This is a genomic window from Roseateles subflavus, assembly GCF_030285365.1.
Classification (GTDB): domain Bacteria; phylum Pseudomonadota; class Gammaproteobacteria; order Burkholderiales; family Burkholderiaceae_C; genus Roseateles_B; species Roseateles_B subflavus.
Genome location: NZ_JASVDS010000010.1, coordinates 1 through 97,847, shown reverse-complemented (window position 1 = coordinate 97,847; position 97,847 = coordinate 1). Strand labels below are relative to the sequence as shown.

The following is a 97,847-nucleotide window of genomic DNA, read 5'->3' as shown; positions in this document are numbered from 1 at the left end:
CGGCTGGGGGATGTAGCTGTCCAGAGCGTCAGCCAGGCGCATGATGGCCTGCTCGCCCAGGTCGCCTGCGTCGCCTTCCAGCGCCAGCTTGGCCGAACCCTTGATGATCGGGGTGTCGTCGCCAGGGAAGTCGTACTTGCTCAGCAGCTCGCGGACTTCCATTTCCACCAGCTCCAGCAGCTCGGCGTCGTCCACCATGTCGCACTTGTTCAGGAAGACGATGATGTACTTCACACCGACCTGACGTGCCAGCAGGATGTGCTCGCGGGTCTGGGGCATCGGGCCGTCAGCGGCCGAGCACACCAGGATCGCGCCGTCCATCTGGGCGGCACCGGTGATCATGTTCTTCACATAGTCAGCGTGACCCGGGCAGTCCACGTGAGCGTAGTGACGGTTGGCGGTCTCGTACTCGACGTGAGCCGTGTTGATCGTGATGCCGCGTGCCTTCTCTTCGGGCGCAGCGTCGATCTGGTCATAGGCCTTGGCCTCGCCACCGAACTTCTTCGACAGCACGGTCGCGATCGCAGCCGTCAGCGTGGTCTTGCCATGGTCAACGTGACCAATCGTGCCCACGTTCACGTGCGGCTTGGTACGTTCAAACTTGCCTTTTGCCATCTTGCGCTCCTGGCGATCAGATCAGAAAAGAGAAGGGGGAGAAAAAAGGTGGTGCCCATGACGCGGATCGAACGCGTGACCTCTCCCTTACCAAGGGAGTGCTCTACCACTGAGCCACATGGGCATCGACACGGGTTTGGCGACGATGTCTACACATCATCAAACCGGTGCCGACATGACCTACAAGCTGCCGCTGGAGCGGGAAACGGGAATCGAACCCGTGTCATTAGCTTGGAAGGCTAAGGTTCTACCATTGAACTACTCCCGCCCGGGAGTTTTCTCTTTGAGCCAGAACCACCGACTCATCGACTGTGCTTTGCCTTGGTGGAGGAGGCTGGATTCGAACCAGCGTACGCGTAAGCGGGCAGATTTACAGTCTGCTGCCTTTAACCACTCGGCCACCCCTCCGAGGCAAGCCCGCTACTGTAGCACAGCTTTTGAGAATCTCAAGCATTCTTGCGAAAACTTTATCTCTGGGCTGCGCGCCAGCGGCCAGCGCAAGCACTAGATCCCGATGGCCTTGCGGCCGCCGCGATCCGGCATTTGCACCCACCGAAGCGGAGCCCGCGACTATAGCAGCTTCTGAACCGGCGGATCAAGAAAACCTGAACGGGCAGCACGCCGCCCTCACCGTCCGCCACCCCACGCGGCCACCGCCCCGCCCCAAGCCGCCTCGGTTCACACTCGCTTGCGAACGACCCGCAGTGCAGCGCCCGACGACCCCCATCAAGAATACCAATCGACTACCAAGCAGCCTTTGCTTCCCCCTCCATTGGAAGCGACACTTCGCGCGGCCCGAAGCGATTCCTCACAGGTCGTAGTCGCGCCACAGCAGGGAAAACACGGCCCCAAAAGTGGTAGCAAAGTGGATCTATTGCTCGTTATAGTGGCATGGCATTGGTTGCATTTGAGGTGTGTATCGGAGATGTCTTCGCCTCGCGGCTCGCGCTGCTGGGACGACGGCATCAAGTCTTTCAACAGGCCAGACCCATGTTCGCTGGCCACATCGAGGAGCAGTTCATGAAGGTCATGAAGACCCCCATCGCCGCAGCGGTGAGCATCACCCTGCTGAGCGCTGCAATGGCAGCACAGGCACAGCAGGCCGAGCCGTCCAAGAAGGAGGGCAATCAGCTGGAGCAGGTGGTCATCACCGGCATCCGGGCATCGCTGCAATCGGCCGCCAACATCAAGCGCAACGCCAGCGCTGTGGTCGATGCGGTGACGGCCGAAGACGTGGGCAAGCTGCCCGACTCCGATGTCGGCGAGTCGCTGGGCCGCCTGCCCGGCATCACCGTCGGCCGGGCCTTCGGCCAGGGCGCTACGGTGTCGGTCCGCGGTTCCGATCCGCAGATGACCTACACCACCCTGAACGGCCAGACCGTGGCCTCCACCGGCTGGTATGACCAGGCCACCGTGGACCGCTCCTTCAACTACTCCCTGCTGCCCTCCGAGCTGATCGGCGGCATGGAGGTCTACAAGTCCTCCCAGGCCGACCTGACCGAAGGCGGCATCGGCGGCACCGTGATCGTCAAGACCCGCAAGCCCCTGGACCTGAAGGCCGGCACGGCCTTCGCCAGCCTCAAGCTGGGCAAGGGCACGGTCAGCACCGACCTGTCCAAGGACGTGGCGGGCCTGTACAGCTGGCGCAATGACGCCAAGACCTTCGGTGTCCTGGTGGCTGGCGCTCAGGAAAAGAGCGAGTACATCCGTCGCGGCATCGAGTCCGACGCCGGCTGGGCAGGCGACGTTGCCCCTGCCACCTTCGTGCAGGATCGCAAGCGCACGGCCATGAACCTGACGCTGCAGGGCAAGCCCGCCGACAACGTCGAGCTGGGCCTGAACTACCTGACCCTGGAGCTGACGGGCGACAACACGAACAGCAATCTGTACCTGTTCACGGGCCAGAACGACAGCAACTGCAAGGAGAAGAATGCAGCCGGTCTGTGCGTCAAGGCCGTCGCCGGTGCTGCGGACCCGGTCAACACCTTCATGCAGACCTGGGCCCGCCAGGGCAAGATGAGCTCGGACAGCCTGGTCCTGAACGGCACGTTCAAGGCCGACGCCTTCAAGATCGAGGCCGTCGCCGGCCAGACCAAGGCCAAGGGCGGCACCGAGCACACCATGAACTACGGCGTGGGCTGGTGGGATGACGGCCAGAGCCTGCCGAAGTTCCAGGGCACGATCGACGCCACCGGCAAGCAGATCGTGATCTCCCCGACGGGCAACATGAACGTGGGCGTGGGCAACCTGCCGTCCAAGCTCGTGCCGACCGGCTGGGCCACCGACCTGCAGCAGCCGAATGCCGACCGCGAGAACTTCGCCCAGGCGGACGCCACCGTCGACCTCGACTGGAACGGCCTGACCTCCTTCAAGGCCGGCGTGCGTGCCACCAAGCACAAGTACGAGCAGAGCGGCCTGCGCGCCAAGTTCATCGGCACCGCCATCTCCGGCAACACCGCCGACCTGTACAGCGGCTCCATCAAGATGGGCCCGAACGGCTGGGACTTCCCCAAGGCCAACCTGGACGGCATGGCGGCCCTGTACGCCAAGAACACGGCGTCCTGGACCCCGCAGCGTTCGAGCTTCGCCGAGATCGAGGAGGACAACAAGGCCGCCTACGGCATGTTCGAGTTCGAGAAGGAAGGCTGGCGCGGCAACTTCGGCCTGCGCTACGTCCACACCAACGTGACGGGTCGCGGCTACAAGTTCGACGGCACGCCGCTGGCTGCCAATGACGTGCCCAACAACGACGGCTGGGGCAACACCATCCGCGAAGAGAAGGCCGGCTACAGCGACTGGCTGCCCAGCCTGAACGCGGCCTACAACATCGACAAGAACACGGTGCTGCGTGTGGCCGCCTCCAAGGCCATCACGCGCCCCAACTTCGAGTACATGTTCCTGACCAAGCAGGCCGGCTACAACGACGACCGCGCCGGCAACGAGTCGATGACCTTCGGTACCGTGGGTCTGAAGCCGCAAGCCTCGAAGCAGTTCGACCTGGGCATCGAGTACTACTACGGCAAGGGCAACATGGTGTCGGCGGCGGTCTATCACAAGACCATCGACAACTTCGTGACCGCCCTGGTCAAGACGAACCAGAAGCTGGGCGTGGTGGATCCGCTGAGCAAGGTCGACAGCTGGACCGTCAACCAGTACGTCAACGCCGGCGGTGGCAAGATCAACGGCTTCGAAGCCCAGATCAACCACAGCCTGGACAACGGCTTCGGCTTCGCCGGCAGCTACACCTACGCCGACGCGAAGGCCCCGAGCTCCAGCTACCCCGACCGCCTGGCCCTGTTCACCCAGTCGTCCAAGCACACCTTCAACCTGGTGGGCTTCTACGAGACGGAAGCCTACACGGCCCGTCTGGCCTACAACTGGCGTTCCAAGTACATGATCCGCGAGACGGGCTACTACAGCTACCGCATGCACGATCCGTACGGTTCGCTGGACTTCAGCGCCGGCTGGAACATCAACAAGAACCTGCGCCTGACCTTCGAAGCCGTGAACCTGCTGAAGAAGGACGACGTGCAGTACGGCGCCGCCGACGCCACCAACCCGGACGTCAAGGGCAGCATGAAGGTCGGCTACCCGGCTTGGTCCTTCATGGGCGAGACGACGTACCGCCTGGGCCTGAGCGCCAAGTTCTGATCGAACGCGCACCGCAAGGTCGCACCCCGAAAGCCCGGCTCTGCCGGGCTTTTTTCATGTCAGGGAGGGCAGGCTGGATTGCTACGCCCGGCCCTGCCCGGGTCGACAGCCGACGGGACCCGGCTCAGGGGCACGCTGCAGGGGAGGCGCATGGCGCACGCGCAGGCCCGCCCAGGCCATCGCGTGTCAGGCGGGACGGCGGTGCGGCGGACGTCAGGGCGTGGGTGAGGCGGCCTCAGGCCGGCGGGACGCGAACGGGGGCAGGCCGGATCGCCGGCTCAGCGCGCGGCCTGCGCCGCCGCACGCAGCCCCTCGAGCCACTCACGGTGCGAGGGCAGCTCCTGGGCCAGGTGGCGGGCCCGTGCGCCGACCTGGGCGAGGCGCACCTGCGCCTCCCGGCGCTCGGCGGCGTCCACGGGGAAGCCGCGTGTCGGGAACTTCATGCCGTAGAGCACGTAGAGGTAGTTCTCGACGCTGAACAGCTCGAAGCGGCTGCCGAAGTCCGTGGCCTGCGGGGGCACGACGCGCCATTTCGCGAGGCGCTCGCGCAGGGTCTCGGACAGATGGCAGGACTGCCGGTTGTCGAGCCAGAAGGCGGAGTCGCTGCGATCCGACAGGTGGTAGTGCAGCTGGATGAAGTCGATGACGCGCTCCCAGGCCGTGCGCGTCGCCTCGTTGACATGGCGTCGCAGCGCGGGCTCGTCCCCGCGCTGGCGCGGGAAGTTGCGGGACAGCAGGTGGGCCGCGAAGTCCGTCAGCAGAATGGAGGTGGCCTCCAGCGGCTCGACGAAGCCCTGCGCGAGCCCCAGGGCCACACAGTTGTGACTCCAGACCTCCTGTCGGAAGCCGATCTTCATGGCGATCCGGCGCGGCGCGAAACCGGCCTCCGGGCGGCCCAGGTAGCGCGCGAAGGCACGCACGGCCTCATCCTCGCCCATGTAGGCGCTGGCGTAGACGAAGCCGGTCCCCCGGCGCTCGGTGACGGGGATGTCCCAGATCCAGCCGGCGCGATGCGCCGTGGCCAGGGTGTAGGGCGCGATGGGCTCGTCAGGGCCGAAGGGCACCTGCTGGACCAGCGCGGTATCTGTCAGCACCTGGTGCGACTTGTCGACGAAGGGCACCTTGAGCACGCCCTGGGTCAGCAGCGAGGCGAAGCCGCTGCAGTCGACGTAGAAGTCGAAGGGCAGGCGCTCGCCGCTGCGGGTGCGCAGGGCGGTGATGCTGCCGTCCTCGCCGCGCTCGGCGCCGACGATCGTCGCCACCCGGTGCCGCACGCCGAAGCGCTGCTGCGCATTGCGCGCCAGCAGCTGGGCGAACTGATGGGCATTGACGTGGTAGGCGTAGTCCATCTCGCCCACGTAGGGTCCCGAGGCGATCTGCTTGGGGCTGCGACCGGCCGCCGAGAGAGCGGCTGCGACGGACACCGCATCAAAGGCCGGCTCGCCACCCTGCGCCAGCCAGGCCGGCGTCACGTCGATGCCGCCCGGGAAGGGCGAGGCAAAGGCGTGGAGGTAGTGGTGATCTGCACCGTGCCGCGCGGCGTCCAGCCAGCCCTGGAAACGGATGCCGGTCTTGAAGGTGGTCTCGCAGGACAGCAGCAGCTCGGCCTCGCTGATGCCGAACTTCTGCAGCGACTGCTTGATGTAGGGCACCGTGCCCTCGCCCACGCCGATGATGGGGACCTCGTCGGACTCGATGACCGTGAGGCTCACCTCGGGGTCCGCGAGCAACTCGCGCCCCAGGTGGTTGGCGGCCAGCCAGCCGGCTGTGCCGCCGCCGATGATGGCGATCGTCCGATGCTTCATGAAGGTCCTGCCTGTCGTCGCTGGAGAGGCGCCGTGGGGCGCTCAGAGCTTGATGTACCAGCGCTGCCGGTCCATCAGCCACACGATGGCGGTCCACACGAGGACAAAGACACAGGCAAAGCTGAGCGATTGGAACTCGGGACCGAAGGCGGCGCCAATCGGCGCAAACACGGTGCGGTACAGCGGCCCCATCCAGCCGAAGCCCTCCAGGAACACCGTGCACATCCAGGCCCCGGCATAGGCGGCGATGGCGTTGACGCCAAAGATGCGCCCCAGCGGCGGCAGACCGCGCCGGTCGACGAGCTCGTAGACCAGGGCCAGGGCCGCGAAGGCCCAGCCGCCGGTCCACAGGACAAAGCTGGGCGTCCAGAGCTGCTTGTTCCAGGGCACCCACAGGGCACTGACGGCGCCCGCCAGCAGCAGCCCCGCGGCCGGCAGCCAGAGACTGCGCCCGCGGCCCTGACGCAGGCGCTCGCCGGCGATCAGGCCCAGCAGCGTGCTGCCCAGCGCCCCCAGGGTGCTGAGCAGGCCCTCGGGATCATGGCCCAGGCCGGTGGCGCCCTCCCACCGCAGGCTCCAGCGGCCCAGCACCTGCGCATCCAGGCGCGATGCCAGGTTGCTGTCGGGCACCCAGCCACCGTTCAGGGCCATCAGCGTGCCGTAGCCCAGCAGCAGCGCCGCCAGCGCCCCCCAGCGCCCGCGTTCGCGCCGGCAGAGCGAGCCCAGCAGCGCCGCCAGCGCCAGGCACAGGCCGATGCGCTGCAGCACGCCCATCAGCCGGAACTGCGGCTTGTCCATCAGCCACCAGGCCAGCAGGTGCAGCACCAGGCCCAGCGCGATCACCTTGGCCGCGCGCGTCAGCAGGGGCGGCAGGAGCGCGGCAGCCGGCTCGCCGCGGCTCCAGCGGCCGCCCGTCGAGAGGCTCAGGCTGACGCCCGCGATCAGCAGGAAGAAGGGAAAGATGAGGTCCGTCGGCGTGCAGCCGTTCCAGGCCGCGTGTTCCAGCGGCCAGTACACGGCGCCCCAGTCACCCGGGTTGTTGACCAGCAGCATGGCCGCGACGGTGAGGCCGCGCAGGGCATCGACGGAGGCCAGGCGTGAAGGAGCAGTCATGGGAGTCCCGCAGGATCAGGGCATCAGCCGGAAGTCAGAAGTCGCAGCGGCTGTCCAGCGCCGGCTGCGAAGCGGGCACGCCGTCCTCGCGCGCCAGCCCGCGGCGGCGGTAGTCGGCCACGGCCGCCGCCACCTGGGGCGGGCCGAGGACCTCGTTGCGTGCATGGAAGACCCAGTCCACGTCCTGCTCGTAGCGCCGCGTCACCGCGCTGGCCGGCAGCAGCCCGCCCGGCGAGAACCAGAGGTTGAAGTTGATCGACATCGGCACGACAGGATAGTTGCGCCCGCCATGCTCGGCCACCTGCCGGCCATCGAGGAACAGTCGCACGCGCCCGCCGCTCACCTGCATGAGCAGCACGTGCCAGGCGGCGTCACCCGCGCCCAGCGCGCCCATCTCCTCGTGCGAGCCGTTGTGGGCGTCCCAGGGCTCGATGCGCACGGTCTGCCAGCTGATGCCGTAGAGCCGCGTCCTGTCACTGCCCCAGCCACCATTGGGCAGGTATTCCCAGTCGATCTCGCTGAACTGCGGGTCGTAGTCATGCCGCAGCGGCGCCACGGCATAGAAGGTCTGGATGACGGGGTCACCGTCCACGCCCTGCACCGGCGCATCGCTGAAGCGGATCCGAGCGGCGTAGGTGCCCTCGAAGAACTTGCGCTGCTGGCACAGCTGGGCCTGGCGGGTGCCGGGGCCGGTGCCGTCGGTCTCGGCGCTCAGGCGCAGCAGGCGGTTGCCCTTGAGCGCCGGATCGTCGATGAGGCGCAGCTGGGACTCACCCCACTGCGCGCCGGGGACGCCGGGATGGCCAGCGGCGGTGCGCGGCGTCCAGCCCGCAGCCCGCAGCCCGGTCAGGTCGGCGTCGCTGAAGTCGTCAAAAAAACGGCCGGCCCCGCCCTGTGCGGTGGCCGGCCCAAGAGACAAGGCAAGCACAAGGCCTACCACATGAAGAACGGAGGGGCGCATCGACACGGGCTCAGCGGCCGGCAGCCAGCGCGTCGGACTGCCCCGGCGCCTGGGCAGCGTCTGCGCGCTGGGCATCGGGGAAGCGCACGAAGAAGTACAGCAGCAAGGCCGGCGCCCCGCACACGATCGTCCACAGGAAGAAGCGCTCGTAGCCCAGCGCCAGCTGCACGTCACCGCTGAAGGAGCGCGCCAGGATGAAGCCCAGCTGCATCACACCCGAACCCAGCGCGTAGTGCGCCGTCTGGAAGCGCCCCGGCGCGAGGACCTGCATGATGAAGAGAATCATCCCGACGAAGCCGAAGCCGTAGCCGAACATCTCCAGCGCGATGGCCGCACCGATGTGGAGGATGTCCGTCGGGCGGGCCGCCGCGAGGTAGTAGAAGGTCACGCTGGGCACCGCCATCGCCACCAGCAGCACCGGCATGGCACGCCGCAGGCTCAGTCGCGAGGTGAAGTAGCCGCCGAGGATGCTGCCCACCAGGAACGCCGCGGTGCCCACGGTGCCGTAGACGCCCCCGGTCTGCTCCTGCGTGAGGCCCAGGCCGCCCTTCTCGCGTGCTTCGAGCAGGAACAGCGGACCGATGGTCTGCACCTGCCCTTCGGCCAGGCGAAACAGCACGATGAACAGCAGGAAGAGCCAGATGCCGGGCTTGCGCAGCAGATCGGTGATGACCTCCACCAGCGTCTGCCAGACCGCCGAGGCACCGCCCGTGGGCGCCGTAGCGGGGCGGGGGTCCGGCAGCGCGATGGCGTTGTAGCTGGCCAGCAGGGCCAGCAGCACGCCCAGCATGACGAAGATCGTCGTCCAGGCATTGCTCAGGCCGAAGCGCTCGGCCAGCACGCCGGCCAGGATCAGCAGGCCGCCCTGCGTGAGGAACTTCGAGGCATTGAAGAAGGCGCCCTGCCAGCCGGCGTAGGCCGCCTGCTCCTTGTCGGACAGCGAGGCCATGTAGAGCCCGTCGCAGGCGATGTCGTGCGTGGCGGAGGCATAGGCCAGCACGAAGAACACCGCCAGCGAGGCCCCGAACCAGCTCGGCAGCTGCAGGGCCAGCGCCACGAGCAGCAGCCCGGCCGCGCCGAGGAACTGCATGCTCACGACGATGCGCTTCTTGCTGGGGATCAGCTCCAAGAAGGGGCTCCACAGCGGCTTGAAGGCCCAGGCCAGGCCGATGACGCTGGTCCAGCGCGCGATCTGGTCGTTCTCCACCCCGAGCTTCTTGTACATCATGCTGGCGATCAGCATCACGACGAAGAACTGCAGGCCCTGCACGAAGTACAGGCTGGGCACCCAGCGCAGCGGCGTGGCCGTCCGGGGATCCTGGGGGTGCGGGGTCGCGCTCATGGGAGTTCCTTGTTGTTCTGGCCAGCCTCAGCCGAGGCTCACCGGTGCCACGGCCGTCGCGGCCAGCTCGCCCTGCAGCCAGCTCTTCAACGCCGCCAGGGCGCCGTCGGCATAGCCCCAGCTGATGACGGTCGGCCCCTGCACATCCAGCGCCTGGAACGGGTTCCACAGGACGAGGTGCAGGTCGGGCTGCCAGGCCCCGGCATTGGCGCCGTAGCGCATGCGGTGCGTGGAGGCGACGATCGTCTGGCGGCCGTCCGCGGGCACCTGCGACCAGTCCAGGCCCAGCAGGTCGTCCAGCATGACGATCTCGGCATCGGCAAAGCCGCTGAAGAGGCCCGCGATCTGCGCGCCCGTCGGACCGGCCTCGCTGACCATGTCGGTGGGCACGTCGGTCTGGACGTAGACGCGGATCGGCGCCTCCAGTGCCGGTGCCTTCGCGGCGCGCAGCGCGGCCAGGCCACGCGCCCAGGCCTCGGCCATGAGGGCGCCGTCGGCCTCGCGGACGGCGCCGGCGTAGTCGTCATGCGCGACCGGATAGGCGCGGGCCAGGCGGTCCAGGCGGTCGCGGGCGCGGGCGCCCTGGGCCGCCGTCAGGTCGCCGCGCGCGAAGGCCTCGCGCAGCGCCCGGATGGACTGCCCCTGCTCCTCCAGCGAGCCCTGGGCCAGGATCATGTCGGCGCCCGCCTGCAGGGCCAGCACCGCGGCACGGTCGTAGCCGTAGCGCTCGCAGATGGCCTTCATCATCAGCGCGTCGGTGATCACCACGCCGTCGTAGCCCCACTCGCGGCGCAGGATGCCGCCCAGGAGGGTGGCCGACAGCGTGGCCGGGTACTCGGGGTCGATCTGCGGATAGACGATGTGCGCCGTCATCACCGCCGGCGCGATCTCGCGCAGGGCGTGGAAGGGGCGCAGCTCCAGGGCGTCCAGCTCGGCGCGGCTCTTGTCCACGGTGGGCAGGGCCAGGTGGGAGTCGACGTGCGTGTCGCCATGGCCGGGGAAGTGCTTGACGCAGCAGGCCACGCCTTCGCGCAGCGAGCCCCACATCCAGGCACCCGCCAGGCGGGTGACGTCGTCGGCGCGCTCGGAGAAGCTGCGCTCGGCGATCACCGGGTTGGCCGGGTTGTTGTTGATGTCCAGGACCGGCGCAAAGTTCCAGTTCACGCCGATGCTGCGCAGGCCGCGCGCCACAGCGGCGCCCACGCGCTCGCACAGCTCGCTGTCGCCCGCGGCGCCGAGGGCCATGGCCGAGGGGGCCTGCGGCAGGAAGGTGGCACGCACGACGGAGCCGCCCTCCTGGTCGAGGCCGATCAGGGCGTGCGGACCCATGACCTCGCGCAGATCGCGGGTCAGCTGCCGCACTTCGTCCTCGGTACCGAGGTTCTTGCGGAACAGGCACACGGCGCGGATCTGGTGCTCGCGCAGAAAGGCCGCGGTGGCGGCGTCCAGGGTCTTGCCCTGGATGTCGACCATCACCAGCTGGCCGGCGTCCTCGGGGCGGAAGTCTTGGGCTTGGGTCATGACGGCGCCTGCCTCAATGCGTCTTGGTGACCTTGGCCAGATGGCGCGGCTGGTCGGGATTCAGGCCGCGGGCGCGGGCCAGGGCCTCGACCATCGGGTAGAAGCTCTGGACGGCGGCGATGGGATCGAGGTCCTCGTTGCCGGTGCAGGCCAGCTCCAGCTCGGCACCGGGCGTGCCGGCCGGCGCCGCCAGCAGCACGCGGGCGCCACGGCCGCGCATTTCCTCGGCCAGGGCCACGAGACCGGCATGTGCCGGGCCGCGCGGGGCGAAGACGAGCAGCGGGTAGCCCTCCTCCACCAGCGCCATCGGGCCATGCTTGACCTCGGCCCCGGAGAAGGCCTCGGCCTGGATGCCGCAAGTCTCCTTGAACTTCAGCGCCGCCTCCAGCGCGATCGGCAGGCTCGTGCCGCGGCCGATGACGAAGAGCTTGTCGGCCCCGCGCAGCGCCTCGACGGCCGTGTCCCAGCGCAGGCTGGCCGCCTTGACCAGGTCATCCGGCAGCTGCTGCAGCGCGGCGGCGAGGTCCTCGTCCCCCTGCCAGGCCGCGACGACGCGGGCACCGGCCACGAGCTGGGTGATGTAGCTCTTGGTCGCGGCGACGCTGTTCTCCGGGCCGGCATGCAGCGAGAACACATGCTCCGCGGCCTCGGCCAGCGGCGAGCCCGCGGCGTTCACGAAGGCCACCGTGCGCGCACCGCCTTCGCGGAAGAACTTCGTCGGCACGACGAGGTCCGGGCTCTGGCCGGACTGCGAGAAGGCGAAGGACACGAGCCCTTCGCAGGCGATCTTGCTCTGGTAGAGCGTGATGAGCGACATCGGCAGCGAGGTCACGACGCGACCGAGGCGCGCCATCATCAGGTAGGCCATGAAGTGCGCGGCATGGTCCGAGCTGCCGCGCGCCACGGTCAGCAGGCTGCTGGGCGGCGAGGCGCGCAGCGAATCGCCGAGCGCCGCATAGGCGTTCTGGTCAGCGGCCAGCTGGCGCGCCACGGCCGCAGGCGCCGAGAGGCACTCTTCCAGCATGCGGGTCTTGAGATCAAGCGAGGTCAATTCCATCTCCTTCAACGACCACGCCTTGCACCTGCAAATCACGGTCCAGCACAACAAAATCCGCCCACGCGCCCACGGCCAGCCGGCCGCGGTCGTTCAGGCCCAGGTAATCCGCCGCATAGGTGGAGACGCGGCGCGAGGCGTCCGCCATCTCGAGCCCGAGGCCCACGAGATTGCGCAGCGCCTGGTCCATCGTGAGCGTGCTGCCGGCCAGCGTGCCGTCGGGCAGGCGCACGCCGCCCATGCACTTGGTGACGCGGTGGCGGCCGAGGCCGTACTCGCCATCCGGCATGCCGGCGGCAGCCGTCGAGTCGGTCACGCAGAAGAGGCAGGGGATGGACCGCAGGGCCACGCGCACGGCGCCCTCATGCACATGCAGCAGGTCGGGAATGATCTCGGCGTAGCGCGCATGGGCCAGCGCCGCGCCCACCATGCCGGGCTCGCGGTGATGCAGGCCGGTCATGGCATTGAAGAGGTGCGTGAAGCCGCCGGCGCCGCGCTCCAGGGCCTCGACGCCGTCCTCGTAGGTGCCCAGCGTGTGGCCGATCTGCACCTGGAAGCCGGCCGCGCGCAGCTGCTCGGTGAGGTCGAGATTGCCGGGCAGCTCCGGCGCCAGCGTGATGAGGCGGATGGGCGCCAGGGCGTCGAGCGCCTGCACCTCGGAGATGCTGGCGGCCTTGGCGAAGTCGGGCTGTGCGCCGAGCTTGCCGGGGTTGATGTAGGGCCCCTCGAGATGCACGCCCAGCACCCGCGCGGCCTGCGGCTCGCGCTCGCGGCACACCGGGCCCAGGGCCGTCAGCGCCGCGCGGATCTCGTCCATCGGCGCCGTCATGGTCGTGGCCAGCAGCGAGGTCGTGCCGTGGCGCACATGCAGCCGGGCGATCTGTCGCGCCGCGTCGCCGCCTTCCATGGTGTCCCGGCCGCCGCCGCCGTGCACGTGCACGTCGATGAAGCCGGGAAGGATCAGGGGCAGATCCTGAGATCCGTGGCGGACCTCGTACTCGGTGACCGCCTCGCCCTCGATCCGGGTGATGCGGCCTCCTTGATGCTCCAGCACACCGCGGATGAATCCCGCAGGTGTCAGTACGAATCCGTCAGTGCGCTGTGCTTCGGTCATCCATCCCGCCTCATCTCCGCAACGAAGTCGTAGTAGTCGCTGCGGCAGTACGAATGGGTCAGCTCCACGGCCTGACCCGATTCCAGATAGCCCACCCGTGTGATGAACAGCACGGCCTGACCCACGGGGACTTCCAGCAGGCTGGCAAGGCGGGAGTCGGCGTTGATGGCTCGAATGTGCTGGAGCGCGCGCACCGGGGCGCCGCCCAGGCGGCCCAGGTGCTCGTAGAGCGAGGCGCTCACGGACTCGGGGTCCGGCAGCACCGCCTCGGGCAGCACGCTCACTTCGTAGGCCATGACCACGGCATCGGCCAGGCGCAGGCGCTCCAGGCGCGCGACGCGCTGGCCGGTGGTCAGGCCCAGGGAGAGTTGTTCGTCCGGCGCGGCCAGGGAGAAGCCGCGCGTCAGCCAGCGCGAGCTGGGTTTGAAGCCGCGCTGGTGCAGTTCCTCCGAGAAGCTCGTCAGGCGCGACAGCGGCTGCTCGAGCTTGGGGGCGATGTAATTGCCGGAGCCGCGCTTGCGGATGATCAGGCCCTGCTCCACCAGGCGGTCGATGGCCTTGCGGGCCGTGACGCGGGAGAGGTCCAGGGACTCGGAGAGCACCCGCTCGGAGGGCAGGGCTTCATCGGCCTGGTAGTGGCCTTCGCGGATCGCCTGCGCCAGCTTGTGGGCCAGCTGCATGTACAGCGGCGAGGCGGCTTCGGGATCAGGCTTGAATTGGAACGGCAGCTTTGTCATCGTGTACCCGTCTTGTCGTTGAGTGCACTGCCGACCAAGAGCAGTGCGCCGTCGGCCGAATCTCCTTGGGACTCGACGCAACGGGCACGAATGTTGCCTGAGAAATAGGCCAAAAGACGCTTGGCGATGCTGCCGGCAAGGGCGAGGGGCAATTCCGCCTGCGGATCAAGGCTGTGGGCCAGCTGCTCCAGGGCAGCGACGGCCTGCGCCCGCAGGGCCAGGGCCGCCGCGTCACCGGCATCGGCGACATCCAGCACCAGCGGCGCCAGCGAGGCGTAGCCGTGCTGGCCGGCCCCGGCGCACCAGGCCAGGATGGCTTCGCGGTCCTGGCCGGCCACGGCCCACACGCGGCGCGCCAGCTCGCTCACCGGCACGCGGCCATCCTGGGCCTGCTGGGCATGCGCCATCGCCCGCAAACCCAGCCACGCCCCGCTGCCCTCGTCGCCGCAGACCCAGCCCCAGCCCGAGGCAATCGCCCGCGAGCCGTCGGCCCGCAGCACCTCGCCGACCGTCCCGGTGCCGGCCGCCACGACCAGCCCCGGGGCGCCGCCATGGGCGCCCAGCACGGTGGTGTAGCCGTCGTTCTCGAGCAGCACGGCCGCAAAGCCCGGCTGCGTGTCGATGAAGGCCTGGGCATCCGCCAGCACGTTGGCACCGGACAGGCCGGCGCCCAGCGCGCAGGTTTCCAGCGCCAGTTCGCCCAGCCCGGCCTGCGCGGCCGCCTGCGCCAGCGCCGCCTGGATGTGGCGCCAGGCCTGCGCCACGCCCTGCCCCAGCGCCGAGGGGCCGGCCTCGCCCTGCCCCAGCACGCGCCCGGTGGCATCAGCCAGCTTCACGCGCGTGCCCGTGCCACCGCCATCCACCCCCACCCAGTAGCGGACCCGGGCCAGCGCCGAGGGGCTCGCCAGGGTGTGGTGCAGGGGCAGCGGGTGATTCATAGTAATACCAGTTTAGTACCAGAATTAGCCGAGCGTCAATTGGTATTGCACTGGCTTACATCCAATTCGACCCCGGCTCGCGATGCGTCGCATGACAGTCGCCGAAAGAGCGCTTTCAGGGGGAAGGAAGCGGGCGCAATGCACCATGGCTCCAACTGGAACAATACCAGTTTAGAACCAAGTGCGGGATGGGGATGCCCCCAGGGTCTACCCGGAGCAGGCAGCGCGGGCGCTGGCGTATTTGATGAGGGCGGACCGGGCGCGGGGCCCCGCCCGAGGCCCCCTCGTCGGTCGCCCTGCTGCATGCGGCATAGAGGAGGTGCCCAGGCCCCAGGTCAGGGCAGGCCGGGTCCTGCATGGCAATGCCTGCCGCCGTGGCAGGGAGGCTGCCCGGGCCGCGCGGAGCCCCGCCACGGAAGCCCGGGGGGGCACGCGGACGCATGGGGCCACCGCTGGGCCATGCCCGTCGGGCGGAAGGCGGAAAGCGACCGGTAGCGGGAGGCCTCGATGGCCTCCCCGGAGGGCGCTCAGTACCGCAGAAGCACGGAACCTGCACCGCCCTTGCCGGCGGACCCGCCATTGCCGGCCCACGTACCGCTACCACCGGGCGGGATCAGGCTGCCACCGCCGCCGCCGCCACCGCCGGTGGAGGACCCACCGCCGTAGCTGCTGAATCCGCTGCCACCCGCACCGCCACCCCCATATCCACCGCCACCGCCACCGGCGGGATAGGAGCCCGCAGCGCCTGGCACCAGCACGCCGGACAGGCCGGACTGCCCGTGCGCCCCGGAGCCGCCGAAGAAGCCGAAGCCTCCGGCGCCACCCAGCCCGCCGGCCCCGCCCAGGCCGCCATCGACCGTCGCAGAATTGGGCGGATACCCGATGGTGCCATCGCCACCGCTCCGTCCACCGCTGCCGATGTCGGCAAAACCGCCTCGCCCACCCGTGGCCAGGCCCGAGGATCGCCCAGCGGCGCCGCCCGCACCGGCCACCAGCAGCGGCGTCGATGCCCCGGCCAGCGTCACTGCAGAGGCATCGCCGCCTCGTTGCGCCTCACCGCCATCCCCCACCTGCAGTGTCAGCACGTTGCCCGCAGTGACAGCGACTCCGGAGACAGAAACCGTAGCCCCAGACCCGCCATCGGCGAACGCGCTGTTCCCGGAACCCGGGCCGCCGCCGCCCGTCGCGCTGACCAGGGTCAGCTGCGTCACACCGCTGGGCACCGTCCAGGCATGAGCCCCAGGCGTGCGGACCTCCACGCTGCCGCCGCACACGACGCGGGCGTCGTCAACTGGACGAGTTCCGACCACGCCGGAGCCGGCACTGACGGCGCAGGAGAGCGTCACCGCCACGGGGCCGGTGCTCGGCGTCGGCTGCGAACGGACGGTCAGTGTGTAGGGGCTGCCGGAAGACACCCGGGTAGGCAGCGCGAAGGTCGTGGCGCCCGGCGGGACAGGCGCCAGGTCCGAACCGTTCGCGATGACAAGCCCTTCCAGATTGCCCAGGCCGGTGATGGTGCCGCCGATCGAGTAGGCGTCCTTGCAGGACACCTGCAGATTGCCGACGTCATCGACCATCCGCCCCCCCGATGCGTTCAGGACACTGCAGAGCTGACCATTGGGTTGGGTGCCGACGCTGACGGCGTAGGCACCACCGGACGCCACCGGGGCGTTGAATCGAAAGCCTCCGTTCCCCAACACGGTCACGGGGTCCGTGCCGTTGTTGTAAAGCGTGACCTGTCCGCCCGCGGCAAGGCCCGTCACGGTGCCCCCGAGCGTGAACGAGTTGCGGGCACATTCGACGCTGACGCTTCGAACGGCCGCCGTCACCGCGGAACCCGAAGCGCCGCGCACGGTGCAGGCCTGCCCCTGAGGGGCGGTGCTGACAGTGACCAGGTAGCTGCCGTTGTCGGCCACCGGCGATGCAAAGGTGAAGGGGCCGTTGCTCGTCAGGGTCAGCGCATCCGTGCCGTTGTTGAACAGGGTCAGTTGTCTGCCCGCTGCAAGTCCGGTCAAGTTGCCGCCAATGGAGAAGCTGTTGCCCGCGCACACCACGGAAACCTTCCCGACGGGCGCGGTCACGCCGGCCCCAGCGCCGAACTGGACGGAACAGGTCTGCCCTGCAGGCTGCGAACTGACGGTCACGGCGTAGCTGCCATTGAACGGCACCGGCGCCGGGAACGAGAAGCTGCCGTTCTTGCTCACCGTGAGGGCGTCGGAGCCGTTGTTGTAGAGCGTCAGCTGTCGGCCAGCCTCCAGCCCGCTGACCACGCCTGATACGACATAGGTCTCCGCCGAGCAGATGACGCGGCTGGCCAGGTAGTCCGACGTGATGCCGGCGACCGAACCGTTCAGCACCGAGCAGCTCATGCCCAGCGGCTGGCTGCTGACGGTGATCGACGCGCTGGCGCCGTAGGCCACGCGCGCCGGCGACACAAAGCTTCCGTCAGCTGTGGCCGTGACCGGATCGGCACCATTGACCAGAAGGGTGACCTGCTTGCCGGGCGCAAGGCCGGACACCACGCCGCCCACGGCGAAGGTGCTCGCGGCACAGGTCACCTGCACGTGGCGGACGTCTGCCGAGAGGCCGGCGCCGGAGCCCGCACCCACGGTACACGTCTGGCCCGACGGCTGCTCAGTCACCGTGACGCCATAGCTGCCATTGAAGGCGACCGGCGTGGCGAAGGTGAAGCTGCCGTTCGCGCTGATGGACAGGGCGTCAGCACCGTTGTTGGCGAGCGTCAAGCGCCCTGAAGGCGCGAGGCCGCTCACGGTACCGCCCACGCTGTAGGCAGTGGTCGAGCAGGTGATGAGAACCTGAACCGACTTCGCCGTCACCCCCGCCCCCGCGCCAGTGCCTGCCGCGACGGAACAGGTCTGCCCGACGGGCTGGCTGAGCACGGCGACGCTGTAGGTGCCTCCGACGGGAATCAGGGTGGCGAAGCTGGACTGGCCGTTGGCATTGATGGTCAGGGACTCGTCGCGGCTGCTCTTGAGCACGAGACTTCCCGCGGCACTGAGCCCGGAAACCTGGACCGTCAGCTGCGTTCCGGCCGGTGTCTCGACCTGGCCGGCCCCAGCACTACCACCACCTCCGCCGCCGCCACATCCACTGGCGACCAGGACGGGCAGCAGGCAAAGAAGCGTTGCCCTCCGAGCCAGGCCGAACACAGAACGGAGTAGGGAAACATGCACACGAGGTAGAGCGTTAGGAAACATGAGGGCCCGGCCGCACAAAGATCAATGGGCGGCGATGATATCCGCTAGCGACCCGCTGACTTGCGCCAGCAGCCTCCATCAAGACTTCAGCGCACGTCGATCAGAGACGCCAGTCCAGGCTCACGCCACGCGCGGCCAGCCAGGCCTGCGCCGCGCCGAAATGACCGCAGCCGATGAAGGGCTGCGGCGGCCGCGTGGCGGACAGCGGCGAGGGATGGTTGGCCTGCAGCACGAGATGCTGACCGCCGGCCGCCTCGATCAGCGGCGCCTTGGCCTGCGCGTGGGCGCCCCACAGCAGAAACGCCTTGGGCGCCGCATGGGCCGCCGTGGCGGCGATGAGCGCATCCGTCAGGGCTTCCCAGCCCTTCTTCGCATGGCTGCCCGCGGCGCCCTCCTCCACCGTCAGCGAGGTGTTGAGCAGCAGCACGCCCTGGCGCGTCCAGGCCATCAGGTGCCCGTCGCGCGACGGCGGCTGGCCGAGATCGCGCTGCAGCTCCTTGTAGATGTTGCGCAGCGAGGGCGGCAGCTTCTGGCCCGGCGGCACCGAGAAGGCCAGGCCCTCGGCCTGCCCGGCACCGTGGTAGGGATCCTGACCCAGGATGACCACGCGCACCTGCTCCAGCGGCGTGAGGCTCAGCGCCCGCAGCGGCTGGGCCGGGAAGACCGTGGCGCCTTCGCGCTGGCGCCGCTCCACGTGGGCGACCAGGGCCTGCCCGGCGGCGCTTCGGCGCCAGTCCTGCACCACGGCCTGCCAGCCGGGCGACAGCACCGTGGCCTCCAGCACCTCGCCCAGCGGGCGCGCGAGGGCATTGGGCGCCAGGGCGCCGCCGTCGTCCAGCAAAGAGGCCTGCATCAGGCGAACAGGGCCGCGAGGGCCTCGCCGGGTTCGGGCGCGCGCATGAAAGCCTCGCCCACGAGGAAGGCGTGCACGTCGTGATCGCGCATGCGCTGGACGTCGGCACGCGAGAGGATGCCGGACTCCGTCACCAGCAGGCGGTCCGCCGGCACGCGGGGCAGCAGGCCCAGGGTGGTGTCCAGTGTGACCTCGAAGGTGCGCAGATTGCGGTTGTTGATGCCCACCAGCGGCGTCTTCAGCCGCAGCGCGCGATCGAGCTCGGCCCCGTCGTGCACCTCGACCAGCACGTCCATGCCCAGGTCCAGCGCGCAGGCCTCGAGATCGGCCATCAGCGCGTCATCGAGGCTGGCCGCGATCAGCAGCACGCAGTCCGCGCCCATGGCCCGGGCCTCGACGATCTGGTACTCGTCCACCATGAAGTCCTTGCGCAGCACGGGCAGATCGCATGCAGCGCGCGCGGCCTGCAGGTACTCCGTCGCGCCCTGAAAGAAGGGACGGTCGGTCAGCACGCTCAGGCAGGCCGCGCCGTGGCGGGCATAGCTCTGCGCGATCTCGGCCGGGCGGAAATCCTCGCGCAGCACGCCCTTGCTGGGGCTGGCCTTCTTGACCTCGGCGATCACGCCGCTGCGGCCTGCCGCGATGGCGCTGCGCAGCGAGGCCACGAAGCCGCGCGTGGCCCCCTGGGCCGCGGCTTCCTCGCGAAGACGGGCCAGCGAGCGCACGGCGCGTGCCGCGGCCACTTCCTCGTGCTTGACGGCGTTGATCTTGTTCAGGATGTCGGACATGGTCTTGGCTTGATTCAGAAGTTCAAGGGGGAGGTGGCCACGCTCACAGCGTCAGCCCCTCGCGCCGCATCTGCAGGCGCTCAGCCAGCGCATCGGCGATCTGGCTCACGAGCTGGTGCTCCTCGCGGCTCGCGCCGGCTCGCGTCTCCAGCACGCGCAGCGCCTTGCCGCCGTCCTCATGGCGGAACTCGAGCGCGAGCGAGCGGCGCTTGGCCCCGCCCACGCAGAACAGGCCCCAGCCGCTGCCGTCGAGCCGGCGCGACTCCCCGTCGACGCCGACCGGATCGAGTTGCCGCGCCGCGAAGTCCAGCCGCCAGCCCAGGTGCTCGCGGCGCATGAAGCCCCACACGGCCATGCCGGCGACGACAAGCCCGAGGGCCAGCCAGCCGGCACCGGGCCGCATCGCGGCCGGCAGCGCGGGCACGCCCCACAGGCCCAGCGCCGTGCCCGTCAGGCCCAGACCCCAGGAGAGCGGATGCACCTCCACGCGCGGCAGCAGCACCTGGCGGGCCTGCGGGATCTCGTCCCGCAGGCGCCGGAACAGCGCGGCGCTGGACCTCATGCGCCCAGCGACCGGGTCGTCGCCACGAACTGGTCGAGCTTCGCGCGGGCCGCACCGGAGCGGATGGCTTCGCGGGCGCGCTCGATGCCATCGCCGATGCTCTCGCCCACATTGGCGGCGTAGAGCGTGGCGCCGGCGTTGAGCAGCACGATGTCGCGCGCCGGACCGGGCTCGTCAGCCAGGGCGCCGAGCAGCATCTGGCGGCTGTCCTCGGGGCCGGCCACCTTCAGGCTGCGGTTCGAGGCCATGGCCAGACCGAAGTCCTCGGGATGGATCTCGTACTCGCGAATCTCGCCGTTCTTCAGCTCGCCCACCTGCGTGCCCGCACCGAGCGAGATCTCGTCCATGCCGTCCTTGCCGTACACGACGACGGCATGCTCGGCGCCCAGGCGCTGCATCACGCGGACCTGGATGCCGACGAGGTCCGGGTGGAACACGCCCATCAGGATATTGGGCGCGCCGGCCGGGTTGGTCAGCGGGCCCAGGATGTTGAAGATGGTGCGCACGCCCAGTTCCTTGCGGACCGGGGCGATGTTCTTCATGGCCGGGTGGTGGTTGGGCGCGAACATGAAGCCGATGCCGCACTGCGCCACGCTGGCCGCCACCTGCTCGGGCTTGAGCATGATGTTGGCGCCCAGGGCCTCGAGCACATCGGCACTGCCGGTCTTGCTGGAGACGCTGCGGTTGCCGTGCTTGGCCACCTGCGCCCCGGCCGCGGCCGCCACGAACATCGAGCAGGTGCTGATGTTGAAGGTGTGCGCGCCGTCGCCGCCCGTGCCGACCACATCGACCAGGTGCGGCTGCGGCGCCAGCGGCACCTTGATCGAGAACTCGCGCATGACCTGCGCGGCGGCGGTGATCTCGCCGATGGTCTCCTTCTTGACGCGCAGGCCGATCAGCAGGGCTGCGGCCATCACGGGCGACATCTCGCCGCTCATGATGCGTCGCATGAGGGTCAGCATCTCGTCGTGGAAGATTTCGCGGTGCTCGATGGTCCGCGTCAGGGCTTCGTTGTCGGTGATGGGCATGGCAATTCCCGTTCAGGCTTTGAAGTAGTCGCGGACGGCGGCGATGGCGCGGTCCACGCCCGCCGCATCGACGTCCAGATGGGTCACGAAGCGCAGGCGGTACAGACCCGTGGCCAGCACACCGCGCTCCTTCAGGAAGGGCAGCAGACCCGCCGCCCGCTCGGCATCGGCGACGTCGGCAAACACGATGTTGGTCTGCGGCGTCTCGACGGCAAGACCTGGCACCCCAGCCAGGCCCTCGGCCAGGCGGCGCGCGAGGGCATGGTCATCGGCCAGCCGGCGCACGTGGTGGTCCAGCGCATGGTGGGCCGCCGCGGCCAGCAGACCCGCCTGCCGCATCCCGCCGCCGGCCATCTTGCGCCAGCGGTGGGCGGCCTTGATGAAGTCGCGCGAGCCGCACAGCACCGAGCCCACCGGGGCGCCGAGGCCCTTGGAGAAGCACACGGAGACGCTGTCGAAGTGGCTGCAGATGCGGCGCGCCGCGGCATACGGGTCTGCTGCGTCCACGGCCACCGCCGCGTTGAAGAGCCGTGCGCCGTCGAGGTGCCGCGCCAGCCCGCGCCGCTGCGCCAGCGCCGAGGCGGCGGCCAGATAGTCCATGGGCAGGACCTTGCCGCCGATGGTGTTCTCCAGGGTCAGCAGCCGCGTGCGGGCGAAGTGGGCGTCGTCCGGCTTGATGTTGGCCTCGATGTCGGCGAGCAGCAGGCTGCCGTCGGGCTGATGCGGCAGGGGCTGCGGCTGAATGGAACCCAGCACCGCGGCGCCGCCGCCTTCCCAGCGGTAGGTGTGGGCCATCTGGCCGACGAGGTATTCATCGCCGCGCTGGCAGTGGGCCATGAGCGCACAGAGGTTGCTCTGCGTGCCCGTGGGCATGAAGAGCGCCGCCTCGAAGCCCAGGCGGGCCGCGAGGTCCTCCTGCAGCCGGTTGACGCTGGGGTCGTCGCCGAACACGTCGTCGCCGAGCGGCGCGGCCATCATGGCCTCGCGCATGGCCGCCGTCGGCCGGGTGACGGTATCGCTTCGCAGATCGATCATGGGCACATCACTCCTGGGTGTCGGGGCTTCGATGGAAGCACATCACTTGCGCAGCTGCAGGAAGTTCTTGAGCATGGCATGGCCGTGCTCGGACAGGATGGACTCCGGATGGAACTGCACGCCCTCCAGCGGCGTGGCGGTGCCGGCCAGCTCGCGGTGGCGCAGGCCCATGATCTCGCCGTCCTCGCTGCGCGCGGTCACGACGAACTCCCGGGGGAACGTGGCTTCCTCGACGACCAGCGAGTGGTAGCGCACCACGGTGAAGTCCTGCGGCAGGTCGCTGAAGACGCCCTGCCGGTCCGTGGTGATCACGCTGGTCTTGCCGTGCATCTGCGTCTTCGCACGCACGATGTTGGCGCCGAAGGCCGCGCCCATGCTCTGGTGGCCGAGGCACACGCCCAGCAGCGGCAGCTTGCCGGCGAAGTGGCGGATGGCCTCCACGCAGACGCCGGCCTCGGCGGGTGAGCAGGGGCCGGGCGAGAAGACGAGGTGGTCGGGCTTCAGCGCCGCGATCTCGGCGACGGTGATCTCGTCGTTGCGCACCACCTTCACCTCGGTCCCCAGCTCGCCGAAGTACTGCACCAGGTTGAAGGTGAAGCTGTCGTAGTTGTCGATCATCAGCAGCATGTCAGGCCTCTTGTCGTGCAGGGCGGTTCATCGGGGTCGTCGTCGCGGCGCGCATCAGAAGCCCTCCTCGACGAGTTCGGCGGCGCGCAGCAACGCCCGCGCCTTGGCTTCCGTCTCCTTCCACTCCAGCTCGGGCACGGAGTCCGCCACCACGCCGGCAGCGGCCTGCACGTAGAGCATCTGGTCCTGCACGATGCCGGTGCGGATGGCGATGGCGAGGTCCATGTCGCCCGCATAGCTGAGGTAGCCGCAGGCGCCGCCGTAGATGCCGCGCTTGACGGGTTCCAGCTCGTCGATGATCTCCATGGCGCGGATCTTCGGCGCGCCGGACAGCGTCCCCGCCGGGAAGGTCGCGCGCAGCACGTCCATGTTGGACAGGCCCTCCTTGAGCAGGCCCTCGACGTTGGAGACGATGTGCATCACGTGCGAGTAGCGCTCGACCGCGAAGGCGTCGGTGACCTGCACGCTGCCGGTCTTGGCGATGCGGCCGATGTCGTTGCGGGCCAGGTCGATCAGCATGAGGTGCTCGGCGCGCTCCTTCGGGTCGGCCTTGAGCTCGGCTTCGAGCGCACGGTCCAGCTCGGGCGTGGCGCCGCGCGGCCGGGTGCCGGCCAGCGGGCGGATGGTGATCTTCTCGCCCTCGGCGACGCGCTCGTGGCGCACCAGGATCTCGGGCGAGGCGCCGACGATCTGGAAGTCCCCCATGTCATAGAAGTACATGTAGGGGCTCGGGTTCAGCGAGCGCAGCGCGCGGTAGAGGCTCAGCGGGGACTCGGTGTAGCGCTTGGACAGGCGCTGCCCGAAGACGATCTGCATGCAGTCGCCCGCGGCGATGTATTCCTTGGCGCGCAGGACGGCCGCCTCGTAGTCGGCGCGAGGGAACTCGCGCTGCACAGGATGCGCCTGCCCCCGCCGCACCTGCGGAGCGGAGACGCTGTAGCTGAGTTTGTCCCGCAGCTCGGCGAGGCGCTTCTTGGCCTTGAAGTAGGCCTCGGGCTGGGCCGGGTCGGCATAGACGATGAGGTAGAGCCGGCCCGAGAGGTTGTCGATGACGGCCAGCTCCTCGCACTGCAGCAGCATCACGTCGGGCGTGTCCAGGCCCCCGGTCTTGGCGGTCTTCGCGAGGCGGGGCTCGATGTAGCGGACGGCGTCGTAGCCGAAATAGCCGGCCAGGCCGCCGCAGAAGCGCGGCATGCCCGGGCGCAGCGCGACCTTGAATCGCTGCTGGTAGGCCTCGATGAACTCGAGGGGATTGCCCTCGTGGCTCTCGATGAGCTCGCCATCGCGACGCACCTCCGTGCGACGGCCTTCGCTGCGCAGGACGGTGCGCGCCGGCAGGCCGATGAAGGAGTAGCGCCCGAAGCGTTCGCCGCCCACCACCGATTCCAGCAGGAAGCTGTGGCGCCCCTGACCGGCGCCGGCGCAGAGCTTCAGGTAGAGCGACAGGGGGGTTTCGAGGTCCGCAAAAGCCTCGCTGATCAGCGGGATGCGGTTGTAGCCTTCAGCGGCCAGGCTCTGGAATTCCAGTTCGGTGATCACGTCTTGTTCTCTCGCGAATGCGTCGGCGCCGGCCACAGGCCCGGGGCGCTCGATCGATCAGATCAGCTTGGCTCGCATGCCGCAGCGCTGCCGAAGGGCAGCACCGGCGCACGGATTCGCAGTGACTTCGCGGAAGTGTGGGCCCCGGGAACCGGAGCCGGCAAGCAGGCCAGGCGCTTCAGTGGGTGAAGGCGGACGGGCGTCGCCAGGGCCAGGCTCCCCGGTCGTTCGACCCCTTGATCTGCTTGCGCGTGATGAACATAGTGCGGCCGAGTGTAGCAGCGGCCCCGTGAAACTGAGACTTGCCCCTATTTCAAGCCTTCGTCGTTCAGACATACTCCTTCTTACAAGTTCTGCAGCTGTCATGCAGACATCCTTGGAGTGAGACATGCGTCGTTCGTTTCTTGCAGCGCTGATGGCGCTGGCACTGCCGCTGGGGGCGCTTGCCCAGACCGTGGAACTGGCTGGGGTGAAGTACGAGGCCCAGACCGAGCTGGGGGGCCAGAAGCTGGTCCTCAACGGCGCGGGCATCCGCTACAAGGCCATCTTCAAGGTCTACACGGCCGGCCTGTATCTCAAGGACAAGGCCGCCACGCCGGATGCCGTGTTCAGCACCGCGGGTCCCAAGCGGCTGTCGATCCACATGCTGCGCGAGATCGACGCCAACGAGCTGGGCAAGCTCTTCACCAAGGGCATGCAGGACAACGCCACGCCGGAGGACTTCTCCAAGTCCATCCCGGGCGTGATGCGCATTGCCGAGGTGTTCGCGGCCAAGAAGAAGATGAGCGCCGGCGAAGGCTTCTCCGTCGACTACGTCCCCGGCACCGGCACGATGGTGCTGGTCAACGGCAAGGTGCAGGGCGAGCCCATCAAGGAGCCCGAGTTCTTCACCACGCTGATGCGGATCTGGCTGGGCAAGAACCCCGCCGACAGCCAGCTGAAGGACGCCCTGCTGGGCGTGCAGCCGCAGGGCCGCAGCCGCTGAAGGCGCGGCCGGATCAGGGCGCCAGCAGGCGCCGGATCTGGTCCAGCCGGTCCAGGTGCGCCAGCGCCGGGACGGCATCGATCGGCTCGCCGTGGTTGTAGCCATGGCGCAGCAGCACCACCGGGCAGCCGGCGGCATGGGCCGCCTGCGCATCGTTGCTCGAGTCCCCGATCATCCACGCCGACGGCGGCGCCACGCCCAGCGCCTCGCAGGTCTTGAGCAGCGGCAAGGGGTCGGGCTTCTTGCGCTCGAAATCGTCCCCGCCGAAGACCCGGTCGAAATAGCCCGCCAGCCCCTTGGCGGCCAGCAGGTCGCGGGCGAAGCGCGCCGGCTTGTTGGTCAGGCAGGCCATCGGCAGGCCTTGCGACTTCAGCAGGTCCAGGCCCTCGCGCGTGCCCGGGAAGATCTCGGACGCCTGCCCATTGATCCGCAGGTAGTGCGCCTGGTAGCGCGCCCAGGCCGGCTCGTACAGGGCGGCGTCGCCGCCGACCTCGCGCAGGGCGGCGCGGATCAGCTGCTCGCTGCCCCGGCCCACCGCCTGCAGCACCCACGCGCGGCTGACCGCCGGCAGACCGAGGTCCGCCAGCGTCAGCGCCAGCACGGCCACGAAGTCCCCGGCGGTGTCGACGAGGGTGCCGTCGAGATCGACGAGAAAGGCCAGGGGGCGCGAGGGAGCAGACATCGGTGGCACGCAGGGAGATCGGGGCAAGGCCTGCATCCTAGCGGCTCCCTCATGCATGAGCGCCGTTCATGCCGGACATGACGGCTGCTGGCGGACGGCGCCTCCCCTCGGCCGATACCGTGGCGGTCATGAAAACACTCGTCAACCTCTTCCACCCCCGCCTCGAGCAGTCCCGCATCAACCGCCGCTGGGCCGACGCCTGGCGCACGGCGCCGGACGTCACGCTGAACCTCGTCCACGCGCAGTACCCGGACGGCCGGATCGACGTCGCCCGCGAGCAGGCCCTGCTGCTGTCCCATGAGCGCATCGTGTTCCAGCATCCGCTGTACTGGTATTCCGTGCCGCCGCTGATGAAGGCCTGGCTGGACGACGTCCTCCAGGCCGGCTGGGCCTACGGCCGCGGCGTCACGACGCTGCACGGCAAGCAGTGGTGGTCCGTCATCAGCGCGGGCGGCACCGCCGAGGACTACCAGGCCGGCGGCTTCAACGAGTACAGCCTCAGCGAGCTGCTCAAGCCCCTGCAGCGGACGGCCGGCATGCTGGGCATGCACTACCTGCCGCCGCATGTCGAGGGGGGCGTCCACCAGCTGGGCGAGGAGGCGCTGGCCGGCCTGGGCGAGCGCCTGCTGCAGCGCCACCGGGCCGTCCAGCCGCGCCCGGCCGCCTGATCAGGACCCGCGCAGGGCGGCCACCACCTGCTGGCGCAGCCAGCGGTGGCGTGGGTCCTGGTGCTGGGCCGCGTGCCAGAGCATCACGACCTCGTAGGACGGCAGCGGCAACGGCGGCTCCCACAGCCGCAGGGGCGCGTGCTGCGCCAGGCCCTCGGCCACGCGCCGCGGCATCGTGCAGACGAGGTCGCTGCCCGCCACCTGCCGCGCCGCGCTGGCGAACTGCGTGAAGGTGCAGGCCACATGCCGACGCCGCCCCTGCCGCTGCAGCCAGGCGTCGACCGGCCCCAGGCCCACGCCCTGGGGGCTCACCAGCACATGGGATTCCGCCAGATAGGCGTCCAGCGTCAGCACGTCGCCCGTCCAGCGCGGGTGGTCGGCGCGCGCGATGGCGACGAAGCGCTCGCCCCACAGCACGCGCCGGTGCAGGCTCTCGGGCGCACGCTCGTAGCGGCCGATGAGCACGTCCACCTGCGCGGCGGCCTGCAGCAGGTCGAAATCGCTGGGCTGCACGCAATGCAGCGTGGACTGCGGCGCCAGCCGGCGCAGGCGGGCCAGCAGGGCCGGGGCCAGCACCAGATCGCCGTAGTCCGGCATGGCCACGCGAAAGGCATGCGCCCCCGCCGCCGGATCGAAGCCCGGCTGCGGCGCCACCACCCGTTGCAGCTGCTGCAGGGCCTGGGCCAGGGGGGCCTTCAGCGCCAGGGCCCGCGCAGTAAGCTGCATGCCCCGCCCGGCACGCACCAGCAGCGGGTCGTCGAAATGGGCCCGCATCTGGCGCAGGGCATGGCTCATGGCCGATTGCGTCACGTTGGCATGCAGGGCGGCGCGGCTGACGCTGCCCTCCTGCAGCAGCAGGTGCAGCCATTGCAGCAGGCGGGGATCCAGGTCGGTCGCGCGGGCGGGTGGCGTCATGGGGCGAGGGCCGGCCCGGCCCCTGGGTAGATGCGGAGCGGCGACTATACGCAGCGCAGGGACAATGCCGCACCGCCCGTCGCATCGGGCTCCCTGAGCATCACCTCCCCATGTCTGCCACTTCCTCGCATCGGGCGGCCCACCCGGCGGTCTACTTCGTCCTCTTCGCGCCCTTCAGCGCACTGAGCGGCTACCTGGCCATCGCCGCGGCCTACGCCCTCGCCCAGGCCAAGGTGCCCGCCGAGGCCATCGCCGGCCTGCTGGCGGTGACCTTCATGCCCCACGCCGCCAAGTTCCTGTGGGCCCCCGTCGTGGACCTCACGCTGACCCGCAAGACCTGGTATCTGATCGGCTGCGTCGGCTCGGCCGCGGGCATGTTCATCACCGGCATGACGCCGTATCGCCTGGAGTCCATCCCCTTCCTGACCGTGGTCGCCGTGACCGCCGGCATCGCCGCCAGTCTGCTGGGCATGTCGGTGGAGAGCCTCATGGCCCACAACACGCCGGACGAGGAGAAGGGCCGCGCGGCGGGCTGGATGCAGGCCGGCAACATGGCCGGCTCCAGCCTCGGGGGCGGCCTCGCCTTGTGGATGATGGAGGACCTGCACGTCTCCGCCATGCTCACCAGCAGCCTCATGGCCGTGCTGACGCTGGCCTGTGCCGCCGCGCTGCCCCTGGTGCGGGAGCAGCGGGCCGAGACCCCGGCCGGCGGCTTCAGCTTCGCCACCAACGCCCGTGCCGCCGGCCGCGACCTCTGGGAGGTGGCCTGCTCCCGCATGGGCCTGCTGGCCATCCTGGTCTGCTTCCTGCCCATCGGCGCGGGCGGCGCCAGCAATCTGTGGTCGGTCGTCGCGCCGGACTGGCACGCCAGCGCCGCCACCGTGGCGCTGGTCACCGGCGTGGTCAGCGGCATCGTTTCCGCCGGCGGCAGCCTGCTGGGCGGCTTCATCTGCGACCGCATGGACCGCAAGTGGGCCTACTGCCTGTTCGGCGCCCTGCAGGCGGTCTGCGCCCTGGCCATGGCGGCCGCGCCCCGCACCGAGAGCAGCTTCGTCGTGTTCACGACGCTCTACGCCCTGACCACCGGCCTCTGCTACACGGGCTATGCGGCCGTGGTGCTGGAAGCCATCGGCAAGGGCGCCGCGGCGACCAAGTACAGCCTGCTGGCCTCGCTCGCCAACATGCCCCTGAGCTGGATGACGCTCGTGGCCGGCTACTCGCAGACCCACTGGGGCAATGGCGGCATGCTGCAGGCCGAGGCGGCCATCGGCGGCGCCGCGCTGCTGGTGTTCGCCCTGGCCTCCAAGCTGGCGCAACGCCGGGTCGGGCCGGCCACGCAACCGGCCGGCGTCGCATAAACAATTGTCCAAATATCCGGACATTTGCGTAGAATATCCGGATGGACAGCCCCAAGCAGCGGCTGCTCGCCCTTTTGCGGGAGCAGCCCTTCATCACGCAGGAGGCGCTGGCGGCCCAGCTGGGTCTCTCGCGCTCCACGCTCACCCACCAGCTCGCGCAGCTCACCCGTGAAGGCCTGATCCTCGGCCGGGCCTATGTGCTCGCCGAGCCCGGCCAGCTGCTGTGCATCGGCGCCGCCAACCGCGATCGCAAGCTGCGCACCACGGGGCCGGCGCGGCTCGCCAGCTCCAATCCCGCTGCCCAGACCGAGAGCGCCGGCGGCGTGGCCCGCAACATCGCCGAGAACCTCGCCCGCCTGGGCTTGCCGGTGCAGCTGCTGACCGCCGTCGGCCAGGACCCGGCCGGCCAGGCGCTGCTGGCCGAGGCCGCGGCGCTGGGCATCCGCACCCAGGGCAGCCTGCAGCTGGCCGAGGTGCCCACGGGCAGCTACACCGCGGTGCTCGACGCCCAGGGCGACCTCATCATCGGTCTGGCCCAGATGCAGGCCTGCGAGGCGCTCGACACCGCCTTCCTGCAATCCACCCTGGCGCAGCGCCGCAGCGCGCGCTGGACGGTGCTGGACCTGAACCTGCCCGCGCCGACCGTCGCCGCCCTGCTGGCCGAGGCCGCGGCGGCCCAGCGCCCGCTGGCGGCCGTCGCCGCCTCCGTGCCCAAGATGGATCGCCTGCCGCCCGACCTGCGCGGGCTGTCGCTGCTGCTGCTGAACCGCGACGAGCTGGCCGCCTGCACCGGCCTCGCCCTGACGGACGACACCGCCCTGGCGGCCGCCTGGGCGCAGCTGCAGTCGCGCGGCCTGCAGCGCCTCGTGCTGACGCAGGGCGGCGGCGACGTCTGCTGCGCGTCAGCCGGCGAGCCGCTCACCCGCGTGCCGGCGCCGCCCGTCGAAGGCATCGTCGAGGTCACCGGCGCGGGCGACGCCTTCTCCGCGGGCGTCCTCGCCGGCCTCCTGCGCGCACCGCAGGACCTCCCGGCCGCCTGCCGGCTGGGCCAGCGCCTGGCCGCCCTCACGCTGCAAAGCACGGCCACCGTCTCGCCGCTGCTGAGCCCCGCCCTCCTGGACACCCCGGAAGAAAGCCTGCCATGAACCTGCCCCTCGTCTTCTCGCCCGAAGTGGCCCTCGCCCGTGAACAGGGCCGCGCGATCGTCGCGCTCGAGTCCACCATCATTTCCCACGGCATGCCCTACCCGCAGAACGTGCAGACGGCCCGCGAGGTCGAGGCCCTCGTGCGCGCCGAGGGCGCCGTGCCCGCCACCATCGCCGTGATGGGCGGCAAGATCCGCATCGGCCTGGCCGACGAGGAGCTGGAGCTGCTGGGCCGGAGCCCGGACGCGCTCAAGCTCAGCCGCCGCGACCTGCCCTTCGCGCTGACCAGCGGCCGCGTGGGAGCCACCACCGTGGCGGCGACGATGATCTGCGCGCAGCTCGCGGGCATCCAGGTCTTCGTGACCGGCGGCATCGGCGGCGTGCACCGCGGCGCCGAGACCAGCTTCGACATCTCCGCCGACCTGCAGGAGCTGGCGCGCACCTCCGTCGCCGTGGTGTGCGCGGGCGCCAAGAGCATCCTGGACCTGCCGCTCACGCTGGAATACCTGGAAACGCACGGCGTGCCGGTGCTCTCGATCGGCCAGGACAACTTCGCGGCCTTCTACACGCCGGACAGCGGCCTCAAGGCCGACTTCCGCATCGACGACCCCGCCGAGCAGGCGCGCTTCCTGAAGGCCAAGTGGAACCTCGGCCTTGCCGGCGGCGTGGTGATCAGCAACCCCGTGCCGGCCGACGAGGCGATGCCGCGGGAGGAGATCGAGCGCATCACCGCGCAGGCGCTGCAGGAAGCGGCCGACCAGGGCATCCAGGGCAAGGCGGTCACGCCCTATCTGCTGGCCCGCATCAAGGCGCTGACCGACGGCCGCAGCCTCGCGACCAACATCGCGCTCGTGCGCCACAACGCCCGTGCCGGGGCGAAGCTCGCCCTAGCCTTGCTGCATGCATAAAGTCATGCGCCGACTTCACGTCGGCGCAATACGCGGGAGCGGCCGGCGGGCTAAGCTTCGGGGCTTCCCATCAGCCTCCTGCTGAGCCTGCGGACCACGCCGCGTCTGCCGCCTCCTCGCGCAGTGCCCCGTGCCGCACCGGCTCAGGTCAGAAAGACCCGCCCATGCGCCGCACGCCCGTCGTTGCCACCCTTGCCCTGCTGATCCTTGCCGGCGTCGCCTGGCGCTGGAACGCCCACCGCACCGAGACGGCCGGCGCATCCGGCAATGCCCCGGCCGGCGCGGCCTCCGCCCCCGGCGGCAAGGGCAACGCCGCGCCGCAGGCGGTGGGCGTCGTGACCGTGCAGCGCCAGGACGTGCCCGTGAGCATCGACGCCGCCGGCACCGTGGCCGCCCTGCAGAGCGTCGACCTGCGCGCCCAGACCACCTCCACGGTGCGCGAGGTCCTGGTCAAGGACGGACAGATGGTCAGCAAGGGTCAGGTCTTGTTCCGCTTCGACGACCGCACGGACCGCGCCAATCTGGACAAGGCGCGCGCCCAGCTCGCCCGGGACCGCGCCAGCCTCGCGGACGCCGAGCGCCAGCTGCAGCGCGCCCAGGATCTGCTGCGCCAGAACTTCGTCGCGCAGAGCGCCGTGGACACCGCCTTGACGAACGTCGAAGCCCAGCGTGCCGTGGTCCAGTCCGACGAGGCCGCCGTGCAGGCCGCGCAGGTGAGCCTCAGCTACAACGAGCTGCGCGCCCCGCTGGCCGGCCGCGCGGGCCTCGTCAACGCCATGCCCGGCGCGCTGGTGCAGGCCAATGCCAGCGCCGCGTCGCTGCTGAACATCGCCCAACTCTCGCCCATCGGCGTGAGCTTCGTCGTGCCCGAGACCCAGCTGCAGCCGCTGCTCGCCGCCGTGCGTCCGGGACCGGACGGCAGGACCGAGCCGCTGGACGTGCAGGTGAGTCTGCCCGGATCGCCCCGCGGCAAGGGCAAGGGCGGCGAAGCCCCGCTCACCGGCCATCTGGGCTTCGTGGACAACCTCGTCGACGCCACGACCGGCACCATCAAGGCCCGCGCCGAGTTCGACAACGCCGGCCAGCAGCTCTGGCCCGGCCAGTACGTGCGGGTGCGGCTCACGCTGCGCACCCTGAGGAATGCCGTCGTCGTGCCCCAGGCCGCGCTGATCGTGCGGGGCAATGAGCGCACGCTGTATGTCGTCGGGCCGGACAAGACGGCCCAGCTCAAGACCGTGCAGCTGCGCTACGGCTTCGGCGACTTCGCCGTCGTCGAGGGCGTCGAGGCCGGCGAGCAGGTCGTGCTGGAAGGCAAGCAGAACCTGCGGCCCGGCACGCCGCTGAAGGTCCAGCCGGCGGCGGTGAATCCCGGCCGGGCCAAGAGCGCCGACGAGCCGGCCAGCGCATCCTCCGCAGCCTCCGGAGCCGGTGCATGAGCCCCGCACGACCGCCCGAAGGGGCGCAAGCCCGCCGGTCGGGCCCGCACGCCGTGCGAAGGACGCCCCAATGAAGCTGACTGAACTGTTCATCCGGCGGCCGGTGATGACCGTGCTGCTGAACCTCTCGCTGGTGATCGCCGGCCTCGCGGCCTTTTCGAAGCTGCCCGTCGCCGCCCTGCCCTCCTACAACACGCCCGTCATCAACGTGCAGGCGAGCCTGCCGGGCGCGAGCCCCGAGACGATGGCGTCCTCGGTGGCGTTGCCGCTGGAGAAGCAGTTCTCCACGATTGCCGGCCTGTCAGGCATCTCCTCGACCAGCATCCTCGGCAGCACCTCGCTGACGCTGGAGTTCGATCCGAGCCGCAACATCGACGCCGCCGCGGTGGACGTGCAGGCGGCGCTGTTCCGCTCGCTGCGCGCGCTGCCCACCGAGATGACCTCGCCGCCGTCCTATCGCAAGGTCAACCCGGCCGACGCACCGGTGCTGATGGTGGCACTCACCTCGCCCTCGCTGAACCTCTCGGACCTCAATGACTACGCCGAGAACCTCATCACCCCCGCGCTCTCGACCATCAACGGCGTGGCGCAGGTGTCCATCTTCGGCCAGAAGCGCTACGCCGTGCGCATCCAGGCCAAGACCGAGGCGCTCACGCAGCGCGGCATCACCCTGGAGGAGCTGCAGGCCGCCGTGCGCTCGGCCAATGCCAACACGCCCGTGGGCGTGCTCGACGGCGCGCGCCAGACGCTCACCATCCAGGCCAACAAGCAGCTGAAGAACGCCCGCGAGTTCGGCGCCATCGTGGTCGCGAGCCGCAACGGCCAGCCCATCTTCCTGCGCGACGTGGCGGATGTGCAGGACAGCTTCGAGACGACGAAGTCCTACGCCAGCTTCAACGGCGAGCGCTCCATCACGCTGGCCGTGCAGCGCCAGCCGGACGCCAACACCGTGGCGGTCGTCGATGCCGTCAAGGCCATGCTGCCGCGCATGGCCGCGCAGCTGCCGGCCTCCGTGCAGATGAGCACGCTGAACGACCGCTCCTTGTCGATCCGCGAGTCGCTGCACGATGTCTACTTCACGCTGGCCCTGACCGTGGCGCTCGTGGTGCTGGTGATCTTCCTCTTCCTGCGCCGGGCGGTGGCCACGCTGATCCCGACGCTCTCGCTGCCCATCTCGCTGATCGGCGCGCTGACGCTGCTCTACGCCCTCGGCTACAGCCTGGACAACATCTCGCTGCTGGGCATCACCCTCGCCGTGGGCCTCGTGGTGGACGACGCCATCGTGATGCTCGAGAACATCGTGCGCCACGTGGAGGACGGCATGGCGCCCTTCGACGCCGCGGTGCGCGGCGCACGGGAGATGGCCTTCACCATCCTGTCCATCTCGATCTCGCTGGTGGCGGTGCTGATCCCCATCTTCTTCATGCCCGGCGTGATCGGCCTGCTCTTCCATGAGTTCGCCGTGGTGGTGATGCTGGCCATCCTCGTCTCGGCCGTGGTGTCCCTGAGCCTCGTGCCCATGCTGTGCAGCCGCTTCCTGCAGCCACACCACGAGGTCGAGGAATCCGCGCTGGGCAAGACCTTCGAGCGCGGCTTCAGCGCGGTGCTCGGCGCCTACGAGCGCAGCCTCGACTGGGCCCTGGCCCATCGCAAGGCCGTGCTCGGGGTGGCCGTGGCCAGCTTCGTCGCCACCGTCGTGCAGTACAGCCTGATTCCCAAGGGCTTCTTCCCCGAGGAGGACGTCGGCCAGATCCAGGCCAGCACGGAAGCCTCGGAAGACATCAGCTACGCCGCCATGGAGCAGCTGCAGCAGCGCCTGGCCGAGATCGTCCGCCAGCACGAGGCCGTGGCCAGCGTGGCCTCGGCGCTGGGCGCGGGCGGCGGGGGCGGCAACTCGGTGAACAACGGCCGCATGTTCATCAACCTCAAGCCCCGCAAGGACCGCCCCGCCATGCCGCAGGTGCTGGAGAGCCTGCGCAAGGAGCTGCGCAAGGTGCCGGGCATCGCCGTCTATCTGCGGCCGGTGCAGAACCTGCAGCTCGGCGGCCGCCAGAGCAAGGCGCGCTACCAGTACTCGCTGCAGTCCGTGAGCGCGGGCGAGCTGGGCCAGTGGGCGCAGAGGCTGCAGGAGAAGCTGCGTGGCGACCCGATGTTCCGCGACGTCACGAGCGACGCCCAGCAACGCGGTCTGCAGGCCAACCTCGTGATCGACCGCGAGCGCGCCAACCTGCTGGGCGTGCAGATGCAGGACCTGCGCACGGCGCTCTACGACGCCTTCGGCGAGCGCCAGGTGTCCAGCATCTATGCCGAGAGCAACACCTACCAGGTCATCATGGAGGCGAGCCCCGAGGACCGCGGCACCGAGGACGCCTTCGCCAAGATCCAGCTGCGCGGCCGCAATGGCACGCTGGTGCCGCTGCAGGCCTTCGCCACGGTGCAGCGCGGCCTCGGCCCCACCGCGGTGAACCACCAGGGCCAGCTGCAGGCCGTCACGGTGGCCTTCAACCTGGCGCCCGAGGTCCCGCTGGGGCAGGCGACGGCGAAGCTGGACGGCTACGTGCGCGAGATGCAGCTGCCGGCGTCCATCATCACCAGCTATGGCGGCGACGCCGCGGTGTTCCAGGACTCGCAGGGGGGTCAGGTCTTGCTCATCGTGCTGGCCCTGGCGGTGATCTACGTGCTGCTGGGCGTGCTCTACGAGAGCTACATCCACCCCGTGACCATCCTCGCCGGCCTGCCCTCGGCGGCCGTGGGGGCGCTGGCCACGCTGGAGCTCTTCGGCATGGAGCTGACCATCATCGCGACCATCGGCATCGTGATGCTCATCGGCATCGTGAAGAAGAACGCCATCATGATGATCGACTTCGCACTCGACGCCCAGCGCAGCGGCGGCATGACGCCCGAGCAGGCGATCCGCGAGGCCTGCCGCCTGCGCTTCCGGCCCATCATGATGACCACGCTGGCCGCGCTGATGGGCGCCCTGCCCATCGCCCTGGGCCTGGGCGCCGGCGCGGAGCTGCGCCAGCCGCTGGGCCTGGCGGTGGTGGGCGGGCTGATCGTCTCCCAGGCGGTGACGCTCTACATCACGCCGGTGATCTACCTGGCGCTGGACCGCTTCAGCGGCACCGGCCCCGACCTGCGCGAGGTGCGCGACGCCCCGAGGACGGCGCACAGCGCCTGAGGCCGACGCCGATCGGCTTCAGGCGCCTCTGCCGGCGCCCGGGTGTGATCGCATCTCCGCCTTGTCGCGGTACATGTCCTGGTCCGCGATGCGCATGAGACCCTGCGCGTCGTTGGCCATGACGGGGTAGACGGCGATGCCCATGGCCGCCGTCACCCGCACGGCCAGGTTGTGGACCGAGATGAAGATGGGTTGCTCCAGCAGCGCCACCAGCTTGGCCTTGACCTGCTGGGCCTGCACCAGGCTGTCGACATCCGGCAGCAGCACCAGGAACTCGTCCCCGCCGATGCGGCCCACCGTGTCGGCCTCCCGCAGCGAAGCCGCCAGCCGCTGGGCGACGACCTTCAGCACCTGGTCGCCCGCCTCGTGGCCGTAGCGGTCGTTGATGGGCTTGAAGTCGTTCAGGTCCACGAAGATCAGCGCGAGGCCCTGGCTCTTGCGCTGCGCCTGCGCCAGGGCGCGGTCCAGGCGGTCGTGCAGCAGGCGCAGCGAGGGCAGGCCCGTGAGCGCGTCGTGGTTGGCCAGATGGCGCACGACCTGCTCGGCACGGGCGCGGCGCGCCACCTCTTCCTTCAGCTCGTCGAGGCTGCGCTCGACGGACTCCGCCATCTCGTCGATGGCCTGCGAGAGTTCGCCGAACTCCGAGCTGTGACCGAGGCTGATGCGCTGGCTCTGCTGCCCCTTGCGCACCTGCCGGGCCCAGTGGCGCAGCATCTCGACCGGGCGGCGCACCGAGCGGTCGTAGCGCATGGCCATGAAGACGGCGTTGCCGCCGGTGAACACCAGGCACACGATGGCCAGCCAGGCGGTGAAGCGCAGGTTGTCCTTCAAGGGCTGGATCACCGCCTCGTGGCCCGCCTTCAGCGACTGCCGCACGGCGCGCAGCGGCCCCATGATCTCGGCCTTGGCGTGGCGGTAGGCGGGGCCGTGCAGCATGTCCAGCGCCTCCTTCCACTCCTCTTCCGACAGCGGGTGTGTGGAGCCGCGCGTGTCCACGCGACCCATGGCCTGCTGCTCCACCTTCATCAGCGCCTCGGAGCGGCGCAGCGCCTCGGCCAGGCGGGCGTAGTCCTCGGGCGCGAAGCCGGCGTCCTGCAGTTTCGCCTGCATGGCGCGCGCGGCCACGGGGCGGCCGGCGGCGCGGGGCTGGTCCAGGGCCAGGTCCCAGTAGACCTCGTCATAGCCCTCGGGCTCCGACTGCAGGCCCTCGCGCATGCGGGCCACCTCGCGGTAGTGGTCGGCGAACTGCGCGTCGCGGCTCACCACGAACAGCCGCGCCATGCGTGTGAGCTCGTCCGAGCTGCGCTGCAGCTGAGCGACCAGCTGGTCCCGCTGCTGGAACTGCCGTTGCAGCTCCAGCAGGCTGCGGTAGCCGGCGACCAGGTAGCCCACCGCGGCCGTCGCCACCAGCACGAGGACGATTTGCGCGATGAGATTGAGGGCCAGCTTGGTGCGGAACAGCATGGTCGGCGGGTTCTTGGACATCGGCTAGGGCACCACCCGGCGCACGAGCGGCGACTGCGACCAGCTCCTGGCGGCCAGCTCGATGAGGTCCAGCACGTTCTCGAAGCCCTGCGCGCTGCCGAAATAGGGGTCCGGCACTTCCTGGCCTTCGCGGCCGGGCACCACGTCCAGCAGCAGGCCGACCTTGTGCAGCAGCTCGGGCGGGCACTGGCGGCGCAGCGCATGGAGGTTGTCCTCGTCCATCGCGAGGAGGTGGTCAAAGCGCAGGAAATCGTCCGCCTCGATGCGGCGGGAGCGCCATTTCTTCTCGAGGGGGTACTTGCGGCGGCTGAGCGCCGCGGCGGCTCGCGCATCCATGCTCTGCGCCCGGGAGGAGGCGCGCACGCCAGCGGAGGCCACGCGCCCGAGTCCGAGGACGGCAGCCTGCGCCTTGAACACCGCCTCGGCCATGGGCGAGCGGCAGATGTTGGCCGTGCAGACCAGCAGCAGGGATTTCATGGCGGGCATTATGGGCGAGCCCGCCCGGGAGGATGTGCTCCAAAGCCCCTGCAGCCAAGGGTGGGAGGTGACGGATGTCAAGGCCTGACCCCGGCACGCCGGCGGGGCCGGGCGTCCGCCGGGCTGCTTCGCGCCAGGCGGGGCCCCGTGACCGCCTTCGCCCCCCGGGGAATCAGTGCTTGGTTTCGCCCGCCAGATACTCGGCCACGGTCACCGGACGCATTTTCACGATTCTCTCGACGGGGACGTTGAAATACCGTGCGAGTTCCCGCGCGATACGAAAAAGCACTGGCCGCCCGATCTCTGCCCGCTTGATGGAAGCGATCGAGACGCGAAATCGGCCCTGCTGGCAAGCTTCTGCCATTTCCTCCTGGGTCTGCAGTTTCTCGTTGCGCAGGCTCTTGAGAATATCCTTGACCAAGAATACCCGGCCCTGCTGAACCATGGGCTCGTAACGAACCACCGGGGCGGGATTCATGCCGGCCGTGACCTGTGCCAGCATGTTTTCATACGACAGGGTGGTATCCAGGCTGGCGTCACCGCCAATATGGGGGGATTCCTGAGAGTCGGCAGCGGCATGGCCCAGGTTATTGGCAGCCGATTGCTCCTCATTCAAGCTGGTATCGATTTCCTTGCTCATATTGACCTCGTCAGATGCGACTGGAGGGGCGGGCCAGCAGATGCCGGGGAGGCGGGGCGGGCGGCGCGTCGATGCGCGATGCATCGATGGGCTGAACGATAGGAAATCGGAGAAAAAGTCGCCTTCCGGGAACCTTCCGGTGGCTTTTTGTGCTCAGAACGGGATCAAAACTAGGGTTAACCCTTTGTTTTCAAGGTCTCTGGGCCCGTGCACCCCGGGGGGCGGCGTTTCGGATGGGCCACACGGATTGTGAGGCGAGCGCTTCGCGCCGTCAGCGCCATGCGCAGGGCAGAGGCGCGGCAATTGGGAATCAGATGAATTTCATCCCGTCCACCCCGGGGGGGGCCGTCCGCAGCTTTACGGCAGGCTATCCATCCGGCGCCGCCGCGGGGGGAAGAATACCGGCAGCCACGAGCAGCCGATCGGCAACCGATGAACAACGACAAGCCCCCTTCACCGCTCAATTCCAGACGACAAGAAGAGAGGCCTGGTCCGCAGCAACGAGGGTTTCCGCAGAATCCCCGGAACGCACCCCCGAAAACCCGGGCATACCTACCGCCCCCACTGATGGAAACCCCGGTCCGCTGCCGGATTCATCAAGGAGCGACAAGACACCCTCGGGAATCGTCAATCAATCCCTTTGAAGCCGGCCCTACGAGACCATCAGCATCACGGCTCTGATGGCACCTGCCAGATTCAATGCGCCGAGAAAATGCATGGGGAAAATGCCCTGTGCGCAGCATCCCATGTGCCTGATGTCAGCGTCCACGGTTTTGACACGGCCCCCAAGGCGCTGAATGCCAACGGCTTGGGCGTTCAGGCCCTGATGCTCTCGCTGGGCGTCGCAGCCAGCGACCCGCACGGCCCCGCGCGGCTTCACCTTGCCGATCTTCGTCAAGCGGTGCGTGAACGTCCCGGTCCGGATCCCCGTGGGCGCCACCCTGACGCTCTGCGGCCAGCCCAGCGGCCGCGTCATGCCCGCAGGGATGACGCTGACCTTGTTCGCCCACAACGGCGCATTGCGCACCGTCGTCGGGATGTGCGGAGCCCCCGGTGAGGGCGAGGTGCGCCGATCCGAGGCGGGGTCTTCACTCACCCAGAGCAGGCAGCCTCACGGCGGCCGTTTCGTTCGCCATGGGGAACACCGCAGGGGAAGGCGATGCCCCCGCCGGTCTGACCGCGCCCGCGGCGCCCGGTCGCTTGGGCCCACCGGTGCCGGATGGCGTGCTCACCGGGCCGGCCGGCATGACGGGAAGCCCCGAGCCGGCCGAGGTGTGTCAGGTGCCCGGGTTGATGACCTGAGGATCCGACGTGGGGTACAGCACGGGGTAGCCGCTCGCGCTGAGCTTGCTGAAGACCAGGACCACGCCGCGGACTGCCTGCGGGGCGGCGTTGGGATTGGGGACGCTGACGCTCACCTGGGACACCGAGCCCTCGGTGATCGAAGCCGGCACAAAGGAAGTCGTGGGCGGCGTGGTGTTGTTGGTGACCATGGCGCCCACCAGTTGCAGGCCGGAAGCGCTGGGCAGCGTCTGGTTGAACTGAGCGACCGCCGACGGGGCATTCAGGGGCGGCGTGACGACCTTGCCACCCGAGGTGTAGGTGCATTGAGCAAAGTTGCCCGTGCTGTCGATCTTGGCAGTCACGGTATAGATGTTCGGTCCGCTGGAGGGCATTCGAGACTCCGATTTGGCTTTGGTTAGTTTTCAATACCGGCGCGAGGCAGCGCACTCTGGCGAGCGGCCACCGACTGGAGCCAATCCGCCTCCTGGCTGACCTGGGCGGCTTGTCCCAGACATTGCGCCGAACGTACATAGACCGATGTCCATTGCGCGCTCTGCCGTAGCAGTTGCGGCAGAACACTGGCCTTGGTCTGCTGGCACAGCGCCTGCCCTTGAGCAAGCAGGCCGCCGGTGCGCAGCAACTCAGCCAGCCGCAGACGCACTATCGCCTGCCGCCAACCAATTTCGAACAGATCTGAATGTCTGACACTCATCTGACCCAGATGGCTGGCCAGCACTTCCAGGCTCGCCCGCTCCTGCTGCGGGTCGTTCAGCAGCGCCCATTGCCGGGCTCGCAGATGCAGCAGCTGCGCCAGCACGCGCTGGGTGTACATGCGATCCTTGGACCGGGCAAAGACGTCCCGGCACTTCGCCTCCAGCTGGTCCAGTGCCGCCAGGCGCTGCTTCGGCGTGAGGGGTCGCAGGTCGACCCATTCCAGCTGGCTGACGAAGTAGGTGTCCTGCCAGGCCAGCTGGTCTGGCTGCGTGGCGACCAGCGCCGACGACAGGGCAATGGATCGCTCCAGATGCCGCGAGGCCTCCGCCGCCTTGCCGAACTCCTTGAACAGGCGCCCCTGCATCAGGTGCGAGCGTGCGAGCCGGTGCTGCCAGGTCAGATCCTGCGGCGCCTTCGCCTGCACCGCAGACTCGATCTCAATGCGCTCCCGCCCGAGATCGAGCGCCTGCCTCAGCTCGCCCCGCCGTTCCTGCGTGGTCGCCCACCAGGACAAGGTGTCGGCCAGGTCCGCCTGCAAGGTCAGGTCAGCCGGCTTCGTCTGCAGCGCCCGCCTCTTGAGTTCCGCCGACCGCTGGAAGGCGTCAGCCGCCGACGACAGCTCGCCACGTGCGAGATCTGCCGACCCCAGGCTGTTGAGCGCATACGACAGCTCCGCCAGGGTTTCCGGCGCGTCCGGACGCAGTGACTGCATGCGCTCCGCGGCCTTCAGGTAACGCCGCCAGGACGACGACGCCTCGTCCATGTCGCCCTTGGAGTAATCCGCCTGGCCGCGCCAGAACGCCGCGGCCCCCAGCACCAGCTGTCGTTCGAACTCCTGGTCGGGCGAGGGCATCACCGGCAGGGGGTCCAGCATCTGCAGCGCCTGATCGGAGGCCGCCAGAGTCCCGGGCAGGTCGCCCCGGGCAAAGCGGACTTCACTGATGACATTCAGCGCCTTGGCCCGCTGGACGAGTGCGGCGACGTGCACCTGCCCCTCCGCGGCGCCGGCACTCAGGTGATCCAGTGCCTTGCCTCCGACGCTGTCCAGCAGCTCCAGGCGGCCGATAGGCCGGAGTTTGTCGGCCAGTTCCCCCAGCATGTAGCCCAGGAGGTCATCGGCCTGCGCGCTACGCTGTCGCGCCACGCCTTCCGCCTGCTGCGCCCGCCAGGCCATGCCGCCGGCCAGCACGGCGAGCCCCGCCAGCGCGGCGACGGCACCGCCCTTGAGCCGTCCGGCCCAGGCCGCGCGGCGCTCGCAGCTGGCGAGGAAGTCCTGCTCGGCCGGCGCCAGGGCCAGCAGCCCGTCGCGACGCAAGGCCAGCGCATCCTGCAGCTGCCGCCCCCGCGGCCACAGGAATTCAGCGGCATGGCCGCCCTGCTCCCAGCGCTGCACCTGCTGGCGCAGACGCGCTCGGGTCTGCAGATCCTGGCGATGCTGGGCGATCCAGTCCGTCACGCGCGGCCAGCGGCGCAGCAGCGCTTCGTGAGCGACGCGGAAGCCCGGCTCCTCGCGGGCGAACTCGGTGCTGTGCTCGCTCACGAGCAGGCGCGCGTCCACGAGGGCGCGCACCAGCTCGCGCTCGGCGGCGCTGCGCAACTCGCTCCAGACGGCACGCCGGCCGCCGACGGGGCTGGACTCGTCCTCGCCCACCAGCACCAGCAGCGCCAGCACATGCGGCAGCGCCTCCTGCTGGATGGGCGTCATGGCCCGGATGAGCTGCTCGGCCTGTTCGGCAATCACGCCCTCGAGGCCGCCCATGCCGCCCGTGGCACCGCCCAGTGCGTGGTAGGCCGCGAAGGTGAGCTCGCCATGCGCACTGCGCTGCTGATAGAGCTGCTCCAGCGTGTACTGCAGCAGCGGCAGGGCGTCGGGGCTGGCGGCCGCGGCGTCGCAGAGCAGATCGTCCAGGCGCTGGTGCGTGGACGCATCGATGCCGAAGCTCAGGCCCGCCGCGCGGGCCGGCAGGCGCACCATCTGGGCGATCTCGGCACGGCTCGGCGGCGCGAGGTCCAGGTGGCCGCCCTGAGCCTTGTCGCGCATCAGCCAGGCGTGCTGGGCCAGCTGCGGGTAGTAGTCGTTGCGGCAGGCCGCCACGAGCAGCACGCTGCCGCTCTCGGCCAGCTGCTGCAGCAGGCGCAGCGCCGGCTCGCGCTGCGCCTCCTCTCCCAAGGGTGGGCGGAACAGGGCCTCGAGCCGATCGATGAAGAGCAGCGCAAAGGGCTGCCCGCTGCCGCCTTGGCGCTCCAGCGCGGCACGCAGCTCGGCCAGCACCGTGGCGGGCGTCTCGCTGAGGGCACGGGCGAGGTCGTGGGCATTGAACCCGGCCAGCAGGGGCTCGCCGGCAGCCGTCTCCCAATCCAGCAGGGCGGCCGCCAGGGCCAGGGCGAAGGCCGGCGGGGACACAGCACCGCTGGCAGACTCGGACGCCTGCACACTGAGGTCAGCCAGGTCCAGCTGGCTGTGGCTGATGAGCTGCCAGCGCCCGGCCAGCGGCTCGCGCTGCAGCGTGGGGATCAGGCCGGCACTGACGAGCGAGGTCTTGCCGGAGCCGCTCGGGCCCAGCACCAGCACCAGGCCATGCTGGCGCTGCATCTGCGCGATGACGCTGCGCAGCAGGTCCTGCGTGGCCTGCTCACGACCGAAGAAGACCTCGGCATGGCGCGTGTCGAAGGCCTGCAGGCCGCGGAAGGGCGAGCCGCCCCGCCAGGCACCGCTGCGGGCCTGGCCCTGACCGCCGCGCACGGGCGCGATGACGCGGTAGCCCCGCTTGCGGATGGTCTCGATGTAGCGCGGCGCCGTGGCGCTGTCGCCCAGGGCGCGGCGCAGCTGGTTGATGCTCTTGTGGACGGGGTTGTCGCCGAGGCCGCCATCGACGAGCGCATCCCCCCAGCAGCGCACCAGCAGCGTGTCGGCACTGATGACCTCGCCCGGCATGGCGCACAGGGCCAGCAGCACGGCCATCGCGCGGGGCTCCAGGGACTGCTCACCCTCGGTGGCATGCTGCAGGCGGTTGGCGGCCGGATCGACGCGCCACTCCCCGAGCTCAAAGCGTTCCGCAGCCGGCCTGGACTGCGCGGCATTGCTTGCCGCCCCAGCGCCGACGGTCCCCGTGACGGTCATGTCCCTGCACCTCGTGGCGTCGCGGCGCTGACCGGCAGGGGTCAGGTCTTGCGACGATTGGTCCTTGCATGGGTGCCCCGGGCCCCATGACTTGGCGGGGAGTATAGAAGTCAGCAGGCCCCAGGCGGGCAGCGGTAACCCAGGGGGACACCTCCGGCGTACCAGCGATGCTATCGGCAGAGCCGCCGGCCGGCGGCATCAGAAGTGCCGCAGTCCGGCCTCAGGCCCGGGCCTCGGCCTCAGGAGCCGTAGCCCAGGTCCCGGGTCTCGACCAGCAGACCGTTCTCGAAGCGAAGGGCCTGCATGAACTGCTGCGGGCCGAAGTTGTAGACCCATTCCTCGATGACGACGGGCACCTGGCGCTCCACCTCGACAGCGCTCTGGACGGCGGGGCCGCCGTTCACCGGGCGCGTCCAGACCGTCTCACGGACGCGCTGGATCCGGTACTCCGTCCGCTGGTCCTGGCTGAAGGGCGCGCCGCACTTGCTCAGGACCTCGGCCTTGCGCAGACCCGGGTCGATCACCCAGGTGTTGCAGCGGAAGGCATGGGCGTGCGATTGGCAGACCAGGCCGAGCAGCAAGGCGGCCATGGCGATGCATGCCGGCGGTGCGCGGCGGGGGCGTGGGCGGTGAAAGCTCATCGGACCTCAACGCGGCAGGCAGCGCAGCGGCTGACGCCCCCCCCCGCGTGACGGGCTCATCGCGCCAGTTCGGCCCGCATGGCGTCGATGACGGCCTTGTAGTCCGGCTTGCCGAAGATGGCCGAGCCCGCCACGAAGGTGTCGGCACCCGCGTCGGCAATCTGGCGGATGTTGTCCACCTTGACGCCGCCGTCGATCTCCAGGCGGATGTCTCGGCCGCTGGCGTCAATGATTCGGCGGGCCTGCTCCAGCTTCTTCAGCGCGCTGGGAATGAAGCTCTGGCCGCCGAAGCCGGGGTTGACGCTCATGATGAGCACGAGGTCGACCTTGTCGATGACCCACTCCAGCACGTCCAGCGGCGTGCCGGGGTTGAAGACGAGGCCGGCCTGCTTGCCCTCGCCCTTGATCAGCTGCAGCGTGCGGTCCACGTGGGCCGAGGCCTCGGGGTGGAAGCTGACCAGGTCGGCGCCCGCCTTGCAGAAGGCCTGGGCCAGGGCGTCGACGGGCTGGACCATCAGGTGCACGTCGATGGGGGCGGGCGTGCCGTCCGGCTTGACGGCGTGCTTCCTGAGCGCCTCGCAGACCATCGGGCCGAAGGTCAGGTTGGGGACGTAATGGTTGTCCATCACGTCGAAGTGGATCCAGTCGGCGCCCGCCGCCAGCACGTTGCGGACCTCCTCGCCCAGGCGGGCGAAGTCGGCGGAGAGGATGCTGGGGGCGATGCGGTGGCTCATGGCGTGCGGGGCTGGGAAAGGAAGCGGGAATCGGCCCCGGCCTTCGTGGCGCCGGGGAGGCAGAAGCGCGGATTTTACGAAAGCGATCCGCCCACCGCTGCGCCACCCCGAGCGGATTCAGCGCGGGGGCGTGAAAGCCTGCCGCGCGGCATCGACCTCGGCGCGCCATCGGCAGCCGGGCGCATGGTCGTTGATGAGGCCCATGGCCTGCATGAAGGCGTAGCAGGTCGTGGGGCCGACGAACTTGAAGCCCCGCCCGCGCAGGGTCTTGGAGAGGCGGCGCGAGGTCTCGGACTCGCCGCGCACCGGCGCGTCCTTCTCGGCGGGCTCCTCGAAGCGCCAGAAGAAGGCGGCGAGCGAGCCGAACTCCTGGCGCAGGGCCGGGATCAGGCGGGCGTTGTGGATGGCCGCCTCGATCTTGCCGCGGTGGCGCACGATGCCGGCGTCCGCGAGGAGGCGTTGGACGTCCGCTTCGTCGAAGGCGGCCACCTTGGCCGGATCGAAGCCGGCAAAGCCCGCGCGGAAGGCCTCGCGCTTGGCAAGGATCGTCCGCCAGCTCAGGCCCGACTGGAAGCCCTCGAGGCACAGCTTCTCGAACAGGCGGCGCTCGTCGGTCACCGGATAACCCCATTCGGTGTCATGGTAGTGACGGTAGGCCTCGAAGCCGGGGGCCTCGCACCAGGCGCAGCGGGCATGGCCGTCGTCGGCCACATAGGTTCGGGAGTTCATGGCGGGGAGCACAGGGGTTCGGATGGCCCGGAGCTTACGCGGCGCACGGGGCGGGTGTCGTCATGGATCGTGCGGAGGCCGCCCGCACCCGGCCTGGAAACACCCCGTCGCACGCGGCCCGGCCCCTGTCCCTAGAATGCCTCGCATGGCCCATCTCGAAATCACCTGCAGCGTGCAGGTCGCCGCCCTGCCCGAGCAGACCGACCCTGAGCGCGGTCTGCACGCCTACAGCTACACGATCACGATCACCAACGCGGGAGACACCCCCGCACAGCTGATCGGCCGCGAGTGGACGATCACCGACACCGCCGGCGCCGTGCAGGAAGTGCGCGGCCTGGCGGTCGTGGGCCACCAGCCGCTGCTGCAGCCGGGCGAAACCTTCCGCTACAGCTCCTGGGCGCAGATCGCCACGCCGCAGGGCACGATGCGCGGCCGCTACCTGTGCGTGAGCGAGGACGCCGAGGTGTTCTACGCCGACGTCCCCGAATTCCTGCTGGCCGAAGCCAGCCAGCTGCATTGATGGCGGGGCGACTCTTCCAGCATGCCGCAGCGTGGGACCTCACGGCCCTGCTGAACGCCGCGGATCCGAAGGCCTCGCTGCCGGCCCGCAACCTCTGGCTGGCCCGTCTCCTGGAATGGCTGCGCCACGCCCCCACCTCGCGCGAGGACGAACGCGCCGCCGACGCCACGCCCCTGCCCCTGCTGCGCCTGAAGCACCTGCTCAATGTGCTGGAGCGCCATCCCGAGCACCAGGCCGCGGTGCGCGGCGTCATCGCCCGCTGCTGGACGGAGCTCAACGCCATCGGCCTCTTCGCCGACGTCGGCTTCGCGCCGCGCATGGCGCTGTGGGGGGAGGTCTTCCATCGGCTGCGCCTGCGCGTGCTGCCCGGCACCGTCGACACGACCGAGCTGGGCGAGCTCTTCGCGCAGCTCTTCCCGGACAGCGCGGACGAAGCCTGGCTGCGCCGCATCGACGCCCCGCTGCTGGCCCGCCTGCAGGCGCTGATGTTCCCCGCGCAGGACGCCGACGGCTGGCGCGGCCCGATGCGGGACGCCTTCACCGTGCTGATCAGCACCGTGCGTGCCGCGGGGCTGTCCGGCCCGCTGCGACTGCGCATGGGCACCGAGACGCTGGCCGGTCATCCCTTCGCGCAGCTGGCGCGCGCCAGCGAGCAGTTCCTCGACGCCCTGGATGCGCGGGACGACACCGCCCTGCGCCAGGCCCTGCAGCTGCTGCGCGCGCTGCTCGACCAGTGCCGCGGCGCGGTGCAGTCCGTGCCGGAGCACCTCGAGACGTATGGCGTCTCGGTGGACATCATCTTCGACGTCGAGCAGCTCACCGAACGCCTGCGCCGCATCGAGAGCCTGATGGACTGCCTCGTGGCGCCCGAGCCGGCCCCCCGCCTGCTCGCGCTCACGGCCGACCTCGTCCGCGTGACGCATGAGCGGCGCAGCCTGCGCACGCTCTTCGCGCGGCACTACTCGCTGCTGGCCCGCAAGGTGGCCGAGCGCAGCGCCGAGACGGGCGAGCACTACATCACCCGCGACCGCGACGAGTACCGCGGCATGCTGCGGCGTGCCGCCGGCGGCGGCGTCGTCATCGCGGGCACAACCTTCGCGAAGTTCGCCGTGATGGCCCTGGGGCTGAGCGCCTTCTGGGCCGGCTTCTGGGCCGGCGCCAACTACGCGCTGAGCTTCGTCATCATCCATCTGCTGCACTGGACGGTCGCGACCAAGCAGCCCGCCATGACGGCACCGGCCATGGCTCACAAGCTGAGCCAGATCGGCACCGACGAGGGCCTCGCCGGCTTCGTGGACGAGGTGGCCCACCTCGTGCGCTCGCAGGTGGCGGGCATCCTCGGCAACCTCGCCCTGGTGACGCCGCTCGTGCTGCTGGGTCAGGGCGCGGCCTGGCTGCTGGCGGGCGCACCGCTCGTGGGCGCCAAGGACGCGCACTACGTGCTGCACTCGCTGAACGTGCTCGGGCCCTCGTGGCTCTACGCGGCCTTCACGGGCGTGCTGCTGTTCTCGTCCAGCCTCATCGCCGGCTGGGCCGAGAACTGGTTCGTCTTCCACCGCCTGGACAGCGCCATCGCCTGGAACCCGCGCATCGTCGCGCGGCTCGGGCCGGTCCGCGCCCAGGCGTGGGCGGCCTGGTGGCGCCACAACATCTCCGGCATGACGGCCAACATCAGCCTCGGCCTGATGCTGGGCCTGGTGCCGGCACTGCTGCAGTTCGTGGCCCTGCCCGTCGAGGTGCGCCACGTGACGCTGTCCACCGGCCAGCTGGCCGCCGCGGTCGGGGCCCTGGGCCCGGGCATTGCCCTCACGGCGCCGTTCTGGCTCTGCGTGCTGGGCATCGCGGGCACCGGCGTGCTGAACCTGGCCGTGAGCTTCGCGCTGGCCTTCCGCGTGGCCCTGCGCTCGCGCGGCATCCAGCTGGCGGACCGGGCGCGCGTTCGTCGCGCGATCTGGGAGCGGCTGCGCACGTCGCCGCGCAGCTTCTTCCTGCCCCCGGCCGCGCCGCGGGCGTGATCAGCGCGAGCGGTCGTCCTCGGGCGGCAGCTCGCGCTCACCCCGGCGGCGGCCGGAGAACATGGTCCACCAGACGATGAAGATCAGCAGTCCCAGGGCCCCGAGGGCCTCCAGCACAATCACGCCCATGTTGTTCGCTTCCTCTTCCTTCCAGACGGCCCCGGCCGCCCCCGCAGCGGCCTCGCGAGGCCGGCGTTTGCGGAGCCTGCTGGGCGCGGCGATTCTAGGACTGCTGGCCGCGTGCAGCACGACGCCCCTGCCGCCGGCGCCCGTCGTGACGCCCCCCGTGCCCGGCACCGTGCCGCCGGGCGACACGGCGCCCGCCAACGCCCCCGTGCAACTGCGCGAGCGTTCGCGCTGGGTCCAGGCCGCGTGGTCGGACCTGCCCGGCTGGAGCGAGGACAGCACCCTGGCCGTCTGGCCCGCCCTGCTGCGCTCCTGCAGCAAGCCGGCCCCCGGCTGGGCGACGGCCTGCGCCTCGGCCCTCGCCACGGATCCGCAGGACGAGATCGCCCTGCGCGCCTGGTTCCGCGAACAGCTGCAGCCCTGGCGCGTCGAGAGCCTGGAGGGCCAGACCGAGGGCCTGGTGACGGGCTACTTCGAGCCCCTGCTCCAGGCCGCCCGCCGGCCGCAGGGCGCCTTCCGCATCCCCCTGCACGGCGTGCCGCCGGACCTGGCCCAGCGCAAGCCCTTCTTCACCCGGGCCCAGATCGAGGGCGACGCCGCCGTGAAGGCCCGGCTCAAGCCCCTGGAGCTGGCCTACACGGACGACGCGCTCGAGGCGCTGGTCCTGCACATCCAGGGCTCCGGCCGGGTGCAGATGCGGGAGCCCGACGGGCAGACGCGCCTGCTGCGCCTGGCCTTCGCCGGCCACAACGACCAGCCCTACCAGTCCATCGGACGCTACCTGATCGACAAGGGCGAACTGCGCCCCGGCGAGGCCTCCTGGCCGCAGATCCGCGACTGGGCCCGCCGCAACCCGGCCCGCCTGAATGAGCTGCTGTGGGCCAATCCGCGTTACGTCTTCTTCCGCGAGGAGGCGCTGCCGGATCCCGAACTGGGCCCCAAGGGCGCCCAGGGCGTGCCGCTCACGCCGGGCCGCTCCATTGCCGTCGACAAGACCAGCATCCCCTACGGCACGCTCGTCTGGCTGGACACCAGCGAGCCCCTCAGCAGCACGCCGCTGCGCCGGCTCGTGGTGGCGCAGGACACCGGCAGCGCCATCGTCGGCGCGGTGCGGGCGGACTTCTTCTGGGGCTGGGGCCCCGAGGCCGAGGCCCAGGCCGGCCGCATGAAGCAGCCGCTGCGCCTGTGGGTGCTGTGGCCCCGCGTCTGACGTACGCCGCGCGAACTGCCGTCCCCTCTTTCAGCCTCGTTCGTGGCCGCGCACCGTCGTAGCTAGTGCAACACAGCCCCATGGCCCGCGGGGTCTTTGCTTTCGCGCCGGGTCAATCCCCTGTTTGATTGATATCAAGCGCCGCCTCCCGGTCTTCCGATCGGGGCGGCCGCTGCGCAGCGCGGGGCGGAACACAGCCTGCTCGCCGCGTTCAGGGAGTTCCGGACATGGCTGAAGACCAGAGCCCGTCGCCCTCGGTCGGCGAATTGCGCGCCGTCCTTGAGCACGCCCCCGTCGGCGTGCTGGTGGTGAGCCCGGCGCAAGCCCGCATTCTGTACGCCAACCTCGCGCTCGAGCACATGCTGGGCTACGCGGCCGGCGCGCTCGTCGGGCAGACGCTGGCCGGGCTGCTGCCTGAGGTGGTCCGCCCGCACCACGAGAGCTGGATGGCCGCCTTCTTTGCCGACCCGCGCCAGCGCCGCATGGGGGCCGGCCGCGAGCTGCATGCCCTGCACCACGACGGTCACGCCGTTCCTGTCGACATTGCCCTCGCCCCCATGCACCTGGATGGGCAGCTCTGTGCGGCGGCCTACATCTCCGATCTCTCGGTCCGTCGCCAGATGCAGCGCCAGTTCGAGCAGATCTTCGCGGCCATGCCGCAGGGCCTGCTGATTGTCGATCCGCAAGGTCGCATCAAGCTGAGCAATCCGGCCCTGGACGCCCAGTTCGGCTATGCCGCGGGCGACCTGATCGGCCGGCCGCTGGAGGTGCTGCTGCCGGACCGCTACCGCGAAGGGCATGTCCAGCTCCGCGACGGCTACGCCCGCCAGCCCACGCTGCGCCGCATGGGCGCCGGACGCGACCTCACGGCGCTGCACCGCAGCGGCCAGGAGTTCCCCGTCGAGATCGCCCTGACGACGCTGGACATGCCGGATGGCCGCCACGCACTGGCCATGGTCAGCGACATCTCCCTGCGCAAGAAGGCCGAGGCGGCCCTGCGCCAGACCAATGCCCAGCTGGAGGAGTTCACCTACGTGGCTTCGCATGACCTGCGCTCGCCGCTGCGGGGCATCGCCGACCTGCTCAGCTGGATCCGCGAGGACCTGCCCGAGTCCGCGATCACGCCGCCCGTGCTGCAGAACTTCGAGCGCATCAGCACCCGCATCGAGCGCGCCGAACGCATGATCGACGACCTGCTGGACTACGCCCGCGCCGGCCAGCGGGACCAGCGGCTGGACACCGTCGATCCCGGCCCGCTGGTTGACGAGGTGCTGGCCCTGGTGCACCTGCCGCCGGGCTTCCAGGTGGAGGTCGATGTGCAGGGGCAGCCCTTCCCGGCGCCCCAGGCCCCCCTGAGCCTGAGCCTGCGCAACCTGATCGGCAATGCCGTGAAGCACCACGGGGGCACCCAGGGCCGCATCCGGATCCAGATGCGCGAGGAAGGCCGCTTCAACGTCTTCGCGATCGAGGACGACGGCCAGGGCATCCCGGCCGGCGCGGAGGAGCGCATCTTCAAGCTCTTCCACCGCGCCAGCGCCACCACGACGGGTCATGGCGTGGGGTTGGCGGTGACGCGCCGCATGATCAACGCGCACGGCGGCGCCATCGTCGCCAGCCGCAGCCCCACGCTCGGAGGCGCCTGCTTCCGCGTGCACTGGCCGCGGATTGCGCTCAAGGAGGTGGACGATGAATCCTGACACCCTGGCCCCCCCCGCGCCGGCGGCCTCGGCCCTGGCGCCGCCCTTCAGTGTGCTGCTGGTCGACGACGACGACGTCGCCACCGAGGGCGTGCTGCGCAGCTTCCGCAAGCTCGGTGTGCATTGCCAGACCGTGACCGCGGAGGACGGCCTCGTGGCCCTGGAGATCCTGCGCAACCAGCACCCCAGCCGCCGCCTGAGCCCGCCCTATCTCGTGCTCCTGGACCTCAACATGCCCCGCATGGACGGCTTCCAGTTCCTGGAGGTGCTGCGCAAGGACCCGGCGCTCAAGCAGACGGTGGTCTTCGTCCTGACGACGTCCTCCCGCGACGCCGACCGCACCCGCGCCTACAACGAGAACGTGGCCGGCTTCATGGTCAAGTCGGCCGTGGGGCCGCAGTTCTCGCTGCTCGCGAACTTCCTGGACAAGTACGCGGCCTCCGTCCGCCTGCCCTGAGAGAAAGCCCCTGCATGACGCCCCTGCGCGCCCCCTCCCCACCGACCGGCTCCACGCTGGAGGAGATCCACGCCCTGGTGGTGGACGACGACGATGTCGATCGCGAGCGTCTGGCGCGCATGCTGCGGCGCTATCGCCTGCCCATCCACATCGCCGAGGCCTCCTCGAAGTCGGGCGCGCTGAGCGAGCTGCGCGAACGCAAGGTGCGCTTCTCCTTCATCTTCCTGGACTTCAAGCTGGACGACGGCGATGGCCGCGAGCTGCTGCCCGACATCTGGGAGAGCGTGGGGGCGGACTGCGTGGTCGTGGCCGTCACCGGCGGTGGCAGCGAGAAGACGGCCGCCGACGCCATCAAGCTGGGCATCCACGAGTACCTCTCCAAGCTCGATCTCTCGGCCGACAAGGTCAGCAGCGCGATCGACGAAGGCCTGAACTGGATCCAGGTCCAGGCCCGGCTTCGCCAGGCCGAGCAGGACCTGCTGCACAAGAGCCTGCACGACGCGCTCACCGACCTGCCCAACCGGCACGTCTTCTTCGACCGGCTCGAGCAGCTGTGCATGATCCACCGCCGCAAGGCCGACCCCTTCGCCGTGCTGATGCTGGACCTGGACCGATTCAAGGAGGTGAACGACCTGATGGGGCATGCCGTCGGCGACCGGCTGCTGGTCGAGGTGGCCCGGCGCCTGGAGGACAGCGTGCGCGAGGCCGACACCGTGGCCCGGCTCGGGGGTGACGAGTTCGCGATGATCCTGCACGGCGTGCATTCGCTGGAGGTGGCGCAGGCGCTCGGCCTGAAGGTGGTGCGTCTGCTCGAGCAGCCCTTCGCGCTGCAAGGGGACGTACTGAAGGTGGGCGCCTCGGTCGGCATCGCCCTGTGCCCGCAGCATGGCCAGGATCCGAACACGCTGCTGAGCCGCGCCGACAACGCCATGTACCGCGCGAAGAAGGGCTTGGACAAGGCGGTGATCTACGACGCCCTGGAGCCCAAGAGCAGCAACTTCATGGACCGCATGACGTTGCTGGGCGACCTGGAGCTGGCGCTGGACCGCGGCGAGCTGCAGTGGCACTGGCAGCCCAAGATCGACCTGCGGGACGGACGCGTGCTGGGTTTCGAGGCCCTGGCGCGCTGGCAGCATCGCAAGTTCGGGCCGATCGCGCCGGACGTGTTCATCGCCGCCGTCGAGCCCTCGACCCTCCTGCCGCGCTTCACGATGGAGACCTTCGAGCGGGTGCTGGCCCAGCTCGCGCAACTCACGACGCTGGCCCAGGCCGCCGCCCTGCCCGGCGGCACGGACGTCCCCCGGGTGGCCATCAACCTGTCGGCCCGCATGCTGGAGCACGCGGACTTCGTCGAGCAGCTCCTGGCCGTGCTGCAGCGCCACGGCCTGCAGCCGGAACAGCTGACCCTGGAGCTGACCGAGACGGCGCTGATCGCCAACCCGGTGCAGGCCCGGCGCGTCATCGACGCGCTGGCCGCCGAGGGCATCGCGCTGTCCATCGACGACTTCGGGGCGGGCTTCACCTCCTTTGGCTACCTGCGGGAGTTCGCCATCAAGGAGATCAAGATCGACAAGTCCTACATCATCACGCTCGGCCAGAACCAGTTCGACCTGTCCCTGGTGACCAGCCTGGTGGTGTTCTGCCGCGCGCTGGACATCCGCCTCGTCGCCGAGGGCGTGGAGAACGCGGACTGCTGGCAGCGCCTGCTGGACCTGGGCTGTCACTGCGGCCAGGGCTATGGCATCAGCCGCCCCATGCCCTTCGCGGACCTGCCGGGCTGGCTGGAGCGCTGGCAGCAGCGGCACTGAGGCCGCGGCCCGCTCATTCGACGATCTGCACGCCCTTCCAGAAGGCCACGCGCCCCTTGATGGCCGCGAAGGCCTCGTTGGGCTTGGCGTAGAACCACACGGCATCGGGGTTGAACTCGCCGTTCACCAGCAGGCTCAGGTACTGCGCCTGCCCCTTCTCACTGCTGCTGCGGTGGTTGCTGAAGCTCGTGTAGGCCTTGTTCAGCGAGGCCTCGGGGAAGTAGTGGTTGCCGTCGACCAGCACCGTGTCGTTGCTCTCGGCGAGGGTCACGCCGTTCCAGATGGCTTTCATGCCCAGGACTCCCGGATTGAAGATGCCGCGACTATAGGGCGGCCGTCTGCACCGACAATCCACCGGATGTACGAGCCTCTCAAACGCTTCCAGACCTACCGCGGCAAGGACATCCGCATCACCAGTGGCAGCGCCCGCGAGCTGCCCCCTGGCACCTTTGCGGTGCTGGCCATCGGGGGCGGCGCCGAGGGCTGGGGCCTGGCCCACATCGGCCCGGACGGCGACGCCGCGGACCTCGGGGGCGAGTACTACTTTCCCACGCCCGAGGAGGCGCTGGATTTCCTGCACCAGCTCATCGACCTGATGCTGGACGGCGGCGCGCCCGGCGAGGGCTGAGCCCTCCCGGCCTCAGGGCAGGCGGCGCAGGTCCTTGTCGGCCAGCCCGACCAGCAGGGCGCGGCCGTCCGGCATCACGCGGAACTCGCCATAGGCCGCGGTGCGGAACACCGGCTCCTGCCCTTCGGCGAAATACCAGGCGTCGCTGACCAGCGTCCAGCGCCCGTTGACGGGGCTCAGCTCCAGCACCTGCAGGCCCGGCGTGGGCGCATCGTCCGGGCTCAGCAGCCGCGCCGGCCCCAGCACCCCGCGGGCGTCGACCGCCCCTTCCACACGCGGCCGGCGCTGCCAGGGGCCGATGATCCCGTCGACCACGGGCACGGGCGGCAGGGCATAGGCGATGCGCATGTAGTCGCCCTGGATGAGCGAGCGCGGATCCACGGGCGCGAGGCTCACGAAGACCGGGCGGCCCTGCGCGATCAGGGATTCCTTCTGCCAGATCAGCCCGTTCACGAGACCGAGGGCCAGCAGCGCACACAGGGCCACCGCCCGCGCACCCGGGTCGGGCTGCGACGCGGCCGAAGGCGCGGTCGCGCCGGTCCGGTCGCGGGTGAGCCACAGCCAGGCCCCCAGCAGCGCGCCGGCGACGACGAGGATCAGGGCCTTGTCCGTGAGGGGCAGGTCCAGCTGGTAGTAGAAGCTGCCGAGCGCCCACAGGCCCGTCGCGGCGGCGCTCAGCGCCAGCACCCGGCGGCCGCGCACGAGCGCCAGGCTCAGCATCAGCAGACAGGCTCCCAGTGCCGGCAGCACCGAGGCCAGCCCCATCAGCAGCACGGCCGGCAGCCACACGCGCGGCCGGCCAAGCTCGGGCCAGGCCTTCGAGAGCACCGCCTGCGCCAGTCCCGCGGACAGCACCGAGAGCAGCGCCGGCCCCATCCGGTCCGCCGGCCACAGATAGGGGCCAAGCGTGCCGTGGACCTCGCGGGCAAGACCCGACCCCAGCGCCCCCGCCATCATGAAGCTCGGGCCGCACAACCATGCCAGCGCGGGCAGCAAGCCCAGCGCCCAGCCCTGCAGGACCGGCTCCAGCAGCGCCGCTCGCGCCGCCCCGCCCGCCTGCAGGCCCTGGGCATGGACCCAGGCCTGCGCCACGGCCCAGACGCCCAGCGCCAGGTAGATCGCCCACCACAGGGCCACCATGCCCACGCCCCACTGCCCGCCGGGCACCAGGGCCATGCACAGCCACGATCCGGCCATGCCGATGAGCAGGCGCAGCCAGTGGCGCGGCAGGGCGACCAAGAGCCCGCCGCACAGGGCCAGCGAGGCCGTGAGCGCGCCGCGGTAGGGCAGGTCGCGGCCGAAGGCGTAGCCGACGCTGCAAATGCCCAGCAGGAGCAGCGGCAGGGCCAGCTGCTCGAGGAACTGCCCCGCGCGCCCTTGCCGCAGGATGATCAGGGCCGCCGCCAGCAGCGCCCCGCCCACCAGGTAGGCCGTGGGGCCGTGCCGCCAGGCGCGTTCGAAGAAGAGCGCCAGGAAGAACAGCAGCGGGACCACCGCGAGCCAGGCGCCCAGCGCCGACAGCAGCTGGACGGGCCAGGGGCGCCCAGGCGTCGGCAGCCCGGCCTGCGGCGCGAGCAGCCCCTGCTGGCGCGCCTCGTCCATCCAGGCGGGGACCTTCGGTGTCGTCGTCATGGCGTGACCTCCGGCGAGACGGCCGCAGCGCGTGTGCGGCGCAGGATGAGCTGCACGCTCAGCGTCAGGAGGCCGGCGGCCGCCAGCCCCAGCACGAGCAGCGTGCCGAGGGGCTCGCCGTGCTGGCCTTCCAGCATCGCGCGGGCCAGGCCGCACAGCAGCAGGGTGTCCAGCGCCAGCGCCTGGGCGCTCAGCGCATACACCTCCCGCCAGTGCCAGGCCGCTGCCAAGCCGCCGGCCAGCACCGCCAGGCCGAGCCCGAACTGCGGCTGCACCTCCCGTTCGAACAGGCCGCCCAGGGCCGTGGCAGACAGCGAGATCACGCCCAGCAGCACCGCGGCCCGCCAGGCCCACGGCTGCACCCCGGGCGTCGCCGGCTTCAGGGCCATGGCGGCGCACAGCAGGGCCAGTGCCACGAAGCCGCAGGCATGCACCCGCAGCGTGGAGGTCGTGACCGTCCAGCGGAAGCCGACATGGGCATGCATCCACAGGCCGATGGCCGTGACCATGACCAGCACCCAGGGCGTCCACACCAGCTCGCTGCGGGCGCCCCAGCACAGCGGCAGGGCCAGCGCCGCCCACAGCGCGAAGAGCTGCCAGGCGTCGGCACCGGTGGGATAGGTCTGGCCGAACAGCGCCAGCAGGCCGCCCAGGCTGAGCAGCGCCAGCAGGCCGAAGGCCCCGCGCCAGGCCGGGCGCGCCCAGGCGCCCAAAAGCGTGCTCGCCAGCAGGCCCTGCAGCAGGCCGAAGCGGGCCGCGCGGGGCAGCTCGCCCCAGTTGGCCGCCACCCACATCATCACGCCCAGGCCCAGCAGTCCTGCGGCCAGGCCGGCCGCGCCGAGGCGCAGACGCTCAAGCACGTCGCGCGGCGGCTGGTCCAGCCCGCTCAGGGCCCAGAGCTGGCGCGCCTGCGGCGGTGCCAGGTCTTGCTCCGCCGTCCATCGATACAGCTGCTCATGCAGACTCATAGGTGTCCTCCCCTGGCCGGCCGTTTGCGTCGGCCATGCCGGTGCGATGATAGCCAGCTCCCGTCCACCACCTGCCAGGAGACGCCGCATGGGACAGATGATCGAGTTCAGCCGCCCGGACGGGCAGCGCAGCCAGGGCTATCTGGCATCGGCCGCGCCGGGCTCGCCCGGGCTGGTGCTGATCCAGGAATGGTGGGGGCTCAACGACCACATCCGCGCCGTGGCCGACCGCTTCGCCGCCGCCGGCTTCGAGACGCTCGCCCCGGACCTCTACCGCGGCCGTCTCGCGAGCAGCGCCGACGAGGCCAGCCACCTCATGAATGGGCTGGACTTCCCCGATGCCACGCATCAGGACCTGCGCGGAGCCGTGCTGCATCTGGCGGCCCAAGGGCGCAAGGTGGGCACGCTCGGCTTCTGCATGGGAGGTGCGCTCACCGTCGCCGCGGCGGTGCATGTGCCCGAGCTGGGCGCGGCGGTGTGCTTCTACGGGATTCCGCCGGCGGCCTTCGCCGACCCGGCCCGCATCCGCGTGCCCTTCCAGGGCCACTTCGCGACGCGCGACGACTGGTGCACGCCCGCTGCGGCCGCGCAGCTGGCATCGGCGATGCGTGGTGCGGGCCAGGCGCCTGAGTGCCATCACTACGAGGCCGACCACGCCTTCTTCAACGCGGCCCGCCCCGAGGTCTACGACGCGGCCGCCGCGGCGCTGGCCTGGCAGCGCAGCGTCGCCTTCCTGAAGATGCACCTGGCCTGAACCGCTAGCCCTGCAGCGCGCCCAGCAGCAGGCGGGCGCTCGCGACGTTGGTGGCACAGGGCACGTCGTGCACGTCGCAGGCCCGCACGAGGGCGTTGATGTCCGGCTCGTGCGGTTGCGGCGTCATGGGGTCGCGCAGGAAGATCACGGCGTCCACCTCGCCCACGGCCAGGCGGGCCCCGATCTGCAGGTCACCGCCCAGGGGGCCGGAGAGCAGGCACTCGACCGTGAGGCCGCATTCGCGCTGCAGGCGGCCGCCGGTCGTGCCGGTGGCCATCAGCGTGCAGCGGGCGAGGAATCCGCGGAACTCGGTCGCAAGCGCGACCATCTCCTGCTTCTTGCCGTCATGGGCGATCAGGGCCAGCTTCATGCGGCCCATGATAGGGCGCGGCAGTTACAGCGAGATATCGAGAATCGTCTCGGGCACGTCTTCCAGCCAGGCGGAGAGCTGCTGCTGGACGTGATGGGCGGGGCAGGCCTCCGGCAGGTACTCGTCGGCGCCGTCGGCGAGGTCGATGACGATGTCCTCGAACTGGTTGCCGCCCAGCATCAGGATCTTGGTCCGCCACAGGCTCGGGTCCGCCTTGATGCGACGGCACAGCTCCATGCCGTCCACGGGGCCGGGCATGAAGCGGTCCAGCACGACCGCATCCGGGCGGCAGCTGCGGGCCAGGATCTCGGCCGTGGCAGCGTCGGCACATTCCAGGATGTCGACGTCCTCGGTCTCGAGGCTGGCTCGCAACTGCTGGCGGATGTCCGTCCGGGATTCAATGAGCAACAACTGCTTGCGCATCACGCACCTTTCAAAAAGGGGGGTGTCGGGAAACCGGGCGAAGGGTCGCAAAGCACGCAACACCTGACCAAGGGGTTTGTCCTGACGCCGGCCTGATTCCGGTGACGGCGGCCCACGGCGCGCGACAAATGTCACGAACCGGGGGCTCGGTGTTTGCCCGGACCCGCGTCCGCGGGCGGGCGATCCGCGCTCAGACCGCGATGTCGGGCTGCAGGGGCGGCGGCCCGTCGAACCAGGCGCGGAGCTGCTCGGCCACACGCTGGGGGCTGAAGGGCTTGACGAGGTACTCGTCGGCGCCGGCCTGGCGGCCGATCAGCACATCGTTGCGATGGCCGCGGGCGCTGACCATCAGCACCTTGATGGCCGACATCGTCGGGTCGGTCTTGAGGCGCCGGCACAGCTCGAGCCCGTCGAAGGGGCCCGGCATCATGACGTCGAGCACGATCGCATCCGGCATGATCTGCCGCGCGAGGATCTCGCCCGTGGCGGCATCCGCGCACTCGAAGATCTCGAGGTCGTCGTCCTCGAGGGTCATGCGCAGCAACTGGCGGATCTCGGACTGGTCTTCGACGACCAGCAACTTCTTTGTCATGGGCGGGGCTCCGGCTCCCGCTAGGCTAGCGCCGGCGGGCCGCCTCCCGGCGGACACCGGCCGTGCGCGCAGCGCCCCCGCGTGAACTTGTGGGCGCCGTCGGGTGCCTTGTGCGCCCCGTGTGCCTGCCGGGGCCGGCTCAGATCAGGCCGCGGCGTTCCTGGTCCTTCTCGAGCGAGCGGAACAGCGCGCCGAAGTTGCCCTCGCCGAAGCCCAGGTTGTTTGCCCGCTGGATGATCTCGATGAAGATCGGGCCGATGATGTTCTTGGTGAAGATCTGCAGCAGATAGCCCTGCTCGTCGCCGTCCACGAGCACCTGGTGCTGCTGCAGGCGGGCATGGTCCTCGCGCACGCCGGGCACGCGGTCGAAGACCTCGGCGTAGTAGTCGGCATCGATCTCCAGCGTCTCGATGGGGCTGCCCTCGAGCGCGTCCAGCGAGGCCAGGATGTCCCTCGTCAGAAAGGCCAGGTGCTGCACGCCCGGGCCCTTGTACTCGCGCAGGTACTCGGCGATCTGGTCCTTGTCGTCCTTGGGCTGGTTGATGGGGATGCAGAAGGAGCCGTCCGGCGACCGCAGCGCGAAGCTGGTCAGGCCGGTCTTGACGCCCTGGATGTCGAAGTAGCGCACCTCGGTGAAGCCGAAGATGTCCTTGTAGAACGAGGCCCACCGGTCCTGCTCGCCGGGCGGCACGTTGTTGGTCAGGTGATCGACCACGAGGAAGCCCTTGTCCGGCTGGACGAGCGGCTGCTCCAGCGCCACGAAATCGCGCTCGTAGAGGGACAGCGGGGCAGAGGCGGCCTGGTCGGCGCCGATGAAATAGATCACGCTCTCGCCGATGCCCCAGACGGCCGGATAGGCATGGTCCTTCAGGGCGGCCGGCACCTCGACGGCGCCACGGGCCACGGCGGCCTGCAGCGCGGCCTGGGCGTCGTCCACGCGCCAGCCCATCGCGCTGATGGCCGGGCCATGCCGGCGGGCGAACTGGGCCGAGTGGCCGTCCCGCTCGCCGTTGAGCAGGAAATGGATGTCGTTCTGGCGGAAGTAGCTGATGTTCTTCTGCGCATGGCGGCGCAGCTTGGAGAAGCCGAAGGCCCAGAACAGGTCTTCCAGGTGCTGCAGGTCGGGGCCGCAGAACTCGGTGAACTCGATGCCGCGCAGGCCGCAGGGATTGATCTGGCTCATGGGGTCTCCTCTTTTCCTGAAAGAAGCCGTTGGATGGATTGACCCTGATTTTTCTAGGGGCTTAAATTCGAAGAAAGCGAATTTCCTTGTGAAACTCATTCAAGAAAATCGATCATGAAGCTCGACCTGGACGCCCTTGCCGCGCTCGACGCCGTGGTCACCACGGGCAGCTACGCGCAGGCGGCCGAGCACCTGCACAAGGTGACCTCGGCCGTGAGCTACCAGGTCAAGAAGCTGGAGGAGCAGCTGCGCCTGCCGTTGCTGGACCGCAGCGGCTACCGCGTGCGGCTCACGCCGCAAGGCGAGGCCGTGCTGGCCGAGGGGCGGCGCCTGTTGCAGCACGCGCACCAGGTCGAGGCACTCGCGCAGCAGCTCGCCACGGGCTGGGAGCCGCGCCTGCTGGTCGTGGTGGACGGCATCCTGCCGCAGGCGGACACGCTGCAGGCGCTCAAGCAGCTGGCGGACGAAGGCATCCCGACCCGGGTGCAGCTCAAGATTGAGTTCCTGCACGGCGTGCAGTACCGCTTCGAGAAGGACCGCGCCGACCTGATGCTGGTCAAGGAGTACGAGCCCGCCGCCCAGTGCCGCGCGCTGGCGCTGCCGGAGGTCGAATGCGTGCTGTGCGTCGCGCCCGGGCATCCGCTGGCCCGGCAGGGCCGCCCGGCCACGCTGGCGGAGCTGCAGGCCCATGTGGAGCTGAGCGTGCAGGACAGCAGCGAACGCGGCGATGATCGACACATGTTTGGTGGTGAACGCGTCTTCTATCTTTCCGGCTTCATGGCAAAGCGCCAGGCGCTGCTGATGGGCATGGGCTTCGGCTGGATCCCCCGCTACCTGGCGGACGAGCCCCTGGCCAGCGGCGCCCTGCTGGAGCTGGCCTACGAGGGCGGCTCCCGCTACCGCTTCACGCCCTGGCTCGTGCAGCGCCTGGACCGCCCGCTCGGGCGCGCCGGGCAGCGCCTGGTCGAGCTGCTGGCCCCCGCGAGCCGCCCGTCGTCGCCTTCCGGAGCACGCGATGCCTGAACTCAGCCTGCTGCTGCTGGCGGGCGGCGTGTTCGTGCTCAATGCCATGCCGGCCTTCGCGCCGCCGACCTGGATGCTGCTGGCCTTCTACGCCCTGCAGCAGCCCGGCACGGCGCCGCTGGCCATCGCCGGCGTCGCGGCCTGCGCGGCCACGGGCGGGCGGCTGCTGCTGGCGCGCTCGGCCCAGCGCATCAGCGACAGCCGCTGGATGCGGCCGTCCATGCGCGAGAACATGCTCGCCGTGGCCCGCGCCATCGACGGCCACCAGCGCGCCAGCACGCTGGCCTTCCTGGCGTTCGCCATCAGCCCCCTGCCCTCCAACGTGCTGTTCCTGGCCTACGGCCTCGCGCGCGCCCCGCTGCGCCTGCTGGCCTGGCCCTTCTTCGCCGGCCGGTTCGTGAGCTACACGCTGGCCGTGATCGGGGGCAGCTATGCCGGGCGCCAGCTGCAGCTGCAGTTCAGCGGCCTGGCCTCCGGGATCTACTTCGTCGTCAGCCAGTGCCTGCTGCTGCTGGGCGTGTGGCTGTTCACCCGCGTCAACTGGCGGCAGGCCCTCAGCAGCCGCTGGCTGCGCTGGTGGCACTGAGCGGGGCGCCGGCAGAGCGGCACCGGTCCGCCGTCAGGCCGCCCGCTGCCCCAGCCGTCGCAGCTTCTCCTGGTGGGCCTGCGCTTGCGCGGCGCTCATCTGCCCGACCATGCCGATCAGCGTCTCGTGGATCGGCGCGATGCCGACGAAGCCGAGGATGTTGCGCTCCAGCGACTTGAGGCTGTGCGCGCGGAAGTAGTAGCGGTACACCAGCGCCGGCATGCCCATGGTGACCAGCACCCGCGCCGAGCGCCCCTGCAGGCCCTTGCGGCCGAAGGGGTTGCCGCCCTCGGCCTTGAAGGCGAAGCCCGGCCGCGCGACCTGCTCCAGGAAGCCCTTGAGCAGCGCCGGCATCTCGCCCAGCCACAGGGGAAAGACGATGAGCAGGTGCTGCGCCCAGGCGATGTCGTCCTGGGCCTGCCGCAAGCCCTCCGGCAGCGTCCCGTGCTCCCAGTCCTGCTGCGAGCGCAGCAGGGGGAAGTCCAGCCGCGCGACGTCGAGCTGGCGCAGTTCATGGCCCGCTTCGCGCGCGCCCGCGGCATAGGCCTCAGCCAGCGCGTGGCAGAGGTGGGGCGCCCCGGCGTCCGGGTGGCCCTGCAGGATGAGGATGCGTGTCATGAGGCCCTCCGGGGCGAGTGCGGCTGCCCCCAGCATGCCCCGGGATCAGCGGCCGCGACTTGATCTCAAGCAGGCATCGCGCCGGCCCTCAGTCCAGCGTCAGCACCACCTTCACGGTGCTGTCGACCGCGGACTTCTCGATGTAGCCGACGGCTTCGGGGTTCGCCGCCACGAACTTCTTCACGTCGGCCGCGGTGGCCACTTCCTTGGGCGGCGTCGCCTTGCCCGAGAAGGTCAGGCGGGACCACGCGGCCTTCACCTGCGCGGACGTCTTGCCGGCGGCCTTGCTGTAGAACTGATCGCGGGCCGCACTGCCCTCGGGCAGGTCCACGAGCGCCGCCGTGCCGGCGGTGCCGGGCAAGGCGTTGGCACGGCCGAGGAACACGCTCGCCGCGGCCTCGGGCGTCAGGTTGGCCAGGCTGCTCTTCGGGTTGACGATGACCGCCACCTGCGCCTGCGCCGCCAGCGCCAGGAGTCCGCCGGCCAGCAGGCAGGCCACGTTTCTGAAACTCTTTGCATGCACCATCTTCATCTCCTTGTCTTTCACGCGACGGCGGCTCAGAACACCAGGTCCCAGGAGGCCGTCAGGGCGTTGGCATTGCCCGCGAAGGGTTGGGCGCCGTGCTCGCGCACGCGGTCCCACTGCAGCTTCAGCGCACTGCTGGCGTTGAGCTCGTAGCGCACGGCGAGCAGCAGGCTGCGGGTGTCCAGCGCCGAGTAGTCGGCGAGGCGGGCCTTTTCCTTGTACTGGCTGATGCCAACCGTGGGGGTCCAGGGGCCGAAGCGGTGGCCCACGGTGGCGAGGTAGTAGTCGGCGTCGTAGCCGACGGCCGGCCGCTTGGAGCGGCCGAACTCCGAGCGCAGCACCCATTCCCCCGGGTCCGCATTCAGCGCGATGCCGATGAAGGACTGGCGCCCCTTCATCGAGCCATCCGGCAGCGTCCCCCAGCCCTGGCCATGCAGCCCCTGCTGGAAGTCGGAACGGATGTAGCTCAGACGGGCACTGAACCAGTCGTGCTCCAGCTCCGCCACGGCGCCCACGATGCCGGACCAGCGCACGTCCAGCGAATCGTCGCTGACGATCTTGGAGTAGGGGTTCTTCTTGCTCGTCTCACCACCGTAGAGGCCCTCGACGCGCAGGTTCCAGCCGCCCAGCTCGGTGCGCCAGGCGGCGCTCAGGCCGTTGTAGTTGACGACGTCCCAGCCGTAGACGTCCGGGCTCGGCCGGATCGTGTTGTAGGCATAGCCGATGTCCTGGAAGTCCGAATAGAAGTACAGCGGCAGCCGCTTGCGGCCCGCCTGCAGCGTCCAGCTGGGGCTGGGCGTCCAGCTCAGGTAGGCCCACTCGAGGTTGAGGTGCTGGTCCGGCCGCGTGCGCGCCGTGATCTGCGTGGTGGCGGACCAGTCCTTCGTGGGGGTCCAGGTCAGCTGCACGCCGGCCCGCGTCTCCTGCGAGGCGCTCCAGTCCTGCGAATAGACGCCGGCATGCGCCCAGTCGGCGATGTAGCGGGTGCAGTCGGACTGGTAGGACGAGGCCATGCCCGTGTCACTCACACAGGCGCCGGAGCTGCGCCCCACGACCAGCGAGGCGAAGCCCGAGGTCTTCCACTCCTGGGCCTGGGCCGTCGCGCCCAGCAGACCCGCACCCCACAGGCCCAGCAGGGCCGGAACCAGACGCAAACGAACAGTACGCATCGAATCCCCCTTACAACATGGCAGGCGTTCAAGAATGAACCGTCAGGCCTGCGATGCCCGGAAGGGCGCAGCGCAGGCCAGTCGCCCGGTTATAGCCGGGGGCCCTTGCGTGAAGGGGGGGCAAGCCAGACTGCTTTGCTGGGTCGTGGTGCGAGCGCCACCTTCCTGCGCGCTTTGGCGCTCAAGGCGTGCACTTCTGCACGCAATGCCTCGCGGCGGTCAGCGCGGGCTCAGGGCAGCGCCGGGTGACCCAGGCCCCGGTTCATCGCGTTGAACAGCACGCCATCGTCCTGGCTCCACTCCCAGGCGAAGACGCCGGCCAGGCCCTCCTCGCGCACGAAGCGGCCCTTGGCGATCACGGCGCGCGGGTCGTCATAGCCGATCCACAGCTGCAGCCGCGGGTGGTAGATCGCGTAGGACTGGGTGACAGGATCGAAGCGCACCTCGTAGCCGTGCAGGGGCCGCCCTTGCCCATCGAAATAACGCCTTGACAGCGCAGCCCATCCCAGGGACCCCTCGCTGCCCGGGAAGGCGCCGGACTTCGCCGCCCCGTGCGCCGGCTGCGACACGCCGCTGAACCCGCGGCCATACATCGCCACGCCAGCGACGAGCTTGGACCGCGGCACGCCCGCCGCGACGAGGTTCTGCACCGAGGACGCCAGGTCGTCGTCGGAGTCCGGCCCGGAGCCGCGCAGCGCGCTGTGATGCCCAACCCGCTCGGACCAGCCGCCGTGGTAGTCGTAGCTCATCATGAAGACGAGGTCCAGCGCCGGCGCCGCGCGGCGGTAGTCGATGCGCCGGGTGATCTGCCGGATCGGATTGACGGCCACCGTGAGCTGGTAGGGGCGTCCCGTCTCGGCCGTCAGGCGATCCAGCCCCGCGCGCAAGTCCTGCATCAGGTCGGCGAAGCCCTGGCCATCGGCCGGGCTGCCCAGCGCCACGCCGTTGGCGCTGCCGTTGCCGCCCGGGTGCTCCCAGTCGATGTCGAGGCCATCGAAGGACGGATGCTCCCGCAGGAACTGCAAGGCCGAGGCCACGAACACGGCCCGCCGCGGCGCCTCGTTGGCAAAGTGAAAGAAGGGATCCGAGCCGCCCCAGCCGCCCACCGAGGCCAGCACCTTGAGCTGCGGCGCACGCGCCTTGAGCGCGGCAAAGGCCTCATCGAAGCGCGCGTCGACCGGCCCCCAGCCCAGCGCATGGTCGGGTCGGCCGGCGCACCTGGGGCCATCCTTGGGCAGTTGCCCCGGCCCGCAGGCCCGCAGGAAGGCATAGAGCACATGCGTCAGGCTGCCGCCCGGCAGCGCCGCCACACGGCTCACCGGCTCCCAGTTCGCGACGTACAGGCCCAGCACCTTGCCGCTGGTCGGCTCGAAGTCCAGCGCGCCCGGCTTGAACAGGCCGGCCGCCGGCCGCGGAGCCAGCCGGGACGACACCGGCGGCTGCGCCCACGCAGCCGCCACGACGCAAGCCACGAGCAGCAGGCCGACGCTGCGGCAGAGACGGCGGGGCCGGACGAGGTTCAGCATGACATTCCTTCCACACAAGGCCTCGCAGCCTAGCGCATTTCAAATGCCACTTAAATACCAATTAACAGCAAGCTGGAGACGGGCGCGGCGCGCCAGGCCGACGGGCCGACGGGCCGCCCTCAGGGTGCCGCCTGGATCCGCACCTGCAGCTCCCGGCTGCTCACGCCCTCGGCATCGCGGCTGCTGAAGGTGCCGCGCTCGGTGCGCCGCAGCGACCCGCCGCTGCGGGCCAGCGTCACCCATTCGTCCAGCGGCACGAGCGCGGTGGACTCGATCTCCGTGCGCGCGGCCGGCTGGCCGGGCATGCCGTTGCCGGTGGGGGTCAGGTCTTGCGCCCGCAGCGTCACACGCACGGGCTCGCGGCCACCGGGCCAGTGCGGTTCGAGCGTGAAGCCGCGCAGCTGCTCGACATAGCCCTGGCGCAGCTGCGCACGGCCGGCGTCGCGCGGGGCCGTGGCGGGGTCGCCGCCGCCGGCGAGCGGCACGCTGACGTCCACCCACTGCAGGGGCACGAGCTCACCCAGCTGCACGGAGGCCCTGTAACCGTTGAGCACCGTCAGGCGCTGCAGCAGCTGGCCCTGCGAGGCCTGCTGATCGGTGCTGAGCACGACCGCGCCCCGCGGCGAGACCGAGCCCCCCGTGCCCACGACCACCGCGCCGTCCCGCACGCCCGCGACGGCGGCCTGGCTGACGCGGCTGTCGACCCAGCGCAGCTCGACCCACAGGTTGACGCGAGGTTCGGCCGCCCAGGCGGCGGGCACCAGCGCCAGGGCGCCGGCAAGGCAGAGGAGGCTTCGGCGGGGCAGCTTCATGGCGTCAGCATACGCCGCCTGGCCCCCGCCGGAAGTGCCGCTCAGGCGCGCTCGGCTGCCGGCTTGCGTGCCCAGGGGCGCAGCGGCCACAGCAGGTTCAGCGCGAGCCCGCTGAGCACCAGCGCGGCGGCGCCAAGCTTCCAGTCGGGCAGCGGCTCATGCAGATACCAGGCCGCGGTGCTCATGCCGAAGACCGGCACCAGCAGCGCCATCGGCACGATCTGGGAGGCCGGATGGCGCGAGAGCAGCCAGCTCCACACCCCGTAGCCGAACAGCGTATTCGCGAAGGCCTGCCAGGCCACCGAGGCCCAGGCGCCCAGGCTCGCCTGGGCCAGCCCGTCGCCGATGCGGGCCGGGCCCTCGAAGATCAGGGACATGAGGAACAGCGGCGGCGCGGCGAACACGCTGCTCCAGACCACGTAGGCCAGCATGTTCACGCGCCCGGCCTGCTTGCCGACGATGTTGCCGCTGGCCCAGCTGAAGGCCGCCAGCAGGACCATCCCCAGCCCGAGCACGGTGGTGCTGCCGTCCGTGTGGCTGGCGATCACGCCCAGGCCGCAGGCCGCCAGGGCCAGCGCGACCCACTGGAAGCCCCGCACCGGCTCGTGCGTGATGCGTATGGCCAGCAGCAGCGTGAAGAAGACCTGCGTCTGGATCACGAGCGAGGCCAGCCCCGGCGAGATCTGCGAGCCCATCGCGAGGTAAAGCAGGCCGAACTGCCCCACCCCCACGAGCGCACCATAGGCCGCGAGATTGCGCCAGCGCACGTCCGGACGGGGCAGGAAGAAGATGGCCGGCAACACCGCCAGCGAGAAGCGCAGCGCCGCAAAGAGCAGCGGCGGGAAGGCATTGAGCCCGAGGCGGATCACGACGAAGTTGCTGCCCCAGATGGCCACGACGGCCAGGGCCAGCAGGAAGTGACGAAGGGGAAGTCTGCCGGAAGCACTCAAGGGACGCCTCGCAAGCGCGGCTGCGCAAAGGGATGGAGCCTAGCAGGCGGCCCGGTGCGCCGCCGCCGCAGGGCCTCGGAGATCGCACGGGACGGCTCGATTCCCCCATAAGGGGGTCTGATCCCGTGCAGCGACTGGGCACAATCGCGCGTCGCGCTCCCGGGCGCCTCCCCAGCCATGCCCACCGTCCGCAAGGGCCGGCGGCCTAACAGGAAGTTGAATGAAAGAACTCGTCTACCCCAAGGAACGCACCCTGGGCCTGATCACCCTGGTGCTGGGCGTCATCGTCTGGCTGGGGCTCATCGTCGGGACCTTCGGCACCGCGCTGATCGGCCTGCTGTTCGCGTTCCTGGTCTATGTCTTCGCGCAGTCGGCGCTGATCTCCTACATCAAGGGCAACGGCGTCGAGCTGACGGCCAACCAGTTCCCGGACCTCTGGGACCAGTTCGAGGACTGCTGCCGCCGCCTGGACATGCCCAAGCTGCCGCGCGCCTACGTGCTCAACGGCGACGGCATGCTCAATGCCTTCGCCACGCGCTTCCTGGGCACCCAGTACGTCGTGCTGCTGAGCGGCACGCTGGAGGCCATGGCGCAGCATGAGGACGGCGTGCGCTTCTACCTGGGGCACGAGCTCGGCCATCTGCGCATGAAGCACCTGCAGGGTCAGGTCTTGCGCTGGCCGGTGCTGTGGCTGCCGCTGCTGGGCGCCGCCTACTCGCGAGCCCGCGAGTACACCTGCGACCTCCACGGCGCCGCCTGCTGCAAGACGCCCGAAGGCGCGGCCCGCGCGCTGGCCGCGCTGGCGGCCGGCTCGCAGCGCTGGCGTGACCTCAACCTGCCGAGCTACCTGAAGCAGCTGCGCGAGACGCGCGGCTTCTGGATGTCCTTCCATGAGCTCTGCGCCGCCTACCCCTGGCACACCAAGCGCGTCGCCCGCGTCCTGCCGGACGCCAAGGTGCCCTCGCGCAATCCGCTGGCCTACCTGCTGGCCGTGTTCGTGCCCTATGCCGGTCGACTCGGCGCCGGCTTCGGCCTGCTGATGCTGGTCTACATCGTCGGCGTGCTGGCGGCCATCGCCCTTCCGGCGTACCAGGAGTACCAGCTGCGCTCCAAGGCCGTGACGCTGCTGATGGACTCGGCGCCCGCCCGCCAGGCGCTCTCGACCTACTACAAGGACCAGGAGACCATCCCGGACAGCCTGGAGCAGCTGGGCATCAGCGACACCCTGCCCACCGGCCAGCGCATGAGCCTCAACGGCGAGAACATGACGCTGTCCCTTCCCCTGGGCAAGGGCACGCTGGACCTGGTGCCCCAGGTGCAGAAGGACGGCAGCCTGCTGTGGGTCTGCGAGACCAGCGGCGAGCTGACGCTGAAGAAGCTGCCGATGAACTGCGAGCACGGCATTCCCTGACACGAGGGACGATCGCCAAGACAAAGGGGGCCTCGGCCCCCTTTTTTCATGGCGCGGCGGGACTCAGCTCGCGCGCTGCTCCAGCACGAAGTTCGCGCCGTCGTACTGGCCGAGGTGTTCGACGAGATAGGGCAGGCACTCCTGCAGCTCCTCGTGCAGGGTGAAGGGCGGGTTGGCCACGAACATGCCGCTGCCCAGCATGCCGAAGCCGCGCTCGTCCGGCTGGGTGACGGTCAGGCGGACATGCAGCCAGCCCTTCTTGGCGGAGGCGTCGGCCGTGGCCTTGAGGCGCGTGGCCAGCTGGGCCGACTCCAGGGACTGCAGCTGCGGGTACCAGATCATGTAGACGCCGTCTGCAAAGCGCTGCAGGCCCTCGCGCAGCGCGGCCAGCACCTTGCCGTAGTCCGTCTTGATCTCGTAGGGCGGGTCCATCAGCACCGCCCCGCGGCGCGAGGGCGGCGGCAGCTCGCCCTTGAGCGAGGCGAAGCCGTCCTTGTCGGACACCTGCGTGTTGGGGCGCTCCGCCAGGTAGCTGGCGAGGATGCGGTGGTCCGTCGGGTGCAGCTCGTAGACACGCAGGCGGTCGGCCTCGCGCATCAGCAGGTTGGCAATGGCCGGCGAGCCCGGGTACTGGCGCAGCTGCCCGTCGGGATTGAAGTCCTTGACCAGCTGCACATAGGCCGCGAGGGCCTCCGGCAGGTCCTTGCGGTCCCAGAGGCGGGAGATGCCGGTGCCGTACTCGGCGTTCTTCTGGGCATAGCGGCCCTCGACGGAGTAGCCGCCGGCGCCGGCGTGGGTGTCCACGAGGGTGTAGGGCTTGTCCTTTTCGCCCAGGTAGCGCAGGACCCGGGCCAGCACCAGGTGTTTGAGGACGTCGGCATGGTTGCCGGCATGGAAGGCGTGTCGATAGGCGAGCATGTGCGCACTGTAGCAAGCGGCTCGCGCGTCACCTAGCACAGCGGCGCCGGGGCTGCAGCCCGTGCGCCCAAGTCCGGGCGGGGCGCCACGCTGTCGCCGGGGTGGCAGGCGGGCCGAGGCCAGCTTGGCTACGCTAGCGTCACTTTCCTGATCTCGCGGCCCCGTGCCGCCCCTGAAGCCCCATGCCCCAACTCTTCGATCCCCTCCGCGTCGGCGACCTCGAGCTTGCCAACCGCATCGTCATGGCGCCGCTGACCCGCAGCCGCTCGGTCGGCCTGAAGCCCGGCCCGCTGGCCGTCGAGTACTACCGCCAGCGCGCGAATGCCGGTCTCATCATCACCGAGGGCGCCCAGATCAGCCCCGAGGGCCAGGGCTACCTGGACACCCCGGGCATCTACAGCCCCGAGCAGGTCGAGGCCTGGAAGCGGGTCACCGACGCCGTGCACGCCGAGGGCGGCAAGATTGCCGTGCAGCTGTGGCATGTGGGCCGCATCTCCCATGCCGACTTCCAGCCGAACGGCGGCGCACCGGTGTCGTCCACGGCCCGCCACATCGAGGCCAAGACCTTCACGTCGCGCGGCCTCGAGACCGTCACCCCGGCCCGCGCCCTGCGCACCGACGAGATCCCCGGTGTCGTGGCCAGCTACGCCCATGCCGCGCGCTGCGCCATGGAGGCCGGCTTCGATGCCGTCGAGGTGCACGGCGCCAACGGCTACCTGATCGACCAGTTCCTGCGCGACAGCATCAATGACCGCACCGATGCCTACGGCGGCTCGATCGAGAACCGGGCGCGCTTCCTCGTCGAGGTCATGACGGCGGTGAGCCAGGCCATCGGCGCCGGGCGCACCGGCCTGCGCCTGAGCCCCGTCACGCCTGTGAACGACGCCGGCCAGGACAGCCAGGCCCAGGCGCTGTTCAACCATGCGGTCGAGCAGCTGGCCCCGCTGAACCTGGCCTTCCTGCACGTGATCGAGGGACAGACGGGAGGTGCCCGGGACATCGCCCCCTTCGACTACGACGCCCTGCGCCAGCGCTTCAAGGGCGCCTGGATGGTCAACAACGGCTACAGCCGCGACATGGCCATGCAGGCCGTGGCGAACGGCCAGGCCGATCTGGTGGCCTTCGGCCGCGACTACATCAGCAATCCGGACCTCGTGCGCCGTCTGCGCCTGAACGCCGAGCTTGCCCCGGTGGAGCGCGCCACGCTGTACGGCGGCGGCGCCAAGGGCTACACGGACTACCCGGCCCTCGCCTGAGCCCGGGCGCGGCGCGGGTCAGTCGCGCCGCCGCCTCGCCCGGAACAGCTCCGCGATGTTGACCTCGCGGGGCCCCGGCACCAGCGCGAAGGCCTCGCCGGCCTGCAGGGTGCCGGGCGTGAGCACCGCCAGGTAGAAGCCGCACCAGCCGCTCTGGCTCATCAGCTTCGCCGCCTGGTTGAAGCCCATCACGGCATTGAACTTGAAGCAGGGTTGGCGCGGCTCGCTCACGGCCAGCTCGCAGTCCGGGAAGCGCAGGACGTCCCCCACCCAGACGTCCTGCTCCACGAGCCCGTCCAGCGTCAGGTTCTCGCCCAGCGCGCCCGGGGCCAGCGGCTCGTCCCACCCGGCCGCCTTCGCCTGCGCCCGCACCGTCTGCCAGAAGGCGTAGTGCGCCTGCGGATAGGCATAGATCGCCTTGCTCAGGCCGCCGTGCACACTGAGATCCGCCTGCTCGTCTCCTTCCAGCCCCAGCGGCGCCACGGCAATGCGCCCCTCGCGCGGCGCCTTGCGGATGCCGCTGGCATGGGAGCGGCCGTCGATCAGCAGGGAGTGGACGCGGCCGGTGTTGAGCGAATTCAGGCGCATGGCAGAAGCGGAAGTGGGCCAGGGTGCCGCACTGTAAGGCCTGCGGCTTGCCCAGGCTGGCCAGACGGCCTGCGGTCCGGCGCCGGCCCCCGGTTGAATCGCCCCGGCGTCCCCAGCCACCGGTCAGCCTTTCACGGATGGACTCCCGGACGTTGGCCCAATGACCGGTCACGCGGCCGATCGGACATCGGTGCTGCAACTGTGGGCCAGACCGATGTGCCGCTCCCTTCACAACCGCTTGCGCAGATCCCCATGGCCGTCCGGCGCGCCGATGCGCACCGCATGGCCATGTCGCCACACTCACCCGAGCGCCGGCTCCAGCGTGGCGTAGCGTCCTGTGACGACCAGAACGGCGTGAACAACGTTCGGCACTGAATGAACTTCGACACCAGATTCAGACCAGTGCAGGTGTCGAAGTTCATTGAGTCATGCAATGGGCTTTCAGGGACATCAGATGTTTAGCGCGCACCTGCGCATGGGGTCCTGCAATCAATGCTCGTTGAGTTTGCAAATATCAATGAAATTATTCATTGAGTTCACAAATTATCTAAACAACCCCAGCGTCAAAATCGAAGCCCAATGCATGCCAGATGCATTAAAAGTGCATTCCAAATGCAAACTCCGCGCATGTAACATGCAAACGCTCAGCAGCTTGGGCGCAATTTATTAACCAATTTGCAAAAACCTCGCATTTGGTAATAATGTTCGGTACGAATTGTGTTGTCGCCGACCATGCCAAAGATCACTCAGCAGGACTTAGCGCGCGTGAAGCAGGAGTTCTATCTGCGAGGCGAGTCCATTGCTTCCTGGGCTCGGGACCGCGACTTCCCCCTGACTACGGTGTACCAAGTCCTGAGCGGCCGTTGCCACGCGCTACGTGGGGACTCACATCGAATCGCAGTGGCTCTGGGATTGAAGCCCAGCTGGCCATCATCAAAGGCAGTGGAAGCCCCACCCCATGCGGAGGACGCCATGTAGAAACAAAAACGCCGACCCGTCTTTCGACAGATCGGCGCTTAGGGGCTGTAGAAACAACCAAGTTAGCACCTTTAGTTTCTACCCTCTTGCGCACGACGTCAAGCCCCCGGCCACCGGTCGGGGTGGCTTTGTATTGCCAATACTCGGGCATGAAACCAGCACGTCAGGTCATTCATCGGTCGAACCACCGCAGCGTCGGTTCGATTAGCGCCACTTGGTTCCAAGACTCGCCGATTCATCATGAGTCCGATCTAGAAGCAGGGGTGATCAAGGTTCTGCTTATGTGCCCTCTCGTGAGGCACATTCAGCATCAGCCGACGACGCTGGCGTACATCGACGATGACCAAGCGCGCTCTCACATCCCGGATCTCGGTTTGACTCTAGTGGACGACGTAAAGGCCATAGTCGAGGTCAAGCCGCAGAAATTTGTTACTGACCACGTGTCGAAGTTCAATGCTTGCGCCGCCTTGCTGCAGGCCAAGCAAATGAACTACTACGTCTGCACGGATGAGCACGTGACCGAGGAACGAATTGCGCGGGCGACAGAGATCCTGGATTCAGCGAAAAGGGCAGCCCCGAATGATGCGCTCCAAGCGCTGACCGCTTGGGTTCAGCGGAAGCGAAAAGTGCTTGTGCAGGACGCCCTCGCGGCAGGCTACAGGGAAGCGTTGATCCTGCATGCTGTTGGCCGGCGTCATCTCGTCACCGACCCATCGTTGAGACTTGCCCCTGAGGATTGGCTCACTACGCAGGAAACCGCGGATGAGCAACTCTCACTTGCAGCTTGGCTTGGCAGTGGTCCATGGCCAGGTAGCAACCAACCATACCAACAGTGCAACCATACAACTGGGACTCCCCCGCCATCTGAAGGCACTTAAGTCTCAGACAGGCTGCACGCAACGCCCGCATGCACAGGGCTCTCGTCGCACTCCAATTCATCTTGGAGGAGCGCGATGAGCACCTATTCGTTGACGGTCGGACTGATCGTTCGGCATGGAGACCGCACATGGCGTCTTGAGCGCCAGCTACAGGACGGCCTGCTGGTCTTCATCGACCAGATCACTGGCACGCCCCATACGCTGACACCGTCAGCTCTTCAGCGAAGCATCCTCGCCAAGAAGTACGTCGTCGTCCATGGAGATCAGATATCCGCATCTTCGGCACCGAACAGCGCCGTGCCATTGATCAAGACTTTGGACGACTTCGCGCCTCACGACGCAAAGGAAGTGCAGCGACGGTACCGATATGTCATTCACATGAAGCGGATGGGCCTGAGTCGGGGCATGTACGGAAGGATCCAAGACGCCGTCAGCGACTTGAAGGGCCTCATTCCCAAAGGCAGTGCGGACGCCGAGCAAATGCTGGATCCCCGGGTCCCTAGCGCTTGGACAGTCATGCAATGGATGAAACGTTGGGAGGAAAGCGGCGGCAACATCGTTAGCCTACTTCGTCGTCATTCAATGAGAGTCACTCCCAAGCGTCTGGACAGTAACGTCCTGCGCATTGCCCGGGACAAGGTTCGCACCTTCTATTGCACCCAAGCACGGCCCACGGCAGCTGCGACCCATGTGCAGATTGACGCCGCACTCGCACGGGAAGCTGCGAAGAACGGCACTCCGGTTATGTCGATTAGCGCCAGCACGTTGCGGAGGTTGATCGATGAGGTACCTCCCTACGAGCGCGACGTCAGCCGTTTCGGCAGGGCTTACGCCCGCAACGAGTGGCGCTACTCTTTAAAGGGCATAGACGCTCGGCGTCCGATGCAAAGGTACGAGATCGACCACACAGTCCTGGACATCGTGGTTATCAGCGACATAAGCGGCATGCCGCTGGGACGCCCAACCATCACCGTCCTAATCGATGCATTTTCGGGCTACGTCGCAGGCTTCTTCATCTCCTTCTGGGGAACAGGTCTCGCCAGTTCATTGGCTGCACTCAAAGTGGCAATTTCTCCAAAGGACGAGTACTGCCAAGGTCAGAACCTCGAGCAAAAGTGGCTGCCTTACGGAATCCCGTCACTGATGGTGGTGGACAACGGACTTGAGTTCCACTCCCCTCAGTTCTTGGCGATCGCACAGCATCTGAACACCGACCTGCGCTTCTGCGCGGTCCGCCAGCCTTGGCTCAAGCCCTTTGTCGAACGCGCACTTGGCGCACTGTGCGCCTACCTTCCCTCTCAAGGGCGGGTAGAGAAGCGGCTGGACAACTACTTGCCAGCGAACCCAGACAAGTCAGCGGCAATCACCTTCAGTGCTTTGTGCAGCGGGCTCCAGAAGGCCTTTGTAGACATCCATCCATTCGAACCGAATGAACGGAAGCTTTGGCTTCCTTTCGATCGATTTTCGGAAGGAATGGAGAAGCAGTTGCCACCCAATCTCCCTACGAGCACCAGCGAGTTGGACATCATCGTTGCCGTTAGCAAGTCGCTTACGGTTGGAAATGAGGGGGTGGTCATGAACTACTTGCGCTTCAACAGCATCGAACTGCAACAGATCCGGCGCCACGTCGGTCTGACGTTCAAGGCCAACATCAAATTCAATCCTGAAGACTTGAACATGATTCATGTCCAAGACCCACGCAGCAATGGCTGGCTTCCAGTACCAAGCTGCCAGCCCGAGTACACCGCAGACTTGTCCCTCGTCCAGCACAAAGCAATTCGGGCACAGCTAAAGGGTGACCTTACCCGCCGCCAGATTCCCGAATACCTGATGCGCACCAAGGCTGAACTCGCAGACACCTGGAACTCGCAAGCCGTAATCGGCAAGCGCCTCAAAGGCAACCAGCTGCGTGCAATGGCAGGCCTGACCTCGAGCCATGTCCTGCTGCCGAACAGGCAATGCGATACAGCCCCCCTCGAGAGACGACCGGCCGAATCAGTTCCGCTACTCACGGACGATGAACTTGTTCCGCTGTCCACGAGCATCCCCGACTTCGAAGCCTTTGCCATGTTGTGAGGTCGCGTGAACGCATTTGATCACTACACGCAGCCAGAACCAGATGGCGATGACGACGGACTACAGCTCAAGGCCCGGCGGCTGACAACCTACTCCGCGGAAGCATTGAGAACGGCGCATGTCATCGACAAGCTGGTTGTGACGCACTCGGACTTCCGGGACGGCCTTGCCGCGATGGACAGGACGTTCCAACTTGGCCACGAGTTCAGCGTGCCAAAGGGACTCCTACTTTGCGGTCCTCCAGGCAGCGGGAAGTCCACGCTGATCGACTACTTCCAGCGCTCCCTTCCAGCTTCTAAATCGATCGATCCAGGCATGGGGGCAATATCAATTCGCTTGGCTCGTTCAGTAGCGTTAAGCACTGTCGTTGAGGCCGTACTGTGTCGGCTGGACTACCCCTTCCCCAAGGTCACGAGCACGACCGTCGGCGTCAAGAAGGGCCTGTCATACCAAGCGGTACGCCGAAAGGGCACTCGCCTCATCTTTGTCGACGAAGCACACAACCTTTGCAGGTCATCCTATGGCGGAGGACGAGCACAGGGAAGCGGGACGGCATTAACGAACTATTTTTCGGAATTGATGGATGTGGCGCGCGTAGGGCTGTGTCTCGTCGGCGGCCCAGACCTGGCGCGCCTCGCGGATACCGATCCGTTCCTCGCAAGCAGATGTCCGGTGCGGCTTGAATTCAGCAACTTCACGCTGTCCGGACCCTGGTTAGGTGTAGTGAAGGCCTTCATCAAGCAATGCGCGGGTGTCGACCTATCGCTCCTCGATACCGACCGCCAACGGAAGGCACTGCATCAGGCGACCCAAGGCAACCTTCGGTCGCTCAAGGACTTGCTCACGGAAATGGTCCTGGTCGCCGTTGATGCGGGAAGCAGGAAGCTGGAGGTTCAGCTAGCCTCCACGGCCTTTGACCGCGTCTTCGGATCGACGGCCCGCTCAAGCAACCCCTGGGCTAGCTAGATGAGCGCGATGGCAATTGAGCTAGAGCCGATGGCCCTTGAGTCAGCAGAGGGCTATCTGCTGCGCGCCCTGACAGCAAACGGCGCCAACGTTCGCGACCTTCTTGCACTTCGCCGTGGCACTGCTCGCCGCCACATTTCGCCGGAAGACGCCCGGCTCTACGAGTCATTGACTGGCGTGGCGGCCTCTTGGTTTTCCTGCCGAATCCCCACAGCAGTGGCCGGCGAACGTTGGAGCGAGTTGGATCTCTTCGGCCTTCGCTGGCGCAGCGACTGGACCGTGCGAGCTCTTTATGGGCAGGTCTGCCCTGAATGCCTCGCTGACAAGCATTTCGCGCGCCTAGAGTGGGACCTGATGGCGTTCGTCGCCTGCCCGGTGCACAGGTTGCTGCTTGTGGATCGGTGTGCGGAATGCGGCAGATCTCTGATGCCGCATCGCCCTGCCATTGAGGTATGCCGCTGCGGAGCCTTCATCTCCAGGCCGCAGGACAATCTCCAAGTTGCAGATCCTTTGATCCTCGCCTGGTGCTCGTGGCTCTCCGCTACGGTGCAAGCCGCCATCCAGCAAGCACCGCTGCCCGCATCTCCCTTCGAGGGCCTTATCGGGCTCAGTGCTGACGGGATTTACCGCCTTGCCATATGCCTTGGAGGAGGCACGCGTGCATTGCGTGGCGCCCAGCTCAACTCGCCAGGTCCATGGCTTGCAACTTCAGCAGTGGACGTCGTCTTGCAACAGGGTCTTGCGGCACTCGCTGAGCTCGAATGCGGTCAAGCGCCAAGCATCAAGCTCCTTCCTAGCAGCGGAGACTCTCTCGCTGAGCAGGCGTATCGCGGAGTCACTCTGGCGGATCGCAATGCCGCGGCAACTCTTCGACGTCGACTACGGTTGCCTTCACGCTGGCGAACCTCACGAAAGCTGCTTCACCGGCAAGGCGACCTGTTTGAAGGCTGGTCATGAATCCGAAGCGATTCGACGAACTTGTGGAGGTTTGCCAAGCTATCGACTTCGAGACCCCCGCATCTTGGCTCACTCGTACTGCCTTGAGGCAGGGCACCTCGGTGCGGCACATCGCGGAGCATCTGGGTTGGCCCGTCGTAGGAGACCTCGACTTACTGTTCCCCTCCATGTATCCCTTCGGTCTGCCGAAGGGCGTAGCGGCGATTGCCAGGCTGGAGATCGCTCGACGCGTAATGGCTGGGTTCAAGCAAACGGGCATCTCGCCCGATCGGCTGCTCCTCAACGAGCGAAAGAGAAGTTGCTACCGATTCTGCCCACTGTGTCTTGAGTCTGACCGCACGCCCCACATCCGCATCCACTGGCGATTTGCTTGCTTTATTCACTGCCCATTGCACAACTGCCTGCTAGAGGACGCATGCCCCCACTGCCAGGCAAAGATTCGTTTGCCGCTATCGCTGCTTCATGCGGGCCCGACTGGCAAGGGAATTGCGGAGTTGGATGCCTGCCGTCGATGCGCTGGCTCGCTCGCCGACGGCGAGCCTCAACTGCTGCGCCCCTCTGCAAGCGACAGCAATGATTGGGAGAAGGCCCGACTTGGCAACGGAAGAGCCGTCCTATCAGCGCTGTATCACGGCTGGTTTCGCGTCGAAGGACAGACCGCCGTCAGATCACTGAAGGCACTTCGAAGTGTGGACCAGAACGGACTGATTCCGAGGCGAGCATAGAGGCCCCCTAGTGCCGACAACGCTCGCATCACCACTCACCTGCTGAAGGGCTACACCAGCCCCATGTCAGTCCGCCAGAAGGGCGCCCGATGATGGCTGTGCTGATCCCACGGGAATGATGCCAAACCGGCAGCAGCCCATTTCAAGGCATATCGACCTAGACTCGAAACATGGTGACATCAAAGTCTTCGGCCAAAAGACTCGCTAGACAGCGTCTTTCCAAGCTCGCTGTGAAGCGCCTTCGCGCTGCCAAGGCTGAGCGAGCTCGCTTCTTGGCGTCAGTTAAAGCAACTCGGCTGACCGATGCTGGCGCGCAGAAGGCCACCCAGTTGGTGGAACGAGTTCGCGCAGCAAAGGCAGCGCACTTCCTGCAGCAGTACCGCATCAATGCGCACGGAGTTGGATGATGATTCAAAGGGCCCTTCATGGAGCCCCGCTCGATGAACAGGTCGCCGCTAACCCGGGAAGCGACTCCTGGACGAGATCGAGCGGGGTCGGGGCTGCATTAGGCTGACCTCGGTCCTTCACAGTGCTCCGCCTGAACGTCAGTGACCACGCAGACCGGTCATTAGACGCCGCTGGCTCTGGCCGGCTGCTTAACCTCCAGCACCAGTCGGTCGACCGCGGCTCAAACGTCGTGCCCACATGAGCGACCCGTAACGCGTGCAGAGCTGGATCAAGCAAGCGGGCCTGAGATCCGAGGACTTTCTGCTCCCGAGTCGCATGGACGGCTCAGGTCGCCTTCGCCGCCTTCCTACGGTCTCGGATAGATTGGAGAGCGGCCCGAAGCTCGGCGATGTCGGCCTTGACGTTAGCGGCCGAGGGCCGAGGCAGACCGCGCGCCCCCGACTTGTCGTGGCCTTGAAGGATGTCACCGGCCTTCTTATACAGGCGCTGCAGCGGTTCGCATTCGGCGGCCTGGAGACCTACGGTATCGATGATGTTGGGCACGCGCACGTAGTCGTTGTACCGACTCAGGACACCGGCAAATACAACCTCCTCAACCCCGCGCTCGATGACCTCCCGCAACTTTCCGTAGATTTGACGTACGGTCTCGTCCAACTTGTCGTTGGTAAGGGTCTGCTCATTCGCCTCAAACTGGCGAGACCACTTCTCCATCGCATCTATGCGGTCTGTCGTCTTCAGATGCTGCCAGGGCAGACCCTCGTTCACGTATCCAGCTTGGGCTTGGCTGTAGGTCAGATGCCAGAACAAGCTACTCACCGCTGGGGCCTGCTCAAGAGCGACCATCAACTCGGCCAAAAAGATGGTGTCGTGCGTGAAGACGATTACCTGACGGTGGGCCGCTTCCTCGACAAGGCGCAAGGCCACGCTCTGTCGTCGTTGGTGGTCCAAGGACGACACGGGGTCGTCGAACACTGCCGGCCCACGATGACCGCTCGCCTTCAACTCAGCGAAGAAGGATGCAATGGCGATGACGCGTTGCTCGCCCTCACTAAGAATCTGCTCGGGCTTGTCGAAGCTCGGCAGCCCGAGGACAAGCTTGACCTTGGGCTTGCCCTTGTCATTGCGGGCCTTCAGCTTTGCCTGCAGGTGCGCGACGCCAAGCCGCTCGAACTCATCGTTCAGAGCTTCGCCGAGCTGTTTCGTGATGGCTCCGCTGGCGAGCTGGCCCGCCTTGTCCGAGATTGGCTTAGTCCTGAGCTGAGCCAGGCAGATGCCGAGTGCGTGTGCCTTTCGCTTAGCGGCCAGCAAGGCAAGCAGAGCCTCCCTACGCAGGGAGAGTTGATGCCGTGAGGAAAGCTCTGCCGCTTCGGTTTCCAGCTTGACCTTCGCGCCGGCGTCCTTGATAGCGTCGAAGGCCAGCGCAGCTGCCTCATGCACGGCGATAAGCCTGTTCGGGACGGTAGTCACATCAGCGTCGACGGCGGGGCAATGGGACCAGTCGTGAGTCTCTGCCAGGGCACGTACTAGCCAGTCGCGCCGAGCTTGAAGTTCCTCCACAAAAGCGCTGCGCTGAGCGGCCCACTTGGCGTCGGCATCGCCCACCGCGGAAACGGTGACGGCGTCGAGATTTGGATCGCAGGTAAGCGCGCGCAGTCGGACAAGCTCCTGCTGCTGGATTTCGCGCTGCTGGGTAGCTTGCGCGCTGGCGCTGTCAGCAACGTAGGCTGCGAATCGACCAAGTCGCGCGGCGGCGCCTTCGTCGAGTGGCGACTGGCACAACGGGCATGGTGCACCGGCCTCCACCGAATGCTCGTGCTGGGCCACAAAGGCGGCAGCGGCCGAATACAACGATTCCCACGCAGCCTCGCCGGTGCCGGCCAGCATTTGGCCGTCGCCACGCATGCGCGCCGCCGCAGCTTGCTCGGCTTGCAACGCCACAATTAGTGCACCGTCGAGCGACTGCAGCCGTTGCACTTCAGCGTCTCCGACCGACAGCCCAGCCGTTTCCAAAGCGGCAACCAGCGTTCGCAACCGCGCAGCCTGGTCCCGCAAAGATTTTGCACGTTCGGCAGGTGACTTCTCTGCAAGTGCCTCTGTTAGGAAGGCCAAGCGCTCTGCGTCCTCTGGGCTGAAGGCTGCAGCAGCTTCGGCCTCCGCGTCAGTGGTCAGGTGCGTCAGCTTTGCCAGGAACTTCGCCACGGCCGTGTCGCCAAGTTTGAGGTCGGCGAAGCCCGCATCCGACGCGTTGCAGGCGTCGAGCTCAATCTGCACGCCCTCCGTCAGCTTGGGAAACACGTTGCGCGCCAGGTTCTCGACAATGTCCAGCCCCCACGGGGCAAAGGTGAGCTCTCCCTCTTGGTCGGTGTAGGCCCGCGCGCACTTGGTGTCCAAGATGGCGACTGACGCCAGCTCCGCAGGCGCGGGTTTGTCGGCGGCCCAGGCTACTGGGTACGCCGTGTTGTTTTGGTAGACGATGAATGTGGCCGACGGCGTCTCGTGCAGCAGCTCATGCTGCCTTGCATCAGGAAGAACCGGGTCCTCCTTCACCCGAGCGCGGCAGGCAGCTTTGATGACGCGCGAGTAGCCGGACTTGCCCGCGCCGTTGTCACCATGTATGACAGTGAGACCGCGCGCCACGAAGTCCAGCTTCTGCTTCGGGGCCAGCCGGTTGACATGTTTCAGGTTCTCCAGTGCTGTCAGCACCAGCGGCTCTGCCTGCTTCGGCTCCGGCGCCGGCAGGTGCTCTTCGGCAAGTCGTATGGGAGCTGGCGCAGCTACTACGGCGAGGCCGTTATGCGCGCGGAGCATCTTGGCCAGGTCAGCGAGGTCGGGCTCGTCGAGCGTGCCCCTCTGAATCAGTCGCCGAACGGCATCGCTCTGCCAAGGCAATAGCTCGTCGGTAGCCCAGCGCAGGATGTCTTGAAGAAGTGCCATCGCCTTCCCTCCCTAATTTCTCTTGATGTTAGGCGCAGGCGAATACGCGCGGTGTGGCTTTGCCCGGAGCTGCGAGGCAGTAGAACGAACACTTTCAGACCGGCACAGGCCATCCAAGCATCGAGACGGCTGAAGCCGGTCGGTCTTGCGCTCCTTGAACAGATGGCGATCGACAAGGCGGCACTTGCATATCGCTGTGGGCTCGCTGGCTAACGACCGCAGCGACCTCGGCATCAGTCGCTGGCGCCTTCTATAGCTGCGGGTGTGTCGGCGACTGCTTCATGCCAAACAGCGTGACCTCATTTGCTGCCCGTCGACGACGGCACCCGCTGCGCAGCAGCCATGCAAGTGCCAATGGCAGCTTCAGGCTGCTAGCAGTCATTAACGAGCGACTGCTCTCTGGTGGCTCTCCACGGCCGCGTGCAGTTGCGCGCCCGACTGTGCCGCCAGTGCGTCCATGGGACTGCGCACCGCCCCTCCGCCGACCTTGAGCACATGCGTGTAGATCATGGTGGTGGCGACGTCGGCATGGCCCAGGAGATCCTGTACCGTCCGAATGTCATAGCCATCCTGCAGCAGGTGCGTAGCGAACGAATGCCGTAGCGTGTGCGGCGTTGCCGGCTTGTGGATGTCAGCTCCTTGGATCGCCCGCTTGAAGGCCCGCTGAAAGGTTTGGTCGTAGAGATGGTGCCGGCGCACGACACCCGAGCGAGGATCCACCGAATGATGATCCTGCGGAAACACCCAGAACCACGCCCACGAGGCCCCGGCACGTGGGTACTTGCGCTCTAGCGCATCCGGCATCTCGACGCCGCCTTTGCCTGCAGCTTGGTCAGCGGACCAGAGCACGTGGGCGCGCTGCAACTGCACCTTGAGCGGGATCTGCAAGGCCTCCGGCAGCATAAGCACGCGATCTTTGCCCCCTTTGCCGTGCCTTACGATGAGGGCGCGGTGCGAGATGTCCAGGTCCTTGACCCTGAGCTGAAGCGCCTCGGCGATTCGAAGTCCCGTGCCATAGAGCAACTGCGCCAACAGTGCATGCTCACCCTGCATCATGGCGAACACCCGGCCCAGTTCCTCTCGGGTCAGCACGACGGGAATCCGGCGCTGGCTGCGCGGTCGACCGATTTCCTGCATCCAGGGCAGATTCACACCCAGCACCTTGCCGTACAAGAACAGCAAGGCCGATAGCGCCTGGCGATGGGTCGAAGAAGCCACTCGTCGTTCGTCAGCCAGCCAGCTCAAGAACGCTTCGACGGCCTCGGCGCCCAAGTCCTTCGGATGCTGCAGCCGGTGAAAACGGATGAACGCCCGACACCAGTACACATAGGCCTCTTCCGTGCGCAGGCTGTAGTGCAGGAAGCGAATGCGCTCGCGCAACTGATCCAGGAGCCGCTTGGACCGCAGGGGAGGCAAGTCGGCGGCGGGCACTGGCGGCGGTACCCTCTCAGGTGCGATTGACGAGCCCGGCATCCTTGCCTCCAATCCACCCTTCTGGGCGACAAGCCTTCGGCTAGAGGGCCCGAGGCGAGCGCTCTTCGACGAAACTGACGTTGTGCCGGATTTGTCGGCCGTTAGTGCTGTATAAATTAACAGCTGATATGCAAGAAATCAAGCAATGGCGCGGTCTGCAGGCCGGTGATGTGTCCGATGCTATGCAGACAGGCTTCGGTGTTATCCAGCAGAACTGTCGCCCTACAACCTAGTTAGGAAAATCAACGGCCCGCGGCTGGTACCTGCTAGATCGGAACACGAGAACTATGGACACGGCGCCCTATTCCATCGAAGCCTTTGAGCGGACCTCAAGCGATACGTTCAAAGCTGAGCTGGCGCGCAGGCTGCAGGCGGCAGTAGAAGCCGAACTTGGCCCTGCTGTGCGAGAGATCATGAGCCGCGTGGCCGCAGAACTGAATCAGGTCGGTCACGAACTGGCGCCCTACGGCGAACAGACAGACACCGAGAGTCACTATCGGCATGTGGTGGATTCCGATGACTACAAGCTTTTGCTGGCATGCGACGTCGTCGTGACAACCTACTTTGGAGCGAGCGGTGGAAGACGCTAGGACTCCAATTCTCTTAGGCAATGTAAGTTGGCTCTTCATTCAACCGAAGTTGCCTAACCAGTCGCTCGAGCCGACTCGCGCCGGCAAGCCGCCGCTCGCAGCTCAGCTTCAACGTTAGGCCGCAATGGGAAGGCCCATGGATATCGATCCGCTCACCGTCGAACTCAGGCGCTTCATCCTTACCTACGCAGAGCACGATCCGGACTGCCCAGGAATTGATGCGAACGCCTGGGAAGAGCAGCGCCGCGTTTGCATTTGTGGCCTTGCCCAGCGGCTGGACGAGCTTCTGGGGAAAGTCGATGAAAGGCTTGCGCAGTGAACACTTTCTATTGCAGCGATCGGCCTAACCAGTCGCTCGAGCCGACTCGCGTCGGCAAGCCGCCGCTCGCGGCTCAGCTTCAACGTTAGGCCTCACAAAGTGGATCTCAGCCTTACCTTCCACGACAACACGACCGGGCACCAAGACATCGTGCTGCGCTTCGCCGGGCAAGAGTGGATATGCGACTCGTATTACCTCGCAATCGACAGCGCGCTTCTTCCAGATGTCGAAGACGAGCAAAAAATTCGAACAGTTCTTTTGCGGCTTCACGAGCAGTGGCTTGAAGCAGTCTGCAGCCTCAAGGTCGGCGAGACTGCAAATCTGCCGTTTGACCTCTCAGACCAATGTACGGGCTGGTTGCGCTGCACAGCCACGTCGAACGGGTTTTCGGTCATTCAAGGTTGGTCGAGTGTCGAAGGCTGGTCTTTCTCCCCCTCCTCAGTCGGAGGCCTGATGCACAAACTAGAAGACTTTCGCGCTAGTGGCGCAGCGGTCGAAGTAGCCAGCAGTGAGTTTCTGGCTGCCATTCGTGAGTCTGCCTCGCGTGCGGCCTAACCATTCGCTCAACCGGACCCGCAACGGCATGCCGCCCTCGGACCTCATTTCATTCTGGCCCTGCGGCGTCCTGCCGTCGCGGGCCGGTTAGCTCAAACGTTAGGCCGCAATGGGAAGGCCCATGGATATCGATCCGCTCACCGTCGAACTCAGGCGCTTCATCCTTACCTACGCAGAGCACGATCCGGACTGCCCAGGAATTGATGCGAACGCCTGGGAAGAGCAGCGCCGCGTTTGCATTTGTGGCCTTGCCCAGCGGCTGGACGAGCTTCTGGGGAAAGTCGATGAAAGGCTTGCGCAGTGAACACTTTCTATTGCAGCGATCGGCCTAACCAGTCGCTCGAGCCGACTCGCGTCGGCAAGCCGCCGCTCGCGGCTCAGCTTCAACGTTAGACAGCGCTATGTACCAACGGATCAAAGCCCTGTTTTCTCGTTCGCATCAGCCAGACTTGGAAGTTGAGAAGCCTGAGTACATCTCACGGCCTCCGATCAATGCGACCACCGTTGACTCGGGCTTTATCCCGCCGCAACCTGATGCTGTATGGGTGAGCGACGGGGAGATCAAAGAATTCATGCGGAACGGATACTCGTTTTGCCCGCATCCGGACGGCGGAGACGTGTGTGTTCGCTTCCATAACAAACCGCCGAAACGTCTGCTTATGGATTGGCTGCTCATTCCGCCGAAAGGTCGTGGCGATGTCTAACCTCTCATTGCAGCCGACCTGCGCCAGCTTCGCTGGCTGGTCGGCTGAATTCCAACGTTAGGCCTACTTGTACATGGATCACGTCACTGCAACTCCGGGTTTGGACCTTGCCCAGGTGGTGAGGCGTCATCTCGACCTGACCAAGTACCTGGATCTGCTCCGGGGAAACTCGCTATACCTGCGAAGGGCTGACCGATTTCCGGATCGCCTTGAAGGCGCACTCACGCCGTCGATTCGCCGCGCCATGAATGAAGGGCGAAGCGAGCATCCTGACATTGAGACTGCAGAGCAATTTCAGCTTCGGTCCAGGGTAGGCGCTCTTGTTTCCTGTTGGACCATGGGTAAGGCGGACAACATGGCGCTTTGGCAACTTTATGGAGGTGCGTCTGCGTCTATTGCGGTGGTTACTACGGTCGAACAATTGGCCATGGCATCGATCGATTGGCCAGACCCAGCCTACATCTACCAAGTCAAGTACATTGACCATATGTCGGACCCGGACATGATCGTGGGTCACTACACCGACATGCTCCAGTACAAGCACACAGCGTACGCGTTTGAACAGGAACTGCGCGTGATTGCGTCTCGGCATCGCGGGAATTGGCAAGACACGCCTGAGGGCGTTCGATTGCCGATTCCAAATCTAAAGTCTTTCGTGCGCGAGGTAATCGTTGCGCCAGAAGCACAGGATTGGTACGTTGACCTAGTCGCTGACGTTAGTGCCAAGTACGGACTCAACGTGCCTGTTCGGAGGTCGGATCTTGCTCATGTGCAAGCGTAGGCCTAACCAGTCGCTCGAGCCGACTCGCGTCGGCAGGCCGCCGCTCGCGGCTCAGCTTCAACGTTAGGCCGCACCCGAGGATGAACTGCTCCTTCGACGGACCCACCTCTCCGCTGCTAGGCGTTGCTCTCGTCACAGCTTGTCTCGCTGGCTGCGTCTCCTACCGTGACTTGGGTCCGAGTCTTGACGCCGCAATCGGCCGGGTGCCATCTGAAGTCAGCTATCCGCCAATGAACCGCCTGGTACGCACCTTCAGAAACGAAAGCGTGCAGACCTTCGAATATGAGCTTTCTAGTGCTGGCAACTGCAGATGGCAGGTTGATGCGGTGGCCTCAGGTCGCATAGTCGCTTGGCGGTACCCGGATGCCGAGGCTGCGAGCTACTGCCGGGCGATGGCTCGGACGAGACCATGAAATTCCTGCGGCCTAACCCGTCGCTCAACCGGACCCGCAACGGCACCCCACCTACGGGTCTCACGTCATTCTTCCCCTTCTGCGTCATGCCGTCGCTGGCCGGTTATCTTCAACGTTAGGTTTCAGGAGAGCACGTGCGTCGCATAGTAATTTCCGCTCAAGTACTCTGGCTGCTAGTTCTTTCAAGCGCCGATGCACAGCAACCGGATATGAGTTCGGTGGCGTCGCCCTGGAAGCAGGCAGAACTCACTGAAACATACATGCGTGAACTGTCCAAGCAACAGTGCATGGAGAAGACGATCGCCTCACTCAAGTCCGGCTGCACTTCCGACCAGTGCCTGAAGACTCTCGCCGGAATCAGCGGAGACTGCGTCACCTGGGCCAAGGGCGATCCCAAAGAGTTCTGCACGAGCTACAGACAGGCTTACATTTCAAGGTACTGTTCGACCAATGAGCTTGATGCACGTCGCTGTGTATTGCTCCATATCGCCGAGCCCAAGAGTTGCGAAAAGCCAGGGCAACATTAGTGTCCGGCCTGAAACCTAACCCCTCCGTCAAGGGGACGTCTTGCGCCGAGGCGCAAGACGTCCCTTACGTCGAACGTTAGGTCTCATGAAAGTCAGTTGCTCCGCTGCCCTGATTCTGTGCTTCGCATCGATGAGTTCGGCGGTTCTTGCCGAGGAGTGCCTGCTTAACCAAGAGTACTTTCACGGCGAAGCACAGGCCTTGGTGCGCCGTCACGCAGGTGCGAAGTACATCGGCGATGAACGCTTGGTTCGCTGGGATTCAAGTGACCTGGGGCGGATTTCCGTCATTGTCGGAGGATGCGAAAGCTTCGGGCTCGAATCGTCCTCCGAGCGAAGAGTCATAAAGCCATCATCTCGCGAGGCAGTCCTGAAAATCGCCAAGCGGCTCGCGAGGCTGGGCTGGCCCGAACCGTACGGACGTGAAGCCGAATCTGTTTTATCGACGAAGCCGCGCGTCGAGGGGCGAAAATCTGGCGGCCTAGCTTTTGAATACGATGCACCTGACTACATGGAGTTTGCCGTGTCCCAGTCATTTGATGGCACCGTCGAGAAGATCACTGTCTCGGCAATTCATCTGCAGTAGGTCGTGAGGCCTAACCAGTCGCTCAACCGGACCCGCAACGGCATGCCGTCTCCGGGACCCATTTCATTCTGGCCCTCCGGCGTCATGCCGTCGTGGGCCGGTTATCTTCAACGTTACCCGTCTCAATTCCACCATTCGAAAGGTTCATGCTATGGCGGGAAGGCCACCGGAAGTCGAACACACCAAGCGCAGCCTGATAGCTGAGATCAACTCAGCACGAGGACTTGTGGCCGCGATCTCTGCCCTGCCGCAGCAGGTCCATCCAAATGCGCCTGCTGGCTTGCATCCAAAGTACGTGCGGCAAGTTGTTGAACTGGCCTTCATGGGACTAGTTGCCGCATGGGAAGAATTTTTGGAACAGGCGTTAGTGCGGTATGTGGCCGGCGCCAAAGCAAAAAATGGGTACAAGCCCACTCCAAGGTATGGCCTGGCGAAAGACATTTCCCATGCCTATGAGCTTCTCTCTCGCGACCCGTCCTACGACCCCCTCAAGCACTACCTGAAGGTCACGGATACGAAATGGGTGCGAACCAACGCTGATTTCTTCTTCTCCAGCCATACGTTCTCGGCGCTGCAGCAGAAGGCCGATCTGCTTAGCCATGCGAGCTCAATCAGGAATCGGGTTGCGCACAGTTCCGAGAAGTGCCGGGCCGACTTCAAGGCAACGGCATTGCACTTTCTTCAGCCGGCGAACGGCAAGCTCACTCAGGGATATGCGCCAGGTGACTTCCTTCTGGCTGGCGTCCAGCGCCATTTCGGTCAACCCGTTGTTCAAGCTGGGCATACTCACTTCGAGGCATATGCAAAGCTATATGAAGAGCTCGCCGGCAAGATCGTGCCCTGAGACGGCTAACCAGTCGCTCGAGCCGACTCGCGTCGGCAAGCCGCCGCTCGCAGCTCAGCTTCAACGTTAGGCGTCACAGATGCCCCGCATACGCGAAGACTGGTTCGAAGCTGAGCAACTCATTCGAGCTGCGCAAGACGGTGACCTACCTTTGGTTCAGCGCCTCGCGTCGGAGGGGTTCGATGTCAACCTGATGGACGAACTCGGCAAGAGTGCACTGCACTATGCCGTCGAAGGTGAGCACTACAAGCTAGTCCAGTGGCTGCTGGAGCATCACGCGAATGTGAACCTCCACGACGAAGACATGATCGGAGAAACCGCGCTCTCGCTGGCGGCGCTGCGCGACTACCCTGAGTTGGTCGAACTACTCCTCACAAATGGAGCCGATCCGGACATTACTGGCTGGATGCAGCAAACGGCCCGAACACGAGCACATTGGCGGAAAGATCCGGATGGAGTCAAGATCGCCGCGCTCATCGAGAAGTACAAGCCCACCAAGCCGAACCCTGGCTCTCGGCCGCAACGAAGGTGACGCCCAACCCTTCGCTCGAGTGGACGCGCTCCGGCACGGCACTTGGCCCGCGAGGTGGTGTGGCTCATCATCCGCCTCACGGGCCAATCGCCATCCCTGCGCGCCCCCCTCAGCTCAAACGTTGAACGGCAGCTTCCGGGCGTCGAATTCGATGGAACGGAAGACCGCAACCGCTGCGGACCTGCCTGCCACCTGGTGAAGGGCAGTGACAGGCTGGGTCCGGACATTCGCAATTGCGATCCAAACGCCAGCTGCTGCCGAGACCGGTCTTTCGTCGGCACGCGTCGCGGGTGACCGCTGAATTCCCCAATGCGAACGGTCGCCGATGTCCTGCACTCTTGTATCTTCTGTTGATCTGCATTGACGCCCTCGCGTGCATGGCGACTCATCGCAATCGCACCTGATCCGGATTCAGGCATGCACTGGGCAAGTTCAGATCGCAGTCTGGCTCGCTCACTTGTGCCCATTCAGAATTGAGATCGCAAACGCAAACTGTCGCATCTCTCTCTAACCCACCCAAATGGGGGGGGGTGACATAAGGGTATGTACTTATGAAACAATACGGCACCCCTTGATAAGGGGGAAGAGCCGCTGACTTCAGCGAGCCCAAAGAACAGAGGGAACAAGTTGGAATCCAACCCGATGGGAGGGGGAGGCACGCCGCCGCATGCGTGCCTGCAGGCATTGGCCATCATTGCGCGGCTTCATCAGGTGGCAGCTGAGCCTCAGGCCTTGCGTCATCAGCTGGGATTGGGGGAGCACCAGGAGGTATCAACCCAAGATCTACTGCTCGCGGCCAAGCATCTGGGGCTGAGCGCCAAGCGCAGCCGCAGCAGCGCGGAGCGTCTGGGCCTGGTGCCGCTGCCGGCGCTGGCCTTGATGAGGGACGGCCGCGTCGTGGTGCTGGCCCAGACGGACGGCCAGCGCGTGCTGTTCATGGATCCGGCGCAAGGTACCTCTGGTGCCTCCAGCCCAGAGGCCAGCGCCCGGCCCACCATCGAGTCCGTGGCCGACTTCGCCGCCGCCTGGTCCGGCGAGCTCATCCTCATCAGCAGCCGCGCGAGCCTCGCCGGGGCGTTGGCCAAGTTCGACTTCAGCTGGTTCATCCCCAGCATCGTCAAGCACCGCCGGCTGCTGGGCGAGGTGCTGCTGGTGTCGCTGTTCCTGCAGCTCTTCGCGCTGGTGAGCCCGCTGTTCTTCCAGGTGGTGATGGACAAGGTGCTGGTGCACAAGGGCCTCTCCACGCTGGACGTGCTGGTGATCGGCCTGGTGGTGATCATGCTGTTCGAGAGCACGCTGACCGTGCTGCGCAGCTATGTGTTCAGCCACACGACGAGCCGCATCGACGTGGAATTGGGCGCGCGCCTCTTCCGCCACCTCATGCACCTGCCGCTGGCCTACTTTCAAGCCCGTCGTGTGGGGGACTCGGTGGCACGGGTGCGCGAGCTGGAGAACATCCGCCAGTTCCTCACCGGCAATGCGCTGACCCTGCTGCTGGACGTGCTCTTCTCGGTGGTCTTCATCGCAATGATGCTGGCCTACAGCGGCACGCTCACCTTGATCGTACTGCTGTCGCTGCCGTTGTATGCGGCGGTGAGCCTGGTGGTGGTGCCGGTGCTGCGCGCGCGGCTCAATGAGAAGTTCGCCCGCAGCGCTGAGAACCAGAGCCTGCTGGTGGAGACCATCACCGGCATCCAGACGGTGAAGGCCAGCGCGCTGGAGCCGCAGATGGCGCGGCGCTGGGACGAGCAGCTGGCGGCCTATGTGGCGGCGAGCTTTCGCACTCAGACCCTGGCCCAGTACGCCAACGAGGCGGTGAACCTCATCGGCAAGCTGGTCAACGCGGCCACGCTGTGGTGGGGTGCGCATCTGGTGATGGACGGCCAGCTGACCCTGGGCATGTTCATCGCCTTCAATATGTTCGCCGGCCGTGTCGCGCAACCCATCATGCGCCTGGCCAATATGTGGACGGAGTTCCAGCAAACGGGCCTTTCGATGGCCCGCCTCGGCGATATCCTCAACACCCGCACCGAGCTGCCCGCGCACAGCGCCAGCCCGCTGCCGCGCCTGCAGGGCCGCGTGGCGCTGGAGCGTGTCACGTTCCGCTACCGGCCCGACGCGCCGCCGGTGCTGCAGGAGCTGAGCCTGGAGGTGCAGCCCGGCGAGGTGATCGGCATCGTGGGCCGCAGCGGCTCGGGCAAGAGCACGCTGACCAAGCTGATCCAGCGCCTCTACGTTCCCGAGGCCGGCCGCGTGCTGGTGGATGGGCAGGACATCGCGCTCATCGACGCCGCGCAGTTGCGCCGCCAGGTGGGCGTGGTGCTGCAGGACAACATGCTCTTCAACCGCAGCGTGCGCGAGAACATCGCCATTGCCGACCCCGCCGCGCCGCTGGAGCTGGTGATGCGCGCGGCCCAACTGGCCGGCGCACACGAATTCATCAGCGAGTTGCCCGAGGGCTATGACACCGTGGTGGGCGAGCAGGGCGCGGGGCTCTCCGGCGGCCAGCGCCAGCGCATCGCGATTGCACGGGCGCTCTTTGCGCAGCCCCGCATCCTGATCTTCGATGAGGCCACCAGCGCACTGGACTACGAGAGCGAGGCCATCATCCAGCACAACATGCGCCAGATCTGCCAGGGGCGCACGGTCTTCATCATCGCCCACCGCTTGAGCGCGGTGCGCCACGCCGACCGCATCATCGCGATGGAGCGCGGGCGTATCGTGGAGATGGGCTCGCACGAGCAGCTGCTGCAACGCCCGCAAGGGCTTTACGCGCACCTGTGGCGCATGCAGGCGCAGGGCGGCATCGATGCCGAGGAAGCGCCTGCCGTGGAGCAGCCCCTGCCCACGCATGTGGAAGGGAGGACGGCATGAGCATGACGCCGCAAGAACCGGTGAACGAAGCGATCACCGCGACCCCTTCCCCTCGTCACCCCGTGCGCGAGCTGCTCGCCCGCTATGCCGCCATCTTCCGCGCCGCCTGGGCCATGCGTGAGGAGCTGGCCGGCCCCAAGCGCCTAGCCGATGAGCGCGCCTTCCTGCCCGCTGCCATGGCCCTGCAGGAGACGCCGCCGCACCCGGCGCCGCGCCGCGCGGCCTTCGTGCTGTGCGGCCTCTTCGTCATCGCGTTGTTGTGGGCTTGCCTGGGGCGGTTGGACATCGTCGCCGTGGCCCAGGGCCGCATCGTGGTGAGCCAGCGCAGCAAGACCCTGCAGCCTCTGGAGACCAGCGTGGTCAAGGCCATCCATGTGCAGGACGGCGACAAGGTGCGTGCCGGGCAGCTGCTCATCGAGCTCGATGCCACGCTCACCGCGGCCGATGCCGCCCGCGTGGTGCAGGAGCGCGCTGCGGCGTGGTCCGAGAAGCTGCGGGCGCAGGCGGTGTTGCAGGCCTTGGCCGGTGCCGCGCTGCCGGCGGTCCAGCCGGTGCCCGAATTGAGTGCCGATGAGCTCGCCGCCGCGCGCACCCAGCTGCGCAGCGACTGGTCCGACATTGCTGCGAAGCAGGCCCGGCTGCAGGCCGAGCTTGCGCGCCGTCAGGCCGAGATCCGCACCGCCGAGCAGACGGTGGCCAAGCTGCAGACCACGCTGCCCCTGGCCCAGGCCCGTGAGCAGGACTACCAGCAGCTCTCGACGCAAGGATTCATGTCCAGCCACGCCGGGCAGGACCGCACGCGCGAGCGCATCGAACTGGAGCGCGATCTGGCCACCGCGCAAGCGCGGCTGCAGGAGGCACAGGCCGCGCTGAAAGAGAGCGAGCACGGCCGTCTGAGCTACATCGCCGAGACCGAGCGCAGCTGGCGCGACCGCCTGGCGCAGGCCGAGCTCAAGACCCGCGAGCTGGGCGAGGAGAGCATCAAGGCCCAGAAGCGCGAGGCCCTGACGCGCCTCACCGCGCCCGTGGCGGGCACCGTGCAGCAGTTGGCCGTACACACGGCGGGCGGCGTCGTCACGCCCGCGCAGGTCTTGCTGGTGCTGGTACCGGACGACGCCGAGGTGACCGCCGAAGTCGTGCTGGAGAACAAGGACGTGGGCTTCGTGCGAGACGGCCAACTCGCCGAGATCAAGCTCGAGCCCTTCCCCTACACCCGCTACGGCACGGTAGAGGCCGAGGTGCGGCACATCAGCGCGGATGCGGTGAACGATGAGAAGCGCGGCGCCATCTTCCCCGCCACGCTGGTCTTGAAGCGCCACCAGCTGGAGGTGGACGGCAAGACGATCAAGCTGGCCCCGGGGATGAACCTCACGGCCGAGATCAAGACCGGCAAGCGCCGGGTCATCGACTACCTGATCAGCCCGCTGCAGCAGCATGTGCAGGAAAGCATGGGGGAGCGCTGACCATGCGCATCTTGATCATTCACCAGAACTTCCCCGGCCAGTTCCGCCACGTGGCGGCGGAGTGGGCCAGCCGCCCGGGCTGGCAGGTCATCGGCATCGGTCGTGATACCGCACCGGGCCTGCCGGGTGTGCAGGGGCTGCGCCAAATCCGCTACAAGCCCCACCGCGGCGTGCACCGCGAGCAGCACCACTACCTGCGCCGCATGGAGGACGCCGTGCTGCACGGCCAAGCCGTGGCGCGCGTGCTGCTGCAGCTCAAGAAGGAGGGCTTCACGCCCGACGTGATCCTGGCCCACCCCGGCTGGGGCGAGACGCTCTACGCCAAGGACGTCTTCCCCCACACCCGCCTCGTGCACTACTGCGAGTGGTTCTACAACACCCCGCCGCTGGACGGCCTGGACCAGGTCGACCGCGCCACCTGGCCCTATGCTGACGTAGGCTTCGACCCCGAGTTCCCCGTTACGTTCGACGATGTGGCCCGCATCCGCAGCTGGAACGCCCTGCACCTGCTGAACCTGCAGAACTGCGACGCCGGCATCAGCCCCACCCATTGGCAGAAGGCCCAGCATCCCAAGGCCTACCTGGACAAGATCACGGTGGCCCACGAGGGCATCGACACCGAGAACCTGGGGCCGGACCCCAACGCCGTGATTAAGACCCCCAGCGGCGAGATCCTCAAGGCCAACGACCCCGACAAGCCCGTCATCACCTACGTGGCCCGCAACCTGGAGCCGTATCGCGGCTTCCACACCTTCATGCGCGCGCTGCCGGCTGTGCAGCGGGAACACGGGAACGCGCATGTGGTGATTGTGGGGGGCGATGACGTCAGCTATGGCGCGCGGCCCAAGGACGCGAAGAACTGGCGGGAAAAGATGCTCGCCGAGGTGGGGCAGCAACTCGATCCGACGCGCACGCACTTCGTCGGGAAGGTGCCTTATGCGGATTACAAGCGGGTGCTCCAGGTGTCGTCAGCGCATGTGTATTTGACCTATCCGTTTGTGCTGAGTTGGTCGTGTTTGGAGGCGATGGCGACGGGGTGCCGTTTGGTGGCGAGTGATGTGGCGCCGATGAGGGAGGTGGCGATGGAGGGGATGGGAATGTGCAGGGCATTGGATGTGAGGGCATTGGCGATTGGGCTGACGCAGAGGGCTGAGATGGCGGAAACGGCTGTCGGGGCGTATGCCGGCGCTGACATGCCTGGCGCGGACACAAGACGGACATATTCTCTTGAGCGAGGTAGACGGAGGTTTGAAGAAGGTGTTCGCAAGGGGATTCGGAGTGAATTAACTTCAGTCGTGTGATTTTCATATTGGAAAAGATGCTTGCGTCTGGAATTCGATATTTTGACCAATGGGGGTGGCATGGGATGGTTTGTTAAGCTTGGATTGGTGTGTGCAGCGATCCTGACTTGTTTGGGGCTCGGTGCTTGCGCTGAAACAGAGAAGCCAGAAGTTAGGCGCGTATTGTCTGCGCTGGACGGTTCATGGCTGGTGGTTGTGAAGTCTGCCTGCGGCGGGGTGCTGTTTGAATCCTACGCAAAAGTGAATGGCCAGAATGACTACAAAAAATCATCGGAAAAATGCCGTCCGGGCATCTATGCCGGGGCGTCGGCGGCATTCGATGGCAAGTCGATTCTGGCTTCGATTTATACAAAGCATGACGAGATATACGTGCTTTCCGAAATACCTGTTGCGCCGAATGGGGCCTTGGGTGATGGTGTCATGTTGACGACCAGCAAAAATCCGCTTCGTTTTCCGGTGAAAGTGGGAAATAAGTATCTATATCTGCACGATATTTCGCCGGATGCGCGTGGGGGTCAGTGGGAGGTTTTGGAAAATGGATCATCCATCAAGATCCCGGCCAAGGGATCTTGGAGATATGCATACTACCCCGCCAAACGGTCAGCATTGGTCGTCAAGTTGAATGGGCGTGGGGAACGGGAACTTGTAAGTATTTTGGGAGAGAAAGATCTAGCACTGGAGCGTCTAGTAATTGAGAAGAAGATTGATTGGTTGAGTTGCGAAGCGTCTGGTCAATGCGTTGGCGGAGGAGAGTCGGGCGAAAGGTACTTGATTGATGCGACCATGAAGGTCACGCAATTGGCGGAAATTTGCACAGCCGGCACTCGAATCGAAACATGGCTGAATGCGGATAATTTTCTGGTGCGCTGCCAAGATTCAAGGGGTGAGTATAAAACTTGCTCCAGAGGCGGCTCTTGTGCTGAAGTTGTGCTTAGATAATGGAGGATGGAATGGCTTTCAGGTTTCATGGAAACTATTGTGGTCCTGGTTGGACTGGTGGTGAATACGTCGGCCCTGGTGAGAAGGGGAACTTGAATGTGGATCCCCTCGATCCGTCCGATGCGCTATGCAGAATCCACGATGAGGCGTATTGGGAAGCTGAGGTTCTATTTAAAAACGGAGACATGAAGGCTGGGTGGGATAGGGAAATTGAAGCGGATGCGGCACTGCTACAAGGCCTTTCTTTGCGAATTTCGGAGCTGGAAAGCAGGTATCCAAATATCGGCCAATATAGGGGAGATGCGAAGGATCTTCCGCAATATGCTGAATATGCCGCCGCCAATCAAATGGAGATCGCGTTTCAGGCGAAACAGCGTTGGAATAGATATCAGCGTGAAAAATTCGACGGTACGCTATCCCCGGACGAAGCCCGCCGCGTAGTTCAAGCTATGCATGACGCAGCGGCCACAATGTGGGACAACGGCTTGATGGACGACGCCTACACTCTTCACCCCGAGTGGGCTGGAAGATCCAGGGGGGATAGCAGCCGTATCAACGACTCTGTCAGTCGCCAATACCGCTCCGCCTCCACATGGCGTGCCCGGGACCCCCTCGCCATCGATCTCGATAGCGACGGCATCGAGATGCTGGCCGCCAATGCCCAACCCGTGGTGTTCGACCACAACGCCGACGGCATCAAGACCGGCACTGGCTGGCTGAAAGGCGATGACGCCTGGGTGGTGATGGACCGCAATGGCAACGGCACCATCGATTCAGGCCGCGAACTTTTTGGCGTGGACACCCTGATCCCCGAGCGCAAGACGGTCGTCAATGCGGATGGCAGCACCAGCGTGGTGACCGTCGAGCGGAACGCCACCAGCGGCTTCGAGGCCCTGCGTGCGCAGGATGACAACAACGACGGCATGCTGGACGCCAAGGACGCCGCCTTTGCTCAGGTGCGCCTGTGGCGCGATCTCAACAGCGACGGCATCTCTCAAGCCAACGAACTGAGCACGCTTGAGGCCAACGGCATCGTGAGCATCAACCTGGTGGCCAACACCGCCAGCCAGGACCTGGGTGGTGGCAATTCCATCACCGGCAAAGCGACGGTGACCCGCGTGACGGGCGGCAGTACTGAGATGGACTCTGTGATGGTGGGCGGTGAATCGGCCGCCAACCTGAACCTGACGGACAACCCCTTCTACCGTGAGTTCACCGACAAGATCCCGCTGACCGACCTGGCCAAGTCCCTGCCCGAGATCAAGGGCAGTGGAGAGCTGCGCGACCTGCGTGAGGCCATGAGCATTGACTCTGCGCAAGGGCGCCGCTTGGCGGAACTCGTCCAGAAGTTTGGTATGGCCACCACGCAGGCGGAACGTCTGTCACTCACGGAGCAGGTGGTGGTGGCGTGGGCGGATACGGGGAAAACGGACTTCGTTAGCCCGTTGGCTGGCCTCATGGTCAAGACCTTTGACATGAGCCTGGGCACTCCGGCTGACCGCAAGGCCATGTTCGTGGCCCTGTGCGGCGAAGCCATGGATTCCAAGGTTCCCGGCTGGCGTAGCCTGCTGGAGTCAGCAGAGTTTCAGTTCTACGGACACATTCAAGGCATGAGTCCGACAGACGTCGGCACCCAAGCCCTGCTTGCGTCGGCCGTCAGTGCGGGAGTGCTGGAGCTCAGACAGGGGAGGCTCGGAGAAGCCTGGTACGGCATTCCCGGTAAGGATCGAAGCGCTCTAGATACCGACCTCAACCAGTTGACCGTTCTCGAGAGCTTTAATGGCGCCGCATTCCCTTCACTAAATGAATTCTTCCGCCCGACTCTTCCGGGCAATCTGGGGCCTCGTTACGAGCGTGTTCCACCAAACACGCAACTTACGGACTTGCTGAACGCGGCCTATGTAGCGCTCCTGGATGGCGTCTACGACGCACTCGCCACGCAGACCTATCTGAAAAATTACATCGACTTGATTGCGCTGGATATCTCCGAGGGGGGAATTTCCTTCAAGTTTGATGCGCTTCAGTCTGAGTTGGAAAAGCTCTGGAGCAGCAACAAACCAGAGTGCGCAGCATTGATCATGGACTTGAACAAGGCGTATGGAAAGACACTCAGCAGCCTTGGATTTGACATGCAGCGCGCTCTTGGGAAGGTGTATTCAGCTGCCTCGGATGACGGGGACGTCCTGATCGCCTTGACTGCTCGCATGCACAGCGCTAAGCGGTCCGTTGACCTGGCGCCCACCGCGTCAAGTGATCTATATATTGCCAATTCGATGGCAGCTAAGTTGAACGGCGCTGGCGGCGACGATGTGTTGGCTGGCGGACTTGGCGCTGACACCCTGAGCGGAGATGCCGGTGACGATTTGCTCCTCGGGGGTGGGGGGAGCGACGAAGTTCTAGGCGGCGAAGGCAACGACACGCTGATCGGTGGTGTCGGTAACGACACGCTGGACGGCGGCTTCGGCAGCGACACCTTCGTGTTCGCGTCGGGCTTCGGTCAGGACGTGCTGAACGAGAACGACTGGGGCGGCGGACGAGTGGACGTGGTGCAGTTCACGGACTTGGCCAGTACGGACGTCAAGTCGTTGGAGAGGCGCGGATCGGATCTGGTGCTGACGTTCAAGTCAGGTGACAGCCTGACAATGACGAAGTTCTAT

The 97,847-nt window shown here is 67.5% G+C and carries 87 protein-coding genes and 3 tRNA genes; 40 read left to right on the top strand and 50 right to left on the bottom strand.

Going from position 1 to position 97,847, the window contains the following annotated elements; translation table 11 throughout:
- From QRD43_RS22280 to QRD43_RS22265, 4 genes are all read right to left on the bottom strand, one after another.
- On the bottom strand, positions 1 to 615 hold a 615-nt coding region (locus QRD43_RS22280; RefSeq protein ID WP_285984718.1), incomplete at its 3' end, for a GTP-binding protein.
- Positions 616 to 664: 49 nt separating this feature from the next.
- Positions 665 to 739: transfer RNA gene (locus tag QRD43_RS22275), tRNA-Thr, on the bottom strand.
- A 70-nt stretch (positions 740 to 809) separates the two neighbouring features.
- Positions 810 to 883: transfer RNA gene (locus QRD43_RS22270), tRNA-Gly, on the bottom strand.
- A gap of 54 nt (positions 884 to 937) precedes the next feature.
- Positions 938 to 1,023, bottom strand: a tRNA-Tyr gene (locus tag QRD43_RS22265).
- 582 nt (positions 1,024 to 1,605) lie between these two features.
- On the opposite strand from QRD43_RS22265, the gene QRD43_RS22260 reads away from it, so the two are divergent.
- A complete protein-coding gene (locus QRD43_RS22260; protein ID WP_285984717.1) occupies positions 1,606 to 4,266 on the top strand; it encodes a TonB-dependent receptor in 2,661 nt (886 codons plus the stop codon).
- A gap of 278 nt (positions 4,267 to 4,544) precedes the next feature.
- Here QRD43_RS22260 and QRD43_RS22255 read toward each other — a convergent pair whose 3' ends face one another.
- From QRD43_RS22255 to trpE, 17 genes are all read right to left on the bottom strand, one after another.
- A complete protein-coding gene (locus QRD43_RS22255; protein WP_285984716.1) occupies positions 4,545 to 6,071 on the bottom strand; it encodes a tryptophan halogenase family protein in 1,527 nt (508 codons plus the stop codon).
- A 42-nt stretch (positions 6,072 to 6,113) separates the two neighbouring features.
- Entirely contained in the window at positions 6,114 to 7,184 is a 1,071-nt protein-coding gene (locus QRD43_RS22250) for an acyltransferase family protein (RefSeq protein ID WP_285984715.1), read from the bottom strand.
- Positions 7,185 to 7,218: 34 nt separating this feature from the next.
- Positions 7,219 to 8,103 carry a glycoside hydrolase family 16 protein gene (locus QRD43_RS22245; RefSeq protein ID WP_285984714.1) on the bottom strand — a complete coding sequence of 295 codons (885 nt, stop codon included), beginning with the start codon at positions 8,101 to 8,103 and terminating at the stop codon, positions 7,219 to 7,221.
- Positions 8,104 to 8,155: 52 nt separating this feature from the next.
- A complete protein-coding gene (locus QRD43_RS22240) occupies positions 8,156 to 9,487 on the bottom strand; it encodes an MFS transporter (protein WP_285984713.1) in 1,332 nt (443 codons plus the stop codon).
- Between the two features lie 27 nt (positions 9,488 to 9,514).
- Entirely contained in the window at positions 9,515 to 11,008 is a 1,494-nt protein-coding gene (gene nagZ / locus QRD43_RS22235; protein WP_285984712.1) for a beta-N-acetylhexosaminidase, read from the bottom strand.
- Between the two features lie 13 nt (positions 11,009 to 11,021).
- Positions 11,022 to 12,065 carry an SIS domain-containing protein gene (locus QRD43_RS22230; protein ID WP_434063921.1) on the bottom strand — a complete coding sequence of 348 codons (1,044 nt, stop codon included), beginning with the start codon at positions 12,063 to 12,065 and terminating at the stop codon, positions 11,022 to 11,024.
- Positions 12,046 to 13,176, bottom strand: coding sequence for an N-acetylglucosamine-6-phosphate deacetylase (gene nagA, locus QRD43_RS22225; RefSeq protein WP_285984711.1), 1,131 nt, complete (start codon positions 13,174 to 13,176; stop codon positions 12,046 to 12,048). The genes QRD43_RS22230 and nagA overlap by 20 nt, the downstream gene beginning before the upstream one ends.
- Positions 13,173 to 13,913 carry a GntR family transcriptional regulator gene (locus QRD43_RS22220; protein ID WP_183103958.1) on the bottom strand — a complete coding sequence of 247 codons (741 nt, stop codon included), beginning with the start codon at positions 13,911 to 13,913 and terminating at the stop codon, positions 13,173 to 13,175. The genes nagA and QRD43_RS22220 overlap by 4 nt, the downstream gene beginning before the upstream one ends.
- Complete coding sequence (locus QRD43_RS22215; RefSeq protein ID WP_285984710.1) at positions 13,910 to 14,851, bottom strand: glucosamine kinase nucleotide-binding domain-containing protein; 942 nt, start codon at positions 14,849 to 14,851, stop codon at positions 13,910 to 13,912. Before QRD43_RS22215 ends, QRD43_RS22220 begins: the two co-directional genes overlap by 4 nt.
- A 527-nt stretch (positions 14,852 to 15,378) precedes the next feature.
- On the bottom strand, positions 15,379 to 17,850 hold the full coding sequence (locus QRD43_RS22210) for a glycine-rich domain-containing protein (RefSeq protein WP_285984709.1): 2,472 nt from the start codon (positions 17,848 to 17,850) through the stop codon (positions 15,379 to 15,381).
- 319 nt (positions 17,851 to 18,169) lie between these two features.
- Entirely contained in the window at positions 18,170 to 18,922 is a 753-nt protein-coding gene (locus QRD43_RS22205; protein WP_285984708.1) for a uracil-DNA glycosylase, read from the bottom strand.
- A complete protein-coding gene (trpC, locus tag QRD43_RS22200; protein ID WP_285984707.1) occupies positions 18,922 to 19,710 on the bottom strand; it encodes an indole-3-glycerol phosphate synthase TrpC in 789 nt (262 codons plus the stop codon). Before trpC ends, QRD43_RS22205 begins: the two co-directional genes overlap by 1 nt.
- 43 nt (positions 19,711 to 19,753) lie before the next feature.
- Entirely contained in the window at positions 19,754 to 20,272 is a 519-nt protein-coding gene (locus tag QRD43_RS22195; protein WP_285984706.1) for a hypothetical protein, read from the bottom strand.
- Positions 20,269 to 21,300: an anthranilate phosphoribosyltransferase gene (gene trpD / locus QRD43_RS22190; protein WP_285984705.1), complete on the bottom strand. Its 1,032-nt coding sequence runs from the start codon at positions 21,298 to 21,300 to the stop codon at positions 20,269 to 20,271. Before trpD ends, QRD43_RS22195 begins: the two co-directional genes overlap by 4 nt.
- 12 nt (positions 21,301 to 21,312) lie before the next feature.
- Positions 21,313 to 22,335, bottom strand: coding sequence for a low-specificity L-threonine aldolase (gene ltaE, locus QRD43_RS22185; protein ID WP_285984704.1), 1,023 nt, complete (start codon positions 22,333 to 22,335; stop codon positions 21,313 to 21,315).
- Between the two features lie 42 nt (positions 22,336 to 22,377).
- A complete protein-coding gene (locus QRD43_RS22180) occupies positions 22,378 to 22,962 on the bottom strand; it encodes an anthranilate synthase component II (protein ID WP_285984703.1) in 585 nt (194 codons plus the stop codon).
- A gap of 54 nt (positions 22,963 to 23,016) precedes the next feature.
- Complete coding sequence (gene trpE, locus QRD43_RS22175) at positions 23,017 to 24,501, bottom strand: anthranilate synthase component I (RefSeq protein WP_285984702.1); 1,485 nt, start codon at positions 24,499 to 24,501, stop codon at positions 23,017 to 23,019.
- A gap of 388 nt (positions 24,502 to 24,889) precedes the next feature.
- On the opposite strand from trpE, the gene QRD43_RS22170 reads away from it, so the two are divergent.
- A complete protein-coding gene (locus tag QRD43_RS22170) occupies positions 24,890 to 25,486 on the top strand; it encodes a chalcone isomerase family protein (RefSeq protein ID WP_285984701.1) in 597 nt (198 codons plus the stop codon).
- Between the two features lie 13 nt (positions 25,487 to 25,499).
- Here the strand turns inward: QRD43_RS22170 and gph are convergent, their stop codons facing one another.
- Complete coding sequence (gph, locus tag QRD43_RS22165) at positions 25,500 to 26,168, bottom strand: phosphoglycolate phosphatase (RefSeq protein ID WP_285984700.1); 669 nt, start codon at positions 26,166 to 26,168, stop codon at positions 25,500 to 25,502.
- 128 nt (positions 26,169 to 26,296) lie between these two features.
- On the opposite strand from gph, the gene QRD43_RS22160 reads away from it, so the two are divergent.
- On the top strand, positions 26,297 to 26,836 hold the full coding sequence (locus QRD43_RS22160) for an NAD(P)H-dependent oxidoreductase (RefSeq protein WP_285984699.1): 540 nt from the start codon (positions 26,297 to 26,299) through the stop codon (positions 26,834 to 26,836).
- Here the strand turns inward: QRD43_RS22160 and QRD43_RS22155 are convergent, their stop codons facing one another.
- Entirely contained in the window at positions 26,837 to 27,751 is a 915-nt protein-coding gene (locus QRD43_RS22155) for a LysR family transcriptional regulator (RefSeq protein ID WP_285984698.1), read from the bottom strand.
- A gap of 110 nt (positions 27,752 to 27,861) precedes the next feature.
- On the opposite strand from QRD43_RS22155, the gene QRD43_RS22150 reads away from it, so the two are divergent.
- The 5 genes from QRD43_RS22150 to QRD43_RS22130 all read left to right on the top strand — a co-directional run bounded on the left by QRD43_RS22150 (position 27,862) and on the right by QRD43_RS22130 (position 35,779).
- Positions 27,862 to 29,109 carry an MFS transporter gene (locus QRD43_RS22150; protein ID WP_285984697.1) on the top strand — a complete coding sequence of 416 codons (1,248 nt, stop codon included), beginning with the start codon at positions 27,862 to 27,864 and terminating at the stop codon, positions 29,107 to 29,109.
- Between the two features lie 41 nt (positions 29,110 to 29,150).
- The gene (locus QRD43_RS22145) at positions 29,151 to 30,254 is read left to right on the top strand and encodes a carbohydrate kinase (RefSeq protein WP_285984696.1); all 1,104 of its coding nucleotides are present in this window, start codon (positions 29,151 to 29,153) and stop codon (positions 30,252 to 30,254) included.
- Complete coding sequence (locus QRD43_RS22140) at positions 30,251 to 31,162, top strand: pseudouridine-5'-phosphate glycosidase (RefSeq protein ID WP_285984695.1); 912 nt, start codon at positions 30,251 to 30,253, stop codon at positions 31,160 to 31,162. The genes QRD43_RS22145 and QRD43_RS22140 overlap by 4 nt, the downstream gene beginning before the upstream one ends.
- A gap of 164 nt (positions 31,163 to 31,326) precedes the next feature.
- The gene (locus tag QRD43_RS22135; RefSeq protein ID WP_285984694.1) at positions 31,327 to 32,598 is read left to right on the top strand and encodes an efflux RND transporter periplasmic adaptor subunit; all 1,272 of its coding nucleotides are present in this window, start codon (positions 31,327 to 31,329) and stop codon (positions 32,596 to 32,598) included.
- Positions 32,599 to 32,668: 70 nt separating this feature from the next.
- Positions 32,669 to 35,779 (top strand): efflux RND transporter permease subunit, encoded by a 3,111-nt coding sequence (locus QRD43_RS22130; RefSeq protein ID WP_285984693.1) that lies wholly within the window; start codon positions 32,669 to 32,671, stop codon positions 35,777 to 35,779.
- A gap of 18 nt (positions 35,780 to 35,797) precedes the next feature.
- Here QRD43_RS22130 and QRD43_RS22125 read toward each other — a convergent pair whose 3' ends face one another.
- The 9 genes from QRD43_RS22125 to QRD43_RS22085 all read right to left on the bottom strand — a co-directional run bounded on the left by QRD43_RS22125 (position 35,798) and on the right by QRD43_RS22085 (position 45,604).
- Complete coding sequence (locus tag QRD43_RS22125) at positions 35,798 to 37,264, bottom strand: sensor domain-containing diguanylate cyclase (RefSeq protein WP_285984692.1); 1,467 nt, start codon at positions 37,262 to 37,264, stop codon at positions 35,798 to 35,800.
- 3 nt (positions 37,265 to 37,267) lie between these two features.
- Positions 37,268 to 37,741: a low molecular weight protein-tyrosine-phosphatase gene (locus tag QRD43_RS22120; protein WP_285984691.1), complete on the bottom strand. Its 474-nt coding sequence runs from the start codon at positions 37,739 to 37,741 to the stop codon at positions 37,268 to 37,270.
- A gap of 172 nt (positions 37,742 to 37,913) precedes the next feature.
- Positions 37,914 to 38,381, bottom strand: a complete 468-nt coding sequence (locus tag QRD43_RS22115) for a helix-turn-helix domain-containing protein (protein ID WP_285984690.1) — start codon at positions 38,379 to 38,381, stop codon at positions 37,914 to 37,916.
- A gap of 652 nt (positions 38,382 to 39,033) precedes the next feature.
- Complete coding sequence (locus QRD43_RS22110; RefSeq protein ID WP_285984689.1) at positions 39,034 to 39,477, bottom strand: hypothetical protein; 444 nt, start codon at positions 39,475 to 39,477, stop codon at positions 39,034 to 39,036.
- 181 nt (positions 39,478 to 39,658) lie between these two features.
- The gene (locus QRD43_RS22105; RefSeq protein WP_285984688.1) at positions 39,659 to 40,057 is read right to left on the bottom strand and encodes a hypothetical protein; all 399 of its coding nucleotides are present in this window, start codon (positions 40,055 to 40,057) and stop codon (positions 39,659 to 39,661) included.
- Positions 40,058 to 40,080: 23 nt separating this feature from the next.
- The gene (locus QRD43_RS22100) at positions 40,081 to 43,500 is read right to left on the bottom strand and encodes an nSTAND1 domain-containing NTPase (RefSeq protein ID WP_285984687.1); all 3,420 of its coding nucleotides are present in this window, start codon (positions 43,498 to 43,500) and stop codon (positions 40,081 to 40,083) included.
- 239 nt (positions 43,501 to 43,739) lie between these two features.
- Positions 43,740 to 44,090, bottom strand: coding sequence for a DUF2845 domain-containing protein (locus tag QRD43_RS22095; RefSeq protein ID WP_285984686.1), 351 nt, complete (start codon positions 44,088 to 44,090; stop codon positions 43,740 to 43,742).
- Positions 44,091 to 44,197: 107 nt separating this feature from the next.
- A complete protein-coding gene (gene rpe, locus QRD43_RS22090; RefSeq protein WP_285984685.1) occupies positions 44,198 to 44,875 on the bottom strand; it encodes a ribulose-phosphate 3-epimerase in 678 nt (225 codons plus the stop codon).
- Positions 44,876 to 44,992: 117 nt separating this feature from the next.
- Complete coding sequence (locus QRD43_RS22085; RefSeq protein WP_285984684.1) at positions 44,993 to 45,604, bottom strand: DNA-3-methyladenine glycosylase I; 612 nt, start codon at positions 45,602 to 45,604, stop codon at positions 44,993 to 44,995.
- 145 nt (positions 45,605 to 45,749) lie between these two features.
- Between QRD43_RS22085 and apaG the strand changes: the two genes are divergently transcribed.
- Both apaG and QRD43_RS22075 read left to right on the top strand, forming a co-directional pair.
- Positions 45,750 to 46,124, top strand: a complete 375-nt coding sequence (gene apaG / locus QRD43_RS22080; RefSeq protein WP_285984683.1) for a Co2+/Mg2+ efflux protein ApaG — start codon at positions 45,750 to 45,752, stop codon at positions 46,122 to 46,124.
- Positions 46,124 to 48,139, top strand: coding sequence for a site-specific recombinase (locus QRD43_RS22075; protein WP_285984682.1), 2,016 nt, complete (start codon positions 46,124 to 46,126; stop codon positions 48,137 to 48,139). The genes apaG and QRD43_RS22075 overlap by 1 nt, the downstream gene beginning before the upstream one ends.
- Here QRD43_RS22075 and QRD43_RS22070 read toward each other — a convergent pair whose 3' ends face one another.
- Positions 48,140 to 48,268, bottom strand: a complete 129-nt coding sequence (locus QRD43_RS22070) for a hypothetical protein (RefSeq protein WP_285984681.1) — start codon at positions 48,266 to 48,268, stop codon at positions 48,140 to 48,142.
- Between QRD43_RS22070 and mltA the strand changes: the two genes are divergently transcribed.
- The 4 genes from mltA to QRD43_RS22050 all read left to right on the top strand — a co-directional run bounded on the left by mltA (position 48,267) and on the right by QRD43_RS22050 (position 53,437).
- On the top strand, positions 48,267 to 49,475 hold the full coding sequence (gene mltA, locus QRD43_RS22065; RefSeq protein ID WP_285984680.1) for a murein transglycosylase A: 1,209 nt from the start codon (positions 48,267 to 48,269) through the stop codon (positions 49,473 to 49,475). The two genes, QRD43_RS22070 and mltA, sit on opposite strands and share 2 nt — an antisense overlap.
- A 227-nt stretch (positions 49,476 to 49,702) precedes the next feature.
- Positions 49,703 to 51,172 carry a sensor histidine kinase gene (locus tag QRD43_RS22060; RefSeq protein ID WP_285984679.1) on the top strand — a complete coding sequence of 490 codons (1,470 nt, stop codon included), beginning with the start codon at positions 49,703 to 49,705 and terminating at the stop codon, positions 51,170 to 51,172.
- Entirely contained in the window at positions 51,162 to 51,629 is a 468-nt protein-coding gene (locus QRD43_RS22055) for a response regulator (RefSeq protein WP_285984678.1), read from the top strand. The genes QRD43_RS22060 and QRD43_RS22055 overlap by 11 nt, the downstream gene beginning before the upstream one ends.
- A gap of 14 nt (positions 51,630 to 51,643) precedes the next feature.
- Positions 51,644 to 53,437, top strand: coding sequence for a putative bifunctional diguanylate cyclase/phosphodiesterase (locus QRD43_RS22050; RefSeq protein ID WP_285984677.1), 1,794 nt, complete (start codon positions 51,644 to 51,646; stop codon positions 53,435 to 53,437).
- Between the two features lie 13 nt (positions 53,438 to 53,450).
- On the opposite strand, the gene QRD43_RS22045 is transcribed toward QRD43_RS22050, so the two are convergent.
- A complete protein-coding gene (locus tag QRD43_RS22045) occupies positions 53,451 to 53,729 on the bottom strand; it encodes a DUF427 domain-containing protein (protein WP_285984676.1) in 279 nt (92 codons plus the stop codon).
- 66 nt (positions 53,730 to 53,795) lie between these two features.
- On the opposite strand from QRD43_RS22045, the gene QRD43_RS22040 reads away from it, so the two are divergent.
- Positions 53,796 to 54,065, top strand: a complete 270-nt coding sequence (locus tag QRD43_RS22040) for a hypothetical protein (protein WP_285984675.1) — start codon at positions 53,796 to 53,798, stop codon at positions 54,063 to 54,065.
- Between the two features lie 12 nt (positions 54,066 to 54,077).
- Here QRD43_RS22040 and QRD43_RS22035 read toward each other — a convergent pair whose 3' ends face one another.
- Both QRD43_RS22035 and QRD43_RS22030 read right to left on the bottom strand, forming a co-directional pair.
- Entirely contained in the window at positions 54,078 to 55,697 is a 1,620-nt protein-coding gene (locus QRD43_RS22035) for a GDYXXLXY domain-containing protein (protein WP_285984674.1), read from the bottom strand.
- Complete coding sequence (locus QRD43_RS22030) at positions 55,694 to 56,665, bottom strand: DUF2157 domain-containing protein (protein ID WP_285984673.1); 972 nt, start codon at positions 56,663 to 56,665, stop codon at positions 55,694 to 55,696. Before QRD43_RS22030 ends, QRD43_RS22035 begins: the two co-directional genes overlap by 4 nt.
- An 88-nt stretch (positions 56,666 to 56,753) precedes the next feature.
- Here QRD43_RS22030 and QRD43_RS22025 point away from each other — a divergent pair, with 88 nt between their 5' ends.
- Positions 56,754 to 57,419: a dienelactone hydrolase family protein gene (locus QRD43_RS22025; RefSeq protein WP_285984672.1), complete on the top strand. Its 666-nt coding sequence runs from the start codon at positions 56,754 to 56,756 to the stop codon at positions 57,417 to 57,419.
- Between the two features lie 4 nt (positions 57,420 to 57,423).
- On the opposite strand, the gene QRD43_RS22020 is transcribed toward QRD43_RS22025, so the two are convergent.
- From QRD43_RS22020 to hppD, 4 genes are all read right to left on the bottom strand, one after another.
- Complete coding sequence (locus QRD43_RS22020; protein ID WP_285984671.1) at positions 57,424 to 57,798, bottom strand: methylglyoxal synthase; 375 nt, start codon at positions 57,796 to 57,798, stop codon at positions 57,424 to 57,426.
- Between the two features lie 15 nt (positions 57,799 to 57,813).
- Positions 57,814 to 58,212: a response regulator transcription factor gene (locus QRD43_RS22015; RefSeq protein WP_285984670.1), complete on the bottom strand. Its 399-nt coding sequence runs from the start codon at positions 58,210 to 58,212 to the stop codon at positions 57,814 to 57,816.
- Between the two features lie 190 nt (positions 58,213 to 58,402).
- Positions 58,403 to 58,804, bottom strand: coding sequence for a response regulator transcription factor (locus QRD43_RS22010; RefSeq protein ID WP_285984669.1), 402 nt, complete (start codon positions 58,802 to 58,804; stop codon positions 58,403 to 58,405).
- Between the two features lie 139 nt (positions 58,805 to 58,943).
- Entirely contained in the window at positions 58,944 to 59,987 is a 1,044-nt protein-coding gene (gene hppD / locus QRD43_RS22005; RefSeq protein WP_285984668.1) for a 4-hydroxyphenylpyruvate dioxygenase, read from the bottom strand.
- A gap of 114 nt (positions 59,988 to 60,101) precedes the next feature.
- Here hppD and QRD43_RS22000 point away from each other — a divergent pair, with 114 nt between their 5' ends.
- Together QRD43_RS22000 and QRD43_RS21995 are read left to right on the top strand one after the other, a co-directional pair.
- On the top strand, positions 60,102 to 61,010 hold the full coding sequence (locus tag QRD43_RS22000) for a LysR family transcriptional regulator (protein ID WP_285984667.1): 909 nt from the start codon (positions 60,102 to 60,104) through the stop codon (positions 61,008 to 61,010).
- Positions 61,003 to 61,596, top strand: coding sequence for a hypothetical protein (locus QRD43_RS21995; protein WP_285984666.1), 594 nt, complete (start codon positions 61,003 to 61,005; stop codon positions 61,594 to 61,596). Before QRD43_RS22000 ends, QRD43_RS21995 begins: the two co-directional genes overlap by 8 nt.
- A 33-nt stretch (positions 61,597 to 61,629) precedes the next feature.
- Here QRD43_RS21995 and QRD43_RS21990 read toward each other — a convergent pair whose 3' ends face one another.
- The 6 genes from QRD43_RS21990 to QRD43_RS21965 all read right to left on the bottom strand — a co-directional run bounded on the left by QRD43_RS21990 (position 61,630) and on the right by QRD43_RS21965 (position 67,197).
- Complete coding sequence (locus QRD43_RS21990; protein WP_285984665.1) at positions 61,630 to 62,214, bottom strand: NAD(P)H-dependent oxidoreductase; 585 nt, start codon at positions 62,212 to 62,214, stop codon at positions 61,630 to 61,632.
- 88 nt (positions 62,215 to 62,302) lie between these two features.
- Positions 62,303 to 62,740: a type 2 periplasmic-binding domain-containing protein gene (locus QRD43_RS21985; RefSeq protein WP_285984664.1), complete on the bottom strand. Its 438-nt coding sequence runs from the start codon at positions 62,738 to 62,740 to the stop codon at positions 62,303 to 62,305.
- Positions 62,741 to 62,772: 32 nt separating this feature from the next.
- The gene (locus tag QRD43_RS21980) at positions 62,773 to 63,909 is read right to left on the bottom strand and encodes a TonB-dependent receptor (RefSeq protein WP_285984663.1); all 1,137 of its coding nucleotides are present in this window, start codon (positions 63,907 to 63,909) and stop codon (positions 62,773 to 62,775) included.
- Between the two features lie 230 nt (positions 63,910 to 64,139).
- The gene (locus QRD43_RS21975; protein ID WP_285984662.1) at positions 64,140 to 65,435 is read right to left on the bottom strand and encodes a glycoside hydrolase family 18 protein; all 1,296 of its coding nucleotides are present in this window, start codon (positions 65,433 to 65,435) and stop codon (positions 64,140 to 64,142) included.
- Between the two features lie 119 nt (positions 65,436 to 65,554).
- A complete protein-coding gene (locus QRD43_RS21970; protein ID WP_285984661.1) occupies positions 65,555 to 66,247 on the bottom strand; it encodes a hypothetical protein in 693 nt (230 codons plus the stop codon).
- 41 nt (positions 66,248 to 66,288) lie between these two features.
- The gene (locus tag QRD43_RS21965; RefSeq protein ID WP_285984660.1) at positions 66,289 to 67,197 is read right to left on the bottom strand and encodes an EamA family transporter; all 909 of its coding nucleotides are present in this window, start codon (positions 67,195 to 67,197) and stop codon (positions 66,289 to 66,291) included.
- Between the two features lie 220 nt (positions 67,198 to 67,417).
- On the opposite strand from QRD43_RS21965, the gene QRD43_RS21960 reads away from it, so the two are divergent.
- Positions 67,418 to 68,608, top strand: a complete 1,191-nt coding sequence (locus tag QRD43_RS21960; protein ID WP_285984659.1) for a M48 family metalloprotease — start codon at positions 67,418 to 67,420, stop codon at positions 68,606 to 68,608.
- Positions 68,609 to 68,671: 63 nt separating this feature from the next.
- Here the strand turns inward: QRD43_RS21960 and QRD43_RS21955 are convergent, their stop codons facing one another.
- Positions 68,672 to 69,526, bottom strand: coding sequence for a 23S rRNA (adenine(2030)-N(6))-methyltransferase RlmJ (locus QRD43_RS21955; protein ID WP_285984658.1), 855 nt, complete (start codon positions 69,524 to 69,526; stop codon positions 68,672 to 68,674).
- A 182-nt stretch (positions 69,527 to 69,708) separates the two neighbouring features.
- On the opposite strand from QRD43_RS21955, the gene QRD43_RS21950 reads away from it, so the two are divergent.
- A complete protein-coding gene (locus QRD43_RS21950) occupies positions 69,709 to 70,782 on the top strand; it encodes an alkene reductase (RefSeq protein ID WP_285984657.1) in 1,074 nt (357 codons plus the stop codon).
- An 18-nt stretch (positions 70,783 to 70,800) separates the two neighbouring features.
- On the opposite strand, the gene QRD43_RS21945 is transcribed toward QRD43_RS21950, so the two are convergent.
- Entirely contained in the window at positions 70,801 to 71,370 is a 570-nt protein-coding gene (locus tag QRD43_RS21945; RefSeq protein ID WP_285984656.1) for an MOSC domain-containing protein, read from the bottom strand.
- 732 nt (positions 71,371 to 72,102) lie between these two features.
- Here QRD43_RS21945 and QRD43_RS22720 point away from each other — a divergent pair.
- From QRD43_RS22720 to QRD43_RS22715, 6 genes are all read left to right on the top strand, one after another.
- Positions 72,103 to 72,348: a DNA-binding protein gene (locus QRD43_RS22720; protein ID WP_350339831.1), complete on the top strand. Its 246-nt coding sequence runs from the start codon at positions 72,103 to 72,105 to the stop codon at positions 72,346 to 72,348.
- Between the two features lie 149 nt (positions 72,349 to 72,497).
- Positions 72,498 to 73,226 (top strand): TnsA endonuclease N-terminal domain-containing protein, encoded by a 729-nt coding sequence (locus tag QRD43_RS21940; protein WP_285984655.1) that lies wholly within the window; start codon positions 72,498 to 72,500, stop codon positions 73,224 to 73,226.
- Between the two features lie 75 nt (positions 73,227 to 73,301).
- Positions 73,302 to 75,302 (top strand): integrase catalytic domain-containing protein, encoded by a 2,001-nt coding sequence (locus tag QRD43_RS21935; RefSeq protein WP_285984654.1) that lies wholly within the window; start codon positions 73,302 to 73,304, stop codon positions 75,300 to 75,302.
- A 6-nt stretch (positions 75,303 to 75,308) separates the two neighbouring features.
- A complete protein-coding gene (locus tag QRD43_RS21930) occupies positions 75,309 to 76,268 on the top strand; it encodes an AAA family ATPase (RefSeq protein ID WP_285984653.1) in 960 nt (319 codons plus the stop codon).
- The gene (locus QRD43_RS21925) at positions 76,269 to 77,225 is read left to right on the top strand and encodes a TniQ family protein (RefSeq protein ID WP_285984652.1); all 957 of its coding nucleotides are present in this window, start codon (positions 76,269 to 76,271) and stop codon (positions 77,223 to 77,225) included.
- Entirely contained in the window at positions 77,222 to 77,950 is a 729-nt protein-coding gene (locus tag QRD43_RS22715; protein WP_350339830.1) for a TniQ family protein, read from the top strand. Before QRD43_RS21925 ends, QRD43_RS22715 begins: the two co-directional genes overlap by 4 nt.
- Before the next feature lie 732 nt (positions 77,951 to 78,682).
- Here the strand turns inward: QRD43_RS22715 and QRD43_RS21920 are convergent.
- The gene (locus QRD43_RS21920; protein WP_285984651.1) at positions 78,683 to 81,292 is read right to left on the bottom strand and encodes an AAA family ATPase; all 2,610 of its coding nucleotides are present in this window, start codon (positions 81,290 to 81,292) and stop codon (positions 78,683 to 78,685) included.
- A 381-nt stretch (positions 81,293 to 81,673) separates the two neighbouring features.
- Positions 81,674 to 82,765 (bottom strand): integron integrase, encoded by a 1,092-nt coding sequence (locus QRD43_RS21915; protein ID WP_434063920.1) that lies wholly within the window; start codon positions 82,763 to 82,765, stop codon positions 81,674 to 81,676.
- A gap of 287 nt (positions 82,766 to 83,052) precedes the next feature.
- On the opposite strand from QRD43_RS21915, the gene QRD43_RS21910 reads away from it, so the two are divergent.
- From QRD43_RS21910 to QRD43_RS21845, 14 genes are all read left to right on the top strand, one after another.
- Positions 83,053 to 83,355, top strand: a complete 303-nt coding sequence (locus tag QRD43_RS21910) for a hypothetical protein (protein ID WP_285984649.1) — start codon at positions 83,053 to 83,055, stop codon at positions 83,353 to 83,355.
- 136 nt (positions 83,356 to 83,491) lie between these two features.
- Entirely contained in the window at positions 83,492 to 83,674 is a 183-nt protein-coding gene (locus QRD43_RS21905; RefSeq protein ID WP_285984647.1) for a hypothetical protein, read from the top strand.
- Between the two features lie 99 nt (positions 83,675 to 83,773).
- Complete coding sequence (locus QRD43_RS21900) at positions 83,774 to 84,229, top strand: hypothetical protein (RefSeq protein ID WP_285984648.1); 456 nt, start codon at positions 83,774 to 83,776, stop codon at positions 84,227 to 84,229.
- A 121-nt stretch (positions 84,230 to 84,350) separates the two neighbouring features.
- Positions 84,351 to 84,533, top strand: a complete 183-nt coding sequence (locus QRD43_RS21895; RefSeq protein ID WP_285984647.1) for a hypothetical protein — start codon at positions 84,351 to 84,353, stop codon at positions 84,531 to 84,533.
- Between the two features lie 97 nt (positions 84,534 to 84,630).
- Positions 84,631 to 84,933, top strand: coding sequence for a hypothetical protein (locus QRD43_RS21890; RefSeq protein ID WP_285984646.1), 303 nt, complete (start codon positions 84,631 to 84,633; stop codon positions 84,931 to 84,933).
- Positions 84,934 to 85,006: 73 nt separating this feature from the next.
- Positions 85,007 to 85,714, top strand: a complete 708-nt coding sequence (locus QRD43_RS21885) for a hypothetical protein (protein ID WP_285984645.1) — start codon at positions 85,007 to 85,009, stop codon at positions 85,712 to 85,714.
- Between the two features lie 1,025 nt (positions 85,715 to 86,739).
- On the top strand, positions 86,740 to 87,237 hold the full coding sequence (locus QRD43_RS21880; protein WP_285984644.1) for a hypothetical protein: 498 nt from the start codon (positions 86,740 to 86,742) through the stop codon (positions 87,235 to 87,237).
- Between the two features lie 226 nt (positions 87,238 to 87,463).
- Positions 87,464 to 88,081 carry a hypothetical protein gene (locus QRD43_RS21875; protein ID WP_285984643.1) on the top strand — a complete coding sequence of 206 codons (618 nt, stop codon included), beginning with the start codon at positions 87,464 to 87,466 and terminating at the stop codon, positions 88,079 to 88,081.
- 79 nt (positions 88,082 to 88,160) lie between these two features.
- Positions 88,161 to 88,613, top strand: a complete 453-nt coding sequence (locus tag QRD43_RS21870) for an ankyrin repeat domain-containing protein (RefSeq protein ID WP_285984642.1) — start codon at positions 88,161 to 88,163, stop codon at positions 88,611 to 88,613.
- 642 nt (positions 88,614 to 89,255) lie between these two features.
- A complete protein-coding gene (locus QRD43_RS21865; protein WP_285984720.1) occupies positions 89,256 to 91,487 on the top strand; it encodes a type I secretion system permease/ATPase in 2,232 nt (743 codons plus the stop codon).
- A gap of 2 nt (positions 91,488 to 91,489) precedes the next feature.
- On the top strand, positions 91,490 to 92,950 hold the full coding sequence (locus QRD43_RS21860; protein ID WP_285984641.1) for an HlyD family type I secretion periplasmic adaptor subunit: 1,461 nt from the start codon (positions 91,490 to 91,492) through the stop codon (positions 92,948 to 92,950).
- 2 nt (positions 92,951 to 92,952) lie between these two features.
- Positions 92,953 to 94,251, top strand: coding sequence for a glycosyltransferase family 4 protein (locus QRD43_RS21855; RefSeq protein WP_285984640.1), 1,299 nt, complete (start codon positions 92,953 to 92,955; stop codon positions 94,249 to 94,251).
- 21 nt (positions 94,252 to 94,272) lie between these two features.
- Positions 94,273 to 95,190 (top strand): hypothetical protein, encoded by a 918-nt coding sequence (locus QRD43_RS21850; protein ID WP_285984639.1) that lies wholly within the window; start codon positions 94,273 to 94,275, stop codon positions 95,188 to 95,190.
- A 98-nt stretch (positions 95,191 to 95,288) separates the two neighbouring features.
- The coding region (locus tag QRD43_RS21845; RefSeq protein ID WP_285984719.1) for a calcium-binding protein at positions 95,289 to 97,847 on the top strand (2,559 nt) is incomplete at its 3' end.

Bases quoted from the DNA above. Each gene is read 5' to 3' on its own strand.
- QRD43_RS21880 (WP_285984644.1), top strand. From the start codon at position 86,740: ATGAAAGTCAGTTGCTCCGCTGCCCTGATTCTGTGCTTCGCATCGATG.
- QRD43_RS21890 (WP_285984646.1), top strand. From the start codon at position 84,631: ATGTACCAACGGATCAAAGCCCTGTTTTCTCGTTCGCATCAGCCAGAC.
- QRD43_RS21910 (WP_285984649.1), top strand. From the start codon at position 83,053: ATGGACACGGCGCCCTATTCCATCGAAGCCTTTGAGCGGACCTCAAGC.
- QRD43_RS22180 (WP_285984703.1), bottom strand. From the start codon at position 22,962: ATGCTGCTGATGATCGACAACTACGACAGCTTCACCTTCAACCTGGTG.
- QRD43_RS21870 (WP_285984642.1), top strand. From the start codon at position 88,161: ATGCCCCGCATACGCGAAGACTGGTTCGAAGCTGAGCAACTCATTCGA.
- QRD43_RS22195 (WP_285984706.1), bottom strand. From the start codon at position 20,272: ATGAGGTCCAGCGCCGCGCTGTTCCGGCGCCTGCGGGACGAGATCCCG.
- QRD43_RS22100 (WP_285984687.1), bottom strand. From the start codon at position 43,500: ATGACCGTCACGGGGACCGTCGGCGCTGGGGCGGCAAGCAATGCCGCG.
- QRD43_RS21940 (WP_285984655.1), top strand. From the start codon at position 72,498: ATGAAACCAGCACGTCAGGTCATTCATCGGTCGAACCACCGCAGCGTC.
- QRD43_RS22075 (WP_285984682.1), top strand. From the start codon at position 46,124: ATGGCGGGGCGACTCTTCCAGCATGCCGCAGCGTGGGACCTCACGGCC.
- QRD43_RS22045 (WP_285984676.1), bottom strand. From the start codon at position 53,729: ATGAAAGCCATCTGGAACGGCGTGACCCTCGCCGAGAGCAACGACACG.
- QRD43_RS22145 (WP_285984696.1), top strand. From the start codon at position 29,151: ATGGACAGCCCCAAGCAGCGGCTGCTCGCCCTTTTGCGGGAGCAGCCC.
- QRD43_RS21925 (WP_285984652.1), top strand. From the start codon at position 76,269: ATGAGCGCGATGGCAATTGAGCTAGAGCCGATGGCCCTTGAGTCAGCA.
- QRD43_RS22095 (WP_285984686.1), bottom strand. From the start codon at position 44,090: ATGGCCGCCTTGCTGCTCGGCCTGGTCTGCCAATCGCACGCCCATGCC.
- QRD43_RS22105 (WP_285984688.1), bottom strand. From the start codon at position 40,057: ATGCCCTCCAGCGGACCGAACATCTATACCGTGACTGCCAAGATCGAC.
- QRD43_RS22120 (WP_285984691.1), bottom strand. From the start codon at position 37,741: ATGAAATCCCTGCTGCTGGTCTGCACGGCCAACATCTGCCGCTCGCCC.
- gph (WP_285984700.1), bottom strand. From the start codon at position 26,168: ATGTCTGCTCCCTCGCGCCCCCTGGCCTTTCTCGTCGATCTCGACGGC.
- QRD43_RS22085 (WP_285984684.1), bottom strand. From the start codon at position 45,604: ATGAACTCCCGAACCTATGTGGCCGACGACGGCCATGCCCGCTGCGCC.
- QRD43_RS22230 (WP_434063921.1), bottom strand. From the start codon at position 12,065: ATGGAATTGACCTCGCTTGATCTCAAGACCCGCATGCTGGAAGAGTGC.
- QRD43_RS22140 (WP_285984695.1), top strand. From the start codon at position 30,251: ATGAACCTGCCCCTCGTCTTCTCGCCCGAAGTGGCCCTCGCCCGTGAA.
- QRD43_RS21995 (WP_285984666.1), top strand. From the start codon at position 61,003: ATGCCTGAACTCAGCCTGCTGCTGCTGGCGGGCGGCGTGTTCGTGCTC.
- QRD43_RS22125 (WP_285984692.1), bottom strand. From the start codon at position 37,264: ATGTCCAAGAACCCGCCGACCATGCTGTTCCGCACCAAGCTGGCCCTC.
- QRD43_RS22720 (WP_350339831.1), top strand. From the start codon at position 72,103: ATGCCAAAGATCACTCAGCAGGACTTAGCGCGCGTGAAGCAGGAGTTC.
- QRD43_RS22240 (WP_285984713.1), bottom strand. From the start codon at position 9,487: ATGAGCGCGACCCCGCACCCCCAGGATCCCCGGACGGCCACGCCGCTG.
- QRD43_RS21905 (WP_285984647.1), top strand. From the start codon at position 83,492: ATGGATATCGATCCGCTCACCGTCGAACTCAGGCGCTTCATCCTTACC.
- QRD43_RS22040 (WP_285984675.1), top strand. From the start codon at position 53,796: ATGTACGAGCCTCTCAAACGCTTCCAGACCTACCGCGGCAAGGACATC.
- QRD43_RS22250 (WP_285984715.1), bottom strand. From the start codon at position 7,184: ATGACTGCTCCTTCACGCCTGGCCTCCGTCGATGCCCTGCGCGGCCTC.
- QRD43_RS22260 (WP_285984717.1), top strand. From the start codon at position 1,606: ATGTTCGCTGGCCACATCGAGGAGCAGTTCATGAAGGTCATGAAGACC.
- QRD43_RS21990 (WP_285984665.1), bottom strand. From the start codon at position 62,214: ATGACACGCATCCTCATCCTGCAGGGCCACCCGGACGCCGGGGCGCCC.
- QRD43_RS21915 (WP_434063920.1), bottom strand. From the start codon at position 82,765: ATGCCGGGCTCGTCAATCGCACCTGAGAGGGTACCGCCGCCAGTGCCC.
- QRD43_RS22025 (WP_285984672.1), top strand. From the start codon at position 56,754: ATGGGACAGATGATCGAGTTCAGCCGCCCGGACGGGCAGCGCAGCCAG.
- QRD43_RS21950 (WP_285984657.1), top strand. From the start codon at position 69,709: ATGCCCCAACTCTTCGATCCCCTCCGCGTCGGCGACCTCGAGCTTGCC.
- mltA (WP_285984680.1), top strand. From the start codon at position 48,267: ATGTTGTTCGCTTCCTCTTCCTTCCAGACGGCCCCGGCCGCCCCCGCA.
- QRD43_RS21895 (WP_285984647.1), top strand. From the start codon at position 84,351: ATGGATATCGATCCGCTCACCGTCGAACTCAGGCGCTTCATCCTTACC.
- QRD43_RS21885 (WP_285984645.1), top strand. From the start codon at position 85,007: ATGGATCACGTCACTGCAACTCCGGGTTTGGACCTTGCCCAGGTGGTG.
- QRD43_RS21975 (WP_285984662.1), bottom strand. From the start codon at position 65,435: ATGCTGAACCTCGTCCGGCCCCGCCGTCTCTGCCGCAGCGTCGGCCTG.
- QRD43_RS21960 (WP_285984659.1), top strand. From the start codon at position 67,418: ATGAAAGAACTCGTCTACCCCAAGGAACGCACCCTGGGCCTGATCACC.
- QRD43_RS21980 (WP_285984663.1), bottom strand. From the start codon at position 63,909: ATGCGTACTGTTCGTTTGCGTCTGGTTCCGGCCCTGCTGGGCCTGTGG.
- QRD43_RS21970 (WP_285984661.1), bottom strand. From the start codon at position 66,247: ATGAAGCTGCCCCGCCGAAGCCTCCTCTGCCTTGCCGGCGCCCTGGCG.
- QRD43_RS22135 (WP_285984694.1), top strand. From the start codon at position 31,327: ATGCGCCGCACGCCCGTCGTTGCCACCCTTGCCCTGCTGATCCTTGCC.
- QRD43_RS22030 (WP_285984673.1), bottom strand. From the start codon at position 56,665: ATGAGTCTGCATGAGCAGCTGTATCGATGGACGGCGGAGCAAGACCTG.
- apaG (WP_285984683.1), top strand. From the start codon at position 45,750: ATGGCCCATCTCGAAATCACCTGCAGCGTGCAGGTCGCCGCCCTGCCC.
- QRD43_RS21920 (WP_285984651.1), bottom strand. From the start codon at position 81,292: ATGGCACTTCTTCAAGACATCCTGCGCTGGGCTACCGACGAGCTATTG.
- QRD43_RS22050 (WP_285984677.1), top strand. From the start codon at position 51,644: ATGACGCCCCTGCGCGCCCCCTCCCCACCGACCGGCTCCACGCTGGAG.
- QRD43_RS22115 (WP_285984690.1), bottom strand. From the start codon at position 38,381: ATGAGCAAGGAAATCGATACCAGCTTGAATGAGGAGCAATCGGCTGCC.
- QRD43_RS22215 (WP_285984710.1), bottom strand. From the start codon at position 14,851: ATGAATCACCCGCTGCCCCTGCACCACACCCTGGCGAGCCCCTCGGCG.
- QRD43_RS22255 (WP_285984716.1), bottom strand. From the start codon at position 6,071: ATGAAGCATCGGACGATCGCCATCATCGGCGGCGGCACAGCCGGCTGG.
- QRD43_RS21865 (WP_285984720.1), top strand. From the start codon at position 89,256: ATGGGAGGGGGAGGCACGCCGCCGCATGCGTGCCTGCAGGCATTGGCC.
- QRD43_RS22220 (WP_183103958.1), bottom strand. From the start codon at position 13,913: ATGACAAAGCTGCCGTTCCAATTCAAGCCTGATCCCGAAGCCGCCTCG.
- QRD43_RS21935 (WP_285984654.1), top strand. From the start codon at position 73,302: ATGAGCACCTATTCGTTGACGGTCGGACTGATCGTTCGGCATGGAGAC.
- QRD43_RS22000 (WP_285984667.1), top strand. From the start codon at position 60,102: ATGAAGCTCGACCTGGACGCCCTTGCCGCGCTCGACGCCGTGGTCACC.
- QRD43_RS22150 (WP_285984697.1), top strand. From the start codon at position 27,862: ATGTCTGCCACTTCCTCGCATCGGGCGGCCCACCCGGCGGTCTACTTC.
- nagA (WP_285984711.1), bottom strand. From the start codon at position 13,176: ATGACCGAAGCACAGCGCACTGACGGATTCGTACTGACACCTGCGGGA.
- trpC (WP_285984707.1), bottom strand. From the start codon at position 19,710: ATGTCCGACATCCTGAACAAGATCAACGCCGTCAAGCACGAGGAAGTG.
- QRD43_RS22035 (WP_285984674.1), bottom strand. From the start codon at position 55,697: ATGACGACGACACCGAAGGTCCCCGCCTGGATGGACGAGGCGCGCCAG.
- ltaE (WP_285984704.1), bottom strand. From the start codon at position 22,335: ATGATCGATCTGCGAAGCGATACCGTCACCCGGCCGACGGCGGCCATG.
- QRD43_RS22010 (WP_285984669.1), bottom strand. From the start codon at position 58,804: ATGACAAAGAAGTTGCTGGTCGTCGAAGACCAGTCCGAGATCCGCCAG.
- QRD43_RS22170 (WP_285984701.1), top strand. From the start codon at position 24,890: ATGCGTCGTTCGTTTCTTGCAGCGCTGATGGCGCTGGCACTGCCGCTG.
- QRD43_RS21945 (WP_285984656.1), bottom strand. From the start codon at position 71,370: ATGCGCCTGAATTCGCTCAACACCGGCCGCGTCCACTCCCTGCTGATC.
- QRD43_RS22055 (WP_285984678.1), top strand. From the start codon at position 51,162: ATGAATCCTGACACCCTGGCCCCCCCCGCGCCGGCGGCCTCGGCCCTG.
- nagZ (WP_285984712.1), bottom strand. From the start codon at position 11,008: ATGACCCAAGCCCAAGACTTCCGCCCCGAGGACGCCGGCCAGCTGGTG.
- trpD (WP_285984705.1), bottom strand. From the start codon at position 21,300: ATGCCCATCACCGACAACGAAGCCCTGACGCGGACCATCGAGCACCGC.
- QRD43_RS22715 (WP_350339830.1), top strand. From the start codon at position 77,222: ATGAATCCGAAGCGATTCGACGAACTTGTGGAGGTTTGCCAAGCTATC.
- QRD43_RS22020 (WP_285984671.1), bottom strand. From the start codon at position 57,798: ATGGGCCGCATGAAGCTGGCCCTGATCGCCCATGACGGCAAGAAGCAG.
- QRD43_RS21860 (WP_285984641.1), top strand. From the start codon at position 91,490: ATGACGCCGCAAGAACCGGTGAACGAAGCGATCACCGCGACCCCTTCC.
- QRD43_RS21955 (WP_285984658.1), bottom strand. From the start codon at position 69,526: ATGCTCGCCTATCGACACGCCTTCCATGCCGGCAACCATGCCGACGTC.
- QRD43_RS21855 (WP_285984640.1), top strand. From the start codon at position 92,953: ATGCGCATCTTGATCATTCACCAGAACTTCCCCGGCCAGTTCCGCCAC.
- hppD (WP_285984668.1), bottom strand. From the start codon at position 59,987: ATGAGCCAGATCAATCCCTGCGGCCTGCGCGGCATCGAGTTCACCGAG.
- QRD43_RS21985 (WP_285984664.1), bottom strand. From the start codon at position 62,740: ATGGTGCATGCAAAGAGTTTCAGAAACGTGGCCTGCCTGCTGGCCGGC.
- QRD43_RS22205 (WP_285984708.1), bottom strand. From the start codon at position 18,922: ATGCAGGCCTCTTTGCTGGACGACGGCGGCGCCCTGGCGCCCAATGCC.
- QRD43_RS22155 (WP_285984698.1), bottom strand. From the start codon at position 27,751: ATGACGCCACCCGCCCGCGCGACCGACCTGGATCCCCGCCTGCTGCAA.
- QRD43_RS22070 (WP_285984681.1), bottom strand. From the start codon at position 48,268: ATGGGCGTGATTGTGCTGGAGGCCCTCGGGGCCCTGGGACTGCTGATC.
- QRD43_RS22160 (WP_285984699.1), top strand. From the start codon at position 26,297: ATGAAAACACTCGTCAACCTCTTCCACCCCCGCCTCGAGCAGTCCCGC.
- QRD43_RS22015 (WP_285984670.1), bottom strand. From the start codon at position 58,212: ATGCGCAAGCAGTTGTTGCTCATTGAATCCCGGACGGACATCCGCCAG.
- QRD43_RS22130 (WP_285984693.1), top strand. From the start codon at position 32,669: ATGAAGCTGACTGAACTGTTCATCCGGCGGCCGGTGATGACCGTGCTG.
- rpe (WP_285984685.1), bottom strand. From the start codon at position 44,875: ATGAGCCACCGCATCGCCCCCAGCATCCTCTCCGCCGACTTCGCCCGC.
- QRD43_RS22060 (WP_285984679.1), top strand. From the start codon at position 49,703: ATGGCTGAAGACCAGAGCCCGTCGCCCTCGGTCGGCGAATTGCGCGCC.